The organism is Chthoniobacterales bacterium (genome assembly GCA_039930045.1).
In the GTDB taxonomy this organism is placed as follows: Bacteria; Verrucomicrobiota; Verrucomicrobiia; order Chthoniobacterales; family DASVRZ01; genus DASVRZ01.
On the sequence record JBDSQB010000014.1, the window covers coordinates 1 to 115008 of the forward strand.

The 115008-nt window shown below is 56.9% G+C and carries 107 protein-coding genes and 3 tRNA genes (1 of these 110 only partly in view); 63 read left to right on the forward strand and 47 right to left on the reverse strand.

Features of this window, described 5'->3' with window-relative positions:
* Positions 1-1669, forward strand: a 1669-nt coding sequence (carB, locus tag ABIT76_10330; GenBank protein ID MEO7933543.1) for a carbamoyl-phosphate synthase large subunit, incomplete at its 5' end; no start/stop codon positions are given.
* A 19-nt stretch (positions 1670-1688) separates the two neighbouring features.
* Here the strand turns inward: carB and ABIT76_10335 are convergent.
* On the reverse strand, positions 1689-2387 hold the full coding sequence (locus ABIT76_10335) for a hypothetical protein (GenBank protein ID MEO7933544.1): 699 nt from the start codon (positions 2385-2387) through the stop codon (positions 1689-1691).
* A 28-nt stretch (positions 2388-2415) separates the two neighbouring features.
* Here ABIT76_10335 and lpdA point away from each other — a divergent pair, with 28 nt between their 5' ends.
* The gene (gene lpdA, locus ABIT76_10340) at positions 2416-3801 is read left to right on the forward strand and encodes a dihydrolipoyl dehydrogenase (protein MEO7933545.1); all 1386 of its coding nucleotides are present in this window, start codon (positions 2416-2418) and stop codon (positions 3799-3801) included.
* A 17-nt stretch (positions 3802-3818) separates the two neighbouring features.
* On the forward strand, positions 3819-4238 hold the full coding sequence (locus tag ABIT76_10345; GenBank protein ID MEO7933546.1) for a secondary thiamine-phosphate synthase enzyme YjbQ: 420 nt from the start codon (positions 3819-3821) through the stop codon (positions 4236-4238).
* 6 nt (positions 4239-4244) lie between these two features.
* Here ABIT76_10345 and lgt read toward each other — a convergent pair whose 3' ends face one another.
* The 3 genes from lgt to ABIT76_10360 are packed head-to-tail and all read right to left on the reverse strand — an operon-like array spanning position 4245 to position 6429.
* Positions 4245-5192 carry a prolipoprotein diacylglyceryl transferase gene (gene lgt, locus ABIT76_10350; protein ID MEO7933547.1) on the reverse strand — a complete coding sequence of 316 codons (948 nt, stop codon included), beginning with the start codon at positions 5190-5192 and terminating at the stop codon, positions 4245-4247.
* 12 nt (positions 5193-5204) lie between these two features.
* Positions 5205-6044 carry a protein phosphatase 2C domain-containing protein gene (locus tag ABIT76_10355; protein ID MEO7933548.1) on the reverse strand — a complete coding sequence of 280 codons (840 nt, stop codon included), beginning with the start codon at positions 6042-6044 and terminating at the stop codon, positions 5205-5207.
* The gene (locus ABIT76_10360; protein MEO7933549.1) at positions 6034-6429 is read right to left on the reverse strand and encodes a serine/threonine protein phosphatase; all 396 of its coding nucleotides are present in this window, start codon (positions 6427-6429) and stop codon (positions 6034-6036) included. The genes ABIT76_10355 and ABIT76_10360 overlap by 11 nt, the downstream gene beginning before the upstream one ends.
* Positions 6430-6618: 189 nt before the next feature.
* Between ABIT76_10360 and ABIT76_10365 the strand changes: the two genes are divergently transcribed.
* Positions 6619-7638, forward strand: a complete 1020-nt coding sequence (locus ABIT76_10365) for a glutamine synthetase beta-grasp domain-containing protein (GenBank protein MEO7933550.1) — start codon at positions 6619-6621, stop codon at positions 7636-7638.
* A gap of 70 nt (positions 7639-7708) precedes the next feature.
* Here ABIT76_10365 and ABIT76_10370 read toward each other — a convergent pair whose 3' ends face one another.
* Together ABIT76_10370 and ABIT76_10375 are read right to left on the reverse strand one after the other, a co-directional pair.
* Positions 7709-8461, reverse strand: a complete 753-nt coding sequence (locus ABIT76_10370; GenBank protein ID MEO7933551.1) for an exodeoxyribonuclease III — start codon at positions 8459-8461, stop codon at positions 7709-7711.
* A gap of 121 nt (positions 8462-8582) precedes the next feature.
* Positions 8583-9191, reverse strand: coding sequence for a hypothetical protein (locus ABIT76_10375; protein MEO7933552.1), 609 nt, complete (start codon positions 9189-9191; stop codon positions 8583-8585).
* A 161-nt stretch (positions 9192-9352) separates the two neighbouring features.
* Between ABIT76_10375 and ABIT76_10380 the strand changes: the two genes are divergently transcribed.
* From ABIT76_10380 to ABIT76_10400, 5 genes are all read left to right on the forward strand, one after another.
* Positions 9353-10066 (forward strand): response regulator transcription factor, encoded by a 714-nt coding sequence (locus ABIT76_10380; protein ID MEO7933553.1) that lies wholly within the window; start codon positions 9353-9355, stop codon positions 10064-10066.
* Positions 10063-11508, forward strand: coding sequence for a HAMP domain-containing sensor histidine kinase (locus ABIT76_10385; protein MEO7933554.1), 1446 nt, complete (start codon positions 10063-10065; stop codon positions 11506-11508). The genes ABIT76_10380 and ABIT76_10385 overlap by 4 nt, the downstream gene beginning before the upstream one ends.
* A gap of 55 nt (positions 11509-11563) precedes the next feature.
* Complete coding sequence (locus ABIT76_10390; protein ID MEO7933555.1) at positions 11564-14869, forward strand: alanine--tRNA ligase; 3306 nt, start codon at positions 11564-11566, stop codon at positions 14867-14869.
* Between the two features lie 51 nt (positions 14870-14920).
* Positions 14921-15562 carry a carbonate dehydratase gene (gene can / locus ABIT76_10395; GenBank protein ID MEO7933556.1) on the forward strand — a complete coding sequence of 214 codons (642 nt, stop codon included), beginning with the start codon at positions 14921-14923 and terminating at the stop codon, positions 15560-15562.
* A gap of 88 nt (positions 15563-15650) precedes the next feature.
* A tRNA-Val gene (locus ABIT76_10400) sits at positions 15651-15725 on the forward strand.
* A 22-nt stretch (positions 15726-15747) separates the two neighbouring features.
* Here ABIT76_10400 and ABIT76_10405 read toward each other — a convergent pair.
* Positions 15748-17892, reverse strand: a complete 2145-nt coding sequence (locus ABIT76_10405; protein MEO7933557.1) for a DUF4965 domain-containing protein — start codon at positions 17890-17892, stop codon at positions 15748-15750.
* Positions 17893-18006: 114 nt separating this feature from the next.
* Between ABIT76_10405 and nrdR the strand changes: the two genes are divergently transcribed.
* The 9 genes from nrdR to ABIT76_10450 all read left to right on the forward strand — a co-directional run bounded on the left by nrdR (position 18007) and on the right by ABIT76_10450 (position 28000).
* Complete coding sequence (nrdR, locus tag ABIT76_10410) at positions 18007-18501, forward strand: transcriptional regulator NrdR (protein ID MEO7933558.1); 495 nt, start codon at positions 18007-18009, stop codon at positions 18499-18501.
* On the forward strand, positions 18498-19046 hold the full coding sequence (locus ABIT76_10415) for a hypothetical protein (protein ID MEO7933559.1): 549 nt from the start codon (positions 18498-18500) through the stop codon (positions 19044-19046). The genes nrdR and ABIT76_10415 overlap by 4 nt, the downstream gene beginning before the upstream one ends.
* Entirely contained in the window at positions 19046-19384 is a 339-nt protein-coding gene (locus ABIT76_10420; protein ID MEO7933560.1) for a histidine triad nucleotide-binding protein, read from the forward strand. The genes ABIT76_10415 and ABIT76_10420 overlap by 1 nt, the downstream gene beginning before the upstream one ends.
* 3 nt (positions 19385-19387) lie before the next feature.
* A complete protein-coding gene (locus tag ABIT76_10425; protein ID MEO7933561.1) occupies positions 19388-19951 on the forward strand; it encodes an isoprenylcysteine carboxylmethyltransferase family protein in 564 nt (187 codons plus the stop codon).
* A 1-nt stretch (position 19952) separates the two neighbouring features.
* The gene (locus ABIT76_10430) at positions 19953-21200 is read left to right on the forward strand and encodes a beta-ketoacyl-[acyl-carrier-protein] synthase family protein (protein ID MEO7933562.1); all 1248 of its coding nucleotides are present in this window, start codon (positions 19953-19955) and stop codon (positions 21198-21200) included.
* Positions 21201-23369, forward strand: a complete 2169-nt coding sequence (locus ABIT76_10435; GenBank protein MEO7933563.1) for an ATP-binding protein — start codon at positions 21201-21203, stop codon at positions 23367-23369.
* Positions 23366-25441, forward strand: a complete 2076-nt coding sequence (locus ABIT76_10440) for an ATP-binding protein (protein ID MEO7933564.1) — start codon at positions 23366-23368, stop codon at positions 25439-25441. The genes ABIT76_10435 and ABIT76_10440 overlap by 4 nt, the downstream gene beginning before the upstream one ends.
* A 122-nt stretch (positions 25442-25563) precedes the next feature.
* On the forward strand, positions 25564-26754 hold the full coding sequence (locus tag ABIT76_10445) for an outer membrane protein transport protein (protein MEO7933565.1): 1191 nt from the start codon (positions 25564-25566) through the stop codon (positions 26752-26754).
* Positions 26705-28000: a response regulator gene (locus ABIT76_10450; protein ID MEO7933566.1), complete on the forward strand. Its 1296-nt coding sequence runs from the start codon at positions 26705-26707 to the stop codon at positions 27998-28000. The genes ABIT76_10445 and ABIT76_10450 overlap by 50 nt, the downstream gene beginning before the upstream one ends.
* An 8-nt stretch (positions 28001-28008) precedes the next feature.
* Here ABIT76_10450 and ABIT76_10455 read toward each other — a convergent pair whose 3' ends face one another.
* Complete coding sequence (locus ABIT76_10455; GenBank protein MEO7933567.1) at positions 28009-28755, reverse strand: inositol monophosphatase family protein; 747 nt, start codon at positions 28753-28755, stop codon at positions 28009-28011.
* An 80-nt stretch (positions 28756-28835) separates the two neighbouring features.
* Here ABIT76_10455 and ABIT76_10460 point away from each other — a divergent pair, with 80 nt between their 5' ends.
* Positions 28836-29576, forward strand: coding sequence for a hypothetical protein (locus tag ABIT76_10460; protein MEO7933568.1), 741 nt, complete (start codon positions 28836-28838; stop codon positions 29574-29576).
* Here ABIT76_10460 and ABIT76_10465 read toward each other — a convergent pair.
* Both ABIT76_10465 and ABIT76_10470 read right to left on the reverse strand, forming a co-directional pair.
* Entirely contained in the window at positions 29573-30166 is a 594-nt protein-coding gene (locus ABIT76_10465) for a hypothetical protein (protein MEO7933569.1), read from the reverse strand. The two genes, ABIT76_10460 and ABIT76_10465, sit on opposite strands and share 4 nt — an antisense overlap.
* Before the next feature lie 154 nt (positions 30167-30320).
* The gene (locus tag ABIT76_10470; GenBank protein MEO7933570.1) at positions 30321-30698 is read right to left on the reverse strand and encodes a hypothetical protein; all 378 of its coding nucleotides are present in this window, start codon (positions 30696-30698) and stop codon (positions 30321-30323) included.
* A gap of 160 nt (positions 30699-30858) precedes the next feature.
* Between ABIT76_10470 and ABIT76_10475 the strand changes: the two genes are divergently transcribed.
* The 3 genes from ABIT76_10475 to ABIT76_10485 are packed head-to-tail and all read left to right on the forward strand — an operon-like array spanning position 30859 to position 32944.
* A complete protein-coding gene (locus tag ABIT76_10475; protein ID MEO7933571.1) occupies positions 30859-31872 on the forward strand; it encodes a MinD/ParA family protein in 1014 nt (337 codons plus the stop codon).
* Between the two features lie 3 nt (positions 31873-31875).
* Positions 31876-32802, forward strand: a complete 927-nt coding sequence (locus ABIT76_10480) for an AAA family ATPase (protein MEO7933572.1) — start codon at positions 31876-31878, stop codon at positions 32800-32802.
* A gap of 1 nt (position 32803) precedes the next feature.
* The gene (locus tag ABIT76_10485) at positions 32804-32944 is read left to right on the forward strand and encodes a hypothetical protein (GenBank protein MEO7933573.1); all 141 of its coding nucleotides are present in this window, start codon (positions 32804-32806) and stop codon (positions 32942-32944) included.
* A 9-nt stretch (positions 32945-32953) separates the two neighbouring features.
* Here the strand turns inward: ABIT76_10485 and ABIT76_10490 are convergent, their stop codons facing one another.
* Positions 32954-33493, reverse strand: a complete 540-nt coding sequence (locus ABIT76_10490; GenBank protein MEO7933574.1) for a hypothetical protein — start codon at positions 33491-33493, stop codon at positions 32954-32956.
* 68 nt (positions 33494-33561) lie between these two features.
* On the opposite strand from ABIT76_10490, the gene ABIT76_10495 reads away from it, so the two are divergent.
* The 11 genes from ABIT76_10495 (at position 33562) to galB (ending at position 51412) form a co-directional block, all read left to right on the forward strand.
* A complete protein-coding gene (locus ABIT76_10495) occupies positions 33562-34614 on the forward strand; it encodes an SPFH and helix-turn-helix domain-containing protein (GenBank protein MEO7933575.1) in 1053 nt (350 codons plus the stop codon).
* Positions 34615-34764: 150 nt separating this feature from the next.
* The gene (locus ABIT76_10500; protein ID MEO7933576.1) at positions 34765-35457 is read left to right on the forward strand and encodes a dienelactone hydrolase family protein; all 693 of its coding nucleotides are present in this window, start codon (positions 34765-34767) and stop codon (positions 35455-35457) included.
* A gap of 76 nt (positions 35458-35533) precedes the next feature.
* Complete coding sequence (locus ABIT76_10505) at positions 35534-37054, forward strand: glucan biosynthesis protein (GenBank protein ID MEO7933577.1); 1521 nt, start codon at positions 35534-35536, stop codon at positions 37052-37054.
* Complete coding sequence (locus ABIT76_10510) at positions 37051-37587, forward strand: hypothetical protein (protein MEO7933578.1); 537 nt, start codon at positions 37051-37053, stop codon at positions 37585-37587. The genes ABIT76_10505 and ABIT76_10510 overlap by 4 nt, the downstream gene beginning before the upstream one ends.
* Positions 37584-39626, forward strand: coding sequence for a glucans biosynthesis glucosyltransferase MdoH (gene mdoH / locus ABIT76_10515; protein ID MEO7933579.1), 2043 nt, complete (start codon positions 37584-37586; stop codon positions 39624-39626). Before ABIT76_10510 ends, mdoH begins: the two co-directional genes overlap by 4 nt.
* A gap of 68 nt (positions 39627-39694) precedes the next feature.
* Entirely contained in the window at positions 39695-40582 is an 888-nt protein-coding gene (rfbA, locus tag ABIT76_10520; GenBank protein ID MEO7933580.1) for a glucose-1-phosphate thymidylyltransferase RfbA, read from the forward strand.
* Positions 40583-40847: 265 nt separating this feature from the next.
* Entirely contained in the window at positions 40848-47564 is a 6717-nt protein-coding gene (locus ABIT76_10525) for an autotransporter-associated beta strand repeat-containing protein (protein MEO7933581.1), read from the forward strand.
* A gap of 16 nt (positions 47565-47580) precedes the next feature.
* Positions 47581-47808 (forward strand): DUF3185 domain-containing protein, encoded by a 228-nt coding sequence (locus ABIT76_10530; GenBank protein ID MEO7933582.1) that lies wholly within the window; start codon positions 47581-47583, stop codon positions 47806-47808.
* A gap of 61 nt (positions 47809-47869) precedes the next feature.
* On the forward strand, positions 47870-48619 hold the full coding sequence (locus tag ABIT76_10535; GenBank protein ID MEO7933583.1) for a hypothetical protein: 750 nt from the start codon (positions 47870-47872) through the stop codon (positions 48617-48619).
* Positions 48620-48672: 53 nt separating this feature from the next.
* Positions 48673-48756, forward strand: a tRNA-Leu gene (locus tag ABIT76_10540).
* Positions 48757-48823: 67 nt separating this feature from the next.
* On the forward strand, positions 48824-51412 hold the full coding sequence (galB, locus tag ABIT76_10545; GenBank protein ID MEO7933584.1) for a beta-galactosidase GalB: 2589 nt from the start codon (positions 48824-48826) through the stop codon (positions 51410-51412).
* A gap of 3 nt (positions 51413-51415) precedes the next feature.
* On the opposite strand, the gene ABIT76_10550 is transcribed toward galB, so the two are convergent.
* The 7 genes from ABIT76_10550 to ABIT76_10580 all read right to left on the reverse strand — a co-directional run bounded on the left by ABIT76_10550 (position 51416) and on the right by ABIT76_10580 (position 60090).
* Entirely contained in the window at positions 51416-52048 is a 633-nt protein-coding gene (locus ABIT76_10550; GenBank protein MEO7933585.1) for a hypothetical protein, read from the reverse strand.
* Between the two features lie 45 nt (positions 52049-52093).
* A complete protein-coding gene (gene ppk1, locus ABIT76_10555) occupies positions 52094-54265 on the reverse strand; it encodes a polyphosphate kinase 1 (GenBank protein ID MEO7933586.1) in 2172 nt (723 codons plus the stop codon).
* A gap of 121 nt (positions 54266-54386) precedes the next feature.
* Positions 54387-54860, reverse strand: a complete 474-nt coding sequence (locus ABIT76_10560; protein MEO7933587.1) for a cyclic nucleotide-binding domain-containing protein — start codon at positions 54858-54860, stop codon at positions 54387-54389.
* Positions 54861-54873: 13 nt separating this feature from the next.
* On the reverse strand, positions 54874-56724 hold the full coding sequence (locus tag ABIT76_10565) for a phosphoenolpyruvate carboxykinase (GTP) (protein ID MEO7933588.1): 1851 nt from the start codon (positions 56722-56724) through the stop codon (positions 54874-54876).
* A 139-nt stretch (positions 56725-56863) separates the two neighbouring features.
* Positions 56864-58840 carry an alkaline phosphatase gene (locus ABIT76_10570; protein MEO7933589.1) on the reverse strand — a complete coding sequence of 659 codons (1977 nt, stop codon included), beginning with the start codon at positions 58838-58840 and terminating at the stop codon, positions 56864-56866.
* A gap of 94 nt (positions 58841-58934) precedes the next feature.
* Positions 58935-59516 (reverse strand): hypothetical protein, encoded by a 582-nt coding sequence (locus ABIT76_10575; protein MEO7933590.1) that lies wholly within the window; start codon positions 59514-59516, stop codon positions 58935-58937.
* Between the two features lie 19 nt (positions 59517-59535).
* Positions 59536-60090: a PEP-CTERM sorting domain-containing protein gene (locus tag ABIT76_10580; GenBank protein ID MEO7933591.1), complete on the reverse strand. Its 555-nt coding sequence runs from the start codon at positions 60088-60090 to the stop codon at positions 59536-59538.
* A 199-nt stretch (positions 60091-60289) separates the two neighbouring features.
* On the opposite strand from ABIT76_10580, the gene ABIT76_10585 reads away from it, so the two are divergent.
* Genes ABIT76_10585 through sufD form a run of 4 tightly spaced genes read left to right on the forward strand, consistent with a single transcriptional unit; the run spans position 60290 to position 64273 of the window.
* Positions 60290-60727 carry a transcriptional repressor gene (locus ABIT76_10585; protein ID MEO7933592.1) on the forward strand — a complete coding sequence of 146 codons (438 nt, stop codon included), beginning with the start codon at positions 60290-60292 and terminating at the stop codon, positions 60725-60727.
* A gap of 8 nt (positions 60728-60735) precedes the next feature.
* Complete coding sequence (gene sufC, locus ABIT76_10590) at positions 60736-61509, forward strand: Fe-S cluster assembly ATPase SufC (GenBank protein ID MEO7933593.1); 774 nt, start codon at positions 60736-60738, stop codon at positions 61507-61509.
* 20 nt (positions 61510-61529) lie between these two features.
* Positions 61530-62933, forward strand: coding sequence for a Fe-S cluster assembly protein SufB (gene sufB / locus ABIT76_10595; GenBank protein ID MEO7933594.1), 1404 nt, complete (start codon positions 61530-61532; stop codon positions 62931-62933).
* A gap of 50 nt (positions 62934-62983) precedes the next feature.
* The gene (gene sufD, locus ABIT76_10600) at positions 62984-64273 is read left to right on the forward strand and encodes a Fe-S cluster assembly protein SufD (GenBank protein ID MEO7933595.1); all 1290 of its coding nucleotides are present in this window, start codon (positions 62984-62986) and stop codon (positions 64271-64273) included.
* Between the two features lie 9 nt (positions 64274-64282).
* Here sufD and mtgA read toward each other — a convergent pair whose 3' ends face one another.
* From mtgA to mqnC, 7 genes are all read right to left on the reverse strand, one after another.
* Positions 64283-65023 carry a monofunctional biosynthetic peptidoglycan transglycosylase gene (gene mtgA, locus ABIT76_10605; protein ID MEO7933596.1) on the reverse strand — a complete coding sequence of 247 codons (741 nt, stop codon included), beginning with the start codon at positions 65021-65023 and terminating at the stop codon, positions 64283-64285.
* 3 nt (positions 65024-65026) lie between these two features.
* A complete protein-coding gene (locus tag ABIT76_10610; protein ID MEO7933597.1) occupies positions 65027-65767 on the reverse strand; it encodes a pyridoxine 5'-phosphate synthase in 741 nt (246 codons plus the stop codon).
* A gap of 27 nt (positions 65768-65794) precedes the next feature.
* Positions 65795-67324, reverse strand: a complete 1530-nt coding sequence (purH, locus tag ABIT76_10615) for a bifunctional phosphoribosylaminoimidazolecarboxamide formyltransferase/IMP cyclohydrolase (GenBank protein ID MEO7933598.1) — start codon at positions 67322-67324, stop codon at positions 65795-65797.
* A 54-nt stretch (positions 67325-67378) separates the two neighbouring features.
* A complete protein-coding gene (lpxD, locus tag ABIT76_10620) occupies positions 67379-68401 on the reverse strand; it encodes a UDP-3-O-(3-hydroxymyristoyl)glucosamine N-acyltransferase (GenBank protein MEO7933599.1) in 1023 nt (340 codons plus the stop codon).
* Between the two features lie 81 nt (positions 68402-68482).
* Positions 68483-69115 (reverse strand): OmpH family outer membrane protein, encoded by a 633-nt coding sequence (locus ABIT76_10625; protein ID MEO7933600.1) that lies wholly within the window; start codon positions 69113-69115, stop codon positions 68483-68485.
* A 61-nt stretch (positions 69116-69176) separates the two neighbouring features.
* Entirely contained in the window at positions 69177-71480 is a 2304-nt protein-coding gene (gene bamA, locus ABIT76_10630) for an outer membrane protein assembly factor BamA (protein ID MEO7933601.1), read from the reverse strand.
* Between the two features lie 137 nt (positions 71481-71617).
* Entirely contained in the window at positions 71618-72709 is a 1092-nt protein-coding gene (mqnC, locus tag ABIT76_10635; protein ID MEO7933602.1) for a cyclic dehypoxanthinyl futalosine synthase, read from the reverse strand.
* 99 nt (positions 72710-72808) lie between these two features.
* Between mqnC and ABIT76_10640 the strand changes: the two genes are divergently transcribed.
* The gene (locus tag ABIT76_10640; protein ID MEO7933603.1) at positions 72809-74452 is read left to right on the forward strand and encodes a protein kinase; all 1644 of its coding nucleotides are present in this window, start codon (positions 72809-72811) and stop codon (positions 74450-74452) included.
* Between the two features lie 11 nt (positions 74453-74463).
* On the opposite strand, the gene xylB is transcribed toward ABIT76_10640, so the two are convergent.
* Positions 74464-75963, reverse strand: a complete 1500-nt coding sequence (gene xylB / locus ABIT76_10645; protein ID MEO7933604.1) for a xylulokinase — start codon at positions 75961-75963, stop codon at positions 74464-74466.
* Between the two features lie 124 nt (positions 75964-76087).
* Here xylB and ABIT76_10650 point away from each other — a divergent pair, with 124 nt between their 5' ends.
* The 3 genes from ABIT76_10650 to ABIT76_10660 are packed head-to-tail and all read left to right on the forward strand — an operon-like array spanning position 76088 to position 77025.
* Positions 76088-76468 carry a VOC family protein gene (locus tag ABIT76_10650; protein MEO7933605.1) on the forward strand — a complete coding sequence of 127 codons (381 nt, stop codon included), beginning with the start codon at positions 76088-76090 and terminating at the stop codon, positions 76466-76468.
* 15 nt (positions 76469-76483) lie between these two features.
* Positions 76484-76765 (forward strand): BrnT family toxin, encoded by a 282-nt coding sequence (locus tag ABIT76_10655; GenBank protein ID MEO7933606.1) that lies wholly within the window; start codon positions 76484-76486, stop codon positions 76763-76765.
* Positions 76762-77025 (forward strand): CopG family antitoxin, encoded by a 264-nt coding sequence (locus ABIT76_10660; protein ID MEO7933607.1) that lies wholly within the window; start codon positions 76762-76764, stop codon positions 77023-77025. The genes ABIT76_10655 and ABIT76_10660 overlap by 4 nt, the downstream gene beginning before the upstream one ends.
* Before the next feature lie 21 nt (positions 77026-77046).
* Here the strand turns inward: ABIT76_10660 and ABIT76_10665 are convergent, their stop codons facing one another.
* The 7 genes from ABIT76_10665 to ABIT76_10695 form a co-directional block, all read right to left on the reverse strand.
* Positions 77047-77781, reverse strand: a complete 735-nt coding sequence (locus tag ABIT76_10665; protein ID MEO7933608.1) for an exosortase-associated EpsI family protein — start codon at positions 77779-77781, stop codon at positions 77047-77049.
* Entirely contained in the window at positions 77778-78755 is a 978-nt protein-coding gene (locus tag ABIT76_10670; protein MEO7933609.1) for an exosortase/archaeosortase family protein, read from the reverse strand. The genes ABIT76_10665 and ABIT76_10670 overlap by 4 nt, the downstream gene beginning before the upstream one ends.
* A 40-nt stretch (positions 78756-78795) precedes the next feature.
* Positions 78796-79689 (reverse strand): NAD(P)-dependent oxidoreductase, encoded by an 894-nt coding sequence (locus ABIT76_10675; protein MEO7933610.1) that lies wholly within the window; start codon positions 79687-79689, stop codon positions 78796-78798.
* Between the two features lie 9 nt (positions 79690-79698).
* Positions 79699-80628 carry a glycosyltransferase family 9 protein gene (locus ABIT76_10680; GenBank protein ID MEO7933611.1) on the reverse strand — a complete coding sequence of 310 codons (930 nt, stop codon included), beginning with the start codon at positions 80626-80628 and terminating at the stop codon, positions 79699-79701.
* A 119-nt stretch (positions 80629-80747) separates the two neighbouring features.
* Complete coding sequence (locus ABIT76_10685) at positions 80748-81608, reverse strand: glycosyltransferase family 2 protein (GenBank protein ID MEO7933612.1); 861 nt, start codon at positions 81606-81608, stop codon at positions 80748-80750.
* A complete protein-coding gene (locus tag ABIT76_10690; protein ID MEO7933613.1) occupies positions 81605-83485 on the reverse strand; it encodes a WecB/TagA/CpsF family glycosyltransferase in 1881 nt (626 codons plus the stop codon). Before ABIT76_10690 ends, ABIT76_10685 begins: the two co-directional genes overlap by 4 nt.
* A gap of 24 nt (positions 83486-83509) precedes the next feature.
* Positions 83510-84406, reverse strand: coding sequence for a glycosyltransferase family 2 protein (locus ABIT76_10695; GenBank protein ID MEO7933614.1), 897 nt, complete (start codon positions 84404-84406; stop codon positions 83510-83512).
* 197 nt (positions 84407-84603) lie between these two features.
* Here ABIT76_10695 and ABIT76_10700 point away from each other — a divergent pair, with 197 nt between their 5' ends.
* On the forward strand, positions 84604-86826 hold the full coding sequence (locus ABIT76_10700; protein ID MEO7933615.1) for a hypothetical protein: 2223 nt from the start codon (positions 84604-84606) through the stop codon (positions 86824-86826).
* A 36-nt stretch (positions 86827-86862) separates the two neighbouring features.
* Here ABIT76_10700 and ABIT76_10705 read toward each other — a convergent pair whose 3' ends face one another.
* A complete protein-coding gene (locus tag ABIT76_10705) occupies positions 86863-87564 on the reverse strand; it encodes a hypothetical protein (GenBank protein MEO7933616.1) in 702 nt (233 codons plus the stop codon).
* A gap of 128 nt (positions 87565-87692) precedes the next feature.
* Positions 87693-87766 (reverse strand) — tRNA-Gly (locus tag ABIT76_10710).
* Between the two features lie 90 nt (positions 87767-87856).
* Here ABIT76_10710 and ABIT76_10715 point away from each other — a divergent pair.
* The 4 genes from ABIT76_10715 to ABIT76_10730 all read left to right on the forward strand — a co-directional run bounded on the left by ABIT76_10715 (position 87857) and on the right by ABIT76_10730 (position 91103).
* Positions 87857-88753 carry a DMT family transporter gene (locus ABIT76_10715; protein ID MEO7933617.1) on the forward strand — a complete coding sequence of 299 codons (897 nt, stop codon included), beginning with the start codon at positions 87857-87859 and terminating at the stop codon, positions 88751-88753.
* An 80-nt stretch (positions 88754-88833) separates the two neighbouring features.
* Entirely contained in the window at positions 88834-89691 is an 858-nt protein-coding gene (locus tag ABIT76_10720) for a sulfurtransferase (protein MEO7933618.1), read from the forward strand.
* A gap of 11 nt (positions 89692-89702) precedes the next feature.
* The gene (locus tag ABIT76_10725; protein ID MEO7933619.1) at positions 89703-90167 is read left to right on the forward strand and encodes a SufE family protein; all 465 of its coding nucleotides are present in this window, start codon (positions 89703-89705) and stop codon (positions 90165-90167) included.
* Between the two features lie 57 nt (positions 90168-90224).
* Entirely contained in the window at positions 90225-91103 is an 879-nt protein-coding gene (locus tag ABIT76_10730; protein MEO7933620.1) for a DUF6268 family outer membrane beta-barrel protein, read from the forward strand.
* Between the two features lie 6 nt (positions 91104-91109).
* Here the strand turns inward: ABIT76_10730 and ABIT76_10735 are convergent, their stop codons facing one another.
* The 3 genes from ABIT76_10735 to rpsB all read right to left on the reverse strand — a co-directional run bounded on the left by ABIT76_10735 (position 91110) and on the right by rpsB (position 93098).
* Positions 91110-91559 carry a L,D-transpeptidase family protein gene (locus ABIT76_10735; GenBank protein ID MEO7933621.1) on the reverse strand — a complete coding sequence of 150 codons (450 nt, stop codon included), beginning with the start codon at positions 91557-91559 and terminating at the stop codon, positions 91110-91112.
* A gap of 86 nt (positions 91560-91645) precedes the next feature.
* Positions 91646-92275, reverse strand: a complete 630-nt coding sequence (gene tsf, locus ABIT76_10740) for a translation elongation factor Ts (GenBank protein ID MEO7933622.1) — start codon at positions 92273-92275, stop codon at positions 91646-91648.
* 94 nt (positions 92276-92369) lie between these two features.
* Complete coding sequence (gene rpsB, locus ABIT76_10745; protein MEO7933623.1) at positions 92370-93098, reverse strand: 30S ribosomal protein S2; 729 nt, start codon at positions 93096-93098, stop codon at positions 92370-92372.
* A gap of 132 nt (positions 93099-93230) precedes the next feature.
* Between rpsB and ABIT76_10750 the strand changes: the two genes are divergently transcribed.
* Together ABIT76_10750 and efp are read left to right on the forward strand one after the other, a co-directional pair.
* Positions 93231-94226: a KpsF/GutQ family sugar-phosphate isomerase gene (locus tag ABIT76_10750; GenBank protein ID MEO7933624.1), complete on the forward strand. Its 996-nt coding sequence runs from the start codon at positions 93231-93233 to the stop codon at positions 94224-94226.
* A gap of 33 nt (positions 94227-94259) precedes the next feature.
* Complete coding sequence (gene efp / locus ABIT76_10755; GenBank protein MEO7933625.1) at positions 94260-94817, forward strand: elongation factor P; 558 nt, start codon at positions 94260-94262, stop codon at positions 94815-94817.
* Between the two features lie 44 nt (positions 94818-94861).
* Here the strand turns inward: efp and ABIT76_10760 are convergent, their stop codons facing one another.
* The 4 genes from ABIT76_10760 to ABIT76_10775 all read right to left on the reverse strand — a co-directional run bounded on the left by ABIT76_10760 (position 94862) and on the right by ABIT76_10775 (position 97908).
* Positions 94862-95623, reverse strand: a complete 762-nt coding sequence (locus ABIT76_10760; GenBank protein ID MEO7933626.1) for a DUF4928 family protein — start codon at positions 95621-95623, stop codon at positions 94862-94864.
* Positions 95605-96366, reverse strand: a complete 762-nt coding sequence (locus ABIT76_10765) for a DUF3883 domain-containing protein (protein ID MEO7933627.1) — start codon at positions 96364-96366, stop codon at positions 95605-95607. The genes ABIT76_10760 and ABIT76_10765 overlap by 19 nt, the downstream gene beginning before the upstream one ends.
* A gap of 21 nt (positions 96367-96387) precedes the next feature.
* Complete coding sequence (locus ABIT76_10770) at positions 96388-96558, reverse strand: DNA cytosine methyltransferase (GenBank protein ID MEO7933628.1); 171 nt, start codon at positions 96556-96558, stop codon at positions 96388-96390.
* Between the two features lie 600 nt (positions 96559-97158).
* Positions 97159-97908, reverse strand: a complete 750-nt coding sequence (locus tag ABIT76_10775; protein ID MEO7933629.1) for a hypothetical protein — start codon at positions 97906-97908, stop codon at positions 97159-97161.
* A 188-nt stretch (positions 97909-98096) separates the two neighbouring features.
* On the opposite strand from ABIT76_10775, the gene ABIT76_10780 reads away from it, so the two are divergent.
* The 4 genes from ABIT76_10780 to ABIT76_10795 all read left to right on the forward strand — a co-directional run bounded on the left by ABIT76_10780 (position 98097) and on the right by ABIT76_10795 (position 101070).
* The gene (locus ABIT76_10780) at positions 98097-98879 is read left to right on the forward strand and encodes a hypothetical protein (GenBank protein MEO7933630.1); all 783 of its coding nucleotides are present in this window, start codon (positions 98097-98099) and stop codon (positions 98877-98879) included.
* Between the two features lie 30 nt (positions 98880-98909).
* Positions 98910-99542: a glycerol-3-phosphate 1-O-acyltransferase PlsY gene (gene plsY, locus ABIT76_10785; GenBank protein MEO7933631.1), complete on the forward strand. Its 633-nt coding sequence runs from the start codon at positions 98910-98912 to the stop codon at positions 99540-99542.
* A complete protein-coding gene (locus ABIT76_10790) occupies positions 99539-100540 on the forward strand; it encodes an NAD(P)H-dependent glycerol-3-phosphate dehydrogenase (GenBank protein MEO7933632.1) in 1002 nt (333 codons plus the stop codon). Before plsY ends, ABIT76_10790 begins: the two co-directional genes overlap by 4 nt.
* 86 nt (positions 100541-100626) lie before the next feature.
* On the forward strand, positions 100627-101070 hold the full coding sequence (locus tag ABIT76_10795; GenBank protein MEO7933633.1) for a hypothetical protein: 444 nt from the start codon (positions 100627-100629) through the stop codon (positions 101068-101070).
* On the opposite strand, the gene ABIT76_10800 is transcribed toward ABIT76_10795, so the two are convergent.
* From ABIT76_10800 to ispF, 3 genes are read right to left on the reverse strand one after another with little or no spacing between them, the layout of a single operon-like run.
* Positions 101071-101751: a UDP-N-acetylglucosamine diphosphorylase gene (locus tag ABIT76_10800; protein MEO7933634.1), complete on the reverse strand. Its 681-nt coding sequence runs from the start codon at positions 101749-101751 to the stop codon at positions 101071-101073.
* 31 nt (positions 101752-101782) lie between these two features.
* Positions 101783-103177 carry a cysteine--tRNA ligase gene (gene cysS / locus ABIT76_10805; GenBank protein ID MEO7933635.1) on the reverse strand — a complete coding sequence of 465 codons (1395 nt, stop codon included), beginning with the start codon at positions 103175-103177 and terminating at the stop codon, positions 101783-101785.
* Positions 103178-103184: 7 nt separating this feature from the next.
* A complete protein-coding gene (gene ispF, locus ABIT76_10810; protein ID MEO7933636.1) occupies positions 103185-103691 on the reverse strand; it encodes a 2-C-methyl-D-erythritol 2,4-cyclodiphosphate synthase in 507 nt (168 codons plus the stop codon).
* A 102-nt stretch (positions 103692-103793) separates the two neighbouring features.
* Here ispF and ABIT76_10815 point away from each other — a divergent pair, with 102 nt between their 5' ends.
* From ABIT76_10815 to cutA, 4 genes are all read left to right on the forward strand, one after another.
* Positions 103794-104375 (forward strand): HupE/UreJ family protein, encoded by a 582-nt coding sequence (locus ABIT76_10815; GenBank protein MEO7933637.1) that lies wholly within the window; start codon positions 103794-103796, stop codon positions 104373-104375.
* A gap of 3 nt (positions 104376-104378) precedes the next feature.
* Positions 104379-104906, forward strand: a complete 528-nt coding sequence (locus tag ABIT76_10820; protein ID MEO7933638.1) for a tetratricopeptide repeat protein — start codon at positions 104379-104381, stop codon at positions 104904-104906.
* A 61-nt stretch (positions 104907-104967) separates the two neighbouring features.
* Positions 104968-106068, forward strand: a complete 1101-nt coding sequence (gene mnmA, locus ABIT76_10825) for a tRNA 2-thiouridine(34) synthase MnmA (protein ID MEO7933639.1) — start codon at positions 104968-104970, stop codon at positions 106066-106068.
* A 6-nt stretch (positions 106069-106074) separates the two neighbouring features.
* A complete protein-coding gene (cutA, locus tag ABIT76_10830) occupies positions 106075-106422 on the forward strand; it encodes a divalent-cation tolerance protein CutA (GenBank protein MEO7933640.1) in 348 nt (115 codons plus the stop codon).
* Here the strand turns inward: cutA and ABIT76_10835 are convergent.
* Together ABIT76_10835 and ABIT76_10840 are read right to left on the reverse strand one after the other, a co-directional pair.
* Positions 106419-107285: a DMT family transporter gene (locus ABIT76_10835; GenBank protein ID MEO7933641.1), complete on the reverse strand. Its 867-nt coding sequence runs from the start codon at positions 107283-107285 to the stop codon at positions 106419-106421. The genes cutA and ABIT76_10835 overlap by 4 nt on opposite strands.
* Before the next feature lie 2 nt (positions 107286-107287).
* Positions 107288-107980 carry a type I 3-dehydroquinate dehydratase gene (locus ABIT76_10840; GenBank protein ID MEO7933642.1) on the reverse strand — a complete coding sequence of 231 codons (693 nt, stop codon included), beginning with the start codon at positions 107978-107980 and terminating at the stop codon, positions 107288-107290.
* Between the two features lie 78 nt (positions 107981-108058).
* Between ABIT76_10840 and ABIT76_10845 the strand changes: the two genes are divergently transcribed.
* From ABIT76_10845 to ABIT76_10875, 7 genes are all read left to right on the forward strand, one after another.
* Entirely contained in the window at positions 108059-109414 is a 1356-nt protein-coding gene (locus ABIT76_10845) for a sugar transferase (GenBank protein MEO7933643.1), read from the forward strand.
* 78 nt (positions 109415-109492) lie between these two features.
* The gene (locus ABIT76_10850) at positions 109493-110464 is read left to right on the forward strand and encodes a UDP-glucuronic acid decarboxylase family protein (GenBank protein ID MEO7933644.1); all 972 of its coding nucleotides are present in this window, start codon (positions 109493-109495) and stop codon (positions 110462-110464) included.
* A 72-nt stretch (positions 110465-110536) separates the two neighbouring features.
* Positions 110537-111121: an Amuc_1102 family pilus-like protein gene (locus tag ABIT76_10855; protein MEO7933645.1), complete on the forward strand. Its 585-nt coding sequence runs from the start codon at positions 110537-110539 to the stop codon at positions 111119-111121.
* A gap of 8 nt (positions 111122-111129) precedes the next feature.
* Complete coding sequence (locus tag ABIT76_10860; GenBank protein MEO7933646.1) at positions 111130-112878, forward strand: Amuc_1101 family PilM-like pilus complex protein; 1749 nt, start codon at positions 111130-111132, stop codon at positions 112876-112878.
* Positions 112875-113738, forward strand: coding sequence for an Amuc_1100 family pilus-like protein (locus tag ABIT76_10865; GenBank protein ID MEO7933647.1), 864 nt, complete (start codon positions 112875-112877; stop codon positions 113736-113738). Before ABIT76_10860 ends, ABIT76_10865 begins: the two co-directional genes overlap by 4 nt.
* 5 nt (positions 113739-113743) lie before the next feature.
* On the forward strand, positions 113744-114685 hold the full coding sequence (locus ABIT76_10870) for an Amuc_1099 family pilus-like system protein (protein MEO7933648.1): 942 nt from the start codon (positions 113744-113746) through the stop codon (positions 114683-114685).
* A gap of 58 nt (positions 114686-114743) precedes the next feature.
* Positions 114744-115008, forward strand: the beginning of a protein-coding gene (locus tag ABIT76_10875) for an Amuc_1098 family type IV pilus outer membrane protein (GenBank protein ID MEO7933649.1). It continues 2354 nt past the right edge of the window; the window shows 265 of its 2619 coding nt (coding positions 1-265); it begins with the start codon at positions 114744-114746; its stop codon lies beyond the right edge, outside the window.

Genomic DNA, 115008 nt, shown 5'->3' on the forward strand with positions numbered 1-115008 from the left:
TGAAGCATCCACGCCGTATTACTATTCGACGTATGAACAGCCTGTCGTCGTCGTGAATTCAACAAGTGGGAAATACGCAAGTGTTTCGTTGCCCGGCGAAGACGAAATCCGCCTCACCGACAAGCCCAAGGTCATCATCATCGGTGGCGGACCTAACCGCATCGGGCAAGGGATCGAGTTCGACTACTGCTGCGTCCACGCTGCGTTCGCGATGAAGGAGCTGGGTTTCGAGTCGGTGATGATCAACTCGAACCCGGAAACGGTTTCGACCGACTACGACACCAGCGACAAACTCTATTTCGAACCGCTGACTCTGGAGGACGTGCTCAATATTTACGAGCGCGAAAACGTCTGGGGCGTGATCGTGCAGCTCGGCGGACAGACCCCGCTCAATCTTGCCAATGCGCTGCAAGCCAACGGCGTGAACATCATTGGCACCTCGCCGAAGAGCATCGAAATGGCCGAGGATAGGAAACATTTTTCCGAATTATTGCACCGCCTGGGATTGCTTCAGCCGCCGAATGGAACTGCCACGAACGAAGATGAAGCCGTCGCCATCGCAGCTCGTGTGGGCTACCCGGTGGTCGTGCGTCCGTCGTTTGTTTTGGGTGGTCGCGCGATGGAAATTGTTTATCACGAGGACGACATTCGCCGCTATATCCGCACCGCCGTGGATGCGAGCCCGGAGCGTCCGGTATTGGTGGATCGCTTCCTTGAGGACGCCACGGAAGTTGATGTGGACTGTCTCGCCGATGGCGAGCGCGTCGTGATTGGCGCGATCATGGAGCACATCGAGCAGGCAGGCATTCACAGCGGCGACAGCGCGTGCGTGATACCAAGTTTTTCGCTGAGCCTGACAGTGCTCGCAACCATTTCCAAAGCGACCAAAGACATGGCGCGGGAACTCGATGTGCGCGGTCTGATGAATGTGCAGTTCGCCGTAAAAGGCGAAACGGTTTACGTGCTGGAGGTAAATCCGCGCGCTTCCCGCACGTCGCCATTCGTTTCAAAGTCGATTGGCGTTCCGCTCGCCAAACTGGCCGCGAAAATCATGGTTGGAAAAACGCTGGGCGAGTTAGGTTTCACTGAAGAAATCATCCCGAAACATTTCTGCGTGAAGGAAGCCGTTTTCCCATTCATTCGCTTCCCCGGTATCGACATCGCACTTGGACCTGAAATGAAATCCACCGGCGAAGTGATGGGCATTGACGAGGATTTCGGCATCGCCTACGCCAAATCTCAGATGGCTTCCCAGCCGCCGTTGCCGTCAGGAGGAAATTTGTTTATCTCGGTGAAAGACAGTGACAAGGCCGCCGCGCTGGAGATGGCTCCCGAGTTTATCAAACTCGGGTTTACTCTCTATGCGACGTCTGGCACCGCTGCGGCGATGCAAAAACTGGACATCCCGGTGAAGAAACTTTTCAAGATCAGCGAGGGTCGTCCGAACGTTCTCGACATGATCAAGAACGGCGAAATCCAGTTCATCATCAACACGCCGAGCGGCAAGTCGCCGAAGCAGGATGAGGTGAAAATCCGCAGCGCGGCTGTGGCTGCACGGCTCGCGATTATGACTACGCTGAGCGCCGCCCGCGCGAGCATTTTGGCGATCCGCTCCTTGCAAACTAAGACGTGGAACGTGAAGCCGCTCCAGGAATACCACTCGCGCTGAGGCGAGTCGCACTCGGCTCTTAGTTTCCGGCCTCCGCTGCCAGCAACTTGCGGTAGAGCGCCTCGATTTTCTTTTTGCGCTGCGGCACCGTCGCGGTCCAATGCTGCGCTGCGGATCGCACGAAAAATTCCTGCTGGGCAGCGTCCTCACGAATCTGGCTTGGCGAGATTTTTTTCGAGCCGGAGGGTTGTTGCGGCTTCTGTCGTTTGCTTAATGAGGCCGCTGCCGCGTTGCGCTCCGTGCAGATCGAGCGCATTTGCTGACACATTTGGCCGGCCATTTGCCAGGCGGGTTGCAGCTTGCCAAGCTTGGCTTTTTGCTCGTTCACGGCATTTTCGAGAGCAATGAAATCCGGCTTCAGCGTCACAGGAGTAGCACTGAAATCATTCCAAAGCAGGGGCAGATTGCTCGCCATCACTGGACTCATCAACTCCGAGGGCTTTTGCTCATCCACCACGATCGGAGGGGCCAGAGTGGTGCCGTCCGCACTCGACTCAGCCACGGCTACCGCTGGCTTCTCGTGGCTCATGTGCGTGTAGTAATAATAACCGCCTCCGCTAGCAATGATCAGGAAAATGAAGAGCTTTACGTAGCTCATGAAGTTGGCAAACTTTTCCTTGGAGCTGAGGTCGTTCATGCAGATGCGAAAGGGGCAGACGATGCGCGCAACTTTATCACCTCGCAATGCAAATCGCCTGGAGACAATGGGTTGACGCATCCGCCGCAAAAGAGCATTTTTAGCCTCTATGGCTTCTTATGATTTGATCGTGATCGGTGGCGGACCCGCCGGGTATGTTGGTGCGATTCGCGCGGCGCAACTGGGCAAAAAAGTGGTGTGCATCGACAAAGACCGCGCTGGCGGCACCTGCCTGAACTGGGGTTGCATCCCGACCAAATCGCTCCTGCGCAATGCCGAGCTTTATCACCTCATGGCGCACAAGGCCGAGGAACTCGGGCTTAAATTCGACAATCTTTCCTACGACTGGAGCAAGGTCATTTCCCGCAGCCGCGGCATCGCCGACAAACTCGCGGGCGGCATCGAATTTCTCTTTAAGAAAAACAAGATCGACTACGTGCTTGGTGATGCCGACATCAAATCCGCTGGCAAGGTCGAAGTCAAAAAACGCGACGGCAAATCAGAAACTTACGAGGCACCGAACATCCTCGTCGCCACCGGCGTCGCCACCCGCGAGCTACCGGGCTTCCCGTTCAATGGCACCACCGTCGTCGGCAGCAAGCAGGCCATGGTCCTCGCCAAACAACCGAAAAGCATCGTCGTCATCGGAGCAGGTGCCATTGGCGTCGAGTTCGCCTATTTCTTCAATGCCTATAAAACGCAGGTCACCATCGTCGAAATGATGCCCAACGTCCTCCCCATTGAGGACACGGAAATCAGCGCCACCTTGGAAAAATCCCTCGTCAAACAAGGGATGAAAATCCTCACCAGCACCAAAGTCACCAAGACCGAGACGACTTCCAACGGAGTCAAAATCACCGTCGAAAGCGCCAAAGGCAGCGAAGTCCTCGAAGCTGACGTCTGCCTCGTCGCCATCGGCGTGGTACCCATTATTCCTGGCGGCATTGACCTGAAAAAAACCGATCGCGGCTACATCATCGTCAACGACCGCTACGAGACCAGCATCCCCGGCATCTACGCTGCTGGAGATATTATCGGGCCGCCCTGGCTTGCCCACGTCGCCAGCTTCGAGGCCAAGGAAGCCGTCGAGGGGATGTTCAACAAAACGCATCAGCCCAAGAAAGTCGGCATCTTCCCCGGTTGCACCTACTGCCATCCCCAAGTCGCCAGCGTCGGACTCACCGAACGCGCCGCCAAGGACACGGGACTCGAGTTTAAAGTCGGTAAATTTCCCTTCCAAGCTAGTGGCAAAGCCATGGCGGTGGGAGAAATGGAAGGCTACGTCAAACTCATCTTCGGCGCGAAACACGGCGAAATTCTCGGCGCGCATATCATCGGCGCAGAAGCCACCGAACTCATCGCCGAACTCGGGCTCGCCATTAACATGGAAGCCACCATGGAGGACATCGAAGCCACGATCCATGCGCACCCGACCCTCAGCGAAGCCGTCCACGAAGCTGCCGGCGCCGCCGAGGGCATGGCCATCCATATCTAACTCCGCGCCAAAACTCGATGCCTGTTTACACAGAAACGATCGAGGTGCGGACGCAGGGAAAGGGGACCACGGAGATCACGGAACGCATCGCCGAAGTGGTGCGGAAGTCGAAAGTGCGCGACGGCCTCGTGACGGTCTTCATTCGCCACACGAGTGCGAGTCTGATCATATACGAAAATGCCGACCGCTCAGCGCGGGTGGATTTGCATGAGTTTTTCGAGCGCCTCGTGCCGGAGAATGCGGTCTACTTCACGCACGTGCTAGAGGGTGGGGACGACATGCCGAGTCACATCCGAATGGTGCTCACGCGAACGTCGGAAACGATCCCGTTGGTCGATGGCCGCCTCGCTCTGGGAACGTGGCAGGGAATATTCCTCTTCGAGCACCGCCGCGCGCCGCACCGCCGCGAACTCGTGGTGACGGTGCTGGGTGAATAGGTGCGCTTAGCTTTTTTGAGGAGCCTCGGGTGCTTCCTGGTGGCGGCTCCAGAACAGGAAGACGGCTCCAATCAGAATCATAAAGAGGGAGTAAAACTGGCCACGGGTGAGGGGACCGAAGAGTGAGGCATCAGGCTCGCGGAATTGCTCGCCAGAGATGCGGGCGATGGCGTAGAGGATGAAAAAAAGGCCGGTGAGGACGCCGCGGCGGACTTTCATTTTTGTGCGAACCAGCCAGAGAATGGCGAAAAGGAGGAGGCCCTCCAGCACGGCCTCGTATAGCTGCGACGGGTGGCGTGGGTTTAGCACGTCGCGGAGGAGATCGCGGAGCGTTTCGCTGCGACGAGCTTCATCGATGATCGCCTGTGGCGAGGTCAGCGTGGCTGGATATTGGCTGAGGGCGCGGTCCAGCTCGGGTAGCTTCTGGTTCCAGATGATGGGATCTTGGAGCTCTGCGGGAAATTGCATGGCCCAGGAGACGTGGGTGATCCGACCGTAGAGTTCGCCATTGATGAAGTTGGCCATGCGTCCGAAAAAAAGGCCAATCGGTGCGACGACGACCAGATTATCTCCCAGTCCGGTCCAGGAGATCTTATGTTTTCTTGCATACCAAAGTGTGTAGAAAAACAACCCCAAGATACCGCCGTGACTCGCCATGCCGCCCTGCCAGACGCGGAAAAATACGAGCGGGTCGGATAGTAATCCGGCCAGATCGTAGAAAAGAAAATAGCCCAACCGTCCACCCAGAAGCACGCCGAACAATGCGGACCACGTGATAAAATCGCTGACCTGAGCGGGCTTTAACTCCGAGTAGCCGCGTTCAGCCAGATGGCGGTAAAGCCAGGTTCCGACCATAAAAGCGGAGACATAAGCGAGCCCGTACCAGCGGGGTCCCATGCCATTGGGGAACTGAAAAACAAAAGGGCTGAGATGGTGAACGTAATAGGCAAACATGAAAAAAATGGGTTAGGCAATTTCGATAACCATGGCAGTCGTGTTGTCCTGCCCGGATTGCTCGACGGCCTGCTTGACGAGCCGTAAAGCAGGATTGAGAGCGGTCTCCTGGGCGGAGGGAAAGCGCAAAAGCTGGTGAATTCGATCGTCGTGCAGGCCTTCGTTCAGCCCGTCGCTACAGATGAGAAACATGTCGCCCGGCTCGCAGCCGACCGCGCCAATTTGCGGGTTGATGTAACGATGATTCGCACCGAGAGCCTTTTGCAAGACGTTGCGCCGTGGGTGGTTGCGCGCCTCGTGCTGGCTGATTTTTTCGTTGCGATAGAGCCAACCGACGTAGGTGTCGTCTTCGGAAATCTGTTGAATACTGCCATTGGAATGCGGCAGATAATAGATGCGGCTGTCGCCCACGTGGCCAAAAAACATCCATCCCGGCCGGAACCAGGTAAGACTCAAAGTCGCCCCCATTCCATTGCAATCCTCATCACTGGAGCCCAGAAAGACCAGGGAGCGATGGATTTGCTCGAAGAGTTCGCCTAGCACATCGCCAAATCCGGTGCTCAGGCCGGCAGCCTCCAGGCGAAAGGATTTCGGCAGCAGCCGGGTGATTTTTTCAACGGCAACCCGACTGGCAAATTCGCCGGCATGAGCCCCCCCCAAGCCATCGCTGACGGCAAAAGCGAAATCGCCGAGCGCCAGTGTACCGTCGCCAGTTTTGCCAAGATAATGCACTTCTTGGGCATTGAATTGGAGGCCCAGGAAGGAGTCCTCGTTGTTTTTCCGCACCCGGCCCACATCGGTATGGCCGTGCCAGTGAAGCGTCTGCGCGGCTGTGATGGGATTATTTTCCATGGACCTCGTCGGGTGCCAGCAGGGTGGCAAATTCAAAGTCGATCACGCAGAAGCGACCCAAAGTCGAAGAGTAGGTGATGTTCCGCGCGTCCCTGTCCTCGTGACGCACGCCATAGGGCTCCAACTCCGCGAAAATTTCCGCCGCACGGGCGTCATCGATATGGTCCACCCGTGTGCCGCAACTGGTGGTAATGATCTTTAGCTCCTGCGGAAAAGATTCCAGCAGCCGGGGAACAAAGGGACAATGAACCTGCTCAAGGTGTTGCAGGACAGTGACTTCCGTGGCGAAACGTTTCTCCGCATCAGGTCCACGAAAGGTTTTGTGCACCCGTCCATCGTAGCCGATGCGCACCAAAGCGCGCTGGGTGTCCTTCACTTTTTCCACGTCACCATGATGCGATGTTTTCCCGACGGGGCAAGTGCGGGTTTGAGGAACCTCTGGCCATGTGGCATCGGAATTGCGTATATATGTTCTGCGTCGAAAACTGCAGTTAAGTTGCACAAGAAACAACAAACCATAGGTCAAATTGGCGCGACCTGAGTAAAAAAAGACAAATAAGTTAACCAACCCAATATGGCAAAGTACAAACTGGAATATATCTGGCTAGACGGCTACAGCCCCGTCGCCAATCTCCGTGGCAAAACGCAAGTCAAAGAATTTGCGGACTATCCCACTCTCGAAGAGCTCCCCATGTGGGGATTTGACGGCAGCTCCACCCGTCAGGCCGAAGGCCACAGCTCCGATTGCTTGCTGAAACCCGTCGCCTCCTACCTGGATACGACCAAGGAAAACGGCATCATCGTCATGTGCGAAGTGTTGCTCGCCGACGGCACGCCGCATCCCACCAACGACCGTGCGACCATTCTCGACGATCCAGGCACCTGGTTCGGCTTTGAGCAGGAATATTTCCTCTACAAAGACGGCCGTCCGCTCGGTTTCCCGAAAGAAGGTTATCCCGCTCCGCAGGGCAAATATTACACCGGCGTCGGCTACGATGCCGTGGGTGATATCGCCCGCGAAATCGTCGATACCCATCTCGATCTCTGTCTCGACGCTGGCATTAACCACGAAGGCATCAATGCCGAAGTGGCCAAGGGCCAGTGGGAATTCCAGATCTTCGGCAAAGGCTCCAAGAAAGCCGCTGACGACGTCTGGGTGGCACGTTATCTCCTTGAGCGCCTCTGCGAAGGCTATGGCGTCGATGTGAACTACCATTGCAAACCACTCGGCATCGATCTCGACTGGAACGGCTCGGGCATGCACTCCAACTTCTCCACTGAATACATGCGCGAAGTCGGCGGCAAACCTTACTTCGAGTCCCTCATGGCGGCATTCGACAAATACAAAAACGAGCATATCGCCGTTTACGGACCAGACAATCACCTGCGCCTCACTGGTCTGCACGAGACGCAGTCCATCGATAAATTCAACTACGGCATCGCCAACCGCGGCGCCTCGATCCGTGTCCCACACAGCTTCGTCAACGCCGGCTACAAGGGCTACCTCGAAGATCGTCGTCCGAACTCCCAAGGCAATCCCTACAAAATCGCCAGCCGCATTTTGCAGACGATCCAGACCGTTCCGACTCCGTAATTCAGCAGTCAATCAAAACAAAAACGCCGCATCTTCGGGTGCGGCGTTTTTTGTTTTTCTGGAACTGGTCTCAGTCGAGTTCCAGTCCTACGGGGCAATGATCCGAGCCCATCACGTCTTGCAAAATCCACGCGCGTTTGATCCGCGGCTTGAGACTTTCCGAGGCCAGAAAATAATCGATCCGCCACCCGATGTTCCGCGAACGGGCATCGCTCATCTGGCTCCACCAACTGTAGTGGCCGCCCTCCGGTTGGAAAATCCGAAATGTGTCCAGCAGACCTGCGGAAACAAAGGTATCGAACCCGGCTCGCTCCTCTGGCGTAAAGCCGTGGGTTTTCTCGTTCCCTTTCGGCCGCGCCAGATCGATCGGCGTGTGAGCCACATTGAAATCGCCGCAGATCACGACGGGTTTTGTTTTTTCCAGCCGTTTCAGGTGAGCGAGAAAATCCCGATCCCAGCGCTGGCGATATTCCAGCCGGGAAAGATCGCGCTTCGAGTTGGGCACATAGACATTCACCAGAAAAAACGTCTCATACTCCGCCGTCAGCACGCGGCCTTCGCGGTCGTGCTCGCCGATGCTGATTCCTTTCGTCACCGAGATTGGCTTCACCTTCGAGAGAATCGCCGTGCCTGAGTAACCCTTCTTTTCGGCCAGATTCCAATGCGACTCGTAATGCTCCTCCCAAGCGGCGTGGCTGATGATTTCGCTGAGCTTCGTTTCTTGCAGGCAGAGGACGTCCGGCTTTTCGGTTTCGAGGAACTCCTGGAAATTTTTCTTCAGAATGGAGCGGAGCCCGTTGACGTTCCAGGAGAGGAGTTTCATACGACTGCAAGACATCACGCGCTCCGGGGCTTGGCAAAGAAATAGTTCTGGTGCGCTCACCGCTGGAAACAAAAACCGCAGTCCCGGTGACAGGACTGCGGCTCTTATTTAACACGGCAGATTAACGGTGCCGTGGCCCACGGGCTCCACCACCAGGAGGAGGCCCGGCTGGACCCGCGTCATCACCACCATCGGGCGGCATTGGTGGGCGCGGTGGACGGGGCGGGCGGATTTCATCCTCGGTCAACTGGCCGTCCTTGTTCTTGTCGAGCGTCTTGAGACTGTCGGGAGCCTGAGTGATTTCCTCGGCGGAAATCTTGTGATCATGATTTTTGTCGAGCGCCTGGATCAACGGCGGCGGGGGCGGACGATGACCGGAATGTTCACGGCGCGGCGGACGAGTTTCATTCGAATCACCCTCCGGTGGAGTGGGCGGCTTGGGATGAAGTTCGTCCTCAGTCAACGTGCCATCTTTATTGAGGTCGAGCGTGCGCAATGCATCGGCTGCGCCCGCGATTTCCTCGGCAGAAATGACGCCGTCCGCATTCGCATCGAGCGCACGGATGAGGGGTGGCGCAGGTGGACGATCCGGCGGCTGCTCGTCCTCACCGGCAGGCGCAGGCGATTGCGTGGGAGTGGCTGGGGTGGACTTGGGTTCGGCTGGCATCTGGGCCGACGCAGCGGTGCAGAGGGCCAGCAGAGTTAGGAGTAACGGTTTATGTATTTTCATAGTTTGGGTTTGAGTTGACGTTTCGTCGGGCAGTGATGCCCAACTGCTCCTAAATAATCACCTCATTGTTAAGCCCGTATGAAGACGGCGCGGAAAATTGTTAAGGGATTGTAAAAGTTGCCGCATTCAGCCGGATTTCTGGCAAAAGTGACCTTAACGAAATGGCCACGCAGATTCTATTGATCGACGACGACCGCAAGCTTTGCAGGCTGGTCGGCGAATATCTCGGGCCGCTCGGCTACGAAGTCGTGTCGGTCCATAGCGGCCCGGAGGGAGCCGAACGCGCGGTCAGCGGCGCGTGGGAGGCGATCATTCTCGATGTCATGCTGCCCGGTTGCGACGGATTCGAGGTGCTCAAGCGCATTCGCCAAAGCTCCGATGTTCCCGTGCTCATGCTCACGGCGCGCGGTGAGGAGACGGATCGAATCGTCGGTTTAGAGATCGGAGCGGACGATTATTTGCCCAAGACTTTTTCCACTCGCGAACTGCTCGCGAGGCTCCGAGCCGTCACGCGCCGGGCGGTTCACCGGGAGTCCGGATCGCCGGAAAAAGATCTGGAAAACGAGATTGTCCTCGGCCCGCTGCGAGTGAAACCCGACTCCCACTCCGCCTCGCTCGACAACCAGCCGCTCAGCCTCACCCCGGTGGAATTTGGCCTGCTCGTCTCACTGGCCAGGGCGGCGGGCCGGGTGAAAACCCGCGAGCGCCTTCTCGAAGAAATCCGCGAGCGCGACTTCGATGTCTTCGACCGCTCCATTGACGTCCACATTTCCGCGCTCCGCAAAAAACTCGGCGACGACCCGAAAAACCCACGCTTCATCCGCACCATTCGCGCCGCCGGCTATCTGATGAGCGACGGCGCCACAGTCGTATGAAACTCCCGCTGTCGCTTCGCATTCTGGGCTGCTTCTTCCTGAATCTGCTCCTGCTCGGACTCGCCTTTTGGGCGTTTTTCCGGTTCCAGTTGCACTTCGGTCTGGACTCCCTCTTCGCCGCGCAATCCATGGACCGGGTCGTCGCCGTCCAGCGGCTGGTGGAGGACGAATTGCAAACCACACCGCGCGAAAATTGGGACGCCATCCTGAAACGCTTCGAGTCTGCCTACGGCATCCAGTTTGCCCTCTTCGATTCCGCTCAAACTCAACTCGCCGGTAGTCCCCTCGCACTCCCTCGGGAACTGCGCGAACGCCTCCCGCCCGCACCCCGGCAACGAGACCGCCCGCCGCCGCCACGGGAGTTCGAGCCGGATCGCCCGATGCCGGATCGGCCTCCGCTCGCCGGACCGCCCATGGGACCGCGCCCCGAGGAACGTCCGCCGCAGTTGCTTCACGCCGACGCGCAATATTGGATTTCGATGCATCTCCGCCCGCACCCGTCGGCGCGACCGGGGCCGTTGCTCCTCGTTCTGGTTTCCAAAAACCTTACCGCTGGCGGGCTCATCTTCGACCCGAAACCATGGCTTATCGCCGCCCTCGGCGTGCTCGGGCTCTCGGTTTTATTCTGGCTGCCGCTGGTTCGTGGAATGACTCAGGCCATTTCCGAAATGACCCGGGCCACCGGCCAGATCGCGGCGGGCCATTTCGAGATTCACGCCCCGGAGAATCGCAGCGACGAACTCGGTACCCTCGGCGGCTCGATCAACCGCATGGCCAGCCGCCTTTCGGCCTTCATCCTGGGGCAAAAGCGTTTCCTCGGCGACACCGCGCACGAACTCGTTTCGCCGCTCGCCCGCATGGAAATGGGACTCAGCATTTTGCAAAGCCGCGCCTCCGAGAAAGACCGCGCCCACCTCAACGACGTCCACGAGGAGGTGCGCCTGATGTCCGGGTTGGTGAATGAATTGCTCTCCTTTTCCAAGGCGTCGCTCGGCCTCTCGCCGCAACACCTGCAAGCCATCCCGCTCGCCGAGCTGATCGATAAAACCCTCAAACGCGAGGCTGCAGGCGACGTCACACGGGCTCTTGCCGACGGGCTGAAAGTCCTTGGCGACTTCGAGCTTTTGCAGCGCGCCCTCGGCAACGTCGTCCGCAACTCTCAGCGCTACGCGGGAGACGCCAGCATTTCCGCCACTCGCTCGGGAAACGAAGTCATCCTCACCGTCTCCGACAACGGCCCCGGCATCCCAGAATCGGCTCTCACTCAAATCTTCGACCCCTTTTTCCGCGTCGATCTCTCCCGCGACCGCGCCACTGGCGGTACTGGACTCGGGCTCGCGATCACGAAAAGCTGCGTCGAAGCCTGTGGCGGCAAAGTCACCTGCCGCAACCGCACGCCGCACGGCCTCGAGATGCGTTTCGTTCTCCAGGCGGCCGACTGAGGCGCATCGCGACTTTACCTTGCGCCGTCCGTGGCTACACTGCCCGCTCGCCATGATGACCTCTGCCCAGATCCGCCAGCAATTCCTCGATTTCTTCCGGGAAAAACAGCACACCATCGTGCCTTCGTCGTCGCTGATGCCGGATTCGCCGAACCTCCTTTTCACCAACGCCGGCATGAACCAATTCGTGCCCATTTTCCTTGGCCAGACCCAGTGCCCCTACACGCCGGGGCGCGCCGCCGATACGCAAAAGTGCATCCGCGCCGGGGGCAAACACAACGACCTCGACGATGTCGGGCTCGACACGTATCACCACACGTTTTTCGAGATGCTCGGAAACTGGTCCTTCGGCGATTACTTCAAAAAAGAAGCCATCGAATGGGCTTGGGAACTGATCGTCGAACGCTGGGGTTTCCCCGCCAATCGGGTTTACGCCACCATTTACCACCCCGACAAATCGCTCGGCGACCCGGCGGAACGCGACGAGGAAGCCTACCAGTTTTGGGCGGCCAAATTCATCGCTGCCGGGCTCGACCCCGCGATCCACATCGTCAACGGGAATAAAAAGGACAACTTCTGGATGATGGGCGAGACCGGTCCGTGCGGTCCGTGCTCGGAGTTGCATATCGACCTAACTCCGTTGGGCGACACTAAAGGCGCATTGGTGAACACGGGTGACGCCCGCTGCATCGAGATCTGGAATTTGGTTTTCATCCAATTCAACGCCAACCCGGACGGCACTTTTTCGCCCTTGCCCGCCCAGCACGTCGATACCGGGATGGGTTTCGAACGCGTCACCAGCATCATTCAGGGAACGAAAGGCTTCACCGACTTCGCCAACGCCCGCATTTCCAACTACGACACCGACATCTTCCGCCCCATCTTCGACGAATTGGAAAAAATGAGCGGACTCCGCTACACCAGCACCCTGCCCGGCGGTTCCGAAATGGCTAAAACTGAACAACCGGACGCCCCGTACAGCTCCGCAAGCCCCCAATCTCCCGAGCCGGAGGGGGTGTACAGACCTGTAAGGGGGCAATCTCCCGAGAAATCATGGCCTTACAGCTCCGAATACCCATCATCTGTCGAGCCGGGAGGGGTATTCGGGACCGAATACCCCCCATCGGAAGAGAAATCTGTGCCATACAGTCACACTTCGACCGCAAATGAGCAAAAAACGCCAGAAAACAGCCAAATTGCCATCGACATCGCGTTTCGCGTGATCGCCGACCACATCCGCACGCTCAGTTTTGCCATCGCGGACGGCATCCAGCCGGGCAACAACGACCGCAATTACGTCCTCCGCCGCATCCTCCGCCGCGCCGTTCGCTACGGACGGACCCTGGGTTTCAAAGAGCCTTTCTTCTATAAACTAGTCGATGTCCTCGCCCTCACCATGGGCGACGTTTTCCCCGAAATTCGCCAGAAACAAAAGCAAGTCGAGGAAACGCTGAAGCGCGAGGAGGAGGCGTTTAACAAGACGCTGGATTTCGGTATCAAAAAATTTGCTGATCACGCAGATACAACAATTCAAATCTATGATTTGCAGGCCGAATGCGAAATCCGAGCGACTCAAGCCGCGCGTGAGTTGGAAGCGATTGAAACCCAGCTCCAAGCAGATCTGAAAAATGTTGAACCATGGAATACACCTAATGCCCGACAGACAGCTTGGTTGGGGCCACGATTAGCAAAAGCCTCGACGATGATGGTTGAATCTCTTGCCGCTATACCAAGCATGAACATTGACGAATCGGAGCTAACCACATCAGAAGTTAGACTAAGAGAATTGGCGAAACCGATTGAATTCTATTTCAACCAGTGGCAACTCCGGATGCACAGGCCAGCTTACCACAGGAATGAATTTCAAATACTCGAGGAAAGCTTAAAGGGTTTAGCGAAAGTTTATTCACGAATCCGTTTGGAACCACTACGTATCCGCTCTAGTCAGGCATTTGAGCTTTACGATACATATGGCTTTCCCCTCGATCTGACGGAGTTGATGGCCCGCGAGAGGGGATTGTCTGTGGATGTGGCTGGCTTTGAAAAGCTCATGGAGGAGCAGCGGAATCGGGCTCGGGCGGCGCAGAAGAAGACGGTGATCGAGCTTTCCGAGATCGAGACGAAGACGGCGACGCATTTCCTTGGCTATGATCACAATCACACCGGTGCCGATGTGCAGGAGGTGCTGGCGGTGAAGGGGAAGACGGTGGTAATTCTGAACAACTCGGTCTGCTACGCCGAGATGGGCGGTCAGGTGGGCGACACGGGTGAATTGACGGGTGCGGGTGGCCTTTGGCGCATCGCGAATACGCAGAAATCGGGGAACACGTGGCTGCATTTCCTTGAGGAGGCGGATGCTCCGGCGGTGGGCGATCACATTACACTGGAACTCGACCGTCCGCGTCGCGCGACGATTCAGCGGCATCATAGTGTGACGCATTTGCTGCATTGGGCGTTGCACGAAGTGGTGTCGCAAGAGGCGACGCAGAAGGGCTCGTTCGTCGGGCCGGACAAGCTGACATTTGACTTTAACTCCGCCCCGTTGACGCCGCAGCAGGTGCGCGAGATTGAGCGGCTGGTGAATGAAAAGATCGTGGAAAACACGCCGATTTCCTGGTCGGAGGTGCCCTACGCCGAGGTGAAAGGGCGCGCGGACATCATGCAATTTTTCGGTGACAAATACGGGGACACGGTGCGCGTCGTGGATATTGGCGGCTACTCCAAGGAGCTATGTGCGGGCACCCATGCTCGGGCAACGGGCGAGATCGGGTTGTTTCGGATCGTGAGCGAGGCGGCGGTGGCGGCAGGGGTGCGCCGCATCGAGGCGGTGGCTGGGTTGCAGGCGTATGAGACGGCGCTGACGGAGAGCGAGCGTCTGCGGGCGCTGGGGGCGAGATTGAATAGTCCGCTGGCCGAGATTGAAAAGAAACTCGACGTGCTGCTGGCGCAGCAAAAGGAGTTGGAGCGCGCTCTGAAAACCGCCCAGCAACGGGAGGCGGCGGGACGCGCACGGGAGTTGCAGGCGAATGCGGAGACGATCGCGGGCGTGCCGACGATCATTGCGAATCTCGGAGCGATGGATGGAGATGCGCTGCAATCGGTGGCAGACGCGTTGAAGTCGTTTGGCTTCGCCGGTGTGATCGTGCTCGGCGGCGAGTCGAATGGGGCGGTCGCATTGGTGGCTGCAGTCTCACCGGAGTTCACGGGAAAACTGGCTGCGGGAAAAATCATTCAGACGATTGCCCCGTTGGTCGGCGGCAAGGGTGGGGGACGTCCCGATGCCGCTCGCGGCGGTGGAAAAGACCCGTCGAAGCTGGCCGAGGCGCTGGCCGCAGCGCGTCAGATGCTGACCGCAGCCTGAGCCGGTGGTTTTTCTCGCCAGCGCATCCAGCTCTCAGCTAGTTTTTCGCGCATGGAAGACATCAAAAAGCTGTTCGTTAACAATCGTCTGTGGGCTGCGGAGATCGAGCGGACGAACCCCGGCATCTTTAAGCGGCTCTCGCAGCAGCAGGCGCCGAAGTTTCTCTGGATCGGTTGCGCCGACAGCCGGGTCCCGGCGAACGAGATCGTGGGGCTCGATCCGGGTGAACTCTTTGTGCATCGCAACGTGGCGAATGTCGTCGTTCATGCGGACTTGAACTGCCTGTCGGTGATCCAGTTTGCGGTGGATGTGTTGAAGGTGGAGCACATCATTGTCACGGGGCATTACGGCTGCGGCGGTGTGCGGGCGGCGTTGAAGGGCCAGCGCGTGGGCTTGGCCGACAACTGGCTGCGGCACGTGCAGGATGTGCGTCTAAAACACCAGGCATCGCTCGAAGAACTGACGACCGACGAGTGCCGCTGCGACCGGCTCTGCGAGTTGAATGTAATCGAGCAAGTGATCAATGTCTGCCAGACGACGGTGGTCGAGGATGCGTGGGAGCGCGGGCAGGAACTGGCGGTCCATGGGTTCATTTACGGGGTGGCCGACGGGATTTTGCATAACCTCGAGGTGAGCATCACCGACCCGGCGGCGCTGTCGGAGGTGTATCAGAAATCGATCTCGCGATTGTAGCGGGCGGCGAGAGAATTTACGGGTTGCATCCGTGGGCGAATGTGATTTTGTATCAGCCCGGTTTGCTGCCCAACAGCGACCAAACCACGCGCGGTTAGCTCAGTGGTAGAGCACTACACTGACACTGTAGGGGTCGACAGTTCAAACCTGTCACCGCGCACCATCTCCCGGCTGGGAGATTCGAGTCAGGGAGTTCTCAGCGCACCGATCACGGGCGTTACATTTCCCTCGATCCAATCCGCGTAAAGCAGGAAGGGAACATGGACGCCGGGGAAGGAAGCCTGGGCCTCGGCAAAGTTGCGAACCTGATCGACCACGATCCCGCCCAGCGCATCGAAGTAGCCCCAGATCGCGATGCCGCGCGGGTAAAAATGGAGGCTGTTGCCGTTGAAAGTGTCGAAGAAAAGCGTGGGCTGGTGGGCGTTGGTGGTGAGCTGCCAGTCCCAGTAGCCGTCGGCGAAATGGCGAAAATCGAGCTCGCGATAGAAGGCGGCGATGTCGCGGACGATATTCATGGAGACCCAGCCCGGGTTGGATGCGCCGCCGGTGAACGCGTCGAATTTTTCGAGATGTGCCCATTCCCTGGCGCTGAAATCGGTGTGAACACAGCCGTACTCGCGCCGGCAGCGTTCGGCGGCGACTTCCAGATCGCGCACGATCATGGCCTTGGGCAGACCGAGATCAAACCCAACCATGTCGAGGATGCCGAGGGCGTTTTCGGAGTAAATATGCGGCGCGTCCCAGCCGGGGATTTCGTCGAAATGCTGCTCCTCGCCCGTCGTCGGATTCTTGAGAAGACCGGATTTTTCCATGAGGACGCCGAAATGATCCTTCTGCCAGCCTTTCTCGATGATCGTGCGGCGGAGCAGGTCGGATTGCGCGAGACATTTCGTGGCGAGTTTGTCGTGGCTGAGGGTTTTCAGGATTTCCGCGCCGGTGAGAAGGGCTGCGAGGGTTTTGATGGAAAGATAGATCTGCTGGTTGCCGTACTGGATGGCGGGTGAGCCGTCGGCAAGGGTGTTGGCGACGCCAAGGCTAGGGACGCCATTCCCGGTGGTGTCGGCACGAATGAGAAACCAGAGGAAGTCCACCAGCGTTTTAATCTGGCCCTCGATGACCGATTGATCGCCGGTGCGCCGCCAATGTGCGAAACAGAGGATGATGTAATTCGCCGTTTCCTCGACCTGCATTTCGTGGGCGTAATGCTGCTGGCCAGCGGAGGCGTGCGAGCCCATATCGTGCGACAAATACCGGGTGCCCTCGCCGATTTCCCCGAGCACGGTGCGTCCATCCTTGGCATAGAGCGGCCATTGATTGAGCTGCATGCGGAGGAGATCGGGCCAGACGGAGAGGTAAAATGGAGCCTGGGTAAACTCCACATCGACGGTCGAATGGTAGTAGGCGCTGCCCTCCCAGACGCTGAACCAGTCGCTGCCGTTGTCGCGCACCCACCATGTGTTCGCGAGCCAGCTATGGAGGGTGAAGGCGAGCAGGTGATTGACCGAGTTGGAGCAGTTGTTTTGCGCAATGATTCCGTCCACGCGGCGGCCGTTTTCGACAATCGAGTCGGGGTTGCTTCGGGCCCAGGAAACGATCGCGTCGAGATTCTCAAAGCGCGCGCCATAGCGAAACGGCAGCAGGTCGGAATGCATCGAGAACACCGGCTGCGAATGCGTGCACCAGGCGACGGTCAACGGCTGCGCAGTGGAGTCCAGCGTAATCCGCCGGTTAAACTGGCCGTCCACGATGCGGCCGTGCAGGGCGACGAGGCGATCGAGCTGAGCGTGGGGCTTTTTCTCCGATTGGAAACTGGCGTTATTGTCCTCGTCCCGCACATAAGTTGCCTCGCTGGTGAAGTTCAGATCCATGCACTCAGGATCGGTGGTTTTCTTGGTGAATTTTTCCCCTGCCACGTCGAGAAAGAGCTCGATCTCATTAAAGTTTTCGGTCGGTTTCTGGAGGCGGAAATGGGCCCTTAGCTTCTCCGCCACAAGCCGGATCGCGATGACGGGAGTCGTGGAAAATTCACCATCCTGCGGACGAAACGGCGTGGTGAAAGACAGGGTGACTTTGATCCCACTCGCCGGGTCGATACCGATGAAACTCGACGAGCACGGCGTCATCCGTTGATCGAGAAAAGAGAAATGCTCGCCCTCGCAAAATGGGAAAAGCACCTTGCGCTGCCCGATGCGCGCCCCCGCGCAAAGCTGGAGTTGGGGCATGTCCTCGAAGCGGTCGAAACGCAGCAGCCGGATATTTTTTCGAACGGGATCTAACACGAGTCCATGGCGGGAGCCGAGGACGGAAATGGCATCAACAGTTAACAGCATAAAGGGGGTGGGCTGAAAGTGATAACGAGGTGGCGTTTTCTTGGCAAGTGAAAGAGCCCCTGGGGATTGACACCACTACATCTTGTGACACTATGTACCACCAGTCCCAACCTAATGCGATGCCCCAAGTGCGGCGCAATCGAAGACCGGGTGATCGACTCACGCGCGGCAAAAGAAGGAGACAGCATCCGCCGCCGCCGTGAATGCCTCGCCTGCCTCTACCGATTTACGACCTACGAACAGATTGAACGCAACGATTTTCGCGTCCTGAAAAGAGACGGAAGAACGGAGCCTTTCGACCGCGGAAAACTCCTCAACGGCATCGTTAAAGCCTGCGAGAAACGGCCTGTGAGCATTCACATCCTCGAAAAGCTCGTCGATGAAACCATCAACGAGCTCGCCGATGGCTATGAAAAGGAAATTCCGACCAGTTTGTTAGGAGCGAAGGTGATGGAAAAACTCCACCTCATCGACGGCGTCGCCTACGTGCGCTATGCGTCGGTCTATCGCCAGTTTCAGGATATCGGGGAGTTTCTCGACGAGATCCAGACTTTCCACAATAAAGCCAAAGTCAGCATCACCCAGACCGAGTTTTTCAAGAAACTATGATCGCACTCGTCGATGAATTGCCGCTCGTGGAATTTGAAAATGGCTGTCTTTTCGCCTTCCGCCGCGAATGGCTCCGGCAGCACCTCATGAACGCCGCCGCGCAAGCCGGTTATCGCGATTGGTGGCTGGCTGACCACGTCGCCCAGAGTGTTACTAACTATCTCATCACCCAGTACCAGGCCAATGTGTTGCTGGCGTCGGAACTGCGCACGTCGGTCTCGGAAGTACTAGCTAATATCGGCTATGCCGAGGTCGCCGCCCATTTCGCCCCGACTCGACCCGCGAGGGATATTTCATTGTTAGAACTGGCTGTCGAATCCGGCGCGCACGAACTCACCTTTTTCTCGCTCCTGCGCAACTCGCTCCTCGACGAGATGCAGGGCGGAGTCCTTCACGTCTGTCTCACGCATCTCGCACCCGCCGTGAAGCGGCTCCTCGGAGTGAAGCTCTTTACCGACGAATGCGCCAGTCTCCGCGATGAAATAGTCTCCTTCTCGCGGAGTTTGGTTGCCACCCAAGGCACCGCGCATATCCTCATCCGCTGATGACCCTCTTCGAAAAGCTTATCCAGCGCGAACTGCCCTCCGATATCGTCTTTGAAGACGACGATGTCTTTGCCTTCCGCGACATCGCGCCGCAGGCCCCAGTGCATATCCTGGTCATCCCAAAGAAACTCATCACCCGCGTTGGCGAGGCACAGCCCGGCGATGTTAGCATTCTCGGCAAACTCCTCCTCACCACCGCAGAAATCGCACGCGAGTTAGGTCTCTCTGAAAACGGCTACCGCCTCGTCATCAACAACGGCAACGACGCCGGCGAAGCGGTCCCGCACCTGCACGTCCACCTCCTGGCTGGCCGCAAACTCACCTGGCCACCAGGATAATTTATGAAAGATACACTCCGCTACATTCCCATTCTGCTCGTCGTCATCATCTACACGGCCCGCATGATGGAACTCTGGAAAAAGCGCGATCTCATCACAGGCGAAATCAAGGAAGGCGGCACGCTGCGGCTCTTCAAGTTAGTCGGCCTCTTCGTCGTGGCTGCGGGAATCATCGAATACATTTTTTGGAGCAAGCCAATCCAGTGGTGGATCGTGATATTAGGAGTTTTGGTGAGTGCGAGTTCCTTCTATTTGCGGAGTCAGGCCATTCGCGCACTGGGCAAATTCTGGAGCCTCCACGTAGAGATCCGCGACAATCATCAGTTCGTTAAAAGTGGACCCTTCCGCTTTGTTAGACATCCCGCTTACACATCCATGGTCATGGAAATCATCGCGGTCGGCCTGGTCTTGCAGGCGCCAGTAAGCGCCGTCCTGGCGCTGGTCCTGTTTGTGCCAGTTCTCTACAAACGCATCACGATCGAGGAGCGGGAACTCATCGCTAAGTTTGGCGAGGATTATTCCACCTATCGAAAACTAACACCCGCGCTTCTTCCTTTTAAATTCTAACATGGCCGCAGGCGCTCGCACACCCGACAGACGCGTTGTCGTCACCGGCATCGGGATCATTTCTGCCTCGGGTCACACCCTCGATCAGTTCTGGTCCAATGTCGTGAATGGCAAAAGCGCCGCGGCTCCCATCCAGGGTTTCGATGCGGATAACTTGCCTACGAAGTTTGCGGCGGAGATCACGGATTTTGCCGTCGATCGATTCACGGACTTTCAGAAAGCCCATCGCTACGATCGCTCGGTGCAATTCAGTCTCGCCGCCGCCGCGAATGCCTACAAGGACGCGGGTCTGGACGGCGAATGCGTGGACCCGGCTCGCATCGGAGTCATCGAGGGCACCACGGTCAGCGCGATGGAAAGCATCTTGAAGGCGAGGGCCTCCCTCATCAATTCCTACAAAAAAATCCACCCCTACAACGTCGTCGGTGGTTATTTCGGCGAGGGCAGCAGCGCCATTTCCATATCACTCAAACTCCGTGGACATTCCATGACTTATTGCTCCGGTTGCTCCTCGGGAGCGGACTCCATCGGGTATGCAAAACAAATCATCGTCGATGACGAGGCCGACGTGATGCTGGCCGGCGGTGCCGAGGCGATCACGGAGTTGCTGCATTCCGGCTTTTGCAAATTGGGAGCCATGTCCTCGCGCGACGGAAATCCCCAGGAGGCGATGCGTCCCTTTGACATCAACCGCGACGGTTTTTTGTTAGGAGAAGGCGCCGCCTATCTCGTGCTGGAGGAACTCAGCCACGCGCTGGCCCGACGGCGGCCCATTTACGCGGAACTCGTCTCACACGGGCGTGTCTCCGAAGCTTATCATTCCACGGATCCACATCCCGAGGGAATGGGTTATCAACGCGCCATGCAGCAGGCTCTGAAAAAATCCGGCACCCCAAAGGAGTGCATCCAATACATCAACGCCCACGCTTCCGCCACGCCGCTCAACGATCCGATTGAAAGCCGGGCCATCATTTCAGTCTTCAACGGGTCCGCCCAAAAGTTGCAGGTCAGCGGCTCGAAACCGATCTTCGGCCACCTCATGGGAGCCTCCGGAGCCATGGAAAGCGTAGTCACCATTCTCTCGATCTTCCACTCCGAGATACCGCCCTCGATCAACATCTTTTCCCGCGACCCGAAGTGTACTCTCGACTATGTGGAAACCCGGCGGCCCTATCCGCTGGAGCACGCCCTTTGCCTGAATGCCGGTTTCGGCGGACGCTATTCCTGCCTGTATTATCAGAAGTGCTAGATGTCCACGTTTGGCTCCATCGCGCTCATCGCCAGTATAGTTAACATCGGCCTGGCGCTGCTCATTCTTTCGAGCAACTTCCAATCGACTCTCAACCGGGTTTTCCTGATCTGGAGCTCCTCCGTTTTCATCTGGAACGCGGCGTCAGTTCCATTGTTATCACCGATCTCGCCCAGTGAGGCCTATCTCTGGATGCTGGCGCTTCAGGTCGGAGTTTTCCTGATGCCAGCGAGTCTCTTCCACGTGTCTATCGTGACCGTCGGAAAGAATGCCTATAACCATTTCCTGCCGTGGGCCTACGGCATCGCGGGCGTCTTCTGCGTCATGCTTTTCCCCGGCTGGATGATCTCGGGCGTCATCAAACTGCGGGCCGGCTATTGGGCTGTGGGAAACTGGGGCTACTACCTTTTCATCGTCTATTTCCTCGCCCTCACCATGACGACGATGGTCATTCTCTATCGCAACCAGCGAGTGGTGAGCCCGCTCAACCGGCGGCGCATCCTCGCCTTGCTGAGCGCCATCGTGGCCTTGTGGGTTTTCGGCACCAACGACCTGCTCCCGATTTTCGGATTCACGCAGTATCCATTCACGCATTGGGAGTTCGTGCCCATCGGAAATGCCGCCTCCGTGGGCTACGCCTTCATCATCGGCTACAGTGTCGTGCAGCATCAATTGCTCGATGTTAGGATCGGCCTCAGCAAATTTGCGGCCACCCTCATCCGGGTCGGGTTGCATACGATTGTCGCGCTCTTCATTCTCTCGATGTGCCTGCTTTTTCTACCCGGAGTCATCAGCAAAAACATCGTCACGATGACCATCATCGTAGTTACAACTTCTGGCGCAGCCTCCTCCTATCTCTTCCCAAAAATCCTCGGGCGCGGCAACGAAAGTCTCGAACGCCGGCTCCTCGGCGACAGCTTTCTCTACCAGGAAAAACTCTCCGACTTCATCTCCTCCATTCCGCTGGCGACTAACATTAAGCAGCTCTTCGAGGACCTCGAGGTTTTGCTGGTGAAAATCGTGGCGCTCAAGGAATACCGCATCGTCTTGCTCGACGAAATCACCCGTGGGCTGCAGTTCTTTCAAGCTTACCCGCAGGTCCTGTCCAACATCATCCGTCTGCCGACCTCCGAATCCGCCTTTTACAAAATAGTCGCGCAAACGGCCGCGGACTACTTCGTCATCGAATCCTTGAGGTCTGACGTCGCGGAAAAGTGCCGCCACGAATTGATTGAGATCTTTCTCTCCCCCGAGGCGGAGTTTTGTTTCATCCTCAAATCCGACAACATTCCGTATGGATTTTTTCTAATCAGCGGAAAGAAAAACCAGGAGCCGTTCACCAAAACCGACCTCGATCTCCTCGATTTGCTCGTCCGAAATCTGGGACTCATCATCAATCAAATCCGGTTGAAGGAGCGCATCCAAGTCGAGCAGGAAATGGATCTTCTCGGACGCATTTCCAAGGGACTCGCCCACGACTTAAATAACCTTCTAACTCCCGTCTGGACGTTATTGCAGGTTGCCTCTTCAACGGAAAATGAAGACCCAGAGATCACTGCTCTGGTCGATAGCGCGACGCAAAATGTCAGCGCGATGCGCAATTACATCCGCGATTCCCTTTTCTTTTCCACCACCATGAAACCGCAGATGGCGAATGGAAAAATCCACGACCTCGTCGCTGCTGCCCTCGGGATCATGGGGTCCCGTGCAAAGGAGAAAAGTGTCCTGCTGGAGTTTGATAATACTCGCAAGATCACCGCTGTCGTGGACGTGATCCTCCTGCAACGCCTCATTTCCAATCTCGTGTCGAACGCGATCGACGCCTCGAAAGAGGGCGGCGTCATCCAAGTGGACATCCAGTCGATCCAGCGCCGCGAGGACGAGCCCGACTGGCTGCAACTTCGTGTGATTGATCACGGCGAGGGCATCAGTCCTGCTAACTTGGAAAAGATGAAGGCGGCATTTTTTACCACCAAAGACAGCGGCGACGGCAAGCGCGGCTTCGGATTGGGGCTCGCCATCTGCCGGAAAATAGTGCATTTGCACGGGGGTACATTGAATATTTCGAGCCAAATTGGAAAAGGAACCACTGTGCAAGTCGATCTGCCCAATGGCTCGCTGCCGGTTCTCATCGCCGCCAATGAGCTGGAGGATGCCCTTCCCGCATGAAGACGCTCATCGCACTTTCACCGCAAAAAGGCTTTGCCGACGCCTTGCAAGCCGTCCTCCCGGCTGACGTCTGGCGCGTGATTCATCATGTTAGTCAGTGGGAAAAAGGATTGTTTTCCGTGCCCGGCGCAGTCGATGGAATCATCGTCGAATGCGCTCTGACCGACGTGCTCCCCGTGCGGCTGGTGGAGTCGCTCAAGAAATTACAGCCGCAGGCGCCGGTGATTCTTTACACCGATGCCGCGCTCCAGGAGTGGATCGAGGAGGCGTATCTGGCAGGCGCGAGTTACATTCTGCCCAAGCCGATTCGGGATCGATTGCTGGCGGTGATTCTCGACCGTGTCCTCCCCGAGCTTCCGGAACAATCGAATGCAACTCCCGAAAAGCGCGATTCGTCTCGTGAAAACGAGAGCGCCCGGGAATCGGCCCAGAGCGTGTCGCGCACGCTGTCCACTTTGCGCGACCTCAGCCGCGTGCTCACGCACGGCTTGGTTTCCGAGGCGCTGCCGAAACGTTTCCTCGAACTGCTGCGCGAGATTCTGGGAGTGAATCGGGCCGCGATTTTTCTGCGGAAACCTTTCTCCACGGTGAGTTCGCTCACACCCGAGGCGCCCAATTCGCGGTTACAGGCGACGTGCGCCGTGGGTTTGCCGAATGGCTTGCTGGAGTATTTCGAGCTTTCGCTGGATGGCGGCATCGGAAATTACCTCCATCGCTATGGCCGAATCCTGCGCAGCGATGCGCCGGAACTCCGCAATGACCGGGAGATTCAGAAGGAATTTGAGCTGCTCGGCACGAAAGTCGCCATCCCGATTCTGGATCGCGAGGCCTTGATCGGCGTCGCGGTTTTCGATGAGCGGCTGACGGGAGAATCTTTCTCCAGCAGTGAGCTCGCCCTCGTTTTTCATGCCTTGGAGGAGCTTGGCATGGCCATTAAAAATAGCTGGCTGCACGATGAATTAACTCACAGTCACGATCTGATGACGGAGATTCTCAGTCAGTTGACTAGTGGTTGCGTGGTCGTCGGGCAGGATCTCCAGGTGATGCATTGCAACCCGGCGGCGCGGCGGTTCCTTCTCGGCCCAGACGGGGCCAGCCGGGAGACGATCCATTTTTCCGAGCTGCCGCAAACTCTCGGCAGCCGCATTTACGAGTCGATCAAAACCGGCACGGCCATCGCGGCATTTCGCCATCGTCCCAGGGAAAATCAGGACCTCGCCTACCATGTCTCGGTGATTCCATTTAATCACAAGCACGGCTCTTCTCCGACGGCGGCGCTGATGTTGATCGATGATTTCACGCAGATCCAGCGCTCGCAGCAGTTGGAAATCGAGGCGTCGAACCTGCGCATGGTGCGCTCCATGGCTGAGCATCTTTCCCACGAAATCGGCAACGCGCTCGTCCCGATGTCCACGCACCAGCAGCTATTGAGCGAAAAATATGAGGACCCGGAATTCCGCGGCTCGCTCTCCGTCGCCCTCACTCAGGGAATCAAACGCATCTCGCGCCTGTCGAATCAGCTACTCTTTCTCACGCGCGACGAGACGCCGCGCAACGAGCCGATCGCGGCCTTAAAGCTGATCGAGGACGCCTTTAGCGACGCGCAGACGCTTTACGGGCTCAATGGCCGCCGGTTGGAGATCAATAACACTGCAGGTCCGCTCACGTTCGATGGCAACCGCGCAAGTTTGCTGCACGCGCTGAGTGAGACCTTGCTCAACGCACTCCAGTCGAGCCCGGTGGATTCGGCGGTGACCGTTCAGGTGGAAACGCAAAAGGAGGCCGATGCGACATGGGCCAAGGTGCAAATCGTCGATAAGGGCCCCGGTTTCAGCGCCGATCTGGCAACGAAGGCGACGAATCCGTTCTTTTCCACCCGCACCATTGGACCTGGACTCGGATTGACGGTGGCGAAGAAGATCATTGAGAATCATCACGGACGACTCAATCTTGTCACCGGCGAGCACAAGGGGAAAGTCGCCATCTATCTTCCACTCAAATCTGGGAATGGAGCGCCAGCGGCCTCGCAAAGCAGGATCAGCGGATCGTTATTCAGGCCGGGAAAAAATTAACATCAGGCGGCGAATCCGCAGTTTTGATATTATTTAACGATTTTATTCAGCCGAACTTCGCAGTTTTGCGGTCTGGGCATTTATTCTGCTACGAATGAGTGAAACCTTGCTCATCCCCAATTATGAAACACACCCTCACCCTCCTCACTCTCCTCGGTCTGACCTCCCCCGGTCTTTTAGCCTTGGGCACTCGTATTCCTGATCAAAACGCCGCCGCCACGGCTCGCGGCGAGGCCTTTGCCGCCACGGCGGACAATCCATCGGCTATTTATTACAACCCGGCTGGCATCACCCAGCTCGACGGCGACCAATTTTCCGTGGGCGCTTACATCATCAATCTGAAGACGGAATACACCAGTCCGACCGGAGTCACAGCGGATTCGGACAACGACACGCAAGTCGCGCCGCACCTCTATTACACCCACCAGTTTGCCGACAAACGCTTCGTCGCCGGCTTCGGTTTCTACACGCCGTATGGCCTGAGCAACGAATACCACGACGATACGCCTTTCCGCACCATCGCGAAAAAAGGTTCCATCCAGTATCTCACTTTCGCGCCGACCCTGGCCGCGAAAATCACCCGCACGCTCTCCATCGCGGGCGGCATCAACTACAACCACGCCACCGCCGAACTTAGCCAGGGAATCTTTTTTCCCGGTGACGAAAGCCGTTTCAAAGGCGACGACGGTGCCCTGTCGTTCAAGTTGGGCCTGCTCTGGCAGCCGACCGTGCAGCATTCCTTCGGCATTTCGTATCAGTCGGAGAGCCGGTTCAAACTCAAGGGCGGCTTTGAAAACAAACCCTACACCCCGCGTGAGGACGCCGTGGCGGACTTCAATTTCCCTCAGTTTTTCATCGTCGGCTACTCCTTCCGCCCAACGCCGGACTGGAATTTCGAGTTTAACTACGATTGGACCGACTGGAATGAGCTGAATAACGTCAATCTCACCACCACCTCGGGCACGACCGTGGTGATACCCTTCAACTGGAAAAGCTCCGCGTTTTACGAGTTTGGCGTCACCCGCCAGCTTGGCCACGGTTTCTCCGTCAGTGCTGGTTACATTTACAGCGAAAACTCGGTGCCCGAGGCCAACTTTTCTCCACTTGTCCCCGACTCCGAGCGCCACATTTTTAGCGCCGGCGTCGGCTATAAAAGTGATGCATGGAGCGTGAATCTGGCCTATCAATATGCGCATGGTCCTGAGCGCACCATCAGCCAGAGCATTTCTCCGTCATTGATTGGAGAATCTGCCAACGGAAAATATGAATTCAACAGCCATGCCATCAGCCTCGACTTCGGCCTCGCCTTTTGAGACCCGGCTTCTGCCGGTAATTAATGGACCCAAACGCGGCACCCTCCTCATCGTTGATGATGAAGAGGGCCCGCGCCAGTCCCTCAAAATCGTCTTCAAGGGAGAATACGACATTCTCATCGCCAAATCGGGCGAGGAAGGCGTCGAGACCTTGCGGAAAAATCCCCATACTGATGTCGTCATCAGCGACATTCGCATGACCGGAATCTCCGGCATCGAGCTGCTGGCCGCCCTGAAGAAAATCGATCAGGATATCCAGGTCATAATGCTCACGGCGTATGAAACCATCGACACCGCGCGCGCGGCGCTGCGGCTCGGTGCCTGCGATTACCTGAACAAGCCCTTCGACATTCCCGCCATCCGAGCTTCGGTGGCCGGAGCTTTGGAAAAACGCCAGATCGCCAAGCAACTTCGCAGCAACACGGAAAAACTTGGCGGCCTTCAGGAGCAAATTCAAAACGAGCGCATCGAAACCTCGATGCATCGGACTCAGGGCGAAATCTACGCCAGCGTCATCCACGATATCAACAACCCGCTTACCATCATTTCGTGCTTCTCCGAGATGATTAACAACTGCATCGGCGAGCTCCAGCAGATCGAGGGTGAAAACCTCGAAACCCTGCGCACGCACCTCGGCCAGATTACGGCGCAAGTCGGCAAGTGCCACGACATTTCCCATCGGTATCTCGGTTTCCTGCGCCAGCAAAAGGACGATCAATTCGCCGTAGATGTTCGGCAGATTTTCATCGATCTGCGCGACCTACTCAAATCTCACAAGGAAGCCCAGGGACACCCGCTTTTCATCAAGGAGCTGGAGGAGGATTTCTACGCCAAAATCAATGGCACCGACCTGATCCAGATTCTGCTGAACATCGTCATCAACGCCTTTCAAAGCTCGGCCGGCACCGCTGTCAACGTCACCGCCAACAAGCTCGACCACGCCATCGACTACGGTGTTTTTCAGGAAACGCCAACCCGGCGATTTATTAATCTGGAGGAATTTTCCAACACGGCACCGCTTGTGGAAATCATCATTTCCGACAACGGCTCCGGAATTTCCGCGGACGTTTTGCCGAGAATCTTTGAGAGTTTCTTCACGACCAAACCCGTTGGAAAAGGCACCGGTCTGGGCCTCGGCATTGTCGAGCGGCTCGTTCGCAAGGCGGGCGGCGTCCTGCACGTGGACTCGGAAGTCGGCCGCGGCACGACCTTCACGATCTACCTGCCCTGCGTTCCCAAATTGTAGTCTGCCGACTAGACCGTAAGATCCAGCAGGCCGTTGGAGGCGACGATGGAATATTTGTCCTTGTTGTCGGGGCGCGGATTCATCTCAATTTTTCCACCCGCTGCCTCGATCAGCAAAATTCCGGCAGCCACATCCCAGAGGCTGATGCCTTGCTCGATATAGGCGTCGAGCCGACCGCAACTGATGTAGGCCATGTCCAGCGCGGCGCTGCCCATGAGGCGGCATTTGCGGGCGCGATGCACCATTTTTTCGAGCATCGGCAGGCCGGCATTGATCGTGGTGCCGGTCTTGGAAAATCCCACCGAGAGGACAGCTTCCGAGAGATCGGTCCGTGAACTGACGTGAATCGTTTTTCCATTCAGCGTCGCGGGTCCGCCACGTTCCACGGCCCAGAGTTCGTTACGCATGGGATCGTAAATCACCCCGACGAGGAGCGTTTCTTTTTCGCGGAGTGCGATGGAAATGCAGAAATGCGGGATGCTGTAAAAATAGTTCACCGTGCCGTCAATGGGATCCACAATCCATTGGAAGTCGGATGCGGAATTTCCGGCGATGCCTTCCTCGCCATACAACGCGTGATCGGGAAAGGCGGTGAGCAGTTTCTTCGTGATCAGCTCCTGCGTTTGCACGTCGAGTTCCAATTTGATGTCGTGCTTTTCCAGCGCGTTGACGTTCAGTTCAGACCCAAAATGTTCACGGAGAAAAGCTCCGGCTTCGAGTGCTGCGGAACGGGCGATATCGAGAAATTGACTCATGGCCGACTAAACCACGGAACCGGAAAACATACACGCAGGAAAAACTTGCCTGCATCGGGCAGCCTCGAAATAGTCACCCGATGAGCGACACACTTTGGCAGGGCTTGAAACCGGCGGCGCGCGCCTTGCTGGAGACGAAAAGTTACGCTCCGCAACCGCTGCTCGAGCAACTCGGCACCACGGGAGTTGCAGTCGGCTCACTGGTGGGGTTGGATTATTCTACCGGTGATGTGGCAGAAGCGTGGATTCCCGGGGTGGAAATCATTCCGCGCAAAGTTTTCCCGCAGCGTCATCGCGGAGTCTTCGGAGAATTTGGACGCAAGGGCGAGGGCATTTTCGGCAAGATCGGTCTCTGGCCCGCCCAATGGGCCACGGCTCGGATGGACGCGGGAACAGCCAAGGGATTTCACATTCATCCGCCTTTCATCGCACCCGGAGCCGATCCTGCGGAATGGTTTCAGCGGCTGTTCGTCTCAAACCCGAATGAGTTTTCGCTGCGTCCGTATGATCGTGAGCAATGGGACGCGATGTTTTTCATCCAGGGTCACGCGGAAATGCTGCTCGTCGATGAACGCGCCGGAATGCCTCGCAAAGTGATGCATCTTTTCATCGCCGGCGACAATCATCGTGGTGCCGATAATGCAGGAATCGTGATCCCGGCAGGCGTCGCACATGCCTTGCGAGCGGAGAGTTCCGAGGATCTCATCATGGTTTACGGAACGAGCACCTCGTTTCAACCGACCTTTGAAGGTCGGCTCGCCAGTGGAGTGGAACTCGCCCCTCTTCCCTCCGATTGGGCAACATATCTGAGCCAGAGCTAGGCGGATTTTTTCAAGTCCTCGACGGCTTTCTCCGCTGCGGGAGTTTTCGGCGGCGGCAAAAGTTTCGGCACATGAGAAATCTGGTGCACACAGAGCAGGGCGCGCTCCTCCGCCTGCTCCAGATCGATCTGGCTGTGCAGACGAATCCCGGAACTTTGGAGCGCCATATAAATCGCGGCCACTGAGTAGCTCACCGGCCCGGGTGCAACGATGAAGGTGATTTCCTCTCCACAATGCGAACCACGCGAGCCCCGGCTGAATTCGACCGACCATCCGAACGCCTCAAACGTCAGCCGGACATGATGCGCGAGGGATTTTTCATCCGAAGCGCTGCAATCCAGAATGGAGACATCGCCTTTTATCAGCGGGAGCAGTTGATCGTAAAGGCGCGATTGCAGATCGGCCAAAGCCCGCGAGGCATGAGCGCCCTCGGGCAGCGGATCCTGGGTTTGAATCCAGTAGGAGAGTGATTGAGCCTGCGCTTCGAGCTCGGAAATTTCGCGATGGATGCCTTCGAGAAGTTGCCGCTTTTCCTTGCAGCGGGCCAGCACATCCTGCAATTGCAAGGCAGCGCCCGGGACTGTTTCCATTGGTGAAATGGGCGGAAGCTCGGCTGATGCGGGGGGCGCTTCCAGAACAACATTCTGCCGACAATGGGGGCAGCAGACTTTTTGCGCGATCTTCGCCGTGGAAACTTTCATCGGCTCCCCGCACGCCGGACATGGGACTGAGGATCGCGCCATGTTAGCTGGAATCTTGCGGGCTGAGGAACGCCATCTCGGCTTCGCTCAGAGACGAGGCCAAGCGCTCGGGTTCCATTGAAATGTGCATGACTTCATCCAGATTTGCGCAGCGCGCACAAGGGTTCTGCTCGGCACGTAAAACCATTTCCACGGTTAGAAATGCCTCGCAATGAGAGCAGGTAAATTCGTTTTCCTGGTAGCTAAACACCGGCGGCAACGGGAGTTGCTGTGTGACGCTATCCTCCAGACCTGACCAATCGCGTCCAAGGCCGATTGTGGTCCCGAGGCACGAGTTGCAGTGCAATGTAAAGGTGCCTGCGGACGACTCCACCGCTTGCAAGGAACCGCAATGGGAGCAGAAAACGGATTGGGCAGGCATGTGGAAGTTCGCAGAAAATTGGTCCACCAAAAAAAACATTTCGTCAATAAGAGCGCCAACCGTGGCAGGAATGCGTCTTGACCGAAAACTGATTTTAGAGTTACCTGCCCTATTAGTGGGAGTCAACTCCTAATTTACACCTGTATCTAGTGGCAGTCTCATGAATCACTTAGAAAATCCCCCCATTCCAGAAATGGAGCCGAGTCGCATCCAATTCTTGGAAAAAAGCTTTTCCGAGTGGCTGGGGATGGCCGGGCGCGGGAGTCATGTGGCGGCACTGGAGGAGGATGGGCTCGCCATGCTGCACTGGCTGCATGATCTGATTTTTGTGCAGGGAAAAAGTCTTGAGGCCGTGCGCGCGGAGCTTTTCGAGGCGAACGGCGGCCTTCGTTTCATCGCGGTGAGCAGTGGCAAGGGCGGCGTGGGCAAGACGACCTGCTCAGTGAGTCTGGCTCATGCGATGGCGTCGCTGGGACACCGGGTTTTGCTGGTCGATGCCGACCTCGGTTTGGGAAATGTCCACGTCTTCGCCGGAGTCAATCCGACGGTTACCATTCAGGATTTCTTGAATCATACGGTGCCGATCCAGGACGCGCTCACCGCCGTGAGCGACCGGCTCTGGCTGCTCTGCGGCGGCTCGGGTGTGGCTGGACTGGCCAGCCTGGACTCGCGGCGGATGAATCGGCTCCTGCGCCATTTGCGCGGTCTCAAGCGCTCGCTGGATTACGTTATCATCGACACAGGCGCAGGGCTCTCGGCACAGGTGCTGAATTTCCTTTTGCAGGCGCAGGACATCATTGTGGTCACCACTCCTAATATCGCAGCGACGCTCGACGCTTACGGCATGATCAAGACGATCCATGAGCAGGGGATGAATGGAAAAGTGAGGCTGCTGATCAACCAGTGCAAGGATGCCGCCGAGGCCGATGCGGTGGGCGAAAAGCTGATCGGATGCGCCCGGCAATTTCTGGGTGACGCCCCGGAGATGTTAGGTTTTATCACTCGCGACGACCAGATCGAGCATTCGAATCAAAGTCGCCAACCATTTGTTTTGCTGCACAGAGACGACCCCAACTCCGCCCGGATGATGGCCATCGCTGAGCAGCTAACCCTCACCGCCCCATCCGTTCCCCATCACGAAGTGCACGCTCTCGAGCAGCTTCAACCCGCCTAGCCCATGAACACACCCTTCCAAAAAATCATGAACCTCATCACCCCAGCCCCATCCAACTCCGCCGACGGTTTGGAATCTCTGGTCTCGCAATCTCACCGCGTCATCAGCGCATTCCCAACCGGAGGATTTCTTGGCTTCTACGGGTTAAAGGATAATCCCTTTGCCGACTCGGTGAACCCGGATTTTTTCTATCGGACGAATGCGCATAATGAGGCACTGGAAAAAATGCGGATGACCGCAGAGCACAAAATTTCCCTCGGCATGGTCACCGGTCCGAGCGGAACGGGTAAAACTTTGCTGACCCAGATTCTATTGAAAAGTTTCGATGAGGAAAAATACGAAACCATCCTAGTGTTAGTTACCCCAGGCTTGAGCAAGACCGGACTGCTGCGAGAAATTTTATCCGAGCTGGGTGTCGCCCAACCGGCTGGGATGAGTCGGACCGAGGACCTGGTGAAGCTCTTGAGCAACGCTATTATCGAACTGCACGAGGAAGGCCGCAGGCTCGTGATCATTGTCGATGAATGCCATCTGCTTTCCGCCGAGTGCCTGCACATTTTGCGGACGATTAGCAACTTGGAAATTCCCGACCGCAAGCTGGCGTCGTGTCTTCTCTTCGGAGAGGAACGCTTCTCCAAACGGCTGCAAAATCCGAGTTACGCATCGTTGCGCAACCGGATGTTTTTTCAAGCGGAGCTAACTCCGATGTCGGTAAAAGATGTGGGGCAGTATGTTCAGTTTCGCCTGTTGACGGCAGGGCGCATGACGGATTTATTCACGGAGGATGCCATCGAGGCGTTGCAGGAAAAATCGGGCGGCATCTGCCGGACGTTAAACAAATTCAGCTTCCTCACTCTCATCGAAGGTGCCAGGCAGGAGTGCCAGACCATTGATGGTGAGATCGTCGAAGCTGCCCTGCACAAGATCTAACATGACCCCCAAAAAACCTGCGCGTTACAGCAAAACCGCGCTGCGAAAATCCAGCGAGCCGGCCAGGCAGCCAGTGCCTGAAAAAGTCGTCGGGAAAGCCGAGCAAAACTGGCTGCTGGGTGGCGAGCCACCGCGCAAATAGCGACCTAACTCAAATGGTCTGCGCTGCCTGCGAGAGGGCGCTTTTGGGATTTTTCACGGCGCGAAAAAGCAACCCCTTGGCCGTCCCGCAGATCACATCGAGATCGCTGATGGCTGCATCTGGATCGGTGATGCGAAAATTCACTTTCCCCTCTAGGGTGAGCGCTTGAAGTTTCTTGGGCCGCCCCATATTGACTACCAAAGCGCGGCGATTCGTCAGCGCGTGGATGGTCCGTTTTCCCTCACGCCAGATCCAGTAGGGAGCGCTGAGCATCCACAATCCGAGTATGAGTAAAATCACACCGGCGGAGATTGCCACCCAAGGCATCCACCAGGGAATGGGTGGGGCGGTTTTTCCGGGCCAGTGAAAACCACCCGTCACCGCACGCAGCCAGAAAAACGTGAACACCGTCCAGGGCACCGCCACGATGTAGAGCATGAAGGTCGGTCGCGCGTAAGGCCACGGCTCGGGTTGCGCCGCCCAGATCACGGTCTCACCTGGTTCTAGCAATTTTTCCAGTTCGGTCTTCACGTCCATCGGCTTCATCATTGCGAGAAATCGGACGAGGGCAAGTGTTCTGGCTTGCGCGAGGGCAGTGTCGGGCTTTTCATCATTCCATGGGCTTACTTGACTTCATTAAAGGCGAACTGATCGACATCATCGAGTGGACCGACGACTCACGCGACACGCTGAGTTACCGCTTTCCCGACGACGACAAGGAAATCAAGAATGGTGCCCAGCTCATCGTCCGAGAAAGTCAGGTCGCGCAGTTTCTGTATGTTGGGCAATTTGGCGACACGTTTCCTCCCGGTCGCCACACCCTGACAACGGAAAACATCCCCGTTCTCACCACGCTCAAGGGCTGGAAATACGGCTTCCAGACACCGTTCAAGGCCGACGTTTATTTCGTTAACACGCGGCTTTTCACCGGCAATAAATGGGGCACTTCCAACCCGATCATGATGCGCGACGCCGACTTCGGCATCGTGCGCGTGCGGGCTTTCGGCACATTCGACTTCCATATCGTTGAGCCAAAAATCTTCCTGAAAGAAGTCGCTGGCTCGGATCAAAATTTCCGGCTGGACGAATTTGCCGATACCATGCGCTCGCGAATCGTCAGCGTATTTTCCGAAGCTTTGGCCGAGGCAAAAGTTCCCGTGCTCGACGTCGCCACGCGTTATTCCGAAGTCGGCGAGGCGCTCCTGCCGCTCCTCAATCCGGCGGTCATCAGCAAATACGGCTTGGAGATTACCTCGTTCATCCTGGAAAACGTCTCCGTGCCGCCCGAAGTCGAGGCTGCCATCGACAAGCGCAGCAGCATGGCCGCTGTCGGCAATCTCAACGACTTCGTCAAATACCAGATGGGCGAGGGAATGGCGAAAGGCGGCGGTGCTGGTGGCGCTGGAGCCGAGCTCGCCGTGGGTCTCGCCATGGCGCAACAGGTCGCGCAATCGGTGCAATCCACGCCCGCCGTGGGCAGCACGCCGCCGCCAGTTCCAGTCGCCTCTGGATTGCCGGATTTGCTGAGCCCGGCGCAAGCTGCCGAACTCCTCGGAGTCACTGAGGCCGACGTTTCCAGCATCTTGGAAAGCGGCGAGCTCAAAGGCAAAAAGATCGGCTCCACCTGGCGCATCACCAGGGCAGCCGTGGAAAACTTTCTCGCGAGTTAGATCAACAGGGCAGCCCCTGTCCGCAGGCATTTTCGCCAAATCGAACAGCCACACGCCAGCCCGGCTGCGAAAAGCTGGCATGAGCACCCCATCGCGTGGCCGAGCCGCCGCATTCCAGCCGTGAACCGTCTCCTACTCATCCTCACGTTTATGGCTGCCTTTCTATATACCGGGATGGCGCAAGTCGCCACACAGACCGAGCACTTCGAAAGTGGCGGGAAATCAGTGCGACTGGAAATTTTTACTGCCTCACCACGCGCGGACACACCAGCCATTCTCGTGCTGCACGGCTCGACCGGAGTGGCATTTGGCAACCGGTTTATTGCTGGTCTGGCGACGCAGTTTGCCCAGCAGGGATTCGAAGTTTATCTCCTGCATTATTTCGATCGGACGAACACGCAATACGCCGACGACGCCACAATCCGGAAGTCCTTCGCGGATTGGAGCGGCACTGTGAATGACGCATTGAAAGTCATTCACCAAAAGCGTCCAGAGGCTAAAATCGGGATTTTTGGGTACTCTCTCGGCGGCTATCTGGCGGCCGCTGCGGATGTCAGAAATCCACATGTCGCCGCGACTGTGATTTTGTCCGGCGGCATCGATGAAAATTCCCAGCGGCTCGCTGAGCGCACGGCACCCGCGCTTATTCTGCATGGAGAAGACGACACCCGCGTCCTACCCTCGGAGTCGCGAAAGTTGGAGAAAGTTCTCCGCAGCGTCGGCGGCAAACCGGAGTTTCATTTATATCCGGGAGAGGGACATATCTTTTCGCTGCCGACTTATGCGGATGTGGTGGTGCGTGGAACAGCCTTTTTTCAGAAGAACCTCCGAGTAGCGCCGTGAGCCACCAGTTTGGCCACACACAGCCGCATCTGCATCCACTTGCGTTTTCAGACGCCATGCATGTTAATCGCGTCGGATGAAAACCCATCTCGTTTTTGCGCTCCTCACCATCGCCTTGCTGGCGCTGGTCATCAGTCAGTCGCGTGAGCGGACTTTGACCTTTCAGGACATTATCAGCCAGGCGCAAACCTTGGCGGCGGAGCCTTATGCAGCCGTCAAAGAAGTGGATTCCTCACGACTAAAAACGCTCAACTACGATCAGTATCGCGACATTCGTTGGAAAGAAGAGCAGACGCTCTGGCGCCGGTTGGGATTGCCGTTTCAGGTAAAATTTTTCATCACCGGTCACTTGAATAACGCCTCGGTAAACCTCTTTCAGGTGAACCGTGACAGCGCCCGCCCGCTGAATTTCTCCAGCGAGTATTTTAACTTCGGACCGCAGGCCAATCATCTCACGGCGCTGGATAAATTGAGCGCGGGCTACGCCGGATTTCGGGTGCATTATCCTTTGAACAAACCGGATTACCTCGACGAAGTGATGGTCTTTCTTGGCGGAAGTTATTTCCGAGCCGTTGCCAAGAACCAGCATTACGGACTCTCCGCGCGCGGCCTGGCCATCGACACGATCTCGGATCAGGCAAAGGAAGAATTTCCCGTTTTCACCTCCTTCTGGCTCGTGCAACCCGGCTCCAACGACCGCCATTTCAAGCTCTACGCCTTGCTCGATGGCCCGAGCGTTAGCGGAGCTTACGAGTTTGTTGTCGAACCTGGCGAGTCAACGCGATTTGATGTTCACGCCGTTCTTTTCTTCCGCAAAAAAGTCGAGCAGTTCGGTATCGCGCCCATGAGCAGCATGTTTTGGTATGGCGAAAACACCAGCAACAGATTCGGCGGATTTCGCCCCGAGGTGCACGATTCCGATGGGCTGTTGATTCACAACGCAGACGATGAATGGGTCTGGCGCCCGCTCTCCTGGGGAATAAATACGCAGGTAAATTCCTTCGTGGCCAATCAAACGAAAGGCTTCGGACTTCTCCAGCGCGACCGCGATTTCAGTCATTATCAAGACCTGGAGGCGAACTACGAAAAGCGTCCTAGCACCTGGATTGAGCCGCGTGGCGACTGGGGCGCGGGCTCTGTGAAGCTGATTCAGTTTCCTACCAAAGACGAGTATTGGGACAACGTGGTCGCCTTTTGGCAGCCAGCCAAAAGCCCTCAACGCGGCGATCGCATGGATCTCAGTTACACCCTTTGGTGGCAATCGGGAGATCCTCGTTCCGAGCCGCTCGCGCGAAATGTGGCGACACGGATTGATTACCAGGACGCTCCCTACTTCCGCATTTTCGTAGTCGATTTCGCGGGCGAAGAACTGGCCAAGTTACCTCCAGAGACGCCGCTTCAGGCAGATATTTCCGCCAGCAACGGAGGGGTGCTCGACAAAGTGCAGGTGCAGAAAAACACCAACGACAACACATGGCGCGCCACATTTACCGCGAGCACGCAAACCCTCCAGAAACCGATCGAACTCCGCTGTGTGCTGCGTCAGGATGGACGCCCGCTGACAGAGACCTGGACCTCCACCTGGATTCCCCAATGAGCGATTGGAACGAAGCCTGCGAGAGGCTGGAATATTATCTTCGCAGCTACCATGTGTCCGACCGTGAGCGGGTGCTGCAACTTACGCTGGAGATTCTCGCGCAGGCCAAAAAAGAGCACGCCGCAGACCCTTCGCAGACGCCTTTGCAGATAACCATGAAACTCGCCATGGACCGGACCGATGCCTGGTTCATCAATCTCGCCGGTACGTCTACGGCGATTCACCATCCGCTGGGAGCACGCGGTCGCGCCGTCTGGCTGGCGATCGAGGGACATCGCAAATGGCCATCGGCCTTTCTCTCGGAAAACCCTCCCGCCGAACTTCTGGAAGCCGTACGCCAGCAAAGTATGGAAGCGGGCCCGGGTCTGGAATTTACCAGTCTGCTGCGCAAGGAAATCGATTATGGTCCAGTCGAAGATCTGGCCCGCGAGACATGGGAAAAATTTTCCTGGGCACATGTCTTGGGCGCATTCCTGCTCTGGACCGCGATATTTTTTGCAGCCTGGGCTAGCTGGCTCCACTTGCATCCATGAACGCTTTTGTCTCACCCGGAAATGACGTTGTCTCGGCTCGTCGCGCCGCTTTTCTCGCGACTGGGATCGGTCTGACAGCAACTGGACTGTGGCTGATCTGGCAGCGCTTTTCCCCAAACGGACGCACTCCATTGGAGTGGGCGTTGATGATCCTTTTCGGCGTTCTGTTTTTGCAGCTGGCCTTCGGCTTCAGCATCGCGTTCTGGGGCTTTGTGACATTCCTGCGCGGTGGAGATCGGGCTCAAATCATGTCCGGTCTGCCGGAGGTTTCTGATGCGGGGGAAATCAGCGCGACGGCGATTGTCATGCCCGTTTTCAACGAGGATGTTACTCGGGTCTTTCGTGGCTTGGAATCAATGGTGCGCTCCCTCGAGGACACGGGTCAGAGCGCGGCTTTCGATTTCTATATTTTGAGTGACTCGAACCAGCCGGACAACTGGCTCGCTGAGGAAGCGGCTTGGCTGGATCTTTGCAGCCGGTTGTCTGCATTCGGGCATATCTTTTATCGCAAACGCCGGGTGTCGCTGCATGGCAAAAGCGGCAACATCGCCGACTTTTGCCGACGCTGGGGCAAGCGTTATCGCTACATGGTCATCCTCGATGCGGACAGCATTATGCAGGGCGACACTCTGGTGCGCCTCGCTCGCGCGCTGGACGCCAATCCTACGGTTGGGATTATTCAGACTGCACCCAAACTCGTTCGCGGCACAACGGTTTTGCAACGGCTCGTGCAATTTACAACGTCGGTTGTCGGACCCATTTTTGCGGCTGGCTCAAATTTCTGGCAACTCGCCGGCGGTAACTATTGGGGACACAATGCCATCATTCGGCTCCAGCCGTTTATGGAGCATTGCGTGCTGCCCGAACTGCCGGTAAAAGATCCCGACGCCCGGCACATCATGAGTCACGATACGATCGAAGCCGCGCTCATGCAGCAGGCTGGCTTCCAAGTTTGGCTGGCTTATGAGGAGCTCGGCTCCTTTGAGGAAGGTCCGCCCAATTTGACCGAAAGCCTCAAACGCGACCGCCGCTGGTGTCAGGGAAATCTACAGCATTTCTGGTTTCTCTTTGCACCTGGCACAAATTTTTCAAACCGGGTCCACATCTTGTTTGGCCTGATGGCTTACATCACTTCGCCATTATTGGTTCTGTCGATTATTCTCGGCGGAGTGGACTCCTACTGGGCGGGACGTTACGCGCTACTCTCATCCCAACCGGAAGATCCAGCGTGGTCGAATAGCAGCTGGGCAACGATGAATTTGCTTTGGCTGACCATCGCATTGCTCTTCATTCCAAAAATTCTAGGAACGATCACAGCCCTGCCTCGAACGCGGCATTTTGGCGGCGGACTCCGGCTCTTTTTGAGTTCCCTGTTTGAAACTCTGCTCTCGATTCTGCTCGCGCCAGTGATGCTTTTTTTCTACACGAAATTTGTCGTTCTGACGATGCTCGGCATCCGCGTATCATGGAAGACACAGAATCGTTCCGGTTCCGGCATTCCGCTGGGTGATGCCATTCGGGAGTATTGGCAGCCGACATTTGCGGGAATTATCGCCACCGCAGCTTGTCTCCATTGGACTCCCGATCTTTTTTGGTGGCTTTCTCCCTTGCTGGCGGGATGGCTGCTTACAATTCCTCTGGTGATGTTTTCCGGCTCGGAACAAATCGGAGCGTGGCTTCTCCGCAAGGGGCTCATGCTTATTCCAGAGGAGATCGCGGCACCTGGGGTTCTGGCATTTTTGGATTCCAACAATTCCGTTGAGTCCCCAGGCAGCGGATTGCTGGATGTTTTCCGCTCGCCCTACATGAATGCGATCCATCTATCTTTCCTTCGTCGCAATCGCCCGCGCACACACTACAAGGCTGAGTACTTGGAACGCCTGCGCCACCGTCTGCTTCATGAAGGTCCGTCCTCGCTCAGCCGCCGGGAAACACTGGCATTGCTCTGGGACCCGGATGCAGTGGCCGCGACCCATCGCAGTCTATGGGCGGCGGAACCTGGTTCCCTGCATGCGTCCTGGCTGCCTCCAGCTGGTTGATTCGAATTCAGAGTGGAGGGAGCTGTTTGGTTGTTTATTTTGGAAAGCATTCCGTCTAAAACGGCGGAATGACTTCTTCCAAAAAAGGCATCGTCCTTGCAGGCGGTGCCGGAACCCGGCTGCACCCGCTCACGCAGATTGTCTGCAAACAACTCCTGCCGATCTACGACAAGCCGATGATTCATTACCCGCTGAGCACGCTGATGCTAGGCGGGATTCGGGAGGTACTTATCATCTCCACACCGAAGGACATTCCGATGTTTCAGCACCTCTTCGGCGACGGCAGCAGTCTGGGAATGCAGATCGAATACGCCATCCAGCCGGAGCCGAATGGCATCGCGCAAGCCTTCATAATCGGTGAAAAATTTCTCGCTGGGAATGGAGTTTCATTGGTCTTGGGGGATAACATATTCCACGGCAATCTGGATTTTTATCGCGAAGCCTTGCAGATCGAAAACGGTGCCTGCGTCTTCGCCTATCAGGTCTCCGATCCGGAGCGTTACGGAGTAGTCGAGTTTGATTCGACTGGGCGCGCCATCAGTCTGGAGGAAAAGCCGAAGGTGCCGAAAAGCCATTACGCCGTGCCGGGCCTCTACGTTTACGATTCGGAAATCGTGGAGATTTGCCGCAACCTCGCTCCGTCACCACGTGGCGAGTTGGAGATTACCGACGTAAACCTGACCTATCTCCAGCGTAATAAGTTGCACGTGAAAATGCTCAGTCGCGGCATGGCCTGGCTCGACACGGGCACCCACGCGAGCTTGTTGGAGGCTTCCAATTACATCGCAACACTGGAGAATCGCCAGGGTTTGAAAGTGGCCTGCCTGGAGGAAATTGCCCTTGTCCAAAGCTTCATCGATGTCGCTGGTTTGGAGCGCATCATTTCCGACCTGCCGGGAAGTCCCTATCGAAAATATCTGGAAAAAGTCTGCGCAGAATTCTTGCAGCCCGGGTGATTTCGCCACTCACGGTTGAGGGCAGCGACCGTTTCTCAAAATACGCCTGAAACCTCCTGAGAGATTTCAAAGTTGAGAAGGAAAAGAATTAATTTTCTTATCTTACAGAGGTAAGCAAAAAGAAAACACAGAATTTAACGCCTGTGGCATACATATTGCATGGATACGTTTAGAACAAATTTATCATGTTAATATGCTATCCATCCCAGTTCGGATTACCGGGCGCAAAAAATCAGCTTTAGCGCCTTGGCTGCTATTCGCTTGTTTGGGAATTTCATATTGGACACAAAGTCGAGCCGCCACCCTCACATGGACGGGAGCTGCGGGTAACGGGAGTATTTTTTCCTCCGGAAACTGGAATCCGGCCCAAGTGCCGGTGACAGGTGATGCGCTGATTTTTTCCGGCACTAGCAGTCTCGCCGCAGACGCGGGGAGCACCGCGCTCACTGTCGCCACACTCAACTTCGACGCCACGGCAGGCGCGTTTGTGCTCAATGGCACGAATACACTCAAACTCACCGCTGCCGGCGGTATCACGACTAGCAGCAGGACGGCAGAAACGCTCAACCCAAACATCCTTCTGGGAATTGCGCAAACATGGACCTCGAATACGAGCGGTAATCTGGTCATCAACGGCAGCGTCGCCAATGGTGGCTACCTGCTCACGTTGGCAGGTGCGGGACTGACCACTATCAACGGCATCATCAGCGGCTCGGGCGGCCTGACGAAAAGCTCCACGGGTGTGGGAACATTGCAACTCAACGGAGCCAATACGTATGCCGGCAACACCAGCCTCGGCTCCGGCCTCACGCAGATCGGAAATAACTCGGCTCTCGGCACGGGCATCCTGACCTTTGCCAGTTCCACCACAAAAATCGAGGCGATAGGCGGACCCAGAACTCTGGCGAATAATTACGTCTTCGGATCGACCCTCAATGTTCAAGGCGCGAACGACATCACTCTGAATGGCAGCGGGAGCTTCACCGCCACTCGCAAGATTTACATCAATGGCACGGGCATCTTCACTCTAAACGGCGCGATTTCCGGGACAGGCACACTTACCAAATATGGCACTGGCACGCTCGCTCTGGCGGGTGCTAACACACATACCGGTGGCGTTTCACTGGCTGCCGGGACTTTGATCGCAGCCAACAGCGGCGTCTTTGGCGCTGGTGCCATCAGCCTGGGCTCGGGCACTTTGCAGACTGCAGGCAACGCGCTGACTCTGGCCAACACGGTTTCATTAGGCGGCAATACCATCTTCGCAGGCAGCCAGAATATTACCTTCAGCGGTAACGCCACACTCACCGGGAGCCGCACTCTGACGAATAATTCCACAGGAACGGTGACCTATAACGGCGCAATCAGCGGCGGCGCTTATTATTTTTATAAAAAGGGCACCGGCACCTTCGCTTTTGGCGGCACCGCCGCAAATACCTTCACCGGCCTCACGAACATCTATGATGGTGGCCTGCTCCTCGGAAAAACAGCGGGAGTCAACGCCGTCGCAGGCGCCCTGCGCATCGGCGATGGAGTGGGTGCCGTCGGCAGCGCCTGGACGCAACTCAACGCCAGCAACCAGATTATCGACACCTCGGCGCTGACCATGTATGGCGACGGCGAACTGCGTTTGCTGTCCAACAATGAAACCATTGGGTCATTGACTACCTACGGCGGTTCCATTACCGGCAGCGGCACTTTGGGCTTGGGCGGCAATGTCACTTTCACTTCATCTGGAACCACACCCGCCACCATCGCTGCCAATCTCGCGCTCAATGCCGCGCGGACTTTCAGCATTGCCGATAACCCGAACGTGGCCATCGACATGTCGGTCAGCGGCGTCATTTCCGACGGTGCGAGTTCCAGTGCGATCACCAAGACCGGTTCCGGCACCATCGATCTCACGGGTGCCAATACGTTCTCCGGCGGGTTGAACGTCAACGCTGGCGTCCTCCAGGCGGGAGCAAACACCGCGCTTGGCACGACCGCTGTCAATCTGGGCGACACCACAGGAACAGCCACGGCCGGCCTCCTTTTCGACACCAGTTCAGGCCTCGCCATTTCCAACGCCATCACAGCGCGCACCGGCAGTTCCGGCACACTCACTCTGGGCGGGCTCAATACCAGTGGAGTGAACATTTTCGCCGGTGCGATCACACTCGCCCGGAGCATTAGCCTCACCGCCGCCGCCGGGGGCGAAGTCGATCTCAATGGAGCCATTAGTGGCGCGGGCGGCATCACCAAAATCGGCGCGGGCATCGTCAAACTCAACTCTGCAAACACCCACAGCGGTGCGACCGTCATCAACGCCGGCACCCTGCTGCTCGGTGCCAGCAATGCCCTCGGCGCTGGAGCCGTCACCGTCACGGCGGGCACATTGGACTTAGGTTCTAATCACTCGGCCACCGTCGGGGCCATCACCCTCACCAGCGGCTCGCTCCTCGGCACCGGCACCTCGACCCTCACCAGTGGCGCAGCCATGAGCGTGAGCAGCGGCACCATTTCGCTCAACCTCGCCGGCACCGGAGGTCTCACTAAATCCACCACCGGCGATGTCGTCGTGAGCGGAGCCAACATTTTTACCGGCACCAGCAGCATCACGGCAGGCAGCTTCACAGCCGGAGCCGCGAACGCCTTCTCGGCCAGTTCCGCCGTCACCGTTTCCACGGGTGCCACACTTGCCCTGCAAAATTTCAACAACACCATCGCCTCCCTGGCTGGCGCGGGAAGCGTCACCCTCGGCAGCGCCACTCTTACTACAGGCGGCAACAACACTTCCACCACATTTACCGGCGTCCTCAGCGGCAGCGGCGGACTCACCAAAACCGGCACCGGCGTTTTGGCATTGGGCGCGACCAATACTTACAGTGGTACCACTACGATCAACGGCGGCACCCTTCGTTTCGCTGTTAACAACGCCATCAACGCCAACAGTGCCGTGACTCTCGCCAGCGGCTCCGTCCTCGACCTGGCCAATTTCACCGGCAGCTTCGGCTCCATCGCAGGAGCGGGAAATATCACCCAAGGCAGCGGTGCGCTCAGCTTCGGCGGCGACAACTCCAGCACCACATTTTCCGGTGCATTGAGTGGCACGGGCGGCATCACCAAAGACGGCACCGGCACCACCACATTGACCGGAGCCAGCACCACGACTGGCGGCACCATTCTTTCCAATGGAAAAATCGTCCTTTCTGGAGCGACCGGCGTCCTGGCCACCACCAGCATTACCATCCGCACCGGAGCCACATTGGAGTTGAATAACACTGTCGCTGAAAACGGCAACCGCCTTGCCGATAACGCCGCCATTACTCTCAATGGCGGCTCGCTGCGGCTGCTTTCCGACAGCAACGGCACGCTGGAAAGTGCCGGCTTGCTCACCATCGCCTCGGGTGCCAGCGCGCTCGAAGTCGTCCACAACGGCAACCTCCTCACCAACACCCGGCTGACATTCACCAGCCTCGGCAGCATCGCCAGCGGAGCCAATGTGAATTTCACGGGCACCGGCGGCACCTTGGGAGACGCCTTCGGACCGCAGATTTACATCACCGGCCAAGCCAATGGATTGCTCGGGAGCTGGGCCACAGTGGGAGCCGATCCGGCGGAATACAGCACCTTCGGCATTCGCGCTTACGGCGATTATTATGAAGGCATTATCGGGTTGAACTACAACAGCACGGCCAAGATTGTTCGTCTCTCCGCCAGTACACTGTCCGCCGCTTTCACGCTCACCAACAGCGCACAGACCACCGATCTCGGACTCAATCTGACCAACATCGCCACGGTCGATCTCGGGAGTGATTCTAGTCGCACGTTGAATCTCCTCGGCGGCTCGCTCATCAAAAGCACCGCCACAGACACCGTCATCAACGGCTCTGGAGTGCTCACCGCCGGTGGTTCCTCCTCTGCCAGCCTCGCCATTTCCGTCAATCCCGGCAGCAGCCTCACCATTGCCTCCGTCATTGCCAATAATTCCGGCGGCACTGTTGGCCTGATCAAATCCGACTCCGGCGCGCTCACCTTGTCGGGGGCCAACACATTCACCGGCAACGTCACCCTCAATGGTGGCACGACGAATATTTCCACCGAGGCAAACCTGGGTGCGGCCGGAAATGACGTCACCTTCGGCGGCGGCACGCTGCATCTCACGGGCAGCTTCACTTCATCCAGCGGCAAAAGTTTCAGCATCATTTCCAGCCAGTCGGGTTCCATTGATATCGACGCGGCCCAGACCCTCACCCTGTCGAACACCAGCGGGGCATTGCAGACTGGGAACGCCGCCGCCACGCTCATCAAAACCGGCGCGGGCACGCTCATCGTGCAAAATGCCAACACCGCTTTCACCGGCACATTGCAGGTTAACCAAGGCCGCGCCGAGTTGCGCAATGCCCAGTCGCTCGCAGGCAGTGTCGCCCTCAACGGCGGCACCCTCGCGCTCGTGGCCAACACCTCCACCAGTTTTGGAAATACCCTGAACATCCTCTCCAGCAGCACGGTGCAAGTGGACCGACTCTCCGGCACCGGAGCCGTGACGCATTCCCTGGGCACCGTCAATCTCGGCGCATCCACCTGGACCATTTCCGGAGCCAATGCCGCGTCGCTCACGGTCGGCGCGGTCAATCTCGCTGGAGCGGGAATTTTCAATCCCACCACAGCCGACCTCACTACTGGCGCGATCGGCGGGTCTCAAAATCTCACAAAATCGGGTGCGGGCGTGCTCACGGTCAACGGTGTTAGCACTTACACGGGAGCGACACTGGTGAACACCGGCACACTGCGCCTTGGCGTAGCCGATGCATTGCCGACAACAACCGATCTCACCGTGTCCAGCGGAGCCGGTTTCGATCTGGCCGGGTTCAATGCCACAACGAATTCGTTGTCGGGAGCAGGCAGCGTCACTCTCGGCGGCGGCACGCTCAACACGGGCAGCAACACCTCGAGTTTCACTGGAATCATCAGCGGCTCCGGTGGCCTTACCAAAACCGGCAATGGCACGCTCACTCTCACCAGCCAAAGCACCTACACCGGCGCGACGAACATCAACTCCGGCACCTTGTTCCTCGGCGGAGCGAACCTTCTTCCCACCAGCACAAATCTCACCGTTGCGGGCGGAGCGACACTCCTCTTGAACGGAAACAACACCGCCGCCGCGTCTCTTTCTGGCGCGGGAATCGTCGTGCTCGGTGCTGGCAGCTTCACCACCGGCAGCAGTTCATCCACCTTCAGCGGGACTTTAAGCGGACTCGGCGGCTTCATCAAAACCGGCGCGGGCACGTTCACAATCAGCGGCGGGAGCACCTACTCGGGGGCGACCAGTCTCAACGCTGGCAGCGTGATCGTTCGCAACTCCGCGGCGCTCGGGGACGTTAGCGGCGGCATCGTTCTCGCCAGTGGAGCCGAACTTCAGTTGGAAAACGACATCGCGCTCGGAAAGGCGCTCACCACCAGCGGCACATTGCGCAACAACTCCGGTGCCAACATTTACAGCGGCAACGTGACTCTGGGCGGAAACAGCACCATCACCGCCGACGCGGGTTCCATCGAAATCAGCGGCGATCTCGCCTTGGCCGGAAACACACTCACTGTTTCTGGTTCCGCCGATAGCACGATTTTGGGCGTAATCAGCGGCGCAGGCTCAATCACCAAATCCGGCGCGGGCACGCTGATTTTCGGCGATGACAATACTTACAGCGGAGTCACATCGGTATCGTCTGGCACGCTGCAAATCGCTTCCGCCAGCGCCCTCGGCTCCACTGCTGCTGGCACGACGGTCGCGGGAGGCGCGACGCTCCTCATCGACGAAGCCGTCGGCGGCTTGAACGTCGCAGCCGAGGCTCTCAGCTTGAGCGGCAGTGGAACGCTGCGCAGCAACGCGGGACAAAACACGTGGAACGGAAACATTTCATTGGGCGCCAACAGCAGCATCCAAGTCGATGCCGACACCCTCACGCTGGCCGGAAACGTGACGGAATCGGGCGGCTCCCGCACCCTCATCAAAACCGGCGCAGGCACGCTCCTGATCGACGGACTCGCCAGTCAAACTGGCGGCACCAACATCACAGGCGGCAACCTCCAGTTGAATTCCTCGGATCGTCTTTTCCAGTCGGGAGCCCTCGTCATTTCCAGCGGAGCCACGTTCGACCTCGACGACAACGACCAAACCATCGGCGCTCTTTCCGGGTCGGGTTCCATTCAAATCGGGGTGAGCGCCACCAGCTCCGGCGGCGGCACTTTGACCGTGGGGAGTGGTGACGCCGACGCCACTTTCTCCGGCAGTATCGCCGGTGCAGGCGATCTCGAAAAGACCGGTGCTGGCACGCAGACGCTCGCGGCGGCAACCACTTTTACCGGCACCACCACGATCCATTCTGGCAGGCTGGAAGTTTCCGCCAACAACGCGCTCGGCGCTACGAATGCGATCGAAGTCAACTCTGGCGGCACCCTACTCCTGAGCGGTTCCAGCGCCACGAATCGCATCAACAACGCAGTCAGCATCACCCTCGACGGCGGCACTTTGGCACGGACCACGGGCAGCGAGGGCAGCGCCACCAGCCGCAGCAGCACCGGCGTTCTCACCGGGAGCAGCACCGTGGGTTTGGGTGTTCTCACGCTCACCGCCAACTCGACGATTGACTTTGGAAATGGGGCCTTTGGCACTCTGAGCTTCGCCGGTTTGGTGACGAACGGGTTTACGCTGAACATCCTCAACTACAGCCGCAACCTGAGCGGAGCCTCGCTCGACAATGCAAACGACCGCCTCATTTTCGACGAGTCGCAAAGCAGCAATCTCGCCAGGTTCAACTTCGGGAGTGGTTTCACCGCCACCCAAAACAGCCTCGGCAACGGCTACTACGAAGTCACGGTCGCGCCTGTGCCCGAGCCCTCGACCTGGCTGGGGGCAATGGGCATTTCTTCCATGGCGGTTGTGAGATTAATCAGGCAGCGGCGGCGATTGATACGTCCAGTCGCAGCTGGGTTGCGATAAATTTCTGATTAACCTTATGAAAACTCCCACTATTATCGGCATCATCCTTATCATCATCGGCATCGTCTCCCTGAGCATCGGTGGCTTCAGTGTCACCAAGCGCGAGAAAGTGCTCGATCTCGGTCCGCTCCAGGCTTCCGTGGATAAAAAAGAAAACTATCCGTTGCCGCCTTTGCTCGGTTACGCAGCACTTGCGGGTGGCATTGTGCTCGTAGCCGTGGGCGCAACGGGCCGCAAGGCTTGAGCGAGAGCTTTTCTCTCATAAAAAAGCATTGCGCAAAACGCAGCCAGTGGTTTTTTAACGGGTGAAAATATTTTCCGTCCTCGCCTTCTGCGCCTTCACCATTTCTGCCTTTGCCCAGGAGACCGCTTATCAGGCGCTTAACACGGTCGGCAAAGTCAAAGGCCAGCCGTTTCTCGATAACCTGCTGAGCTTGGAAGGACTCGAGGGGGGCAGCCAGCCAGCGAGCTGGCGCTTGACCTTCGAGGACAACACCTCGCGCTCTGGCTTTCGCGAAATGGAAGTGCGCGGTGGGCAGATTGTCAGCCAGCGCGCTCCGCTGAAAAGCCCGCATGGCAATGGAAGTCGGATCAACCTGGATCGACTGCAACTCGACTCAGACGGAGCCTTCACCGTCGCAGAGCGTGAGGCGGCGCGCGGCCATGTGAGCTTTGCGCGGACGAACTATTTCCTCGAAGCCGATGGCGAATCTGGCAATCCCATCTGGCGCGTGCAGTTGCTTGACACCACGGGCAACCCAGTGCAAACCCTCCGCATCTCCGCCGACAGCGGCAGCATGGTTCGCGCGAATGGCGAGGCCCCGGCCCGAGTCGCGCCCAACAGTGATTACGTGGAGGAAACCACCACCCGCGAAACCACGACCACCGTGGCGGATCAGCCCGACAGCGAGGGCGATTCCACGGAGTTGAAGATTCATCGCACCATGATCCGAACCGGACGCACGATCAAAAACAGCTTCAAGCACGTCGGGGGCTCGATTCAGGAAGTCTTCACCGGTCGCCGCACGGTGGACAAGGATCTTCCCGGTGAATAGGTGCTTGCAAACGGACTGAATCCCTCTATTTTCGCGGTCCACTCTCATAAAAAGCCGGCGTGGCGGAATTGGCAGACGCGCTAGACTCAAAATCTTGTATCCGTAAGGGTGTGTGGGTTCGACCCCCTCCGCCGGCATTTTAATTGCAGAATGGAATGGTGGATTTCGCAGCATCTTGGTTAAGATCGCCAAATTCGATCCCCCATGCGCATTTTCAACCTTCTAGTTGTTGCAGGTCTGGCCTGCCTGTCTTCTATTCATGCCTCCTCCAGTGAGCGCATCTCTCTCAACGCTGGCTGGCGTTTTCAAAAAGGTGATCCTTCCGGTGTCGGCGACGCGCTGAGTTACGACAAAATCAAGGACTGGCTGCTGCCCACGGGGAATTCGTTCACCAAACCCGAGGAAGCCAAAAAACGTCCCGATGGTAATCTCGGCGGCCAGATCGAATACACCCAGACTGGGTTCAACGACAGCGGCTGGCGGCAATTAAACCTCCCGCACGACTGGGGCATCGAAGGTCCTTTTGATCAGAGTCTTCCTGGCGAAACCGGCAAGCTCCCTTGGTCCGGCGTTGGCTGGTATCGCAAACATTTCCAAGTCGATGCCGAAAATATACCGGCGCAAAAATACTACCTCGATATCGACGGAGCCATGTCTTACTCCAGCGTTTGGTGCAATGGAAAATTCGTCGGTGGCTGGCCTTATGGTTACGCCTCCTACCGTCTCGACCTCACTCCTTATATCAAGTCTGGCACTGACAATGTGCTCGCGATTCGGTTGGATAACCCGCCGGAATCCTCCCGATGGTATCCCGGCGGCGGCATTTACCGAAACGTCTGGTTGGTGAAAACCCAGCCAGTGCATGTGGCCCAATGGGGCACCTTCGTGGATGCGAGCAGTTCCGACATCAAAGTGCAGACCACCTTGCGCAACGACTCAGCCGAGGAGGTGGTTTGCAGCCTGACTTCCACTGTGATGGACGCGGGAAAAGCCCACGGTGCAGTGACTGAGCCAACGATCAAGATCGCTGCCGGCGAGGAGAAAACCGTCTCCCAAACGATTCCCCTCGCCCGAGGTTCGGCCTTTGTGCGGCTGTGGTCGCTGAAGGATCCGTATCTCTACAAACTGGTCTCGCAAGTCACCAGCGACGGACGTTCTTTGGACATCTACGAGACCAACTTTGGCATCCGCAAAGTGGAGTTTACAGCGGACAAAGGTCTGCAGATCAATGGCCAGCAGGTTAAAATCCAAGGCGTCTGCCAGCATCACGATCTGGGAGCGCTTGGCAGTGCCATCAACGTGCGTGCCCTGGAGCGCCAAATCCAGATCCTCAAGGAAATGGGGTGCAACGCTATTCGCACCAGCCACAATCCACCTGCACCCGAATTGCTCGACCTCTGCGATCGAATGGGAATGCTCGTCATGGACGAGTTTGTTGATTGCTGGGTCAAGCAAAAGAAACCCAATGGCTACAACCAGATCTTTGCCGAGTGGGCCGAGCGGGATGTGCGCGCTTTCGTTCGCCGCGACCGCAATCATCCGTCGGTGATCCTCTGGAGCATCGGCAACGAAATCCCCGAGCAAAGCGCATCCGAGGGGCCAGCGATGGAGAAACAACTTTCCGCCTATGTTCGCATGGAGGATCCCACACGGCCCACGACCATCGGCGTGAGCGACACCAAGGGCGGTTATAATGGATTCCAGACCGGCGTGGATATTTTTGGCTACAACTACAAACCGGGCGAATACAAAAAATTCCGCGAGGCCAATCCGGCCATCCCGCTTTTTGGGAGCGAGACATCGTCCACGATCAGTTCGCGGGGCGAATATTTCTTTCCGGTGACCGACAAAAAAGGCGAGGGAAAATCGGACTTTCAGATGAGTTCCTACGACCTGTACGCGCCTGGCTGGGCGACACTGCCCGACTGGGAATTCAAGGGCCAGGACCAGAATCCATTTGTCGCAGGTGAGTTTGTATGGACGGGTTTCGATTACCTCGGAGAGCCCACTCCGTACAACGGCGACAGCACGAATTTACTAAATTATCACACGCCAGAGGCCAAGGCCGCAGCGGAAAAAGAACTGAAGGAAATGGGCAAAATCAAAGTCCCGTCTCGCAGTTCCTATTTCGGAATCGTGGACTTGGCGGGATTCAAAAAAGACCGGTTTTACCTCTATCAATCCCGCTGGAAGCCGGAGCTGCCGATGGCGCATATTCTTCCGCATTGGAATTGGACCGGACGCGAGGGCGAGGTCACCCCGGTGCATGTTTACACCTCGGGAGATGAGGCGGAGTTGTTCTTGAATGGAAAATCGCTCGGACGCAAAAAGAAGGCGGAGTTTGAATATCGCCTGCGCTGGGACGACGTAAAATACGAGGCTGGCGAGTTGAAGGTCGTCGCTTACAAAGGCGGCAAAGAGTGGGCGCGGGACATCGTGAAAACGACCGGCCCGGCGGCAAAACTTCTCCTCCAGCCGGATCGGACTGCGATCCAGGCGGACGGAAATGATTTGTCCTTCGTGACTCTCACCGTTGCCGACGCCGAGGGAAAGCTGGTGCCGCAAACGCACAACTCGATTCAATTTGAAGTCGAGGGCCCTGGTGAAATAGTGGCCACGGACAACGGCGACGCCACGGATCAGGTGGTGTTTTCCTCCCATGAACGCAAAGCCTTCAACGGCCTCGCGCTCGTCATCGTTCGCGCCCAGCCCGGCGCGGCGGAACCGATACGACTGCGAGCCAAATCAGAAGGTTTGCCAGTTGTGGAGACGATTCTAACTCCAGTGAAGTGAGGTTTACTTCTGCGCCGTGCGTTCGAGTTCGAGCAGGATCGCCTGTTCGGAGCGCGCCTCTGCGAGTTTGTCCGCGTAAGCCTTGGCATCGAGATTAAAAGCCGCGATGGCCTTGCTGTCGTTCTTCGGCAAAGCCTTGCGCTTGGCCGTCAGCGCGGCGAAATCGCTCTCCAGTTTTTTGAACGTCGCGCGGTTGCTGGCCAGCCGTTGCGGCAGAGTTAACATGGGAGTTGGCGCAGCGGTGGCTAGGGGAGTTGCAGTCGATTCAACGGGAGCTGGCGTGTAAATAGAGGCTTCCTCGTTGCGCGAATTTTTGACCTTGGCCGCCGCATCCCGCGCCCGTTGCATGGCGTTGTAAAATGGATCGTTCATCTTTTCCGGCTTGCCAGAGGCGTCCTTGGCTCCCGCTTTGGGCATCATAAAAAATGCGCCCACGAGGAAAGGCAGAGCCAGCAGGGTGAGGAGAAAACCCCGCTTCGTTTCCGCCCAATGTTTGATGAGGCAAACAATGTTCGCAAACGGAATGAAGATCACCGCCAGCCCCCAGCCCCAGTGGACGCGGAAAGCGTCGATGATAAAAGTCAGGCCGCCGAAAACCGCGAGAAAGCCGCCGATGATGATGAGGACAAAATACATAATGTCCTTATTCCAAGCAAAAATGGTGCCTGATGGCCGGTCGAGTTACAGTGTTCTCACCGTCGGAGCCTCGGTGCCGGGCGGGCGCTCCAGAGGAATGAGGCGCCGCGTGGTGGCCGGGCTGGCGGATGGTTTGACGGGTGCCAGGGTCCGTTCGCGCGCTTGTTTGCGGAAGAAAAGCTGGGCCTGGCCGGGCTTCTGGCCGGGAATGGGTTTGAGTCGAATGTAACTCCCATCGGGCTGCAACTCACGCGCCTTGATGCGGTCGTTGAGGAAGGCGGGAAGGATTTCGTCGATGATCTGGCTGCGCAGCGTGGGGTCCTCGACGGGAAAGCAGACCTCGACCCGGCGGTAGAAATTGCGCGGCATCCAGTCGGCGCTACCAAGATAGACGTCGGGTTTGCCGTTGTTGTCGAAATAGAAAATGCGGCTGTGCTCGAGGAAACGCCCGACGACGGAGATGACTCGGATATTTTCCGAGACGCCAGGCATGCCGGGGCGCAGGCAGCAGATACCGCGCACAATGAGGTCGATTTTGACCCCGGCGGTGGAGGCTTCGTAGAGGTGCTCGATGAGGTCCTCGTCCACGAGGGAATTGATCTTGATAATAATGCGACCCGGCTTGCCGGAGCGGGCGAGCCGGGTTTCGCGAACGATCATCGCCTTAAAGCGGGAGGCGAGATCGAACGGCGCGACCATGAGTTTTTTGAAGCCGGGATATTCGGCAAGGCCGGTGAGGGTGTTGAAGAGCGTGGCCATCTCGCCGGTGATCGCCGGGTTGGCGGTGAGCAGGCTGAGGTCGGTGTAAATACGGGCGGTGCGCGGGTGGTAATTGCCCGTGCCGAGGTGGGCGTAGTGGCGGATTTTGTCGGTGTCGCGCCGGACGACGAGGAGGATTTTGCAGTGAGTTTTGAGTCCGACGACGCCGTAAACGACGTGCGCGCCTGCTTCCTCGAGGCGGCGGGCCCAGAGGATGTTGTTGGCCTCGTCGAAGCGGGCTTTGAGCTCGACGAGAGCGGTGACTTGTTTTCCCCGTTTCGCGGCGTCCATCAATGCGCCCACGATCGGGCTGTCGCCGCTGGTGCGATAGAGAGTCATCTTGATGGCGAGGACTTTGGGGTCTTTGGCGGCGGCTTCGAGGAAACGGACGACGCTGTCGAAACTCTGATACGGATGATGTAAGAGGACGTCCTGTTTTTTCAGGACTGCGAACGGATCGGCGTGCCGTGGAAATGAGGCGTCGTAAGTCGGTGAAAATGGGCGGTCGCGGAGTCGGCCGAAAGCCTCGTTGAAGATGAGCGGATTGAGGTGGGTGAAACTGAGCGGGCCGTGAAATTTATAGAGATCGGTCTCGGTGAGTTGGAAGCGGCTGAGGAGGAGCGACTGAAAATCCGGGGGAATATCGGCCTCGACTTCGAGTCGAACGGCGTTGCCGCGTTTGGTTTTGCGAAGTTCCTCCTCGATCATGCGGAGGAGATTTTCGGATTCCTCCTCGTCGATGTAGAGGTCGCTGTTTCGAGTAATGCGGAAGGCGTGGACGCCCTCAATGGTGAGCCCGGGAAAAAGCTGGCCGATATGCGCCTTGATCAGATCGGCGAGGTAAATGTAATCCCACTGGTCGGCCTCGCGTTTGGTGTTGGGCAGTTGGATGAGGCGCGGGACGACGGTGGGAACGGTGACCACGGCGAAGAGCGGCTGCTTCTGGCGCGGCTTTTTGGCGCGAACGATGAGGTTGTGGCTTTTGTTGGTGACCTGGGGAAACGGATGGCTGGCGTCCACGGCTAGCGGCGTGAGTGTGGGAAGGACTTCAGTCTCGAAGTATTTGCGCGCCCATCTGGCTTTCGTGGGGGGGAGTTCGCGAACGGGCAGAAGCCGAATTTTTTGCGCGGCGAGGAGCGGGACCAGCTCGTTGTTCCAGAGGTCGTACTGGGTTTTGACGAATTCATGGGCCGTGGTTTGGATGCCTAGGAAAACTTCCGCCGGAGTGTGGTGGTCGGGTCCCATGTCATTCGACGCGCTTTCGATCTGCTGCTTGATGCCGGCGACGCGAATTTCAAAAAACTCATCCAAGTTGCTGGAGAAAATGCTCACAAATTTCAGCCGTTCCAGCAGGGGCTGCGAAGGATCCTGCGCCTCCTCCAGCACACGACGGTTAAACTCCAGCCAGCTCCATTCGCGGTTGATGAAGTTCTGCGGCTGGGAAAAACGTTGATCCATCACTTGAGGTTAACTATCTGGCGAATTGCCGCAAACCCGGAAATGTGACGTTTTTTACAAAGGGCCACGCCTACTCCACAAGCGTTCGAGGCCGCGGGCTGGATCGAAGTTGTAATCGCGACTACGAAATGGCTTTGTCGGAGGCCGGGGGGCAATTGACGAGCCTTTCGCGAGTTTTCTGAAGACGCCGGATGGTGACCGCGGCCATTCGGCGCAGGAGCTCGCAGCCAAGCGCGGTATTTTCCTCGAGCTGCGCCAGAAGCAGCGTAGCATAGAAAAAAATCGTCTCCGTTTCCCCGACGGCACGCGCGTCAAACTGCCAGAGACGCGGCTCGAACAGCCACGACCAGCCCAGGACATCACCGGCGCCGAGGGTTTCGATTTCCGCCGGGTTCCCGCTGCTCCCTCTGCTGGAAATGAGGACGTGGCCCGTGTTAATGAGATAAAATCGATTCGCAAGATCGCCCTGCTTCAGGATCAGCTCGCCGTCGGCGAACGTGCGTTGCATGGCAAAATCGGAGAGCAGATCGAGGTGCTCCGGCGCCAGCTCGGCAAGGAACGGGTGTTGGGCAATGGAAGAGCGGATGGGTTTCATAACATGAGAGGATTTAAAGTCGGCTGATGAGAAGTTCGCGCTGGAAGACAATTTCCTTCGGAAGATGGCTGTAGAGGCGCATGAAAAGCTCGTCTTGCAGGCTGAGTTCCCGATGCCATTCCGAGACATCGATCTTCTGTGCCTCCTCGAACCTTTCCGGTGGCATCTCGGTCTCCAGGCCGCGCAGGTCGAGGTCCTGATATTCCGGCACCCAGCCAATCGAAGTTTCCATGGCGTGCATCCCGAGCTGGCAACGCTGCACGATCCATTTCAGCACCCGCATGTTATCGCCGTAACCGGGCCAGAGGAATTTGCCAGCGGCATCCTTGCGGAACCAGTTCACGTGAAAAATGCGGGGAAGGTGCCGCACATGCCGCCGCATCTCCAGCCAGTGGGCAAAATATTCGCCCATGTTATAGCCGCAGAAAGGGAGCATCGCCATTGGATCGCGGCGCACTTCGCCCATGGTGCCAGCGGCTGCGGCGGTCATTTCCGAGCCCATCGTCGCTCCGAGATAGACCCCGTGCACCCAGTTGAAGGCTTGGAAAATGAGAGGCATCGTAGTGGCGCGCCGGCCGCCAAAAATCATCGCGCTCACGGGCACGCCCGCAGGATTTTCCCAGTCAGGATCAATGATCGGGCAATTCCGCGCCGGAGCGGTGAACCGGCTGTTCGCATGGCTGGTGAGAACGGCCTTGCCCGCCGCGTCGCGCATTTCCGGAGTCCAATCATTGCCGCGCCAGTCGATGAGGTGCGCGGGTGCGGTCCTCGTCATTCCCTCCCACCAGACATCGCCGTCGTCGGTGAGGGCAACATTGGTGAAAATGGTGTCCTTTTTGATGGATTCCATCGCCATGGGATTGCTCTCGTAGCTGGTGCCGGGGGCGACACCAAAGAAGCCCGCCTCAGGATTGATGGCGCGAAGATGACCATCCGGGCCGGGCTTGATCCAGGCGATGTCGTCACCGACACAACTCACAGACCAGCCCTCCTCGCGCAGGTGTTGAGGGGGAATGATCATGGCAAAATTCGTCTTGCCGCAGGCACTCGGAAAGGCGGCGGTCACGTAGGTTTTGCCGCCCTGCGGATCTTTGACTCCAAGGATGAGCATGTGCTCGGCCATCCAACCCTCGTCCCGCGCCATCGCGGAGGCGATGCGAAGAGCGAAACATTTCTTGCCCAAAAGCGCGTTGCCACCGTAGCCGGAACCGTAGCTCATGATCAGCCGATCCTCGGGAAAATGGGCAATGTAAGTGTCCTCGGGATTGCACGGCCAAGCCACATCCTGGGCACCAGACGCGAGCGGACTTCCAACGGAATGGAGACATTTCACGAAGGCACCCGTCTGGGTGATCTGATTGTAAACTGCGGTTCCCATGCGGGTCATGATGCGCATGTTGGCCACCACGTAGGGGCTGTCGGAGAGCTCGATCCCGTATTGTGCGATCGGTGAGCCAATCGGACCCATGCTGAAGGGAATCACGTAGAGAGTGCGGCCTGCCATGCAGCCTGCAAAGAGGACGTTGAGTTGGGTCTTCATCTCTGCGGGTGCCATCCAGTTATTGGTGGGACCGGCGTCTTTTTTCGATTTTGAGCAAATGAACGTGCGCTGCTCAACTCGGGCCACATCGCGGGCATCGCTGCGGACCAGCAGCGAGTTGGGGCGTTTGTCCGGGTTGAGCCAGAGACCAGCACCCGAGGCGACGATTTTCTCCCGCATGAGGCGATCCTCAGTCTCCGAGCCGTCGCACCAGTGAATATTCGCAGGCCGGGTGAATGCGGCAATTTCGTTTACCCAGGCGACCACGGCGGGCTGGTTGGGCGGAGTGCGGTTGAGTGCGGCAGGTGCGGTCGTGGTTTCCATGATTCACGTTATGACTGCCTGCTCGGGGTGGCTTTACAAAAATTGACAAAACCGCTGCTTTTCTTGCGAGTTAGATCGCAATCAGAGCCAAAAAAAACCCTCCGGGGTGGGACCGGAGGGTTTTCATGGGAGTTGGATTCTATTGTCCGTAATTCGGATCAATCGTGCTGAATTTGCTGGCGCGAACGGACAGCGCTTCGTCGAGGACCGAGGTGTCGTTGCTCAAGACTTTGGCGGCCTTGAAAAAGACATCGGTCTGGTCGAAGTAGCCGCTGAAGAGCAATGCACCAGGGCCGTCTGCCGTGATCGGGACGGAGGAGCCGGTGTGGTTGCCCGTGCGAAAACCGACGGCGAGTTTGTAGCGATTACTGTTGCCCGGCCAGTTGTTGGCGATTCCGCCCGTGCCGTAGTTGGACTCGACGTAGTTCGGAAAACCACCGACTTCGCCGACGTTGCTGCCACCGGCGATGTTCACTGTGGTGCTGCCGTTGACAGAGTCGTAGGCGGCGGCTGTGCGCGGATAAACTGAGGCACTGCGGGTATTCAGGACACTGTTGGAGACATTGGTGTCCGTCATGCCGACGATGCTCATCGATTGGTCATGATCGGCGGTGACGACGACGAGGGATTTCGTGTTCTTTACGGTGCCATTGCTGGTGCCGAAATTGCGACCGACGGCGACCGCCTTGTCGAGTTCGATCACATCCCAGATGCAACCGGCAGCCCAGTTGGAGTGCGATTGTTTGTCGATGGAGGCACCCTCGACCATGAGGATGAAGGGCGCGTTGTTTTTCGAGAGCACCTTGATCGCAGCGTCTGTCATTTCGTCTAACATCGGCTGATCGGTGTAGCCCTTCAGATTCTGCACACCTTCATCGCCGGGGCGGGTGAGGCCGAGCTTGTCGTAAGCGACACTCATGTTGCCGCTGGTGCTGTTGAATTCGGCGGTTTCAGAGCCCGTGGAGGTGAGGCCCGCGTCGGTGGTGCTCTTCACGGAGAAGAACAGGCCGAGGAGCTTGTCTGGCGGCGTGCCTCCGGTGCGAATGGCATTGAGTTCGGTGCGGTTGTGGGCATAGGAAAAGCCGGCAGACTGGAATTCGCTCACCAGATTGCGGGTGTCGCCGCTGTTGGTGGCATTGCGCAGGTCAAAGTGCTCGCGTCCACCGCCCAGGATAACGTCGAAGGCGGGACCGGGATTGATGCTGCCATCGAGAAACTGGGTGGCAATGTCGTAGGTCAGAGTGCGGGTCTGCACGTGGGAACCCTCGCCTGCGGGGGTGGCGTCGGTGATGTCGGCCGTGGAAACAATACCGGTCTTGTAGCCGTATTTGCGCTTAAGGTATTCCCAGAGAGTCTCGATGCGGGGGTTGTTTAACGCATAAAACTTGGTGCTCTGGATGGTGGCACCGCCGCTGCCTGCATTGTAGCGGAAGTCGTCATTATCTCCAAACACGCCGTGAGTGCCATCGGTGGTTTTATTGCCCGTGCACCAGGCGGAGGCCGTTGGCGAACTGTCAGGGACGATGCGCTCGATGTCATAGGTCATCACCATGCCGCTGGCGGGCATTGTGTCCATGCTCAGGAGTTGGTCGAAGAATCCCTCGCGAAAACGGTTGCCCGTGCTCTTGGCCACGATGCGGCCCGCATCGCGATAGGCGGTGCCCATGGCGTCGCCGATGAAAAGGATATAATTCTTTTTGGCAATGGCTCGTCCGCGCGCATCGGTGAAGCTGAAATCCTGCACGCCGATTTTTTGGGTGTAGGTGGCAGTGGCGTTTCCGTTGTCTGGATCAGTCACGGTGGCGACGATGGTGTGAACACCGGCTGTGAGGACACTCAGATTGCGGAAGGTCCACTCCTTGTCGTTGGTCGTGGTGTCGGCATCTACATTCGACTGCAAGTCGGATGGAACTGGCGTGCCGAAGTTCACAGGCGAGCCGTCGAGCGTGAAGCTGACAGTGGAGTTGGGTCCGAATTCAGTGGCTTCGACGCGGATGTCGAATTGCTGGTCGGTGAGGGCGCGGAATCTTTCGGGCAGGCGGATTTTGACGCTGGGAGCAGCGTAACCCACAGCCACAGAGGCGGCGATGGTGAGTGCGGTGATGAATTTTTTCATGGTTGATACAGTTGGGTTGGTTTCATTGCCGGGAACGACGCGAAGGCATCATTCCCGAGATTGGTTGGCTGGCTTGGGGCTTGGATGCGCGATGTTAGTCGCGGCCTGCCAGCACTTCGATGCGGGTGGCCAGCATGGGCAGCTTGATGCCCAGCCAGCGCAGAAATTCCTGCTTCGACTGGAAGCCATCCTGCGGCATCCCGATGTAGAAGAGCGCCGCATCCATCACGTGGGCTGTGTCGGGCTGCATGAGAATGGCGAGCCAGTTGTCGCGCACGGCGGGCTCGGCATAGTCGATGAGGTTTTTCTCGAAGCTAACAACCCGTGGCGCGTTCAGATTGCCCAGAGAGCTGATGATCGGCGCGCCCTCCCATTTGTCGGGATTTTCCACCACTATGGGCGACTGCCAGTCGTGAGTGTGTTTCCTGACGAGATGATGGGAAGTAAGGACCGAGCTGAACGGAGTCTCCACCAGCACCGTGCTGGTATGCAGACTGATGTGAGTGCCGCGCAGTCCCCACGTGTCTATGCGCTCCTCCTCCCCGCAGACGGAGCAATATCGGCTCGCGCCGGTGTGCTTCTCGATCCTCAGACCGAGAAACAACAGGACAGCGCAAAAAATGGCGGACACTGGGATGAGCCAGTTCTTAGTGAGACGACGAATGATCCGCGACATACCGGGTTGGATGCCAATGTTAGACGAGGCGGCGTTTGTGTTTGCAGGCCAGGACAAAACCCGTCGCGGCCAAGGCTAGAAAACCAACCGTCGATGGCTCTGGCACAGCGCTGACAGTCGCAGTGCCAGGCCCGGTGACATTGCCTGAAAACGTGCCGTAGTCGTCATTGGTCAGACCGGAGACAGCCAGCAGGTAGGTGCTGCCAACGGTGAGCGTTGTCGAAAAACTGGAGCCGAGGGTTGGATTGGAATCCAGCGTGTTATCGTTGGCGACGAGGAAATTAGCCTCGGGATCAGCCTGGTTGAAGGTTGGCGAGTAAAGTGTGATGAAAGTGTCCAACAGGGCTGGATTGCCAGCGACCACGTTGAAGTTATACAGCCCCGTCGTATTCACGGTGACTGAGAATAGACTGAACGGAACATTGGAGCCAAAGGCGCTGGGGCTGCCACTTTCAGTTGTGCGATTGTAGGTGTCCGAGGATGTAGTGTCGCCAGCAAACGAGGTGGCTTTTGCGTTAGAGAGGACCAGGGCAAGAGTCACGCAGGCGATGGTTAGGAAGCGGGTGTTTTTCATATTCGTCAAATGTTAGAAGTGGGTCGTTGGGCGGTTAAACGCTCACATCATCGCGAACGGACGGCGCCGGTCAAAAAGTCTATGGCAACGTTTCCGTGTCGCTAACATGACAAAAATGTGGCGATTGGTTTGCCTGAGAAAATGGCGCTTTATTTAGAATTATTCTTGATCTAATTCCAAGTTGAGGCATGGTGCAGACGTGTCTTCCGACGATCCCATCTACGACGAAAGTGTGGCCCAGGGCGGCTTCCGCCTGACCCGACAGCGGCGTGAAGTCTATGATGCGCTGCTCGATGTGCGCGACCATCCCACAGCTTCGGAAATTTTTCTGCGGGCCAAGAATCGTATGCCCTCCATCTCACTCGCCACGGTTTACAACAGCCTTGAGGCGCTGGTCGCCAGTGGCTTGGTGAAGCAGGTGAATCTTGATCGCGCGCCCACCCGCTACTGCCCCAACACCAAGGAACACGGCCATTTCTTTTGCGAGAAATGTCACGATGTCCAGGATGTGGAGTTGGTGCCGGGCCGTGATTCCAAACATTTCATCCTCCCCGACGGCTGCGTCATCACCCACCATGAGGTCTCCCTCAAAGGTCTCTGCCCCAAGTGCGCGAGCCCGGCTCCACTCCTTTCTTAAAAATCATCATGTCCACACTCAGCATTCGCAATCTACACGCCTGCATCGCCGGGCAGCCTGAAACTGAAATCCTTCGCGGCCTGACCCTCGATATTCCGAAGGGCCAAGTCCACGCCATTATGGGACCCAATGGCTCGGGAAAAAGCACACTGTCGAAAGTCCTGGCCGGTCATCTCGATTACACGGTGACGAGCGGGGAAGTCCTCATGAATGGCGTCTCCATTCTCGAGATGGAACCCGATGCACGCTCGCGTGCCGGCTTCTTTCTAGCCTTTCAATATCCCAATGAAATTCCCGGTGTTTCCAATGCCAACTTCCTCCGCGCGGCACTTCAAGCGCGTCTGCCGGAAGGTGAGGAACTGGATGCTACGGACTATTACAAGCGTCTCTATTCCAAAATGGACATGCTGGAGATGGACCGGAAATTTACCGCGCGTTCTGTGAACGAAGGTTTCTCCGGCGGCGAGAAAAAGCGAAACGAAATTTTGCAAATGGCCATGCTCGAACCAGAATTCGCTGTCTTGGATGAGACCGATTCCGGCCTCGATATCGATGCGCTTCGGATCGTCTCCAATGGCGTGAACGCCCTGCGCGGACCAGATCGCGGCATCCTTCTCATTACCCATTACCAGCGCCTGCTCGACTACATCATTCCCGATGTCGTGCATGTGATGGTGAAAGGCCGCCTCGTCAAAACCGGCGGCAAAGATCTCGCCCTCGAACTTGAGGAAAAAGGCTACGATTGGATTCGCGAGGAAAATCTGGAGCCCGCACTTTCCTAACTCAAACCCCACCGATCACCATGAGCACCACTGCCATTGATATTGACCGCGAGCTCGGCAATTTCACCTACGACGTCAAACCCTATCGCGACTCCGGTTTCGGTCTGAGTGCCGACACTGTCAATTACATCTCGGATGTGAAAAACGATCCCGACTGGGTTCGCGAATTTCGCCTGAAATCCCTGCAAACCTTTTTCGACAAACCCATGCCGACAAGCTGGGCGACGAAAGATTTGGATGCGATTGATTTCACAAAAATTCGCTACTATCTCAGCGCGCAGGAAAAAACCACCCGCTCCTGGGACGATGTGCCAGAGGACATTAAGAGGACTTTTGAGCGACTCGGTATTCCCGAGCAGGAACGGAAATTTTTGGCCGGAGTGGAAGCGCAATTCGACTCCGAGGCGGTTTATTCCAACGTCCAAAAGGTCGTCTCGGATCAGGGCGTAATTTTCACCGGCTCCACCGAAGGCTTGAAAGAGCATCCGGAAATTTTCCGGAAGTGGTTTGGCAAAGTCATCCCAACCGGAGACAATAAATTCTCCGCATTGAACAGCGCCGTCTTCTCTGGCGGCAGTTTTATTTATGTCCCACCGGGTGTGAAAGTGAAGCACCCGTTGCAGGCGTATTTTCGCATCAACTCCGAAAACTTTGGCCAGTTTGAGCGCACTCTCATTATTGTCGATGAAGGTGCCGAACTAACTTACATGGAAGGCTGCACCGCCCCGAAATTTACCACCGCCACACTGCACAGTGCGGTCGTAGAACTCGTCGCGATGAAGGGCGCGAAGATTCAATATATCACCGTCCAAAACTGGTCTCCGAATGTTTTCAATCTCGTCACCAAGCGCGGCATCGCCCACGAAGAGGCCGAGGTGAAATGGATCGATTGCAACATCGGCAGTCGGCTCACGATGAAATATCCTGGCGTCGTGATGAAGGGCCGCAAGGCTCGTGGCGAAGTGATTTCCATTGCGCTCGCCAACGACGGACAGCATCAGGACACCGGCGCAAAAATGATCCACGCAGCCGATGAGACGACTTCCAATGTAATCTCGAAATCGATCAGCGTGGGCAAAGGCCGCTCGACTTACCGCGGGATGGTCCACATTCCCAAGCACCTCAAAGGCTGCAAAAACAACACCGAGTGCGACGCGTTGCTCATCAACAGCACGAGCCGCACGGACACGTATCCGGCGATCACCGTTCGGGGCACGGGCAACGTCACGCAGCATGAGGCGAGTGTGAGCCAGGTCAGTGCCGAGCAGATTTTTTACATGCAACAGCGCGGCCTCACCGAAGGCCAAGCCATGTCTCTGAGCGTGAATGGATTCGTCAACGACCTCGTCCGTCAGTTCCCGATGGAATACAGCGTCGAACTCAAGCGCCTCATCGACATGGAGATGGAAGGCTCCGTCGGATAAAACCTAACCACCTGCCGAAGATGCTCCACGACGCACTCCTAGAAACGCCCATGGCTTCCTTGTTAGAGACACCATTCATCGACCCGACTGCGCCTGATTGGCTGCAAACGCTCCGCCAGCAAGCTTGGACTGATTTTCAAAACACGCCCGCTCCCAAGCGGAAAGATGAGGCGTGGCGTTTTGCAAATCTGAAAATGTTGGAGCTGGATCAGTATCAGCCAGCTTCCAAGATCGATCGCGAAACCGAGCAAAAAATTCTGGCGCAATCCACCGGGCTCAGCTCTGTTGCGGGCCGTCTGGTGTTTGCCAACGGCATCCTCCTGGCTAAGCAAAACTTGACTGCAGAACTTATCGCCCAAGGTGTGCAGTTTCTGAGTTTTGATGAAGCGGTGAATTTTGTTCCCGAGTTGATTCAGCAACATTTCATGACGCAAACTGTGGGACTCGGTTCCGCACGGCTTGCCGCTTTGCACAAAGCCAAGGTGAGCACTGGGACGGTGATCCATGTTCCGAAAAATGTGGAAATCGCCTTGCCGCTGGAAATTTTTCACTGGCTCGACGGGCAGAATTCCACGGTGTTTCCGCACACGCTGATCATCCTCGGCGACAACGCGAAACTTACCGTTTTGGAGCACTATCAATCGACTCAAAGTCAGACGGAAGGTCTAGCTTGCGCGGTGAATGATTTGATCCTCGGTGCGGGTGCCCGACTCACTTACGTGTCCGTCCAGGATTGGAGCGACCATGCGCGAAGTTTTCAAATCAACTCCACGGAACTCGCCCGCGATGCGCACGCGACTAACATGGTAGTGAATCTCGGTTCCAGCTACTCGCGTTACGAAAGCGCCAGCCGCATGCGTGGCCCGGGTGGTCGCAGCGACATGCTTGCGGTGAACGTGGCCACCGATCATCAGGAATACGACCAGCGCACTTTGCAGGATCACGCGCAGCCGCATTGTACTAGCGATCTGCTTTACAAAAACGCGCTGCTGGATTTTTCCCGCACCATTTTTGCAGGTCTCATCAGGGTCGAGGAGCACAGTCACAAAACCGATGCCTACCAGAAAGTGCGCAACCTCATCCTAAGTGATGACGCGGAGGCGAACTCCATGCCGGGATTGGAAATCCTGGCCGACGACGTGCGTTGCAGTCACGGTGCCACCAGCGGGCAACTCGAGCAGGACGAGGTTTTTTATCTACTCAGCCGCGGGATTCCAGAAGCGGCGGCCCGCAAATTACTCGTGATGGGATTTCTCAATGAAGCCATCAACCGACTTGAGAATGAGTCGATTGAAACTCATCTCAATTCGCTGATCGCGCAAAAATTCGCGACTCTGTAAAAATCCCAATCATAAGGGCCAGCGGGGGCTCTGGCGCAGTTTACGAATGATCCGACTTACATAGCGCTGGACCTTGGCCGTCGGGTGCAGCGGCGTGCGATCTCGTGGGTTCGGCAGCATCGCTGTGATCAGAGCTGCCTGCGAGGCGTTCAGTTTTTTTGAGGGAATATGCCAGTAATGCTGCGAGGCGGCCTCGATCCCGTAGAGGCCGTCGCCGGTTTCGATGACATTTATATAGAGCTCGAAGATACGGCGCTTGGTGAGCATCTTTTCCATGAGGATCGTGTAGTAGGCTTCCAAGGGTTTGCGCACCCAGGAACGACCCTGCCAGAGAAAGAGTGAGCGGGCGCATTGCATCGTAATCGTTGAAGCACCGCGAGTTGGTTTGCCCAAGCGTTCCGCGTCGGCAACTGCGTGATCGACCTCCACCCAGTCGAAGCCCTTGTGGGTAAAAAAACGCGCATCCTCTGTCTGCCAGACTGCTTTTAGAAAATACGGCGAGACGTTTTCCAGCCGCACCCAGCGTAGCGCAGGCACTGGAGCTGGACCCGAATGACGGCGGCCTTGAACGCGGCGGATGAGCATCAATGGAGTGTAACTCGGATCAAAATAACGCACCGCTAACACCTCGATCATCGGAAAGAAAATCAGGAATGCCAGTGTCCAGAGAAGCACGCGGACGATACGGCTCCCGCGTCTGGCAGGAGGCGACGATCGTTTCTCTCGAGCTGCTACAGAAGTGCGCGCCACGAGTCAGGACTCGTAGGATTCCATCGCGGTGAGCATCTCGCGCACGGCGGTTTCCAATCCGACGCTGATGCTCCGCGAAATGATGGAATGGCCGATGTTGAGTTCGTTCAGCCCCGGAATCTGGAGGATGCTAACGATATTCACGTAGTTGATGCCGTGGCCTGCATTGACGATAAGCTTTTTCTTTTGGGCCAGCCGCGCGGAATCAACCAGGCGTGCGAGTTCCTCTTTCTGCGCCTTGCCGATCGCATTCGCAAACGCACCGGTGTGCAACTCGACCATTTCCGCTCCCAACTCCGCAGCGGCCTCGATTTGGCGATGATCTGGATCGATGAAAAGACTGATGCGAATCCCGGCCGACTGCAGCCGTTTGATCGTTGGCTCCAAGGCCCGGCGATGACGCACCGCGTGGAGCCCGCCTTCTGTGGTGATTTCCTGCCGGTTTTCTGGCACCAGACACACGTCGTCCGGTTGAATCCGCAAGGCGATTTCGAGGATCTCCCGAGTGTTGCCCATTTCCAGATTGAGCTTAGTCACGATGCTCTGGCGGAGCTGGCGAACGTCCTCGTCCTGAATGTGGCGGCGGTCTGCCCGCAGATGCACGGTGATGCCGTGGGCACCGGCGCGTTCGCAGGCGGAGGCGGCTTCGAGCAGGCGCGGCTCGGCGTTGGGGTGCGTCTGCATTTGCGCGTAACGCGCCTGCCGCAGCGTGGCCACGTGGTCGATGTTGACGCCGAGTTTCATGGAAATGTGACCGCGCTGGCAGAGTTGCTAGTGACGGAAATGCCGGATGCCGGTGAAGACCATGGAAATTTTCCGCTCGTTGGCGGCAGCGATCACCTCGGCATCGCGGACGGAGCCGCCCGGTTGAATCGCGCAAGTGGCACCGGCCTCGGCGGCAGCGATCAGGCCGTCTGGGAATGGGAAAAACGCGTCGCTGCAAACGGCGCTGCCCTTCAGCGAAAGCCCGGCCTCGCCTGCTTTCCAGACCGCGATGCGACTCGAATCTACGCGGGACATTTGCCCGGCGCCGATGCCGAGTGTGCGATCCTTGCTGGTGTAAACAATGGCGTTGGATTTGACGTGCTTGACGATTTTCCAGCCAAACGCCATGGCTTTCATTTCGTCGATGGTCGGAGGACGTTCGGTGACGACCTTCTCTTCCATTCCACTGAAATTCGCCCGGTCCACATCCTGCACGAGGACGCCGCCCATGACGGCGCGATAGTCGAGTTCGTGCGCTCCGCCCTGAGCCACATCGGCCATGCGCATGAGACGAAGATTCTTTTTTTTCTGCAAAAGCGCACGCGCATCCGGCTCAAAGTCCGGTGCGATGATGACCTCGCTGAAAATCTCGCCGATGGCTCGCGCGAGCGCTTCAGTGAGCGGGCGGTTTGTAATAATAATCCCGCCAAACGGCGCCTGCTTGTCGGTGGCAAACGCCTTCAGCCACGCTTCGCGCAGATCCGGGTCGCTGCCAACTCCACACGGATTGGTGTGCTTCAAAATGGCAACGGTGGGCTCATTAAATTCCAGAATCAGGCGGCCCGCCGCACTGATGTCGAGGATGTTGTTGTAGGAAAGTTCCTTACCGTGGAGTTGAGAAAAATGGTCGTTGAAATGGCCGTAAAGCGCGGCTTCCTGATGCGGATTTTCGCCGTAGCGCAGGCGCTGGGTGAGCGGGAGCGAGAGGGAAAAATTCGTTCCGCATTCCTGCTCGCGATTGAGGAATGTGGAGATCATCTGATCGTAGCGCGCGGTCAGTTGAAAGACTTTGATCGCCAGTTTTTCGCGGAGACTGAGGGTGGTCTCGCCATTATTTTCGGCGAGTTCGGCCAAGACAACTTCATAATCCGTGGGATCGGTAACGACGGTGACGAAGCGGTAATTTTTCGCCGCGCTGCGGAGCATGGAGGGTCCGCCGATGTCGATCTGCTCAATGGCTTGTTCGAGAGTGACGTCAGGTTTGGCGACCGTTTCTTCGAAGGGATACAAGTTGACCACGACTAAATCAATGGGCTCGATTCCAGCGGAGGCGGCTTCCTTCACATGCTGCTCGTTGTCACGGACGTAGAGCAGCCCACCGTGGACGAGGGGATGCAGCGTTTTCACGCGGCCATTCATCATTTCCGGAAATTTGGTGAGATCGGAAACGTCTTTGCAGGCGATGCCTTCCGCGCGCAGCAAGGTGGCGGTGCCGCCGGTGGATACGAGTTCGATGCCACTCTCCGCAAGCTTTTTGGCAAAGGGCACGAGGCCGGCTTTATCGGACACGGAGAGAAGGGCACGCTGGATTTTCATAGGGCGGAAAAGATGGAGAATGCCGGTGGAAAAAGCAACAGGATAGGATCGCGCTTACTCGGCGCTGGCGCTCTTTTCGAGTGCTTTCACGCGGGCAAAAAGTTTGGGCAGACGACTTTGGTAAGCCAATTTTTCAGCCATGTCCTTGGCAGGTTCGGCGTAATAACCGATCCATTTGGTGCCAGCGGGGATGTTTTTGCTGACGCCGGCCTTGGCCCCGATGATGGCTTGGTCGCCGATTTTCACATGACCGACGATACCAGCTCCGCCGGCGACGATGACGTAATTACCGAGGTGCGTGCTCCCCGAGATGCCGACTTGGGCAATAATGAGGCAGTGTTTTCCGATGACCACGTTGTGCGCGATCTGGACGAGATTGTCAATTTTGGTGCCTGCGCCGATCCACGTGCGACCAAAGCGGGCGCGGTCGATGGTGGTGTTAGCCCCAATCTCCACATCGTCATCCAACTGGACAATGCCGATCTGCGGAATCTTCTGGTGACGACCGTCGATCATCTCAAAACCATAGCCATCGGACCCGATGACGGCTCCGCTGTGGATGATGACGCGGCTGCCGATCTGGGCGCGCTCGCGAATAGTGACGTTCGGATAAATCAGGCAGTTTTCTCCCAGGATGCTGCCGTGGCCAATGTAGGTATTGGCGCCAATGACCGTGCCCACACCGATTGTGACCCCGGGTTCAATCACGACATTTGGCTGAATGGAAACCGTGGGATCGATTTGACAATTTTCTCCGATGACCGCTCGTGGATGAATCCCTTGTGCCCAAACCGGCGGTTCGGGGCGGAATTTTGCCATGATGGTAGTGAAGGCGAGTGAGGGATTTTCCACGGCGATGAGCGCGCCTTGGATCGTCACCTCTACGTCGGGCCGAACCAGAACTGCCCCAGCCTGGGTGCTCTTTAAGTCCGCCAAATATTTGGGATTGGCGAAGAATGCTATGTCACTCGACTGCGACTCGACCAGCGAGGCGACGCCTTGAATGGGAGTCGCGCCATCGCCAGATAACAATGTGCCCCCGACGAGTTCGACGATTTCTTGGACGTTCAGAATCATGGTTTGGGAAAAATGGCTGCGAGAAAAAGAAAGGGCAGCCTGTGGAGGCTGCCCTAACTGGTTAAAAGATGGAAGTGAGATTTATTTCTTGGCCTTAGGCGTCTTCTCTGGAGTTGCCGTCGGAGTGGCGCTAGCCGCCGCTGGAGCGGTCTGGCCCTTGTTCAGTGTGTCGATGATCGTCTGGCTGAAGTCGAAGGTGTCGCGAGCGTAGAGGAGGAATGGAACGCTGTTCAAGCTGGCTCCAGAACGGTCAAAAACGATATCGAAGTTTTCCGCAGTTACCTTGTCCTGAATGAGTTTGTTGATTTCCTCAACGATGCCATTGCGCATCCGAACGGCTTGTTCCTGAAGTTGTTTTTCGCGAGTCACACGGAAATCGTTGATGTCTTTTTCCATGCCTTTCGCGTCGTTGATCTTCTCGTCGCGGGTCTTGGCTTTCTGCTCCTTGGTGTCGTTGCTCAACTCGGTTTTCTTGAGCTCATCGTTGAGCTTGTTGATCTCATCGATCTGCTTTTTGTAGCCTTCGATACGGTCGTCGAGTTCCTTTTTGGCGGCGGCGCGGGCGTCGTTGATCTTGGTCTCGGCGTCCTTGGTTTTATAGTAACCTTGGAAGACTTTGTTCATGTCCACAGTGCCGACTTTGAGTTCAGCAGAGGCCGTGGAGGCAAATGCCATGGAGAGTGCAGCGAGGGTGAGGGTGAGGTATTTTTTCATTAGATGTTAGAGTGGGAGTGTCTTTTTGGTTTGGAATGAGACCTTCTGCAAGCGAATACGTTCAAAATTGATAGCCAACATTGAAGTTAAATTTGCCTGAAGAGTCATTAAAGCGGTCGGATTGGATGGGAATGCCGTAGTCGATGCGGATCGGACCGATCGGAAGATCGAGGCGCACACCGAAGCCGAAGTCGGAATTCACGTCGCCGCCGAAATCATAGGCGTCTGCGCTGACAAAGCCGGTGTCATAGAAGAAGGCACCGCGGACTTTTTCCACAATCGGGAAGGTGTATTCAGCGGTCAGATGCGCCATGGTGCGGCCACCGAGTGGGTTACCGAGTTCATCCTTGGGACCGACATCGCGATAATCGAAACCGCGCAAGCTGTTGGCGCCACCGAGATAGAGCCGGTCGAAGATCGGCACATTGCCGTTGCTCCAGCTATCGATGACTGCAGCCTCGGCATTGATCAGGAAAATCGTATCCCATGGCAGCGAGAAATACTGGGTGCCTTCGAGGCTGAAACCATAAGTCTCGACGTCGCCACCGAGAATTCCGCCTGCGTAATGAACGCCCGCGTCGATTTTATGGCCAGTCCGGGTGAGCTTGCCGCTGTCGCGTGTGTCGTTTGTGACAAAGAAGGAGAGTTGGCTCTTCAACTTGTCGCCTTCCTCTGCACGAATGGCCGAGGTGACATCGGAATCCAGGTTGTAGATGCCGACGTCCTCAATGCGGTATTCCAGACGAGCTTGGGTGAAATTGCCGAGAGGCTTGCGCAGCGTCGTGGCAAAACCGTAGTTTCGCTGTGAATAGACCGTGCTCTGGTAATCCGCTTCGCGGTAGTAAACCTCACCACCAAGCGAGAGTTTTTTATCCATGAAATATGGCTCCGTGAGACCGAGGATGAAGTCCTTGCGGCGGGCACCGTATTGCAATTTGAGCCGGAATTTCTGACCGGCGCCGGTAAAATTCGGATAACCCGCGATGTCGAAGTTACCCTGGGTGACCTCGGCGAATCCGAGCAACGAATCGATAGAACTGAAGCCGAAGCCGAAGTTCAGTGAGCCGGTGCGTTTTTCGTCCACATTGATATTTAAGTCCTTGCGGCCGGGCACCATCGTGTCGGTGGCGTAGGTCTCGACTTTCTCAAAATAATCGAGGCCTTCGAGACGTTTCTTGCTGATGTCCACGCGGACGGTGTCATAGACGTCGCCCGGAGCCAGAACCAGCTCGCGGCGGAGGACCTTGTCCTTGGTGCGGGTGTTGCCCGTGATGTTGATGCGCTCAAGGTAGCTTTGCACGCCTTCCTCGATTTTGTATTGCAGATTGACCGCGCCGGGACCGGCTGGAGTCGTGATCAAATCGACTTTCATGTCGGCGTAACCGAGGCGTCCGTAGGAATCCTCAATGGCCTTGATGTCCTTTTGACTTTGAGTCGGACCAAAAACGGTGCCTTCCTTCATCTGCAAAATGCCGCGGATTTGCTCCGTGGTGGCCAGTTGATTGCCCTCAATGCCGAGCGAGCGAACGGTGTATTTTGTTCCCTCGGAGATCGAAATGTTCAGGTCCACTTTTTTGCTGCTGATGCGGACGACTTGCGAATCAATGATCTTTACGTCGGAATAACCAGCGTCCTGGTAGAGCAGTTTGATTTTTTGAAGATCCTCGTCGAGCTGGGTTGCGCTCAACTGGCCCGATTTATTGAAGAACGAAAGCAGGTTCTTCGGCTTGGTTTTCATTTCCTGAATGAGCCGCTTTTTCTTGAAAACGGTGTTTCCGGCGAAATTGATATCGTTGATCTCCGTCTTCGCGCCTTCGGAAATGGTGAAAGTCACACGCGCTTTGCCGGTCTTGGCATCGACGTCGCTTTTGTATTGGATGCCAATGTCGGTGTAGCCTTTTTTCTGATACATCTCGATGATCTTCTGGCGGTCGGCCTCGAGCGTGTCTTCGTTCAGGACGGCGCCCGGTTTGGCTGTGATTTCCTTGCGAATGCGGGTGGGTTTGATGATTTCGCCGCCGTCGATGACAACTTCGCTGACGGTCGCTTTGCCCTGCACCACGATGAAGACCTTAATGTTGTTTCCAGAAGGCTCGCCAAACATGCGGACATTGGTCACAGCGCCGGTGCGATAGAGGCTCTTAATATCCTCCTCGACAACGGGTTCCGAATAAGGCTTGCCGACCGTGGTGCGGATGTTGGCAAGGATGCGTTCCTTGCTGATCGCGGCTGGACCAGCGTATTGGACCTCAATGGATTGCACAATCGGAGCACTCGGCGCTGTTTGCGAAAACGCGGGCAACGCGGTGAGCAGGAGCAGAAAGGCAGCGGAAACGATTCTCAAGGTGGTGGGAATGGTGGTCATAATAAGGTTGGTGCGCGCACGGGAAAATCCCGCAAAGCGGGCTATAGATGGGGGAAAACAGGGGCCAAGGTCAAGCGTTTCTCCAAAAGAAAAGACGCAAGCCGCCGAAATTGAGCCGAGTTGCAGCGAAATCTGGGCTAATCTAGCAGGCGATACCAGTTGTCCCGCGCCCGCGGTTCGTAGCCAGCCTCGATCACCAGTCGGCGAATGTCATCAACCGCCAGCCGAAACGACGTGCCGGCGTTGCTGACCACATTTTCCTCCATCATCACGGAGCCAAAATCATTCGCGCCATACTTCATTGCGATCTGGCCGATCTTCGGACCCTGCGTCACCCAGGAGCTTTGCACGTTGTCAAAATTATCCAGAAAAATCCGGGACAACGCCTGCATCCGCAGATACTCCGCGCTGCCGACCGGTTCGGCTTTCAGCACGGTGTTTTCCGGCTGGAACGTCCAGCAAATGAAAGCCGTGAAACCGCCCGTCGCATCCTGCTGATCGCGCAACCGCTGCAAGTGCTCGATGCGTTCCCCGACCGTTTCCACGTGGCCAAACATCATCGTCGCGCTCGTGTTCAACCCGAGTTCGTGTGCAATCGCCATCACCTCCAGCCACTGATCCGAGTTGCATTTCAATGGAGCGATTCGGTTGCGCACGCGATCCACTAGAATCTCGCCGCCCCCGCCCGGAATCGACCCTAACCCGGCTTCTTTGAATTTCGTAATCACCTCGCGCAGAGGCATTTGGAAGACTTGCGAGAAGTGATTAAACTCCGGCGGGCTGAACGCGTGGATGTTGATATGGGGAAATTTTTCCCGGATATGATGCAGCAGTTCGAGGTAATGATCGATCCCGAGCTTGGGATGGTGGCCTCCCTGCATGAGGATTTGGACGCCGCCGATGGCGCTCAGTTCCTCGATTTTCTGATCGATCTGCTCATGGGTGAGAACGTAATGGTCCTCGTCTTTTTCGGTGCGGTAAAACGCGCAAAACTTGCAGTAAACATTGCAGACGTTGGTGTAATTAATGTTGCGATCAATGATGTAAGTGACGACCTCATTACCGCGACCGCCGTAGGCTGCGGCCTTTTTTTGCTGCCGCCGCTGATCCGCCAGCCAGCCCAACTCCGGGAGCGGCAGCCGATACAATTCCATGGCTTCCGCCGCCGAAATTCGTTCGCCCGCGAGGACTTTTTCAATGGCGGAATCTTCAGAAATCAATGCTGTCATAAGTTTTCCTAATGCTTTCCAGATTATCGCTTTTGGAGGAAAATAGCAAGGTGCGGCAGTTGACATCTCCCCCGCCAATCTTTAGGAGGAAGCTCGTACATGGAATTCGTTCCCAAAATCTCCGACCCCCCCCTGCCGGGAACTTTGCGCCCAATCACAAAGGAGCTTCGCATCGAAAAAGGAGCCCGGATTTTCCAGCGATTTACCCTCATTTCCGAGCTGGGCAAAGGCCGTTGCAGCACGACCTGGCTGGCGGACGATCCACGTTTTCGTCGCGAGGTGGCCCTGAAGCTTTTCCGCTCGGCCAATGTCGAGCAGACGGAGGAGGAGCGCCTCATCTGGCGTGATTTTTTGCGACGGCTGCGGATTTTAAATCATCCCGACATCGTGATCACGATGGAGTTTTTTCACGAGGGACCGTGGCTGGCGCTGTCCAATTCGTATGAAATGGGCCCGTCACTGGCGGCGATGACCCTGCAGGCGGGAAAAACCCTCCCACTCCTGCGAACCCTTGAGATTCTGAAAACCACCGGTTGCGCCCTCGCTGCTGCGCACGACAAACATTTCATTCTGCACGGCAATCTGAATGCCTGGAATATTCTCATCCCCACCCATCGCCGCACGGCCAAGATCACCGATTTCGGGTTTCATCCGCCTCTGACTCCCCCCGGGGAGGACACCGGCAGCCCGGAGGAAACCTGGAAACTCGCCTGCCTCAGCCCGGAGCGTCTGGCCGGGAGTCCACCGTCACATGCCGACGACATCTATGCATTCGCGACAGTGGCTTTCCAGCTTTTCACCGGCAAAAATCCACCGCTCAACGCCTCGGGCGACCTCGATCATGCGGCGGCGCAGGCGCTGCTCTCCCAAGCTCCGGCGGAATGGCGCACGCATCTGCCCATCGGACTTTCAACCAACCCGGCGGATCGCCCGGAGACGCTCACCATTTTCCTCCAGGCGCTGAATATCTACGAGGAGTTTCGTCCGCTGCAAAAGGAAATTGAGAAGGTCCAGGCGCGCGCACCGAAGACTACCCCTCGCACCAGCCACAGCCCGGATAATCTGAATCGGAAAAAAAAGATTTTGTTCCAGATTTCCGTTGGCATTTGCGTGATCGCCGCGCCGCTGGCCGTGGGCTGGATTATTTATCACAGCACACAGGTCAGCCATCGGTTGCAAGTCGAGCGGGTGAAGGCCGAGGTGCGGGAGAGGGAATTGGAAGCAGCAGAAAATGAGCGTGTCCTGAAGCTGAATGATCGTCTCGGCGGCGGTGCCGACCCCTCGAAATCGAATCTGGAACTCTATAGCCGCACGATGAACGAGGCCGCTCCCACGCCCAAGCCCACGCCAATCGTGATCAACTCCGGGGCGCGTGATTTTTACAATGAAGGCCGGGCGAAATTCGCCGCTGGCGATCCGGCGGGCGCGATGGAGAGCTACGAACTCGCCATTGTTCTGCAACCCGACTGGCCCGATCTACTCGAAGCGCGCGGCCAGGCGTTGCTGGCGAATAAAAAACCCGAGGACGCCATTTTGGAATTCAGCAAAGCGCTCATTATCGATCCATCGCGCCTGAATTCCTTGCTGGGCCGGGCTGAGGCGCATCTCGCCACGGGCGACAAAACCTCGGCCAAGGCCGACCTTCTGAATGCGCTCAAACTCGACCCTGTTAATGCTGATGCGAAGGCGTTGATCGACAAAAACAATCTCCCCGTCCAGTCCGAGCCGGGGCTTATTCAATAAGCGAAGTTCCGTTACAAATGCCCGGCCTGATGCAACTGCCGGGTGATTGAGGTCTGTCTCTTGAGCAGATCGCCATAAAGCTCCTGAAGCGCGCTGTTTGGCTGGCAACGAGTCGCCGGATTGAGCGCGACGGCCTGCTCGCAAAGGCTGGCCAGGGAAACGCCGCGTCCATTGGTGGTGCCATCGATCCAGACCGCCTGCACCGCCGCGCCGAGCGCCGCGCCCTCGGCTGTAGCCAGGCAAACGACTGGAACTCCAAAAACGTCCGCCGCCAGTTGCCGCCAGACGGCGCTCTTGCTTCCGCCGCCGGTGAGTCGAATCTCAGTCGCCTGTACGCCTAGCTGCGCCAGCCGTTGCAGGCCATAGGCGAGCCCGAGTGTGACGCCTTCCATCGTGGCGCGGGCGATGTTTTGCGGGTTCATATTTTTCGTGGTCAGGCCGTGCAGCACACCGGTTCCATTGGGCAGATTCGGGGTCCGCTCGCCATTCAGGTAAGGGAGAAATAGCAGCCCACCCGCTCCGGGCGCGGCCTCAGCGATGGCGGAGTTTAGCGTGGCGTGATCCCAGTTAAAGAGTTGCCGGACCTGCTCGGTGGCGACGGTCACATTCATCGTGCAAATCAGCGGCAGCCAATGATCTGTGCTGTCGCAGAAAGCGGCCACATCGCCTTCGAGGTCGATGATCGGTTTGTCGGCGCAGGCGTAGAGCGTGCCCGAAGTTCCAAAACTGGCGGTAACGACTCCGGGCCGAATGTTGCCCGTGCCGATGGCACCCATCATGTTGTCGCCGCCGCCGGAGGAAACGACCACGTTGGCCGAGAGTCCCCAGCGCTGGCGCAATTCCTCGCGCAGCAGCCCGGCTGGACTTTGGGACGATTGCAGCTTGGGGAGTTTGTCCACCAGATCGGGGTCAATAAAATCGATCAGTTTCCCGCACCATTCGCGCGTCCGCACATCGAGCAAACCTGTGCCCGAGGCGTCGCCGTATTCCATGGTTTTGTCGCCGGTCAGCCAGTAATTCAGGTAATCATGCGGGAGCAAAACGGAGTCGATCGCGGCAAAATGTTTTGGCTCATTTTCCTTCAGCCAGAGTAGTTTGGGCGCAGTGAAGCCGGGTGAAATGACGTTGCCCGCGAGTTTGATAATATTCCGCTGACTTCCAAATTCCTGCGCAAATGCCTCGCACTGGGACGCGGTCGAGGTGTCGCACCAGAGCTTGGCCGGGCGGATGACGTTTCCATTTCGATCAAGCACCACCAGCCCGTGCTGCTGGCCGCTGATACCAATGCCGCGCACGGCGTCGCGTCGGCTGCCGAGCTTGTCGAGACAGTCTGCGATGGTCGTTTCTGTGGCGGTGAGCCAATCCTCGGGATGTTGCTCAAGGTGACCCGGCGGCAGTCCAGCGATAAGACTGTAACCCGACTGAGCCGAGGCAACGATCTCCCAGGTTTCCGTGTCGAGGACGATGCATTTGGTGCTTTGGGTGCCGCTGTCGATGCCGAGATAGAGCATGGGAATGAGTGGGTAAAAAGGTCGGTTGGGTGGGTTTGGGCTTTACGCGCCGCGTATAGGGAGTATGAAGGATGAGTCGCTTTTTCCACTACGAAAAGTGCGAAACTTGGATTTCCCCTCAATTATGCTGACACGCCTGCTTCACACTCGTTATCGCGTCCAGGATTTGGAAAAAACCGTCCATTTCTACAAGGCAGTGCTCGGGCTTGAGGAAACGCGGCGACATACATCCGGACGTGGCTCGCAACTGGTGTTTTTCAAGGCTCCTGGCAGCGCGGAGGAGATCGAAATTTGTAAATTCGACGAGAGCGGACCCGTCGTAGTGGGTCCAGATCTCACCCATCTCGCCTTCGAAGTGGAGGACATGGATGCCTTCGCCAAAGAAGTCGCAGCGAAGGGTTATCCGCTGAGTGATGGTCCGCACACTTCGTCGAACGGCAGTAAAATCGCCTTCATCGACGCTCCCGAAGGTTACGAAATCGAGCTGATCCAAAGCGCCCGCTAATTTCCCCTCTGACTCATGGATTTTGACTGGCTTGATGCCCCTTTTGATCTGAAAAAGGTCACTCCGAAAGAGATTGAGGAGTCGTTTGAAGATCCTTTCAGCCTGCGATTTCTGCCGGAGTCGGTCGGCCTGACTAGCGAGGCGCGCTATTTCTGCCTCGGAAAATCCATTGGAGGACGCTGCATTTTCAGCGTGTTCTGGACCGACGGGAAACGTTATCGGGTGATCTCCTCGCGCGAGATGGCTCCCGAGGAGCAAAGTTATTACGACCGGAAAAACGCGGAGTTTGCCCTATGAAAAGCATTGCCCATTGGTCTGAAGTGCCAGTTTTTAACTCCGAGGAAGACGAGGCAGCTTTCTGGCAGGAGACGCGCATTGAGCAGCATCTGCTCCAGGCGTCGCTCCAGAAAACAGAGATGCGCGACTCCACCACGATCACGTTGCGCTTCGACCCGCGGATGCTCGCCCGCATCAAACGCCTGGCGCGCTCCCGTTACCTCAATTACCAAAGCATGATCAAGCAGTGGCTCAGCGAGCGTCTGGAGAAAGAAATCTAACTCGACTCGGCGGCTGCCGGTTTAATGGGAAATCACATCCGGGTGCTGGATCTTCGGGGCGATTTTTCCGATGAATTTCTCGAGCTCGGCTGAGGTTTGCGCCTCGGTTTTCGCTCCCGGGCGGCTCTGGTCGGGCACCATGCCACTGACGATTACGTAGGCCCAGCGGTGATTCACGTTGTGAAAAACGCGATCCCAACTGGTGAGCAAAACGCGTTCGCGATGTTCCGGCGTTGTCTTGTCTTTGCCGACAAACCAATAATAAAAATCGCTGGTGATCTTGCGTTGGTCGCCCTCGGCCACCTCGACAACCCGAGTGAGGGTGAGTTTCATTACATTCTGCGTCTGGCCATTCTCCAGACGAACGGGCACTTTTTGAGCCGCGCCAATCGTCCAGCCCTGACCCGGCAGACAGGTTTCTGGACGGTGAATGCTGCGTTTCTCGCCGCCGCTGAGCACGATCTGACAGGTGACGTATTCACCGTGCAGGGAAGAGTAAAGTTTTTTGGTAATTTGCGTGTCGCCCGGCAGCATAACCTTTTCGGAGAGCGACGCCTCCTGGTCCTGACCCATGAATTGATCGAGAAAAATCGGCAGATTCATGTTCACGCCAGCCTCGGTGACGCTGTTGACATTCGGTGTCAAATAACAAAGAACCAGCGTTCCAAAGCCGATCACGAGAAGAACAACGGAACGCCAGACGCTGATCTGCAAACCGGTGACGAAGCTGGAAGGTTCGGCGGTGGCGGTGTTCATGCCTTGCCCTCCAATGCTGCCGCGGAGGGAAGAACCGGACTCGCCTTATGCCAGTTCCGATCGAGCAGACCAGCCAGCAACACCATGCCGCCCAAGGCGACGATATAAACGAAATAGCCCGCTCCCGTATGAAACCACGTCGGATGATCCAGCGTGCCGATGGCAAATTCGGAGCCAAAGCCCAATGTGCCAAAAGTGAGCAGCAGAATGCGGACGAAATTTCCCGCGATGGCCAGCGGGAACGCCATCAGGAAGAGGATCATTTTTTGCCACGTCTTCGGCAGCGTCAGGTAGCCGTAGAGCGACGTGATCATGGTTAGCGCAAAGAGCGAGCGAATGCCCGAGCATGGATCGGCGATGTCCACTTGAAACCGCTGGCCCACCGTCAGATGCCGCACGTAATCCGGCGCGGAAACGAGTGCGGTTCCACTCAGGAGCGTCGGTTCCCCGATCAGGTTCAGGAAATGATAGCAGAGGGCAGACATTTTCATCCGAAGCGGAAACGCGATTTCCGCATCGAGGAAAATGAACGGCCAGGCAAACGCCAGAAAAGCCCACGGGAAGAGCAGCGTTTTGAAAAATCGCCAGCCAAGGAAGAAAATCAGCACGCCGCCGATGAAAATTTGCACGCTGACGAAGCCAAAATATTGGACGCTGGTTTTATACCCGATCCAGTAGAGCAGCATGGAAAAAACAATAGGAACGAGGCCCCAGTTGCTGCCGCGCACGAGGATTTTTGCCAGTGCGACGCGTTTCCACCAAACCAGAGTTGCCGCGATGGGAAAAACCAGAAGGCAATGCCCCCAGCTTCCGTAATCTGTCGAGAGCGCATAAAAAATGGCGTAGAGACTGCCCAGTTTGTCGCCATAGCCGCTGGCATACGGGAACACAAAGAAGAGCGCCACAAAGATGGCCAGCGTGGCCAGCACAGGCAAAATCCATGGGAGCCGGGGTGATTTAGGGGCGGAATTCATGCAAATAAACTGCGTGGCATTAATCCCACAGCCCGCACAGTTAGGCAAGAACCGGGCGCTGACTGGGGTAATTGAGGTCGAGGAACTGGCTCAATCCATCGCGCCAGTCTATCGGCTGAAACCCCAATTCTTCAGCCAGTTTTGAGACATCCAGCACGGAATAAAGCGGACGCGAGCCGCTCAAAACGCTCATTTTTTCCAACGGGATTTCCACAAGATTCTGGCACTGCGGAGCCAGACGGCGCTCTTTTAGCTGCCGCAGACATTCGTGGGCAAAGCCTTCCCAACTCGCCTCGCCGGAATGCACAAGGTTGAATAATCCCGAGCTGCCGTTGCTCACAAGCTGGCGAATGATCTGCGCGGCATAACCGACGTGCAGACAGGAGCCGCGTTTCCCCGAGGCGACTTCCAATGTACTGTGGTGCATCAAAAGATCGGGCAAGAGGCTCAAAAAAGTCCTTCCACCGTCGCCAAATAACCAGGCCACCCGCAGCAAAAGATGGCCCGGATACGAGCGGAACGCCGCTTCCACGGCGGCTTTATGGATGCCGTAAACGGACAGCGGGTGGGGCGTATCTTCTTCACGGTAAGGAGTTTCCGTCTGCCCATCGAAGATATAATCCGTGCTAAAATGGACGAGCCGGATGCCGCGCTCCGCAGTCAGTGCCGCCAGCCGGATGGGGGCATCGCGATTGACCTGCGCGGATTGCTTAGGATGATCCTCGCACTGCTGAAAATGGCAAAGCGCAGCGCAGTTGATGACGACTTTGGGCCGAATCTTGTCCAGAACGGCGATGATGGTTTTTTCATCGGTGACATCAAGATCCTGGTGCGAGAAGGCGACGACGGGCTGGTCTGAGCAAGAATATTCCCGAACGACATGACGCCCCAAGAGGCCGCCGCTGCCTAAAATGAGGATGAGGGAAGGCGACATGGCAGATACTTAGCCCAAGGCTGCATCGCTGGGAAGACTTTGAGCCACTTGTTCGACGCTCACGGCTTCCAGGCAAATAGGGGAGGAATGCACGCAGCGATCGATGCACGGACGGTAGGAGCAGACATCGCAAGCGATCACGCGCGCGGCGTTTTCATAAGGCGCAAACCAGCTGGGATTGGCGGATCCAAAGATGGTCCAGACCGGTTTTCCCAAGGAGGCAGCCAGGTGGGACACGAGGGAATCGTTGCAAAGAACGGCGTCCGCAGCCTGAACGAGAGAGAGCAATTCGTCGAAATCGTGCGCCCGTAACGAGAGATGATCAGGGTTGTCAGAAATCAGGGCATGACTATCCGGCGGCTCAATAAGAATGGAAGTCCGCTCTCTAAAAGTGGTGTTTAGGAGATGTTGAAAACGGTCGAGCGGCCATCTTTTGGTGGCTAGGCGACCGCCAGGATGAATTAGCCAGAGTTTCCGGTTGGGATTGCGAAATGCGCTGGCTTTTACATGTGGCGTTACTTGGAACCAAGGCGTTGTCGGATTCCATTGGAGACCGGCGGCCACGGTGAGTTGTTGCCAATCCTTGAGGTGCGATTGCTGATAGTCGGCCCGCTGTAAAGGATGGGTGAGTGGCGCAAAATATCCCAAAAACTGGCCCAGTTTCATACGCCGCCGCCGCCACGGACGTTCGTGGGCGTAGAAGTTTTGCTGATTTACCGGAAAGCTGAATGTCTGCGTTGCTCCTGCCTGCCTCATGAGTGCATGAACGCGCGAATCTGCCCACACGCAATAAGCTTGAGCGGGCTTCAACTCGTGGAGGGTTTTTCGAAGGGCAATGAGCCGTCGTAGGCTGACGAGTTTCGCGATTCCCTTCAGCTCCCACCACGGCTCCCACGGGTGGATCTGATTGAGGGGGAGGAATTTACGAAAAATATCCACGGAGCCGTTCCGGCAAATTACATGCAACTCCCGTGTGTTTTCCCGACGCATCGCGCGCACAAATGGAACGCTCAAAACCGCGTCGCCAAGGTGATGCAACTCAAATAGAAGCACGGAAATCATCGCAGCCAAGTGAAGCGTTGCCTCCACATCGTCGTTGGGTGAGGAACTGAAAATGCGGTTCGTTTTTCAGGACTGTCTTTTGTGTAAATCGAATATTCGAAAGGTTGTTGCTGATAAATTCCGCCCAGCCAGCGGCGCAGACGATGATGGACAGCGATAAGCGGCACGGAGGCGCGCTCCCAAAGCGGAGCCTGATCGCGCAGGCGGTTTCGCTCGCCATTACTGGCGGCAGTCCCCCCAAGATTGCTGCCGGTATCGACAAAGACTGAGGCGAAATCGGGAATCGCGGCCATTTTCACGCCTTTCCGGAGACAGCGCAAAATCCATTCGGCATCGCCGACCGCCTTCCATGCAGGATCAAAATACAAGCCGTGCTCGTCCAACAGTCGCCGTCGAAAAAAGGTCGAGCAGGTAAAAGTGCTAAGATGGCAGACGCGGGTGTGCGCGGGTAGCGGCGGCAGTACTTTTCGGCTGCAAAGGTAGCGCCCGTGGTCATCCACGACGATGAGACCGGCGAAAAGCATGTCGATGTCCAGGTTTTTGGCGAAAAAATCGGACACTTTAGCCAATGTGCCGGGCAGATATTGTTCGTCGCAGTTGAGATAGGAAACGATCTCGCCCGTGGTTCGGCGCAACCCGCGATTGATGGCGTCATACATGCCGTTGTCCTTTTCGATAAACGCCGTGAGATGAGGCTGGCAGGCCAGCATTTCTGCGGTTCCATCGCTTGAGCAGGCATCCTGGATAACGTGCTCGATCTGTAGTTCCGACGTTTGCTGATCGGCCACAGAACGAATAGCGAGTTGCAGCCATTCGACTTGCTGAAAACTAGGTGTGACTACTGAGAAAGTCGTCATAGCGTCACTGTTCTTTCATTCAGCCCGGCAAATAACTGGACATACTGTTCCGCCACACGATCCCAGCTGTAAATGTCTCTTGCTCGCTGCAAGGCACTCTCCCGCAGTTGTTTACAACGTATTTCATCACCTGCCAGGATGGTGATTTTCTCTGCCAACGTGTTTTCCGCAGTGTCGCCAAAGGCAAATGCCTCCCCGGAATCGCCGATCACTTCGCGAGTTGCAGGAGATTCTCGGAACAAGATCGCATTGCCGAAACCCATTTGGTCTAAAAGGACGAGACGGGTGGCCTCAATGGCGGCTGGAAGGACGAAAAACCGGCAGTTTTGGCTCAAGGCCCGGTATCCCTCACCGAAGACGGCGCCGGTAAAAATCATCGTCTCAGTCGCCAGACTTTGAAGCTGCGCATAATACTCAGACTCGTATCCGTGCGAGCCCACGATGACCAGCGGTAGCAGAACCCCGGAACGCGCATAGGCTCGCATCAGCAGGTCAGCGTCGTTTTCGGGCGATAAACGCGATACAAACAAGATGTAATTCCGTGGCTGCAATCCCCATTTTTCCAGCTCAGTCAGCGGCGCCGGGGGAACATCGACATTGGCTCCGTAGGCAATGTATTGCGGCTGGTAGATATACTGTTTTCGGTAATGTTCGACGACCGTCAGATTGTCGGCAATCACGCGGTCGCAGAGTTGCATGGCCCAGCGTTCACTTTCTTGCAGCCACCAGCGGGCGAACCCGCTCCATTTGGGACGCTTGTAATCAATGCCATCGACGTTGATGACCAATTTTCGACCGCCTAGCCGCAGCAAACCAGCCAGACAGGAATTTCCCACCCCGCAGAGGTAAACAACGTCGTAATCGCAGGTCATGGCGTGCAGCGACGATAGCAAAGTGTGGAGGATCGTTTCCGTGCTGCGAATTCGGATCGTCGGAATGTAAATCAGGCGCATTCCGCGATGTTCGCGAGGCTTTTCCGGGTAGTAATTCGAGCGATTGTAAACGGAAACATTGTAGCCGCGTTCGACCAGTCGGCCGCCCAATTCATCGACGACTGTTTCAAACCCCGCATAACGTGCAGGCACGCCGCGGGAACCGAGAAACGCGATTTTTTTACCCGGTGCAGATTCCCTAACCGGACGGAGCGTATCCTGAATTAAGTATCTCAGGAACAACGAGTTGTACTTAAAATAGCGCGGCCAAAGACGGGTGGGTTCCTGATACAGACGGTAGGCCCAAGTGAGGCCGTTATTTTGCATCCAGTCCGGCGCATACGGGCGTCTCCCGGCCAGGAGTTCGAAGGCATCACCCACGGCAAAAAAGGTTCCTCGACTGAAGTGCGTTTGCTGCTCGATGATCCAGCGTTCCTGCCTTTCTCCACCGAGCGCGACCCAGATGAAGTCGGCGCCGGACTCCGCAATCAACCGCGCATGTTCACCATGGTCTTCCTCGGTCCAAGTGCGAAAGGGAGGTGAAAACGCACCAGCAATGACGATATTGGGTCGGATTTTTTTGGCTGCTTCGACCAATTCCGCCAGACAGGACTCGGTGGAGCCGAAGAAAAAATGCCGCAGCGAAGGAGGTGCGTTTTCGAGCGCGTAACGCATGAAATACGGGCCGTAAACGCGATCTTTCAGCCCGGCGCCCTCGCGATTCATCATCCAGACAACCGGCATACCGTCAGGCAAAACCAAGTCGAACGACTGCATGATTGCATTGAAAGTCGTGTCTTTCCGGGCAGCGGCGATGAGGTGCGTGTTGCAGGCGGAAACAGCGGACGGGCGGTTCAATTGCGCCAGACGCAGGGCCTCGTCCAAGCCAGTTTGATAATCCACGCAAGCGACCGGCACACCCAGCACTGGGACGGTCTTTAGCATGACGGAAAGAGAGGAAGCATGAGATTATTTGACGCCGGCGGGCTTGCCGCTGATGGCACCTTTCCAGAGACAGACGACTATTCGTGTGAGGGAGGCGAGATTCCACCCAAAAGTTCGGAAATACCGCCGCGCATTGCCGGGAAGGTAGGACATTAAGTGGTCGCTGCTCGGATGATGAAAGGAAAGATAAGCCAGATTTTGCAGCAGTGAGTCGAATTTCTTCCGGTGGGAAGCCGCTGCTGGCTCTGTCGCGATCGGAGGCAAATGAATGACAAAGACATCGGGCAAAAACAGACCGCCGCCAAATGCCGCCAGCCGCATGGAATATTCCAAGTCCTCCCCCAGCATCCAGAAATCGGTGCGATAAAAGCCTGCGGCATCCACTGCGTCGCGCCGCACCAGTAGACAGGCACCCGTGCACCAGACGAATGGAAGTGGCTCTTTCCCAAGGAGTTGGGTCGAATCGGACGCGCTCTGGACTTGGCGGATTTTTTTCCGCAATTGGACCTTCTTCGGCTCTGGAAACGCCCAAATTTTTGCATTTGAGTCCAATAGCATTGGGCAGGTGATCACCGCCTTGGCGGAGGCTTGGACTAGTTTTTCGATGGCTTCCACGGGAAGAACGACATCGTCGTCGAGAACCAGAAAATGGGTGGTGCCGGGCAGCCGGACGAGGGCGGCCTGCATCCCGCGCTTCCAACCAGTACCTGGTCCCGGGTTATCCGGTGAGGCCATGTAAAACGTGTTCAGGGATGACTCCGCGACGACGGTTTCCGTGGCCGCGCTGGCCGCGTTATCGACGATAACAATCAAAGTCGGCTGCCGCGTGGAAGCCTCCAGCGATTGTAAAAGCCGCACCAGCTCCGGGTCGCGTCGAAACGTCACCACGACGGCGGCGATCTGGGTGGAAGACGTGGACATGGCGGGGAAGATTACATGGCGATCACAAGTCTTCTCAAGCGCCGTTAATGCTTTCAGTAGCCCGCCTAAACCGGAGAATAATCTCGACGCTTTTCCTTAAACCGGCGAAGACATCGCCAGCCGCTATGCAGGATTTCACTCCAAACCTTGCCAGCGAACGGCTTCAGACTCGACTGGGAATTTTATTACTCACCCTCGTGGTTACCATCTGGTTTTCACCTTGGTGGCTTGGCGGACGGGTGCTGGCTCCATTGGATTTGCCGGGCGGTGTAATGCAGCCGTGGGCAAAGGTTTCCGACAGTCCCGCCGTACATAATCACTTCGTCACGGACGCTGTCACTCAGTATCTGCCATACCGATTGTTTGCTGAAAAAAGCTACCGCGAGGATGGATACATCGGGTGGTGCTCGCTCACTTTTCAAGGATTTCCCCAAGACGCAAACACCATGGGGCTGTTCAGCGATTGGACCATGCAACTGCATCGCGGGCTGCCATTCTGGACGGCCTGGCACTTGGGTTTGGCGGGGCAATTTCTCATAGCGGGTTGCGGGATGCTCTATTTTCTAAGGCAGCGCGGAGCCAGCGCGCCAGCGGCCTGGGCAGGAGCCATGGCTTGGATGGGAAATGCGCAATTCGTCATCTGGATCTATCACCGCTGGGCGCTAAGTGCGTTCTGCTGGCTGCCGTGGGTGTTGTGGTCGCTGGATCGTGCGGTCAGATCGAAGAAAATGAACGTGAGTCCCGCCATTTTTCTGTCTCTGGCGTTTTGTGGAGGCACGCTGCAACACGCCGCTTTTATCTCACTGGCGTATGGAATCATCGCGCTGGGTCTGGTCATCGAGGGGTACGACGCGCCGCTGAGAAGAATCCAACTCCTGCGGCTCACGCTCTGGTTTGTTGCCGGTCTTGGGCTGGCGGCATTTTACCTTATTCCAGCGACTGGTGCCTTTTGGCAAAACCTTCAGCTTGGCAATCTGCGCGGGCAACTCGGGTATGCCGGAGGGTGGCGACAGCCGTTTCTTAACCTGGTGAGCTATCCCATGACCATCTTCCCGTGGGTTCTGGGCCGGGTCAGCACCTTGGATCTTTGGAAACTCGGCCAGATGAGTCTGATCGATCTCGGCTGGTTTGGTTTTGGCCCGACTTTGATCGCCGTGCTGGCCATTTTCTGGAAAAAAACGCCGCTCACACCGCGACTTCTGATGATCGCCGGCTGGGTCATTCCGCTCACTCCACTAGTCGGTCCGCTCTATCATCGTGTGATTCTTCTGAGCGTTTTAGGCGGCGTCTGGAGCTTCTGCTGTTTTCTGGAAAATGACAGGTCGGATGGAAAATTCTCCCGCTGGAGTTGGAAAATAGCCGGCATCGCTGTGCTTCTCTGGCTCGCTGCCAGTATCGGCATCGCCAGTTATGGCGAGCAGATTTACCGCCGGATTCTGCCAGCCGTTCTCCATGCCTCCACCGGCAGCCAATTCGGGATTTTCACCGATTGGACTGCTGACCGCACCCGGCGGTTTCTCCTAGAATCGGTCATTTGGAGTGGAACCAAAATCCCCTGGGTGGCCTCGGCGCTGATCACGCTGGCACTCGTGCAAAAATGGAGCCGCTTAAACCATCTTCGCTGGTTGCTGGGAATGATCATCGCGATGGAAGTCAGTCTCTTTTTCATGGATTGGACCACTTGGAGCCCGATGCCGGCCACGCCTGCAAATCTTCTGCCATATTCCAAACTCGTGGACAGACTCTCGCAGGAGGTGAGGCCGGGCCAGTTGCTCTATCAAGCAGAGGTCGGGCCGCTTTATTTATCAGGTGCGTATATTTCCAAACTGCTGCTGCCGCCCAATTCACTCATGCCTCGTGGCATTCCGGTGCTCACGGGTTACGAAAGTATCATGCCACCACGCATCTGGCAAAACCGCCAGTTTGTGACGAGTCCCGAAGTGCTCAGTGAGATCGGGGTGACTCATGTTTTACTGCCCGCAGACCAAGCCGCTCCCTTGGGCTGGAGTTTCATCTTTATGGAAGAGGGGCGCAGTCTTTGGCGAAATCCATCCGCCCAGCCGTATTATTCAGCGTGGGCAGAAGGTGTGACTTCGCCAGTGACCATTGAGCCGAGTCTGCAAACTGAGAATCATCGGCTGCTTCCAGTCGGGCCACATACGACTCAGATTCATATCTTGGAAAACTGGAACTCTGGCTGGCGCTATCGCGTGGCGTCAGGGAATTGGATCCCGGTTCAGAAAGGTTCGGATGGAAGTCAGGTCCTCCGGCTCCCTAAATTGGACTCCGCAACCACAGTGGAAATGCGATATTTTCCCCAGTGGTTTGGCTGGCCGGGAATCGTTAGCGCCTGCACAGCGGGCTGGCTGATACTACTTAAAGTCCTGCGGCGTGAGCCAAGAAAAAAGGCGCAGAATTGAATCTGCGCCTTTTCTGATAAAGATCTGACTTGCCGATTAGTTCACCGGGGTCGTGTCGGGGACAATGCCGCCGTTGGTTGCTGGCGGGAAGACGAAGGGAGCTGGAACTGGACGGCCGGTTGGGCTGAAGACCACTTCGTCAGAGGGTGCGCTGGTGTCGTTGCCGCCGGCACTGGCACCGGCTTCGGCAATGGCGCTGGCAAATTGGGGAGCCGCCTCAGACGCGGCGCTCACGATTCGATCGGCGCAACGGCCGTTCAGAGTACGAATGACATCGGTGACAATGTCGGTGACAAGCCTCTGCGATGGATCAGTGCCGAGAGCTTCGATGGCCACGCGAGTGAAGGCCGCGGCGCAATCGCAGTTGAAGCCATATTCCCCACGACGATCATCAACATCATTTCTGTTACGGCCATCGCGGCGGTTCTCAGCCGTTGAGCAAGTGGAGCAGGTGACCGCCGAATGGACGATCGCGACAATGAGGTCGCGGGGAGCTGTCTTTGGATCGCCCAATGCGGTGATCGCGGTGCGGACGATTTCTTTGTGAATGGCCAGACCGCGTGTGCGGGACATGGCGGCGCAGACGATTTCAGGAGCTTGTTTCTTGTGTTCGCCCACGGATTTGTAAACGGCCCGCAGAATCACATCGTCTTTGATGACGCTTTTGTTCATCGCCGAGGCGGGAAGCGCGGCCACTAGCAACTCGTCTCCAGTGGCGGCTTGGAGCGATGTCGCCATCAGGCTCAAAGTCAAAACAGCTAGGAAAGAATAAAGAACTTTAGCGAACGGACGAGATGTGATGTTCATAATGGCAGGTGAGAAATGGGGGATCGTGGAATGAGTGCCGGACTGAGTGAACTGAGTTTTGGAGCGGGTAGCGGGAATCGAACCCGCATGGCTAGTTTGGAAGACTAGAACTTTACCACTAAGCTATACCCGCTTGTATTTCGGAGTATTCTGCCGGTGAAAACGCTTTTAGCAAGTACTTTAGTGCTTTTCGAGACAATGTCCGACAGATTGCCTCGCCAAAATGGGTCCTGCCATTCTCACAGCATTTCTTTTTGCCTTGTCGGCCATCTTCGGTAGTCGTTCCGCGCGGGTTTTTGGCTCCACCACGGCCAATCTGGGCCGCGTGATCGTCGCGCTGGCGATGCTGGGACTGTGGGCGTTTACGTTTGGGAAAGGATTACATGGAGCTGGCATTTACTGGCTGATGTTCAGCGGCTGCATCGGGTTTGGCTTTGGCGACATGGCTTTGTTTGGAGCCCTGCCGAGAATCGGGCCGCGGCTGTCACTTTTGCTCACCCAGTGCCTGGCCGGTCCGGTGGCGGGATTGGTCGAATGGGTCTGGCTAAAGCAAAAAATTTCTTTTCCCGAGGGAATTTGCGGGGCTGTCATACTGATCGGAGTCGCCGTCGCGCTGTTTCCCAGTGGCAAAACCCCGGTTCATCGCTTCTTCTGGAGCGGAGTCGGTTTCGGGGTTCTCTCCGCGTTGGGGCAGGGGACCGGCGCTGTCCTGAGTCGCAAGGCCAATTGGATCAACCTCGCCGCCGCCACGCCCATTGACGGTGGCACAGCGGCCTTTCAGCGCATGCTCGGTGGCTTCCTCATCACCGCGATTTTGATCCTCAGCCTCAAGCGCGGCGGCAGGATAGGCTTTCTCGCCCCTGAAACTGGCCAGCTTCGCCGCGGCTGGCATTACATTCTGATCAACGGCCTCGTCGGTCCGTCGATCGGCGTCGGCTTCTACCAATTCGCCCTCTCCACCACCCCGAGCGCCATCGTTTTGGCCATTGTCGCAACCAGCCCGGTCATCGTTATGCTCCTGCAATACTTCATGGGAGAGGAAAAACCCGGCGCACTCTCCATCGCTGGCGCTTTCGTGGCTGTGGGCGGGGCCATCGTGCTGGCGACGATGAAAAGCTAAAGGAAATCCATCCGCCGCGCTTGCTCCGTTCTTTCGCCGACCTTATTATTGGCCCGCCACCCATTTAGCTCCTCAATTTTATGTCCACCGAATACGCCCATCCCGAAGCCCTTGTCAGCACCGATTGGCTGGCTGCGCACCTCACCGACCCGAGCATTCGCATCGTGGAAAGCAACGAGGACGTGCTCCTTTATGCCACTGGCCACATTCCTGGCGCGGTCCACATCGACTGGCGTAGCGACCTGCAGGACAATCTCATCCGCGACTACATTTCCCCGGAGAAATTTGCCGAAGTCGCCTCAAAAAACGGCATCACGCCCGAGACGACAGTCGTTTTCTACGGAGACAAATCCAACTGGTGGGCCACCTACGCGCTCTGGGCCTTCCGTCTTTTCGGCCATGAAAAAGTGAAAGTCCTCAACGGCGGCCGCGACAAATGGATCGCCGAAGGCCGCGACCTCACCCGCGAAAAACCAGCTCACGCTCCGACGAATTACCCTGTACCCGCCAAGCGGCTCGACCAGGAAATTCGCGCCTTCTACGAGGACGCCCTAGGCCATAGCAAAAATCATTTGCCCCTGATCGACGTCCGCTCGCCCGGCGAATTCAAGGGCGACATCACCCACATGCCCGAGTATCCGCAGGAAGGCGTCCTGCGCGGCGGCCACATTCCCGGTGCCAACAGCATTCCCTGGAAAACCGCCGCCAATGACGACGGCACCTTCAAATCCGCCGAGGAACTCACCAAAATTTACACCGAAGGAGTCGGCTTAAAGTCCGATGACGACATCATCGCCTACTGCCGGATCGGCGAACGGTCGAGTCACACCTGGTTCGTGCTCACCTATTTGCTCGGCTACGAAAAAGTCCGCAACTACGACGGCTCCTGGACCGAATGGGGCAATCGCGTCGGCTCGCCGATCGTGAGAGGAATCTAACTCGAATCCTCGTGAGCCATTACCCGCCCAAACTCACTGAAATCGTCGAGCTTTTCGAGTATTTGCCCGATGAGGAAAAGGTGGACGCCCTCATTTCCTACGCCGACCAGGCGAAAAATCAGGCTCCGCATGAAGGCGAGATATTCGATCTCGAAGACGTTCGCAAGGACGAGGAATGCACCGACACCGTGGGCGTTTTCCTCCGTGTCGATGAACATCAGGGCGCACACTTTCGCATCAGCCTCGGGCCGCAAGTCCAGACGCTGACCAAAGCCATGACGGCCATTCTTTGCAAAGGTCTGGAAGGCGTTCCCGCGCAGGAAATCCTTGACGTCGAAAGCGATTTCGTGCCCAAACTCGTCGGTGGCGAACTCGTCCGCGTCCGCAGTCAGACCGTCTATTACATTCTCACCCGCATGAAAAGCGCCTGCAAAGTCTGGCTCAACCGACAGCGCGCCGCCGCCCACGCGAGTTAGATCGTATTCACCAAAATACATTCACCGCCAACCCCACAGCCGTTAGCCTAGAATCTTATGAAACTCGCCTCACTTTTCACCCTGCTCCTTTCGACCGCCGCTTTCGCCGGTCCCGCTCCGCTGAATGATGGGAAATCCATCGAAGTTTCTACCGTGACTCCAGATCGCACCCAGATCAATTTCCGTTTCGGGACTGATTACGTCGGCTCTGGCGATTTCCGTTACCGGCCCGCGGGCGACCAGGATGCCTACCACGCCAATGCTCAGGTTGGCGTCAGTGTTCCTTTTCGCCCAGCGACGTATTTTACGGTGAATGCATTCTACGATCGCTACGATTTCGGCACTTCTCTCGCGCCTGTGCCCACGACGCTGCACAAAGTCGGTGCCGACATCGGCGTCGAATACCACGCCGAGGGCGAAGTGGCCCTCACGCTCTACGCCAGCCCGGGAATTTATGGCAGCGAGATCAATAGCGACGACTTTAATGTTCCCATCACCGGCTACGTCAGTTATCGGCTGACACCGAGCCTCGTGGCAGTCGTCGGCGCGCGCTACAACGAGTGGAGCATGTATCAAATTCTGCCCTCCGGCGGCCTCATCTGGACTATCAACGACCAATGGAAAGTCCGCGCCATCGCCACCGCACCCAAAGTTGAATACACGCCCAATTCCGATCTCACGATCAGCTTTGGCGGTGAACTGACCGGCGGCACCTACACGACTGCGAAAAACGAGCAGAATTACCCCGATAAACACCTCGATTACTACGACATCCGCGCGGGAGTTGGCGCGACGTATCGCGGCTGGAAACCACTCGACTTGAGCCTCACCGCCGGTTGGTCCTTCGAGCGTAACTTCCGCTACGACGACATCGACACCGAGTATCGCGTCAAAGGCGCCCCCTACGTCGCCTTCGGAGCACGGGCTTCGTTCTAAGTCTGGCTACGGCCTGATTTCGATGGAAGTCCCATCGGGGACGGCGTTCCAGATTTCCTGAATTTCCTCATTGGTCACGGCGATGCAGCCGACGGTCCAATTCGTCAACCGATGGGCCGCACCGAGCGCTCCCATGCCGTTGGGCAGACCGTGGATCATGATGTCGCCGCCGGGTGAGACGCCCTGCTTTTTGGCGCGAGTGACATCTTTTTCATCCGGGTAGGAAATGTGCAGCGAGAGATGGTATTGACTCTGCGGATTGCGCCAGTCGATCCGGTAAACGCCCTCCGGCGTCTTGCCGTCGCCTTCTTTTTCCTTGGGACCAACCGGGTTCGGCCCGAGCGCGACCTGATACGTCTTCAGCACTTTTCCACCGCGCATTAGACTCAAAGTCCGCTTCGCCTTTTCCACGAGAATGTGGTCGGCCTTTGGCAAATCGGCTGCGGGCGTGCTCATCAGCAAAAATAGAAGGACGCCTACAAAAAAGAGCCGCGATATTTGGTCGCGGCTCTTTTTCAATGGGAGTGAGAGTGAAATGAGGCTTATTCGGCCGCTTCCACGGGAGTTTCACCCAAATCTTCACCCACGGTGTAGCGGGTGAATCGACGAAGAACGATGTTTTCGCCCAGCTCGACGATCTTCGTTTTCACGTAATCGCCAATCGTCTGGTCGGGGTTCTTGATGAATGCCTGATCGACCAGGCAAATCGTGCTGTAGAATTTCTCGATTTTACCATCAACGATCTTCTCGATGATGTTCTCGGGCTTGCCTTTCACCTGGCTGGCGGCGATGTCGCGCTCCTTGGCGATCAAGTCGGCAGGCACTTGCTCGCGAGTGACATAGCTCGGGCTGGCGGCGGCGATGTGCAACGTAATGTCCTTCACGAAATCGCGGAAAGTGTCGTTCTTGGCGACGAAATCGGTCTCGCAGTTGATCTCAACGAGCACGCCGACTTTGCCCTGCATGTGAATGTAAGAGGCGACGATGCCTTCCTTGGCGGCGCGACCGGTTTTTTTGCCGGCCTGTGAGAGACCTTTCTTGCGGAGAACGACCTCGGCCTGCTCCAGATCGCCATTCGCCTCGGTGAGGGCGCGCTTGCAATCCATCATGCCCGCGTTGGTTTTGTCGCGGAGTTGTTTGACGAGTTGGGAATTGATTTCGACGGCTGACATTGGGAGTTAGGGTGAAGTGTTAAAATGGTTTGCCCCGGATTTTTGTGGAACCCGGGGCAGCAACTCCAGCTACGAAAAGCTGGAGAAAAAGACGTTATTCGGCGACGCCGGAAAGAGCAGCCTGCTCCTTCTTCGCGGAAGCGCCGCTGCCGGAGACGATGGCATCGACCAATTTCTGGAGAACGATGCGAATCGCACGAATGGCGTCGTCGTTGCCGGCAATCGGGTAATTGATTAACTCGGGATCGGCGTTGGTATCGACCACGGCCACGGTTGGAATCTTCAAGCGGCGAGCCTCGGCGACGGCAATGCCTTCGCGGGTGGTGTCGATAATAACAATCGCGTCAGGAAGTTTGTCCATGTCGCGGATGCCGTCGAGATTGCGGGCGAGCTTCACGCCTTCGCGGTTGAGGGCGGCGAGTTCCTGCTTGCCCATCATGTTGTATTCGGGAGCCTTTTCGATGGTCTCGATGTATTTCAAACGGCCAATGCTTTTGCGAATGGTCTGCAAATTGGTCAGCGTGCCGCCGAGCCAGCGCTGATTCACATAATATTGGCCGCAGGCAACAGCCGCTTCCTTGATCGCTTCCTGAGCCTGCTTTTTGCAGCCGATGAAAAGGATTTTGCCGCCACGAGCGGCCACGTCCGAGAGAAATTGAGTCGCTGCATCGAGCTGGCGAACCGTCTGGCCGAGGTCGATGACGTAAATGGCATTACGTTTTTCGTAAATGAATGGCTTCATCTTGGGATTCCAACGCTTGGTTTGATGGCCAAAGTGGACTCCGGCTTCGAGCAGCTCGGTCATTAGTTCGATAGAAGACATAGATTTGAGTTAGGGCGTATTCTTAAAATGCGGGAGTGGACTTATAGCGGTCTCTCTCGTTGAATCAAGTAATTTTTTCCAAGTGACTCCGGGCATTTCGTCCATGTAGGCTCTCCAATCCCAAACCCAGCCATGAGTCACCCAGCCAACGCCCCCCAGACCTTCCTCAGTCAGGCGCGGCGCGTGTTGCAGATCGAGATCGCCGAATTGCAACGCCTCGAGGCGCGGCTCGACGAGTCGTTTGTCGCTGCGCTCGGGCTTTTTCAAAAAGCCACCGCCGCCGGCAAAAAAATCGTTGTCATCGGCGTCGGCAAATCCGGCCACATCGCCGAAAAAATCTCCGCCACCCTCACCAGCACCGGCTCCCTCTCCGTCGTGCTCCATTCCGTCAACGCCATCCACGGGGACCTCGGCGTCGTCTCCGATGGCGACGTCATCCTCATCCTCTCCGCATCCGGCGAGACGGAGGAAATAGTCGGCCTCCTTCCCGCCTTGCGGCGTTTCTCCGTCGAGATCGTCTCCATCACCGGCAACGCCCAATCGCTCCTCGCAAAAAACTCCGCCGTCCACCTCGACGCCTCCGTCGAACAAGAAGCCTGCCCGCTCCAGCTCGCGCCCACCTCCAGCACCACCGTCATGCTCGTCCTCGGCGACGCGCTCGCGATGGTCCTGCTCGAAGCCCGCGGCTTCACTCCGGCTGACTTCGCCAAATTCCACCCCGGCGGCAACCTCGGACGCCGCCTCCTGCTCAAAGTCACCGACATCATGCGCGGCCGCGAACGCCTCGCCCTCGTCGAACGCACCACCACCATTCGCCAGGTCCTCCACGAAATGCGCGCCCGCCGTAGTGGCGCCGCCGTCGTCACCGAACCCGACGGCACCCTCGCTGGCATCTTCACCCACGGCGATTTTGCGCGCCATTTCGAGACCGACCCCACCCTCGGCGCCCACCCCGTCGAGCGTTATATGACTGCCAGTCCCATCACGATTTCCTCCGAAAAACTCGCCGTCGCCGTCCTCGAAATCCTCGAAACCCACAACATCGACGACCTCGTCGTCCTCGACCCCGCCGGCCAGCCGATTGGGATTGTGGATTCGCAAGACCTCGCTAAGTTCAAACTCCTTTAATCCCTAACATTTCACCCTAACTCCACCCACTTTATGCCAGCAGCCAACGACCTCCGCAAAGGACAAGCCATCCGTTACAACGGCAACGTCGCCATCGTCCTCGAAGTCATGCACCGCACCCCGGGCAACCTCCGCGCCTTCGTCCAGGCCATCATCCGCTACATCGGCACCGGCAAAAGCGCTGACGTCCGCTTCGGCTCCACCGACAAGATCGAACTCATCGACGTCAGCCGCCAGCAACTCGAGTATTCCTATAAAGACGGCAGCGACTTCGTCTTCATCGACCCCGCCACCTACGACACCGTCACTCTTTCCGGCGAACTCCTCGCCGACACCAAAGACTACCTCATCGAAAACCTCCAGGTCGAAGTCCTCTTCGTCGAAGACAAACCCGTCCAGGTCGAAATGCCCGCCAGCGTCAACATCCGCGTCGTCGAAAGCGCCGAAGGCGTCCGCGGCGACACCGCGAGCAACGTCCAAAAACCCGCGACATTAGAGACCGGCAAAGTCGTCAACGTCCCCCTCTTCATCAAAGAAGGCGAACTCATCAAAATCGACACCCGCAACGGCCACTACATGGGCCGGGCGTAAGCCCTCACAAGTGAGGAGAGCCTTAGAGCTCTTTGGTAGTGGGATTATGACAAGCCGGGCATCCGTACTAACAGAGTCGGATCGGTCTCGCAGCTAGCAACAATCTCATTATATCGGGCCAGGAGCTTTGATAGAGTCACCTTGCATTCGGCGGCTTTGAAGAAGCTACGCTCATAGACATTGGCAGTCAGAAATTGCCCTGCGTCCAGCACGTCCACTCTGTCAGCTAGATCAGAATTCTTCAAAAGAAACGCCGCCCCGCTGACCCCGTCTCCGATGCTGATAATTAGGGGTTTCAACCCCGCCTTTAGATTCGCAGCACATTTCCTAACAAGAGCTTCACTTGGGTGAGTCGTGACATGAATGGCGACCTCCTCCACTTGGAAGTCACCTTTGCGCTCAGTCGAATGATCCGCCACAGAAGCGCCGTGGTGCTTGAGTTTCCCTGCTCCCATTACTAAATCCAACTTGGCACCCACGAGATGCTGCAGCATTGCTCCGACATAGTTTGTACCTCCTGCATTTGCCTGAACTTCCTGGGCCTGCTGCAATAAGTCGTCAATGTTAGCCCGAAGAGATTTGCCACTGTCGAATTCAAAAATGACACGTGATCGCAGGCGAAGGTCTTGCCTCTCGTGAGCCGAGAATAAAGAACGATTGATTCCATGTTCCTTCAGAATGCCGTCAGCAATCTCTACAACTCTTTCAATGCCGCCTAGTGCATCAATCGATCCTTGCTCCTCGTTTGACAAAGAAAATCTCGTTCTAGTTAACTGCATCGTATTTTTTATACCGAAGTTAACCATGACACTTGAATGATGGCTCTTTCCTTCTTAGCGAATTGCAGGCTAGACGAAATGGGATTCTGATAAATCTCGTGAAATGGAGTTTCCCTAAAATTCTTCACGACGAATAAGAAGAAACGAGGGCCAAGAGCTGCAGCTAGATCGTGTTCTTTAGGCGTCATGTACAAGCTTCCATTTCGTTCCTTCAATCCTTTCACCTCGACAGCCAAGAAGTCTGCCGAATTGTCACGCAAACGGAAATCATATCCGCAGCCAAGCCGAGAAGTGTTCTCAACTCGGTAGCCATTGAATTCTGGGATCTTTGGTTGAATCGCTTCGAAATAATTCTCTGCCGCTAAACCTGTGATAAGTCGTTTCGCAAATTGAGAATCACCATCGGCTTCTTCCTCACTATACGACAAGTTGCTAAGAACATTTTCGTCGTATCCGAAGAACGACTGGACTAAGCCAGTGAAGGATTCGTAATCGAGATTTTCATATTGCCTGAGCACTTTGAGGCAATAGTCACGTATAGGTCTTTTGTGCCATCCTGCACGGGGGTTCGGAAAAAAAGGATCGAATTCATCGCGATAATTTTTGATGGATGCCGGCCTGCCGCCAAGTCCATACCCAATCACATTAAATGCCTCTGTGAAGTTCTCGAAGCCGAGAGATTTCAGACCGGCAACGTCGTATTTTGCCAGATAGAGACCAGCGAGAATCGATTTCTCTCTCTTTGCGATGCTTTGTGGAATGATCAGCATAGTCACAGAGACGTATTATTCCTACCGACCAAACTCCCCTGCGTCGCCGAAATGGTCCCGATACATCTGCCATTTGTCCTCATCCATGTCATTGGCAAAAGCGATTTGCCACCCGCACCTCTCCAGACCCATTCTCACAAGACCGATTCCTGCGAAGAACTCAGCAAAATTTTTAGTCAGAAGCAGTTCCATGGGACGAGACGGCACACCATATAAAACGAATCCTCGCGCTGCATCTTAAATCGAATCGAATGTCGGATAAGGTGGGGAACGCTTCGGCAAAATTCCTACGGCCTTCGGTCTGCCTCCTACGGGTCTGGGCGGTGCTCCTACAGGGTTCGGCGGGCCTCCTACGGACTTGGTGGGGGCTCCTACGGAGTTGGGAGGCTCTCCTACGGTCCTGGGTGGGGCTCCTACAGCCTTGGGAACCTCTCCTACGGGTGTGGCCAGGCCTCCTACGGACATTGCCGGGGCTCCTACGGAGTTGGGAAGGGCTCCTACGGCCTAAAACGCCGAATCAGGAGCGTTTCTGGCTCAAACAGGGCTGTCGGAGGTGAAATCAGGGGCGTTGAAACAGAAAACAGGGCTGTTTTCGCCTGTCCGATGTCGTTTTTCACGCTCCCAAGGCCGTTTTTTGGAATCCCAGCGGAGTTGCAGTCGATTCTGAGGCGTCGAATCGCGTCCGAACGACGGGTAGGGACATGCGGCCCGCATGTCCGTTGTCCCTTCCTGCGGACGAGTCGGCGACTCGTCCCTACCTTCGGAAGTTGCATCCGGCTCTGGGTCGTTGGTTTACGCCGGAGGATTGTTGGCGGGAGCCGCCGGGGTGCCGGTCCCTGCGGCAGGCGCAGCAGTCGGCGGGTTGTAAACGGTGGGAATCTGGCCGCGAATGAGGTCGCCGTTCGTCGTGCCCTCGGGGAAGACGGCGCAGGCCTCGGCATACCACTGGATGCACTCGTTTTCGAGCCGGTTGATGAGGGCGTTATACAGACCCTCGGCACGGCGGGCGCGGGTGCGGGCTTCCTTGTAATCGCTTTTCAATTTGCGCAACGTCGGCACAGTGGCCGAGCCCTCAAACAGCTCTTTGAAAGCAAGATAGGTGTTGCCGTCGGCAGGCACGAAGTCTTCGCCGAACTCCAGCGACCACGCGGCCAGCAACTCCTCGCCCTCCTCCTCGATGGCGCGGTTGGAGTCGCCACGGGCGCTGAGTTCATCCACCACGGGACGCAGGGTGGAGTCGGCCAGCGCGCGGGAACGCATCACGCCCACAGCCTGCAAAGTGCGGGCGTGCAGCGTTTTGTAGCGGGTGTCGAGCGCGGAGAAAGTCTGTTGTTTTTCCGTGCCTGCGACAGTGGCCACTTGCGCGAGGGAACCGGGCTTGGCACCGTCGAGGTTCTCATCGTCCGCAGCCCATTCGGCTACGGTTTTCAACGGCCAAACCCAGGCACCCGTTGGCAGGGCGGCGAGAGTGGCCTGAACGGCGGCGGTCTTGGCAGTGCGGTCTTTGACGAAGTCGATGCTGGTGCTGATGTCTAGGTTCATAATGTGGAAACGGCCTGAGTTTGATTGGTTACCTTCCCACTCCCCGAACGACCTGCCCGGAGGAATGAAGAAGCGGGAAATTTATTTTCAGGTAAAGAGGAAAACGGCAAGCGAAATGTGCGGCCAGCGTGATTGAAACATTCGCCGGCTTTGACTTTCCTTGCGGATTTCCTACTCTCCTCACGCACATGGCCACTGGCAATCGACGACGCAAGATCCGACCTCGGGAGAAATCCACGTTGTTGCGGAGTTCCATCGCTCTGGAACAGCGCGCGCCGCTGACGATTCCGTCGCGCTGGTTGAAATTCGTCATCGCGCTCTTTCTCCTGCCCATCGCCTGGATCGCGACCGAGGCGTTTTTTAACTGCTTCTCGGCGGCCACCCTGCAGCATCGTTTCTGGGCCACGGAGGAGTTCTGGTTCTTTGGGTTGGGCGTGGTCTTGTGGATGATCGCGTTTCTGGGGTTGCCGAAGCCATTGCTGGTCTATGTCTATGGCCACGAGCTGACGCACGCCGTCTGGGTCTGGATCATGGGCGGTCGCGTGAGCCACTTCGAGGCGACCAGCGAGGGCGGGCACATCATCACGGACAAGAGCAATTTCCTCATCGCGCTCGCGCCGTATTTCTTCCCGATCTACAGCCTGCTAACCATCGCCGTCTGGGGCGCGGTCTCGCTCTTTCATCCGATCCACAACTACCACGAATACCTCTTCGCCCTGATCGGAATGACCTGGGGGTTTCATCTAACCTTTACGCTTTGGATGATTCCGAAAGGTCAGTCGGATCTAACCGAGCACGGGACGTTTTTTTCGCTGGTCGTGATCTACTTGATGAACCTCCTGTTGCTAGCCACGTTTCTCATCGTCGCGTCGCCGCATGTCGGGTTGCACGACTATCTGCGCGAGAGTCTGCGCAGCACGGTGGACTTCTCTGTGAGTGTGCGGACGCTCGTCCTGCGCTTCTTGCGGTAGTCGGGAAACTGGATGATTCTTTCGCCCGCCATGTTAGCCGTCCCACTCATCGTCACCGCTGTTAGCGCGTTTTTGTTAGGATCCATTCCGAACGGATTCCTTGTGGCCAAGGCGAAGGGCATCGACATCCGCGAGCACGGCAGCAAAAACATCGGCGCCACCAACGTCCTGCGCGTGCTGGGAAAAGGGCCGGGTTACACCGTGTTCGCGCTCGATGCGCTGAAGGGAATCGGAGCCGTTTTGTTAGGAAGATGGCTGGCACCTTCACCAGATCAGCTCGGTGAGATTATAGGGGGAATCAGTTGCATCTTTGGTCATAGCTATACGCCGTGGCTCGGCTTCAAGGGCGGCAAGGGCGTGGCGACGACGGCGGGCATTTTGCTAACCTTGTTTCCGCCGCCGATTCTCCTGATCGTGCTCGCGGTCTGGCTGATTTTCTTCTATAGCACGCGCTATGTGTCCGTCGCCTCGCTGGCAGCGGCGGTGTCGATCCCGATCTGCGTCTGGCTCCTCGTGGTGCGCGGCAATAGCCATGGAACTCCCCTGTTAGTATTCGGCCTCACCGTCTGCCTGCTGGTGGTGCTCCGGCACAAAACTAACATCGCCCGTCTGCTCAACGGCACGGAAACCCGCTTCGCCAAGAAAGTGAAAGCCGAGAAATGAAAACCGCCGTCATCGGAGCCGGAAGCTGGGGCACCGCTCTCGCGCTAGTACTAGCACGCGAGGGACACGAAGTCGCGCTCTGGGCGAGGGGCGAGGAATTTACCGCGCAACTCCGCCGCGACCGCGAGAACACGACCTATCTCCCGGGCACGCCGTTGCCCGACTTGATTCGGCCCACCCACGAATTCGCCGATTGCGCGGACGCGGAGATCGTTTTGCTAGTATTGCCGAGCGTCGCGTTGCGCGGCATTGTTAGTCAAATGGCGGAGGTGGGATTTGCCAGGACGAGCATTCTCGCGAGCTGCACGAAGGGAATCGAATTTGACTCCGGAAAACGCATGACGCAGATCGTCGGCGAGTATTTTCCCAGCAACCCCATCGCGGTTCTTTCCGGTCCGTCGCACGCCGAGGAAGTAGCGCGGCAACGTCCGACTTGCGTCGTGCTCGGGTCGGAGAACCATGACGTCGCGGTCGAGTTGCAGGACGCCCTGAGCGGCTGCGCCTTCCGCGCCTACACGAGCGACGACGTGGCCGGAATCGAGTTAGGTGGTGCTCTGAAAAACATTTTCGCCCTCGCCGCCGGCGTCTCCGACGGCCTCGGCATGGGCGACAACACCAAGGCGGCGCTCGTCACCCGCGCGCTCGCCGAGATGGTGCGCCTCGGTATTTCCCTCGGCGGACGCAGGGAAACTTTCCAGGGCTTGAGCGGCATCGGCGATCTCATGGTGACCTGCTTTAGCCGTCTCAGTCGCAACCGTGGCTTCGGCGAACGCATCGCACGGGGCGAGACGCTGGCCACGATTTCCAGTTCCACAAAAATGATTGCCGAAGGCGTGCCGACTACGCGCAGCGGCCATCAATGCGCCCGCGCGGCCAACATCGAAACGCCGATCGTGGACGAGATTTTTTCCATTCTCTATGAGGACGCCCGCCCCGCCGAGGCGATGCGCCGCCTGCTCGCCCGCGATCCACGGCCCGAGTGCGACGGACTCTGCTAATAAACCGTCCCGGTTTATTTCGCTTGGCGGTCAGTGAAATTTCTGACTAACTGCACCTGCGTTCCTCGACGCGACACCATTCCTTCATGCGCCTCCCTTCCCTGCTTCTGCTCGCCAACATCGCTTGGCTCTCCGTTGCTCCCGCGCAGATGTTTTCCTCGGTGCAGGACTGCGATGCTATCTATGGCAAACCGGTCTCGCCGACCGACCAGACGAGCGACGTGCGCTTCTACAAGCACGACGGACTAACCATTAAAATTCTCTTCGTCGAAAACAAGGCGGCGGTCATTACGTTCAACTCGCTAACCAGTTTAAAGATCCCCACCGAAGTGCAGACGAAACTGCTCAACGCCAGCGCGGCCGGCAATCACTGGGAGGAAGTCTCCGGCGAGGGCGCGAAGACCTGGCAGCGTTCCGACGGACAAGCCTTTGCGATCTACGACAACACGACGGGCGAGTTAAATATTTTCAGCACGGACTACATCGAGAAATCGAAGGCCGAAGTCCAGACGGCGATTAACAAGCAATAGTTAGCTGCGGCGTGCGATCACGTCGATCTGCTGACGCAGCCGCGCGATGGAGTCCGCCGGTAGAACCCCGCGCCATTGCGTGCCGGGATAGATCAGGCTGCGGCGTCCGATGATTGAGCCAGGACTGAGCACGGCATTGCAGCCGATCTCGGCATGGTCACCAATGACCGCGCCAAACTTGCGGAGTTGTGTATCGATCACGCCATGGTTAGTCGCGATGGAAACCGGCCTCTGATCCAGTCGCATGTTAGAAAGAATCACACCCGCCGCGAGGTGCGCCTTGTAGCCGACAATGGAGTCACCGACGTAGGAAAAATGAGGGATCTGCGCGCCGTTGAAGATGATGCAGTTCTTAAACTCGCAGGAATTTCCCAGCACCACATTGTCACCGACAATGACGTTTTCGCGAATGTAGCAGCCGGGGCGAATCTCGCAGTTCTCGCCGATCCAGGCGGGTCCGATAATGGCCGCCCCGTGACCGATCGTGGTGCCTTTGCCGATGCGGGCCTGAGAGCTAACAAACGGAGTTCCAATGCAATCAGCGTCATTCTGCGGCACGAGGTTAGTCATGAGATAGGGCGCAATCAGCGGCAGCACCAGCCAGGAATTTTCCAATCCGGCGAAGAGTTCCGAATGAGCCGTCTGGGCGAGATCGAGAAAGTCAGTGGGAGGGAAGTTCATGTTTGTGCGCTCCCGAAGATGGATGACACCTTCATAACTTGGTGAGCTTGGTTCCCGCCTTGGAATCTTTCACGGCCCAGCCTTTGGATTGAATGAGGTCGCGCAGTCGGTCGCTTTCGGGCCAGTTTTTTTCCAGTCGAGCCGCATTGCGTTCTGCTAACAGCTCGGCGATCTCTTGCGGCAGCTCGTCGCTGGGTTTCGTAATGGCTAGAACCCGGTTCATCGACTCCCAGGCTTGCAGCAAACTCGCGGCGGCTGACGATGTTAGTTGGCCGGCGTCCATCCGGGCGTTGCTCTCGTTAATGAGCACGAAGAGATGCCCAAGTGCACCGGAAATGTTCAGGTCGTGGTCCAGAGTCGAATGGAACTCGACTGCGTTTTTCCAGATCGTTTCGTCGGCGGGAGCGATGGCTAGTTCCTCCACGCGGCGCACCCAGTTGTCAATGCGCTGGAGCGTTTTGCGGGCGGCTTCCAGTCCTTCGCAAGTGAAATTGAGCGGCAGCAGATAGTTAACGCTCAGCAACGCGTATCTAACCTCGCGGCCGGTCCAGCCTTTCTCTAACAAATCGCGCAGCGTGTAGAAATTTCCGGCGGACTTCGACATCTTTTGGCCCTCGACCATGAGGTGCGTGCAGTGCATCCAGTATTTGGAAAACGTCTGGCCGGTGCAGCATTCGCTCTGCGCGATCTCGGCTTCGTGATGGGGAAAAATGTTGTCCACACCACCGCAATGAATATCCAACTCCGGTCCCAGCAATGAGATCGCCATCGCGCTGCATTCGATGTGCCAGCCGGGTCGTCCGGGACCCCACGGGCTCTCCCATTTCACGTCGCCGTCCTCGGCGTCCCAAGCTTTCCAGAGGGCGAAATCTCCGATGCTTTCTTTCTCGTACTCGTCGTTCTGGATGCGACCTGTTGGACGCAGTTCTTCGAGGTTGAGATGAGCTAGTTTTCCGTAGTTAGGAAACTTGGAGAGCCGAAAATAAATGGAGCGATCATCCGCTTGATAGGCGATTCCTTTGGCTAGAAGCTCGCCGATCATCTCGATCATTTTCGCGATGTAGCGCGGCTCGGTGGCGGAGGGATTGTAAGTCGCGGGCTCGATGTTGAGCGTGGCGAGATCTTCGAGGAAGGCTTGTTTATAGACGGCGGTGAAATCAGCCAGCGGCACACCGGCGGCGCGGGAGTTGCGGATCGTTTTATCGTCCACATCGGTCATATTCAGGACGCGGAGAACGTCGTAGCCGCGATTCTCCAGATGGCGCTGGAGCAGATCCTCGAAAACGTAGGCGCGGCAATTTCCGATGTGCGCGTAGGAGTAAACGGTCGGCCCGCAGGTGTAGATGCGGACGGTTTTTCCCGCCGGATCGAGCGGGCTAAAGGTCTCCAGCGAACGGGAAAGCGTGTTGGTAAACTGGATCGGCATTGCGATGTTAGGCGATGGCGATGGGCTCTGCTTTTTCCGGGACGGTTTCCACGCTGGCGACGGCCATGGCGGCGATGCCTTCTTTGCGTCCGAGGAAGCCGAGCATTTCGTTGGTGGTGGCCTTGATTCCGATGCGTTCCTTGGGCAAAAAAAGGACGCGGGAAATGGCTTCCTGCATGGCATCGAGATGCGGCGCGATCTTGGGCGCCTCGGCGATGAGGGTGGCGTCGATGTTGATGATCCGTCGGTGTTGCGTGGCTAATAACACTTGAACTCGACTGAGAATTTCCAGGCTGCTGATTCCACGAATGGATTCGTCGGTGTTAGGAAAATGATGCCCGATGTCGCGCATTCCGGCAGCTCCGAGGATGGCGTCGGCGATGGCGTGGCAAAGCACATCCGCGTCCGAGTGCCCCTCGAGCCCGAGCGCGTAGGGTATTTCCACGCCGCCGAGGACGAGGCGGCGCCCTTCGACGAGGCGGTGAACGTCATATCCGATTCCAACAGTTTGCATCCGGCTATCCTTTGCGGAGCCCGCAGCGAAGATCAACCCCTCATTTACCAGTCCGATTCCCCAGACTTGACCGTAACTCGAATGGAACCTAGAAAAAATCCCATGCACACTCGCACCACGCCACGGCTTCTCGTTCTTTCGCTGCTTTTCCTGCCCGTTCTCGCGCAGGCACATCCGGGGTTTCATGCCGCTGGGTTTGCCCACGGTGTGGCGCATCCGCTGACTGGGCTCGACCACATTTGCGCGATGATCGCCGTCGGCCTGTGGGCAGCGCAACGAGGCGGTCGAGCCGTCTGGATGGTGCCGCTGGCTTTTGTGACGATGATGCTGGGTGGCGGGTTGCTGGGAATGAGCGGTGTGCATCTTCCGCAGGTGGAAACGGGCATCCTGACCTCGGTGCTGGTGCTCGGCCTGCTGGTGGCGGCCGCAGTGAGGCTGCCACTGTGGTTGAGCGCGGTGGTCGTGGGCGTTTTTGCGGTTTTCCACGGTTACGCCCATACGATTGAAACTCCCATGAATGTTTCGGCGCTGACTTACAATCTCGGTTTCCTGTTTTCCACGGCGCTGCTCCATGTGATCGGCATTGGCTTTGGTCTCGCGGTCGTTCGACTGGGAAAAGTGTCGCTGGTGCGTTTCGCGGGTGGAGCGATCGCGGTTTGCGGCGTGGTTCTGCTCGCCAGCTAGTCGATGCAGGACGGCTGGACTCCAAAAAAACTCGTGCTCGTCTCTGTCGGCGTGGCAGTTTTATCCTCGGCTTTGACCGGCGGCATCATGGTCTGGCTGCTCACCGGGCAGAAGCCGCCCGAGCCCGTTTTCCAGCCTCATACGGCTGTAACTCCGATGGTGGCACCCGCCGAAACGCCGCCCGCTGGCGTGCTGGAATCGGCCAATTGGCTCTACGATCACCAGCGCTGGAGCGAGGCGATTGCCGCTTATGAAAAGGCGCTCACCGCTGGATTCGACAATCCCGATGTGCGGACGGACCTGGGAAATTGCTATCGTTTTTCCAATCGGCCTGAAGCTGCCCTGGAGCAGTATCAACTCGCTCAAAAACAGGGCGCCAATCACGAGCACAGCCTTTATAACCAGGCGAGTTTGTATTCCGAAGTCATGAAAAATCCAGCGAAGGCCGACGAGGTCGCGCGGCAGTTTATCGCGCGTTTTCCGGGCAGTGAAAGCAGTGTGACGATCAAAAAATATCTGGCCGCGCCCTGAAATCCCCGGAGAGAGTCGCATGTGACTCGACTCAGTTTTTGTGCTAATCTGGCCGTTCGATATGGAAAAAAAGCGCGTTCTATTAGGCATGAGTGGCGGAGTGGATAGCTCCGTCTGCGGCCATTTGCTCAAGGAACAAGGCTACGAAGTCATCGGCGTGACCATGAAAGTCTGGCCGCAGGATTGCATGTCGCGCGCCGAGGATAAATGCTGCGGACCGTCGGCGATTGCGGACGCACGGGGCGTGGCGCACGCGCTGGGAATTCCGCATTATGTCGTCGATGAATCGAACCAGTTTGAGCAGCTCGTGATCGATTATTTTTCCAGCGAATATCAGGCTGGCCGCACGCCAAATCCGTGTGTGATGTGCAATGAGAAGCTGAAATTTGGCAATCTCTGGACCAAGGCTAAGGCGCTCGGCTGCGATTACATTGCGACCGGCCATTATACGATCATTGAGCACAATGCCGACCGCGCCGTCCTGCGAAAAGGCGCCGATCCGAAGAAGGACCAGTCGTATTTTCTCTTCAGCCTGAACCAGGACCAGCTCTCCCACGCGCTCACGCCGCTCGGCGGAATGTCGAAGCCGGAGATTCGCGCCATCGCCCGGCAGCTCGGTCTGCGCGTGGCCGACAAAGTGGACAGCCAGGAGATTTGTTTTGTGCCGGGGAATGATTACAAAGCCTTCCTGCGCAGTCATTTGGGCGAGAAGGGGTTTCATCGCGGAGGCATCTACGACAAGGCGGGAAATTTCATCGCCGAACACGAGGGCATCGAGATGTTTACCATCGGCCAGCGCAAGGGGCTTCCCGGCGGCTCGCCGCGTCCGATCTACGTGATCGATATCGATCCCGAGACGAACAGCGTGATCGTCGGCGAGGCGGAGGACTTGGTCGCATCCGAGTTTGAGCTGGATCGCGTGAACTGGGTCAGCCGGGGCGAAATCACCGAGCCCATCGAGGTGAATGTGAAAATCCGTTACGCGCATCCTGGTGCGGACGCGACCGTTTATCCGAACGGCGATGGCACGGCCCGCGTCGTCTTGCACGAGCCGCAAAAAGCCGTCACGCCCGGTCAGGCGGCAGTGTTTTACCAAGGCGACGTCTGCATCGGCGGCGGATGGATTTGCCGTCAGCCGGCGGCGGTTTCGCTGGCGAGTTAGGGTTTTATGAGCGGAGTCGTCGTGGCTTTGGCCACGTTCCCAGACATGGAAACGGCGCGAACGATTTCCCGAACTTTGGTCGAGGAACACCTCGCGGCCTGCGTGAATTTGCTGCCCGGCGCACAATCGATCTATCGCTGGGAAGGCCAGATCGTCGAGGAGACGGAAATCGTGGCGATTTTCAAAACCACCACCATTCACCGAGGGAAATTTCAGCAGCGACTGATCGAGTTGCATCCGGCTCAGGTCGCGGAATGCATTTTCTTGGACGTGCTCGATGGCTCGCCCGCCTATCTGAATTGGGTGCGTTCGGAAGTGGTTTTCGGCAACTGGCGCAAACCGCTGGAATCCTAGAGCAACGCGATCGCCGCCACGAGCAGCACGGCTCCGATCAGGCGGCGAATGAGGATGACTTTTCCGACATGGCGTTCGTCATTTCCGAACCAATGACCGACGATCCAGACGAGCGCAATCGTCCAGACGCCGCGGCAGCTATAAACGATATTAATGGCAGTCGCATGGCCATAAATGCCGATGGCGCAGGCCATGACGAGCGCCTGGGCGCAGAGCAGGAATGAGCCGCCGAGGAGCCATTTCCAGCCATCGCGCGGGATTTGGTGCAGCGGATGATTAAAGATCGGAATGAGCGTGAACGAGAGCAGCGCCACTGTGGCGAACATGATCGGAATAAAAAAACCGGCGCTCCAAATTGGCGTCCAACGTTGGACCATGACGTCGGTGACGGAGAAAGCTGAGGCGCTGATGAATGCGAGCAACACCGTGGCCTGGACAGCTTTGATTCGAGTCGGAGTCCGATCTGCGAGCAGTGCGACGGCGATGACGCTCAAAGCCGAGGCCAGCCACCAGCCGGGCGGAATATTTTCCCGCAAAATCACGGCGCAAATCACCGCGATGAGCATGGATTTCAACCCGAGAACGGGCGTCACGATGGAGACGTCGCCACGAGCGATGGCTCGGAAAGTGAAGATTTGCCCGATGAAAAATCCCAGTCCCGCCAGCAGCGGTTGGTGAATATTTTCCCAGCCCGGCCAGTGTTTGCCCCACGCCAGCATCGGGAGAAAAAGCAGCCCGGCCATGACGTTGACCACGAACGTCGTGCGCCACGGGCCGATGCCGTAATCGAGGCAGCGTTTCAGCCCGAGGCTGGCCAATGCGTAGCCGAGCGACGCGATGAGCGGGAGCAGGATGAGCGGCAAAACTAGGGCAGGGAATCGATCACGCGGCGGAGTTCGCTGGCGGGCCATTGACCGGGCACGACGGGGGCGTCGAGGTAGCCGTAGTTGAGTTGCGATCCGATCTGCGCGAGGAGCGGGCGGGAGATTTTGCCGAGCCGGCCCATGCCCATCGCGGCGAGCGGGAGACGGGACTCAGACTCGACCCAAGCGAGCAGAGTGGAAAGCTGCGCGACGTCGTCGGTGGTGGTGGCGACTTTGAAAAGATTCGCACCTAAGTGGGCGGCGATTTGCGTCATTGCCCGAAGCTCGGTCAGCGACGGAGTGTCGGTGAAATCGTGATGCGAAAAAATACAGGCGAGTCCCATTTTTCTTGCTTCTGAGATGAGTGAGGAAAGCTCCGGCACAGAGGCGAGTTCGATATCAATGGCGACGGCGTTTTTCCAATGGCGCTGGTAGATTGCGATGCGACTCGCCGCGTCCGCCGGACCGCGCCCGCCCTCGGACGGATGGCGCACGGTGAGAATGACGGGCAGCGGAAGCCGGGAAAGATCGATGATGTTTTCCGGCAATAAATCAGCGCGGACTTCCAGTAAATCGGGAGCCAAGTCGGAGCCGGGAATGATTTTTTCGGCCTTGGTCCAGCCCGCCGCGCTGCTGATGGTGGCGACGACGTGAGGATGTCTATTCCGGAAAAGGCTTGAACTATCGTCGGGCATGGTAGTGTTTATTTCCCGCTTTCGCAGTATAGATAAGCCCCCACCATGACCGGACGCCGACAAGAAATCAATCTACAGATGAACCAGCTGAGCGACGCTGGCATCCTGGTTTTGTCGCTCTGGCTGGCCCATTGGCTGCGCTATTGGGCGACGCTGTATTTCGATATTTATCCGATCCCGCCGTTTCGGCAATTTCTCTGGCTGATCGTGCTGATCATGCCCTTTGGCCCGCTGCTGCTCGAGACCCAAGGCTACTACCGGCGGCTGCTACAGAAGAACATCGGCCATGCCATGAGCGAGATTGCGCGGGCCGGCCTCTGGATGGCGGTCTTGGTGGCGGGGTGCGTGATTTTTTTCCACCTAGAAGTGCCGAGCCGCGCGGTGTTTCTGGGTTTTGGAGTCATCGGAACGATCCTCTTGCTGGCGAAGCGGGCGTTCATTGTTAGAAAGCTGAAAGGCGGCAGCGAGGAGGGGAGATATCGCGAAAAAATCCTCCTCGTCGGCGTGCCTTACGACATGAAGCAACTCATGGAGCGATTTGCCCCGGAGCAAGCGGCGCGAATCGAAGTCGTCGAGCAAATCGACATCGAAAAACAACCCATTAGCGACCTCGTCGAGAGCCTGCATCGTCATTCTGTGGGGCGCGTCCTCTTCGCGGGCGGCCACGTTCACATGAACCGCATCGAGGAGGCCATCATGGCCTGCGAAGCCGAAGGTGTGGAGGCGTGGCTGCTGGCGAATTTCATCAAAACCTCGATCGCGCGTCCGGCCTTCGACCTGTTTGGCGAACAGCCGATGCTGGTTTTCCGGACGACGCCCGATCTTTCGTGGGCGTTGATCATGAAGGCGTTTGTGGATTTTTTGGGTGCCTTGCTAGGGATCATCGTGCTTACGCCGTTGCTGCTGCTCATTGCACTGGCGGTGCGGCTGACCTCGCCCGGAGTGGTGATTTTCCGGCAGATGCGCGGTGGGCGGCACGGGGCGCCGTTTGCGATGTATAAATTTCGCTCGATGTATTCCGACGCAGAGCAGCGCAAGGCGGAACTCGAGGCGATGAATCAAATGAGCGGCCCCGTTTTCAAGATGGATCAGGACCCGCGGATCACGCCGCTCGGGCGGTTTTTGCGCAAGTACAGCCTAGATGAGTTGCCCCAGCTTCTGAACGTCCTGATGGGCGACATGAGCTTGGTCGGGCCGCGTCCGCTGCCCTTGTATGAGGTCGCCCGATTTGAAACGGCCGCGCATCGCCGCCGATTGAGCGTAAAGCCAGGTCTGACCTGTCTCTGGCAGATTTCCGGCCGCAACGAGGTGCAAAATTTCCACGACTGGGTGCGGCTCGATCTCGCTTACATCGACAACTGGTCTCTCTGGCTCGACTTCAAAATCCTTCTAAAAACCATCCCCGCCGTCTTCATGGGCTCTGGCGCCCGGTAAAGTCGTTGAGGGAAAATAGAGGGAAAACCTCGCCAACGGGCCGTTCCCTCCCTACATCTTCATTTCTCTCTTCAAATTATGGCCGCCAATACTCAGAAAAAAACAGTCGTCGTCACCGGTGGTTCAGGATTTCTCGGGTCGCATCTCACCGACCTGCTCCTCTCCAAAGACTACAAAGTCATCGGGATCGACAACCTCCTCACGGGCAATCTCGCCAACATTGCGCACCTCGCTGGCAACCCCGATTACAAATTCATCCGTCAGGACGTCACCCAATACATTTACCTGGCTGAGGACGTCGATCTCATCTTCCATTTCGCCTCGCCAGCCAGCCCGATCGATTATCTGGAACATCCGATTCCCACGCTAAAAGTCGGGGCGCTCGGCACTCACAATGTGCTCGGACTCGCCAAGGCCAAAAAAGCCACCATTCTTCTCGCTTCCACCTCCGAGTGCTACGGCGATCCGCTGGTTCATCCGCAAAAGGAAGACTATTGGGGCAACGTCAATCCCATCGGGCCACGCGGCGTCTATGACGAAGCGAAACGTTTCGCCGAGGCCATGACGATGGCCTACCACCGCTACCACGGCGTCGATACAAAGATCGTCCGCATCTTCAATACCTATGGACCTCGCATGCGTCTGCGCGACGGGCGCGTCGTCCCGGCCTTCATCGGTCAGGCGCTGACGAACACACCGCTCAGCATCTTCGGCGACGGCAGCCAGACCCGGAGTTTTTGCTACGTCTCGGACTTGATCGAAGGCATTTATCGCCTCTCCCAATCCGACTTCCACGAGCCGGTGAACATCGGCAATCCGGGTGAAATGACGATCAAGCAGTTCGCGGAGAAAATCATCGCCTACACCGGCACCGAGTCGCAGATCAGCTATCATCCGCTGCCCGTGGACGACCCAAAAGTGCGCCAGCCCGACATTACTCGGGCCAGAACCATTCTCGGCTGGGAGCCGCAGGTTTCTTTCGAGGATGGAATCAAGAAAACCATTGAATTTTTCCGTGGCCACCCCGACCTTGCCTCCTTCGCAAAATAAAGAGTGGATTCGGCTTTGACAAAACCACCCGTAAACAACTAGCTGTATCTTCCGTAACCCCCCTGCTTTCTCATGAGAGTTCATCAACAGAACAAAATCCTCGTCCTCCTGCTGCTATTGCAGGCATTTTTCACCGTCGGCGTCATGGCTCAGGGCCGGGCGACGGATTACGTGGTTAAAAAGGTGAATGTGGAATTCATCAACACGCCAGAGTACCAATTCACTGGAACCCAGCGTCGCTCCGACAACCGCGAGAAATGGATGGAGATCGAGACCGAGTTTGATGCGACTCCAGAGTTCACCGAGGAACTCACCTTCAAATACTACGTGCAGATTAACAAAAATGTTTACACTGGCGAAGTCACCCACGTCGATATCGCCGGCGGCAAGGGGCTTTTTTCCGTCATGTATATTTCGCCGCGCGCCATTAGCCGCATCTTGGAAGGCAAGCCAATGAATGGAGCGGCCATTGAAAAAGTCAGTGTCGAGATTACCAAGCAAGGCGCGACCGTTGGCTTCGGCTCATGGAAAAATGAGAAAACGGGCTGGTGGGCTTCATCGCCCCAAAAGCCTGGGTTCCTGCGCAATAAGAATGAAACTCCTTTCGCGCCACTTTATTGGGAGCGTTACGAGGCGATCAAAACCAACGTTCGCTAACTCTCCGAATGGCTTCCACTCGATTGCTAAGTCTAAATCTTGGCACGCAAACCATCGGTCTGGGAGAGTTTCTCACCGCAGATAATGGCGGATTGATTCTCAATGGTTACCTCACCCGCGAGCTCGCGGTCGATGCGACCAGCGACAGTGCCCGCGGCTACCACATTTCCGAGGCGATCAAGGAATTGCTGAGTCAAATGAAACTCCGCCCTGGCGCAGTCAATACCTGCATTCCGGCGCAATCGGTTTTCACCCGCTTCGTGAAATTGCCCACGGTCGATGAAGACAAAATCGACCAAATTATCGGCTTCGAAGCCCAGCAAAACGTCCCATTTCCAATCAATGAAGTCGTTTGGGATTATCAACTCGTCGCCACGAACGACACCTCCAAGCTGGGCGTGGTTTTAGTGGCGATCAAATCAGACCTGCTCGGCGAAATGGATCACGCCGTCACCACGACGGGCTTGCGCACCAGCATCGTGGATGTGGCACCGATGGCTCTCTACAACGCCTTTCGCTACAATTATTCCGAAAACAAGGGCTGTTCTTTGATCGTGGATATCGGAGCCCGAACGACGAATCTGGTCTTTATCGAGCCGCAAAAAGTCTTCAGCCGCAGCATTCCGATTGGCGGAAGCTCGATCACCAGTGCCATTGCCAAAGATTTCGACGAACCATTGGCTGTCGCCGAGGCGCGCAAGAAAACGGATGGTTTCGTCGGCCTCGGTGGCGCTTATGCGGAACCCGGCGATCCGGCCGTGGCCCGTGTCTCAAAGATCATTCGCAACACCATGACCCGTCTCCACGCGGAGATCACGCGTTCGGTCAGCTTTTACCGCGCCCAGCAGCAGGGCAATGCGCCGGTGCGCGTTTACCTCTGTGGCGGCACCGTCGCGCTGCCTTACATGCGCGAGTTTTTCCAGGAGAAAATGCAGTTGCCGGTGGAATATTTCAATCCGCTGCGCAACGTCACGGTCTCGCAAAATGTGAATGTCGAGAAAGTCGTCAGCGAGGCGCATCTGCTCGGGGAATTGGTCGGGACCGCGCTGCGTTCGCTGGGTGGCTGCCCAATAGAGTTGAATTTGCTCCCGCCGGAAGTGTTGCAACGGCAGGAATTTTCTCGCCGCCAGCCGTATATCATCACCGCCGGACTCTGTGTTCTCCTGGCGCTAGCCGGATGGTGGCTCTATTTCCAGCGTTCCACCGAGGCAGCGATCGCGGTCACGGAAAAAGTGAATGCCGAGGCGGGCCAATTGGAGGGAGTCGACTTAAAATTTAAGGCTGCCGATCAGCAAATCAAAGCCGTTGGAGTCGAAGCCGCTCCACTTTTGGACGCCATCAGCCAGCGCGAGTCTTGGGTTCGATTGATTGATGACCTCAATCAGCGCATTCCCAATAACAAAATTTGGGTGACTATTTTCGAGCCGCTGCAAGACGCGAAACCGATCTCCTTTAACGACGTGAAATCACTCGAAGTGAAGCCCGCGCCGACTCCAACCGGACCGACGCGTCCTGCGGCAGGAGCCACGCCTCCGCCGGGGCCGCGCATCACCGCAATTAGCATCAAGGGCCTTTATCTGGAAGATCCGAAAGTGGTGGACCAGTTTCTGACCAACCTTTCCCAGTCTCCTTATTACGTTTTGGATCTGAACAAAATGAAGGAGATCAACCCGGTTCGCCAGCAGCCCAATCAGGACACCTGGGCGTTTGACTACGAGCTGCGTCTGCCTTTGAAACAGCCCATCCCCCTGAAATGAACTGGTTCACCGAAAATAAAATCTTCACCAGTGTGCTGATGGTCATCGTTGTGGCTGCGCTCGCTCTCGGCTATCTGACTTTTGCAGCCAGCGGCAAATACGATGAGGCCGTGCAAAGTTATCAAACTGGCATGGCAAAACTCACCCAACTGCGTTCCCTGGCTCCCTACCGGAACACGGAGAACCTGAAAAAGGTTCAGGCCCAAGTCACGGAATACAAAGGGCAGACGGAGGAATTGCACGCGGAATTGATTCAACGCCAGGGAATGATCGCGCCGATCGATCCCTCGGCTTTCCAAGGTCATCTGCGGGAGCTGGTTTCCAAAACCATCGAGCATTCCACTCAGCGTGGAGTGGAGTTGCCGCCGAAGTTTTATCTTGGGTTTGAGCGGTATGAAAGTGAGCTGCCGCGGAATGACATTACGGGTTTGCTGAACTGGCAGCTCGCGGCCATCGATGCGGTGGTCAATCGCTTGATTGATCTCAAAGTCGCCAAGATCAGCAGCGTCCTGCGACCTGCGCTGCCGGGCGAACTGGTTGCGGAGCCCTCTTCCAAGGACGTGCCGCTCTTTAAGAAATATCCCTTTGAAGTGGTTTTCGTAGGCTATCCTGGAAACGTGCAGACGCTTCTGAACGACTTGGACAGCTTTCCTCAATTCACCATTGCCCGTGCCGTCCGCATCGAAAACGAGCAACTGAAAAGTCCATCGCGCACGGCTGCTGCGCCGGTTTCGACCGGCGATCCGAGCGCCACGCCGGAGCCGCTCGTGGATAAAATCATCATTGGCAAGGAGCGGGTGACGGCCAGCATCATTGTCGATCTCGTGCAGTTCACCCCCAAACAAATCTCGAAGAAGTAGATCGTATGGATTGGATTAAAACCAAATATGATCGGGCCATTTTGCTCGTTGCGACGGCGCTCTTGCTTGCCTCGGCGGCATTTGTGTTTTTGAAGACACGCAGTGTGGGAGATACTTTCGCGGCTTATTTTTCCAAGCCTAGTATTAGTAATGCCATCAAGCCCCTCAATATCGACCCCATCAATGAGGCGCGTGAGACGCTGGCTAATCCGGCGAAATGGAAAAAACAGGATAAAACCATCTTTGTGGCTGTGCCATACGTGCTCAGAAAATCTGGCGTGTTAGAGATTTTTGGCAATGAGGGGATCGAATATGTTCCTGGAATTCCGAACAAATGGTTTGTGGACAACGGCCTTGATCTGCTGGTCCCTGGTATCGAGGACCAAGATCCAGATGGCGACCGGTTCAGCAACCGGGAAGAATATGCGGGCGGCGTTAATAGCACCAATCCCAACGACCCCAACTCACACCCGCCTTTCACCAACAAGTTAAAGCTCGCGAGATATATTCAGATTCCGTTCCGCTTGATTTTCAAAGTCCGCGATGGAGAGATCATGCAAATCAACACGGTTGACCTGAAGCAGCCGTCCCAGTTCCTCAAAGTGGGAGATCGCATCGGCGGCACCAAGTTTGAAATCACCAAGCTGGAGAAAAAGGAAGGCGTGGATTCTTTGGGCACCAAGACGGATGTTTCCGAGGCCACCGTTCGCAATGTTGAAACCAAGGCCGAAATCATCCTCGTGCTCGGCGTCATCGCCAATTCGCCTGACACTTACGCGCTCTTCAAATACCTTTACGACGACTCGGAGTTTAAGGTGAAACGCGATGGCGAGTTTCATTTAAAGCCCGATGACAAAACAACTTACAAACTCGTTGACATCAATAACAACGAGGCAGTAATCACTATCCCGGCCACGGGGGAAAAAATAACTGTTCCCAAACTCTAATTTCGCTCTTACGACTCACCCCAGACAACTTACCCAGCTTCTCTTGACGCCCTAGACTATGATCCACAAAAATACTGTTCCCGCCCTCCTGATTGCCGCTTGTGCCGCCGCGATCAGTTCCCTCCCGTCTCCAGCTCATGCTGGCAACAATTACGATGGAGGAGGCCAGGTCTCTGGCGTAGCAGAACGCGAAATCGCCCGCCGACAGGACCGTGCCACCCAAGCCGATGCCGCCATTCAGGCTGGCGATGAGCTGATGGAGAACGATCAATACGATCAGGCTGCCGCCCAATATAAACTAGCAGTCGATCTGCTGCCGGACT

Excerpts from the sequence above, each read along its gene's own strand:
- ABIT76_10780 (MEO7933630.1), top strand. The coding sequence starts at position 98,097 with ATGGCCACTGGCAATCGACGACGCAAGATCCGACCTCGGGAGAAATCC.
- nrdR (MEO7933558.1), top strand. The coding sequence starts at position 18,007 with ATGCGATGCCCCAAGTGCGGCGCAATCGAAGACCGGGTGATCGACTCA.
- ispF (MEO7933636.1), bottom strand. The coding sequence starts at position 103,691 with ATGCAAACTGTTGGAATCGGATATGACGTTCACCGCCTCGTCGAAGGG.
- ABIT76_10800 (MEO7933634.1), bottom strand. The coding sequence starts at position 101,751 with ATGAACTTCCCTCCCACTGACTTTCTCGATCTCGCCCAGACGGCTCAT.
- ABIT76_10850 (MEO7933644.1), top strand. The coding sequence starts at position 109,493 with ATGGCCGCCAATACTCAGAAAAAAACAGTCGTCGTCACCGGTGGTTCA.
- mnmA (MEO7933639.1), top strand. The coding sequence starts at position 104,968 with ATGGAAAAAAAGCGCGTTCTATTAGGCATGAGTGGCGGAGTGGATAGC.
- purH (MEO7933598.1), bottom strand. The coding sequence starts at position 67,324 with ATGAAAATCCAGCGTGCCCTTCTCTCCGTGTCCGATAAAGCCGGCCTC.
- ABIT76_10705 (MEO7933616.1), bottom strand. The coding sequence starts at position 87,564 with ATGGCGACATCGCTCCAAGCCGCCACTGGAGACGAGTTGCTAGTGGCC.
- sufD (MEO7933595.1), top strand. The coding sequence starts at position 62,984 with ATGGCTTCCTTGTTAGAGACACCATTCATCGACCCGACTGCGCCTGAT.
- ABIT76_10870 (MEO7933648.1), top strand. The coding sequence starts at position 113,744 with ATGGATTGGATTAAAACCAAATATGATCGGGCCATTTTGCTCGTTGCG.
- ABIT76_10550 (MEO7933585.1), bottom strand. The coding sequence starts at position 52,048 with ATGTATTTTGTCCTCATCATCATCGGCGGCTTTCTCGCGGTTTTCGGC.
- ABIT76_10665 (MEO7933608.1), bottom strand. The coding sequence starts at position 77,781 with ATGAACACCGCCACCGCCGAACCTTCCAGCTTCGTCACCGGTTTGCAG.
- ABIT76_10470 (MEO7933570.1), bottom strand. The coding sequence starts at position 30,698 with ATGCCTGCCCAATCCGTTTTCTGCTCCCATTGCGGTTCCTTGCAAGCG.
- ABIT76_10435 (MEO7933563.1), top strand. The coding sequence starts at position 21,201 with ATGTCCACGTTTGGCTCCATCGCGCTCATCGCCAGTATAGTTAACATC.
- ABIT76_10760 (MEO7933626.1), bottom strand. The coding sequence starts at position 95,623 with ATGGTTAACTTCGGTATAAAAAATACGATGCAGTTAACTAGAACGAGA.
- ABIT76_10380 (MEO7933553.1), top strand. The coding sequence starts at position 9,353 with ATGGCCACGCAGATTCTATTGATCGACGACGACCGCAAGCTTTGCAGG.
- ABIT76_10695 (MEO7933614.1), bottom strand. The coding sequence starts at position 84,406 with ATGTCCACGTCTTCCACCCAGATCGCCGCCGTCGTGGTGACGTTTCGA.
- ABIT76_10490 (MEO7933574.1), bottom strand. The coding sequence starts at position 33,493 with ATGATGAAGCCGATGGACGTGAAGACCGAACTGGAAAAATTGCTAGAA.
- ABIT76_10735 (MEO7933621.1), bottom strand. The coding sequence starts at position 91,559 with ATGAGCACGCCCGCAGCCGATTTGCCAAAGGCCGACCACATTCTCGTG.
- ABIT76_10345 (MEO7933546.1), top strand. The coding sequence starts at position 3,819 with ATGCCTGTTTACACAGAAACGATCGAGGTGCGGACGCAGGGAAAGGGG.
- ABIT76_10820 (MEO7933638.1), top strand. The coding sequence starts at position 104,379 with ATGCAGGACGGCTGGACTCCAAAAAAACTCGTGCTCGTCTCTGTCGGC.
- ABIT76_10685 (MEO7933612.1), bottom strand. The coding sequence starts at position 81,608 with ATGACGACTTTCTCAGTAGTCACACCTAGTTTTCAGCAAGTCGAATGG.
- ABIT76_10405 (MEO7933557.1), bottom strand. The coding sequence starts at position 17,892 with ATGCTGTTAACTGTTGATGCCATTTCCGTCCTCGGCTCCCGCCATGGA.
- ABIT76_10355 (MEO7933548.1), bottom strand. The coding sequence starts at position 6,044 with ATGGAAAATAATCCCATCACAGCCGCGCAGACGCTTCACTGGCACGGC.
- ABIT76_10655 (MEO7933606.1), top strand. The coding sequence starts at position 76,484 with ATGGATTTTGACTGGCTTGATGCCCCTTTTGATCTGAAAAAGGTCACT.
- ABIT76_10625 (MEO7933600.1), bottom strand. The coding sequence starts at position 69,115 with ATGAAAAAATACCTCACCCTCACCCTCGCTGCACTCTCCATGGCATTT.
- ABIT76_10500 (MEO7933576.1), top strand. The coding sequence starts at position 34,765 with ATGGCTGCCTTTCTATATACCGGGATGGCGCAAGTCGCCACACAGACC.
- ABIT76_10720 (MEO7933618.1), top strand. The coding sequence starts at position 88,834 with ATGTCCACCGAATACGCCCATCCCGAAGCCCTTGTCAGCACCGATTGG.
- ABIT76_10730 (MEO7933620.1), top strand. The coding sequence starts at position 90,225 with ATGAAACTCGCCTCACTTTTCACCCTGCTCCTTTCGACCGCCGCTTTC.
- lgt (MEO7933547.1), bottom strand. The coding sequence starts at position 5,192 with ATGTTTGCCTATTACGTTCACCATCTCAGCCCTTTTGTTTTTCAGTTC.
- sufC (MEO7933593.1), top strand. The coding sequence starts at position 60,736 with ATGTCCACACTCAGCATTCGCAATCTACACGCCTGCATCGCCGGGCAG.
- ABIT76_10420 (MEO7933560.1), top strand. The coding sequence starts at position 19,046 with ATGACCCTCTTCGAAAAGCTTATCCAGCGCGAACTGCCCTCCGATATC.
- ABIT76_10840 (MEO7933642.1), bottom strand. The coding sequence starts at position 107,980 with ATGCCCGACGATAGTTCAAGCCTTTTCCGGAATAGACATCCTCACGTC.
- mdoH (MEO7933579.1), top strand. The coding sequence starts at position 37,584 with ATGAACGCTTTTGTCTCACCCGGAAATGACGTTGTCTCGGCTCGTCGC.
- ABIT76_10485 (MEO7933573.1), top strand. The coding sequence starts at position 32,804 with ATGACCCCCAAAAAACCTGCGCGTTACAGCAAAACCGCGCTGCGAAAA.
- ABIT76_10860 (MEO7933646.1), top strand. The coding sequence starts at position 111,130 with ATGGCTTCCACTCGATTGCTAAGTCTAAATCTTGGCACGCAAACCATC.
- ABIT76_10335 (MEO7933544.1), bottom strand. The coding sequence starts at position 2,387 with ATGCGTCAACCCATTGTCTCCAGGCGATTTGCATTGCGAGGTGATAAA.
- lpxD (MEO7933599.1), bottom strand. The coding sequence starts at position 68,401 with ATGATTCTGAACGTCCAAGAAATCGTCGAACTCGTCGGGGGCACATTG.
- rpsB (MEO7933623.1), bottom strand. The coding sequence starts at position 93,098 with ATGTCTTCTATCGAACTAATGACCGAGCTGCTCGAAGCCGGAGTCCAC.
- rfbA (MEO7933580.1), top strand. The coding sequence starts at position 39,695 with ATGACTTCTTCCAAAAAAGGCATCGTCCTTGCAGGCGGTGCCGGAACC.
- mqnC (MEO7933602.1), bottom strand. The coding sequence starts at position 72,709 with ATGACAGCATTGATTTCTGAAGATTCCGCCATTGAAAAAGTCCTCGCG.
- ABIT76_10430 (MEO7933562.1), top strand. The coding sequence starts at position 19,953 with ATGGCCGCAGGCGCTCGCACACCCGACAGACGCGTTGTCGTCACCGGC.
- efp (MEO7933625.1), top strand. The coding sequence starts at position 94,260 with ATGCCAGCAGCCAACGACCTCCGCAAAGGACAAGCCATCCGTTACAAC.
- ABIT76_10610 (MEO7933597.1), bottom strand. The coding sequence starts at position 65,767 with ATGAAACTCGGCGTCAACATCGACCACGTGGCCACGCTGCGGCAGGCG.
- ABIT76_10370 (MEO7933551.1), bottom strand. The coding sequence starts at position 8,461 with ATGAAACTCCTCTCCTGGAACGTCAACGGGCTCCGCTCCATTCTGAAG.
- cysS (MEO7933635.1), bottom strand. The coding sequence starts at position 103,177 with ATGCCGATCCAGTTTACCAACACGCTTTCCCGTTCGCTGGAGACCTTT.
- ABIT76_10670 (MEO7933609.1), bottom strand. The coding sequence starts at position 78,755 with ATGAATTCCGCCCCTAAATCACCCCGGCTCCCATGGATTTTGCCTGTG.
- bamA (MEO7933601.1), bottom strand. The coding sequence starts at position 71,480 with ATGACCACCATTCCCACCACCTTGAGAATCGTTTCCGCTGCCTTTCTG.
- ABIT76_10465 (MEO7933569.1), bottom strand. The coding sequence starts at position 30,166 with ATGGAAACAGTCCCGGGCGCTGCCTTGCAATTGCAGGATGTGCTGGCC.
- ABIT76_10790 (MEO7933632.1), top strand. The coding sequence starts at position 99,539 with ATGAAAACCGCCGTCATCGGAGCCGGAAGCTGGGGCACCGCTCTCGCG.
- ABIT76_10660 (MEO7933607.1), top strand. The coding sequence starts at position 76,762 with ATGAAAAGCATTGCCCATTGGTCTGAAGTGCCAGTTTTTAACTCCGAG.
- ABIT76_10575 (MEO7933590.1), bottom strand. The coding sequence starts at position 59,516 with ATGTCGCGGATCATTCGTCGTCTCACTAAGAACTGGCTCATCCCAGTG.
- ABIT76_10640 (MEO7933603.1), top strand. The coding sequence starts at position 72,809 with ATGGAATTCGTTCCCAAAATCTCCGACCCCCCCCTGCCGGGAACTTTG.
- ppk1 (MEO7933586.1), bottom strand. The coding sequence starts at position 54,265 with ATGGATCAACGTTTTTCCCAGCCGCAGAACTTCATCAACCGCGAATGG.
- galB (MEO7933584.1), top strand. The coding sequence starts at position 48,824 with ATGCGCATTTTCAACCTTCTAGTTGTTGCAGGTCTGGCCTGCCTGTCT.
- ABIT76_10510 (MEO7933578.1), top strand. The coding sequence starts at position 37,051 with ATGAGCGATTGGAACGAAGCCTGCGAGAGGCTGGAATATTATCTTCGC.
- ABIT76_10770 (MEO7933628.1), bottom strand. The coding sequence starts at position 96,558 with ATGGAACTGCTTCTGACTAAAAATTTTGCTGAGTTCTTCGCAGGAATC.
- ABIT76_10450 (MEO7933566.1), top strand. The coding sequence starts at position 26,705 with ATGAATTCAACAGCCATGCCATCAGCCTCGACTTCGGCCTCGCCTTTT.
- ABIT76_10495 (MEO7933575.1), top strand. The coding sequence starts at position 33,562 with ATGGGCTTACTTGACTTCATTAAAGGCGAACTGATCGACATCATCGAG.
- plsY (MEO7933631.1), top strand. The coding sequence starts at position 98,910 with ATGTTAGCCGTCCCACTCATCGTCACCGCTGTTAGCGCGTTTTTGTTA.
- ABIT76_10565 (MEO7933588.1), bottom strand. The coding sequence starts at position 56,724 with ATGGAAACCACGACCGCACCTGCCGCACTCAACCGCACTCCGCCCAAC.
- ABIT76_10530 (MEO7933582.1), top strand. The coding sequence starts at position 47,581 with ATGAAAACTCCCACTATTATCGGCATCATCCTTATCATCATCGGCATC.
- ABIT76_10505 (MEO7933577.1), top strand. The coding sequence starts at position 35,534 with ATGAAAACCCATCTCGTTTTTGCGCTCCTCACCATCGCCTTGCTGGCG.
- ABIT76_10690 (MEO7933613.1), bottom strand. The coding sequence starts at position 83,485 with ATGCTAAAGACCGTCCCAGTGCTGGGTGTGCCGGTCGCTTGCGTGGAT.
- ABIT76_10365 (MEO7933550.1), top strand. The coding sequence starts at position 6,619 with ATGGCAAAGTACAAACTGGAATATATCTGGCTAGACGGCTACAGCCCC.
- ABIT76_10815 (MEO7933637.1), top strand. The coding sequence starts at position 103,794 with ATGCACACTCGCACCACGCCACGGCTTCTCGTTCTTTCGCTGCTTTTC.
- ABIT76_10425 (MEO7933561.1), top strand. The coding sequence starts at position 19,388 with ATGAAAGATACACTCCGCTACATTCCCATTCTGCTCGTCGTCATCATC.
- tsf (MEO7933622.1), bottom strand. The coding sequence starts at position 92,275 with ATGTCAGCCGTCGAAATCAATTCCCAACTCGTCAAACAACTCCGCGAC.
- ABIT76_10675 (MEO7933610.1), bottom strand. The coding sequence starts at position 79,689 with ATGTCGCCTTCCCTCATCCTCATTTTAGGCAGCGGCGGCCTCTTGGGG.
- ABIT76_10580 (MEO7933591.1), bottom strand. The coding sequence starts at position 60,090 with ATGAAAAACACCCGCTTCCTAACCATCGCCTGCGTGACTCTTGCCCTG.
- ABIT76_10445 (MEO7933565.1), top strand. The coding sequence starts at position 25,564 with ATGAAACACACCCTCACCCTCCTCACTCTCCTCGGTCTGACCTCCCCC.
- ABIT76_10440 (MEO7933564.1), top strand. The coding sequence starts at position 23,366 with ATGAAGACGCTCATCGCACTTTCACCGCAAAAAGGCTTTGCCGACGCC.
- ABIT76_10715 (MEO7933617.1), top strand. The coding sequence starts at position 87,857 with ATGGGTCCTGCCATTCTCACAGCATTTCTTTTTGCCTTGTCGGCCATC.
- ABIT76_10765 (MEO7933627.1), bottom strand. The coding sequence starts at position 96,366 with ATGCTGATCATTCCACAAAGCATCGCAAAGAGAGAGAAATCGATTCTC.
- ABIT76_10750 (MEO7933624.1), top strand. The coding sequence starts at position 93,231 with ATGAGTCACCCAGCCAACGCCCCCCAGACCTTCCTCAGTCAGGCGCGG.
- ABIT76_10775 (MEO7933629.1), bottom strand. The coding sequence starts at position 97,908 with ATGAACCTAGACATCAGCACCAGCATCGACTTCGTCAAAGACCGCACT.
- ABIT76_10385 (MEO7933554.1), top strand. The coding sequence starts at position 10,063 with ATGAAACTCCCGCTGTCGCTTCGCATTCTGGGCTGCTTCTTCCTGAAT.
- ABIT76_10455 (MEO7933567.1), bottom strand. The coding sequence starts at position 28,755 with ATGAGTCAATTTCTCGATATCGCCCGTTCCGCAGCACTCGAAGCCGGA.
- ABIT76_10375 (MEO7933552.1), bottom strand. The coding sequence starts at position 9,191 with ATGAAAATACATAAACCGTTACTCCTAACTCTGCTGGCCCTCTGCACC.
- ABIT76_10480 (MEO7933572.1), top strand. The coding sequence starts at position 31,876 with ATGAACACACCCTTCCAAAAAATCATGAACCTCATCACCCCAGCCCCA.
- ABIT76_10845 (MEO7933643.1), top strand. The coding sequence starts at position 108,059 with ATGAACCAGCTGAGCGACGCTGGCATCCTGGTTTTGTCGCTCTGGCTG.
- ABIT76_10475 (MEO7933571.1), top strand. The coding sequence starts at position 30,859 with ATGAATCACTTAGAAAATCCCCCCATTCCAGAAATGGAGCCGAGTCGC.
- ABIT76_10650 (MEO7933605.1), top strand. The coding sequence starts at position 76,088 with ATGCTGACACGCCTGCTTCACACTCGTTATCGCGTCCAGGATTTGGAA.
- xylB (MEO7933604.1), bottom strand. The coding sequence starts at position 75,963 with ATGCTCTATCTCGGCATCGACAGCGGCACCCAAAGCACCAAATGCATC.
- sufB (MEO7933594.1), top strand. The coding sequence starts at position 61,530 with ATGAGCACCACTGCCATTGATATTGACCGCGAGCTCGGCAATTTCACC.
- ABIT76_10460 (MEO7933568.1), top strand. The coding sequence starts at position 28,836 with ATGAGCGACACACTTTGGCAGGGCTTGAAACCGGCGGCGCGCGCCTTG.
- cutA (MEO7933640.1), top strand. The coding sequence starts at position 106,075 with ATGAGCGGAGTCGTCGTGGCTTTGGCCACGTTCCCAGACATGGAAACG.
- ABIT76_10855 (MEO7933645.1), top strand. The coding sequence starts at position 110,537 with ATGAGAGTTCATCAACAGAACAAAATCCTCGTCCTCCTGCTGCTATTG.
- ABIT76_10560 (MEO7933587.1), bottom strand. The coding sequence starts at position 54,860 with ATGAAACCCATCCGCTCTTCCATTGCCCAACACCCGTTCCTTGCCGAG.
- ABIT76_10795 (MEO7933633.1), top strand. The coding sequence starts at position 100,627 with ATGCGCCTCCCTTCCCTGCTTCTGCTCGCCAACATCGCTTGGCTCTCC.
- ABIT76_10570 (MEO7933589.1), bottom strand. The coding sequence starts at position 58,840 with ATGAAAAAATTCATCACCGCACTCACCATCGCCGCCTCTGTGGCTGTG.
- ABIT76_10415 (MEO7933559.1), top strand. The coding sequence starts at position 18,498 with ATGATCGCACTCGTCGATGAATTGCCGCTCGTGGAATTTGAAAATGGC.
- lpdA (MEO7933545.1), top strand. The coding sequence starts at position 2,416 with ATGGCTTCTTATGATTTGATCGTGATCGGTGGCGGACCCGCCGGGTAT.
- ABIT76_10390 (MEO7933555.1), top strand. The coding sequence starts at position 11,564 with ATGACCTCTGCCCAGATCCGCCAGCAATTCCTCGATTTCTTCCGGGAA.
- can (MEO7933556.1), top strand. The coding sequence starts at position 14,921 with ATGGAAGACATCAAAAAGCTGTTCGTTAACAATCGTCTGTGGGCTGCG.
- ABIT76_10865 (MEO7933647.1), top strand. The coding sequence starts at position 112,875 with ATGAACTGGTTCACCGAAAATAAAATCTTCACCAGTGTGCTGATGGTC.